Origin of the sequence: Acrocarpospora macrocephala (assembly GCF_009687865.1) — a bacterium.
GTDB classification, from domain to species: Bacteria; Actinomycetota; Actinomycetes; order Streptosporangiales; family Streptosporangiaceae; genus Acrocarpospora; species Acrocarpospora macrocephala.
Genome location: NZ_BLAE01000016.1, coordinates 1 through 115,343, shown reverse-complemented (window position 1 = coordinate 115,343; position 115,343 = coordinate 1). Strand labels below are relative to the sequence as shown.

At 68.3% G+C, this 115,343-nt stretch carries 83 protein-coding genes and 1 pseudogene; 53 read left to right on the top strand and 31 right to left on the bottom strand.

Annotated features, from left to right (window positions below; translation table 11 throughout):
- Positions 1 to 140: 140 nt before the first annotated feature.
- On the top strand, positions 141 to 3,074 hold the full coding sequence (locus Amac_RS15835) for an AfsR/SARP family transcriptional regulator (protein ID WP_155355141.1): 2,934 nt from the start codon (positions 141 to 143) through the stop codon (positions 3,072 to 3,074).
- Here the strand turns inward: Amac_RS15835 and Amac_RS15830 are convergent, their stop codons facing one another.
- Together Amac_RS15830 and Amac_RS15825 are read right to left on the bottom strand one after the other, a co-directional pair.
- Positions 3,075 to 4,223, bottom strand: coding sequence for a CaiB/BaiF CoA transferase family protein (locus Amac_RS15830; RefSeq protein WP_155355140.1), 1,149 nt, complete (start codon positions 4,221 to 4,223; stop codon positions 3,075 to 3,077). It lies immediately after the preceding gene.
- Positions 4,217 to 5,431, bottom strand: coding sequence for a CaiB/BaiF CoA transferase family protein (locus Amac_RS15825; protein ID WP_218041108.1), 1,215 nt, complete (start codon positions 5,429 to 5,431; stop codon positions 4,217 to 4,219). Before Amac_RS15825 ends, Amac_RS15830 begins: the two co-directional genes overlap by 7 nt.
- Before the next feature lie 126 nt (positions 5,432 to 5,557).
- Here Amac_RS15825 and Amac_RS15820 point away from each other — a divergent pair, with 126 nt between their 5' ends.
- Positions 5,558 to 6,661: an ABC transporter substrate-binding protein gene (locus Amac_RS15820; protein WP_170322506.1), complete on the top strand. Its 1,104-nt coding sequence runs from the start codon at positions 5,558 to 5,560 to the stop codon at positions 6,659 to 6,661.
- 3 nt (positions 6,662 to 6,664) lie between these two features.
- Here the strand turns inward: Amac_RS15820 and Amac_RS15815 are convergent, their stop codons facing one another.
- Complete coding sequence (locus Amac_RS15815; RefSeq protein ID WP_246268372.1) at positions 6,665 to 8,065, bottom strand: aldehyde dehydrogenase family protein; 1,401 nt, start codon at positions 8,063 to 8,065, stop codon at positions 6,665 to 6,667.
- 109 nt (positions 8,066 to 8,174) lie between these two features.
- Here Amac_RS15815 and Amac_RS15810 point away from each other — a divergent pair, with 109 nt between their 5' ends.
- Together Amac_RS15810 and Amac_RS15805 are read left to right on the top strand one after the other, a co-directional pair.
- On the top strand, positions 8,175 to 9,353 hold the full coding sequence (locus Amac_RS15810) for a cytochrome P450 (protein ID WP_155355138.1): 1,179 nt from the start codon (positions 8,175 to 8,177) through the stop codon (positions 9,351 to 9,353).
- Positions 9,350 to 10,372 (top strand): NAD(P)-dependent alcohol dehydrogenase, encoded by a 1,023-nt coding sequence (locus Amac_RS15805; RefSeq protein WP_155355137.1) that lies wholly within the window; start codon positions 9,350 to 9,352, stop codon positions 10,370 to 10,372. The genes Amac_RS15810 and Amac_RS15805 overlap by 4 nt, the downstream gene beginning before the upstream one ends.
- On the opposite strand, the gene Amac_RS15800 is transcribed toward Amac_RS15805, so the two are convergent.
- The 5 genes from Amac_RS15800 to Amac_RS15785 form a co-directional block, all read right to left on the bottom strand.
- A complete protein-coding gene (locus Amac_RS15800; RefSeq protein ID WP_155355136.1) occupies positions 10,353 to 10,925 on the bottom strand; it encodes a hypothetical protein in 573 nt (190 codons plus the stop codon). The two genes, Amac_RS15805 and Amac_RS15800, sit on opposite strands and share 20 nt — an antisense overlap.
- Positions 10,901 to 11,212: a YciI family protein gene (locus Amac_RS15795; protein ID WP_155355135.1), complete on the bottom strand. Its 312-nt coding sequence runs from the start codon at positions 11,210 to 11,212 to the stop codon at positions 10,901 to 10,903. Before Amac_RS15795 ends, Amac_RS15800 begins: the two co-directional genes overlap by 25 nt.
- Positions 11,209 to 11,637 (bottom strand): Zn-ribbon domain-containing OB-fold protein, encoded by a 429-nt coding sequence (locus tag Amac_RS15790; protein WP_170322505.1) that lies wholly within the window; start codon positions 11,635 to 11,637, stop codon positions 11,209 to 11,211. Before Amac_RS15790 ends, Amac_RS15795 begins: the two co-directional genes overlap by 4 nt.
- Positions 11,634 to 12,767 (bottom strand): thiolase C-terminal domain-containing protein, encoded by a 1,134-nt coding sequence (locus Amac_RS53655; RefSeq protein WP_170322504.1) that lies wholly within the window; start codon positions 12,765 to 12,767, stop codon positions 11,634 to 11,636. Before Amac_RS53655 ends, Amac_RS15790 begins: the two co-directional genes overlap by 4 nt.
- Before the next feature lie 333 nt (positions 12,768 to 13,100).
- Positions 13,101 to 15,176 (bottom strand): acetate--CoA ligase family protein, encoded by a 2,076-nt coding sequence (locus tag Amac_RS15785; protein ID WP_170322503.1) that lies wholly within the window; start codon positions 15,174 to 15,176, stop codon positions 13,101 to 13,103.
- 199 nt (positions 15,177 to 15,375) lie between these two features.
- On the opposite strand from Amac_RS15785, the gene Amac_RS15780 reads away from it, so the two are divergent.
- The 28 genes from Amac_RS15780 to Amac_RS15645 all read left to right on the top strand — a co-directional run bounded on the left by Amac_RS15780 (position 15,376) and on the right by Amac_RS15645 (position 45,776).
- Positions 15,376 to 16,422: an ABC transporter substrate-binding protein gene (locus Amac_RS15780; RefSeq protein ID WP_155355132.1), complete on the top strand. Its 1,047-nt coding sequence runs from the start codon at positions 15,376 to 15,378 to the stop codon at positions 16,420 to 16,422.
- A gap of 100 nt (positions 16,423 to 16,522) precedes the next feature.
- Complete coding sequence (locus Amac_RS15775; RefSeq protein WP_155355131.1) at positions 16,523 to 17,503, top strand: LLM class flavin-dependent oxidoreductase; 981 nt, start codon at positions 16,523 to 16,525, stop codon at positions 17,501 to 17,503.
- A 37-nt stretch (positions 17,504 to 17,540) separates the two neighbouring features.
- Positions 17,541 to 18,554, top strand: a complete 1,014-nt coding sequence (locus Amac_RS15770; protein ID WP_155355130.1) for a dihydrodipicolinate synthase family protein — start codon at positions 17,541 to 17,543, stop codon at positions 18,552 to 18,554.
- 31 nt (positions 18,555 to 18,585) lie between these two features.
- The gene (locus Amac_RS15765) at positions 18,586 to 19,533 is read left to right on the top strand and encodes an alpha/beta hydrolase (protein ID WP_155355129.1); all 948 of its coding nucleotides are present in this window, start codon (positions 18,586 to 18,588) and stop codon (positions 19,531 to 19,533) included.
- Between the two features lie 73 nt (positions 19,534 to 19,606).
- Entirely contained in the window at positions 19,607 to 20,926 is a 1,320-nt protein-coding gene (locus tag Amac_RS15760) for an aromatic ring-hydroxylating oxygenase subunit alpha (protein ID WP_155355128.1), read from the top strand.
- Positions 20,923 to 21,435, top strand: coding sequence for an aromatic-ring-hydroxylating dioxygenase subunit beta (locus Amac_RS15755; protein ID WP_218041107.1), 513 nt, complete (start codon positions 20,923 to 20,925; stop codon positions 21,433 to 21,435). The genes Amac_RS15760 and Amac_RS15755 overlap by 4 nt, the downstream gene beginning before the upstream one ends.
- 16 nt (positions 21,436 to 21,451) lie before the next feature.
- Complete coding sequence (locus Amac_RS15750; protein WP_155355127.1) at positions 21,452 to 22,948, top strand: NADH-ubiquinone oxidoreductase-F iron-sulfur binding region domain-containing protein; 1,497 nt, start codon at positions 21,452 to 21,454, stop codon at positions 22,946 to 22,948.
- Positions 22,949 to 23,026: 78 nt separating this feature from the next.
- Positions 23,027 to 24,475, top strand: a complete 1,449-nt coding sequence (locus Amac_RS15745) for an aldehyde dehydrogenase family protein (RefSeq protein ID WP_246268370.1) — start codon at positions 23,027 to 23,029, stop codon at positions 24,473 to 24,475.
- The gene (locus Amac_RS15740; protein ID WP_155355126.1) at positions 24,472 to 25,653 is read left to right on the top strand and encodes a cytochrome P450; all 1,182 of its coding nucleotides are present in this window, start codon (positions 24,472 to 24,474) and stop codon (positions 25,651 to 25,653) included. Before Amac_RS15745 ends, Amac_RS15740 begins: the two co-directional genes overlap by 4 nt.
- Before the next feature lie 13 nt (positions 25,654 to 25,666).
- The gene (locus tag Amac_RS15735) at positions 25,667 to 26,083 is read left to right on the top strand and encodes an MDR/zinc-dependent alcohol dehydrogenase-like family protein (RefSeq protein WP_155355125.1); all 417 of its coding nucleotides are present in this window, start codon (positions 25,667 to 25,669) and stop codon (positions 26,081 to 26,083) included.
- A gap of 132 nt (positions 26,084 to 26,215) precedes the next feature.
- Positions 26,216 to 27,325 (top strand): zinc-binding dehydrogenase, encoded by a 1,110-nt coding sequence (locus Amac_RS15730; protein WP_155355124.1) that lies wholly within the window; start codon positions 26,216 to 26,218, stop codon positions 27,323 to 27,325.
- A 17-nt stretch (positions 27,326 to 27,342) separates the two neighbouring features.
- On the top strand, positions 27,343 to 28,752 hold the full coding sequence (locus Amac_RS15725) for an aldehyde dehydrogenase family protein (RefSeq protein ID WP_155355123.1): 1,410 nt from the start codon (positions 27,343 to 27,345) through the stop codon (positions 28,750 to 28,752).
- 68 nt (positions 28,753 to 28,820) lie between these two features.
- On the top strand, positions 28,821 to 29,813 hold the full coding sequence (locus tag Amac_RS15720) for an ornithine cyclodeaminase family protein (RefSeq protein ID WP_155355122.1): 993 nt from the start codon (positions 28,821 to 28,823) through the stop codon (positions 29,811 to 29,813).
- 2 nt (positions 29,814 to 29,815) lie between these two features.
- Complete coding sequence (locus Amac_RS15715) at positions 29,816 to 31,252, top strand: NAD-dependent succinate-semialdehyde dehydrogenase (RefSeq protein WP_155355121.1); 1,437 nt, start codon at positions 29,816 to 29,818, stop codon at positions 31,250 to 31,252.
- On the top strand, positions 31,249 to 32,082 hold the full coding sequence (locus Amac_RS15710; protein ID WP_155355120.1) for an SDR family NAD(P)-dependent oxidoreductase: 834 nt from the start codon (positions 31,249 to 31,251) through the stop codon (positions 32,080 to 32,082). The genes Amac_RS15715 and Amac_RS15710 overlap by 4 nt, the downstream gene beginning before the upstream one ends.
- Positions 32,079 to 33,002: a VOC family protein gene (locus tag Amac_RS15705; RefSeq protein ID WP_155355119.1), complete on the top strand. Its 924-nt coding sequence runs from the start codon at positions 32,079 to 32,081 to the stop codon at positions 33,000 to 33,002. The genes Amac_RS15710 and Amac_RS15705 overlap by 4 nt, the downstream gene beginning before the upstream one ends.
- Before the next feature lie 2 nt (positions 33,003 to 33,004).
- A complete protein-coding gene (locus tag Amac_RS15700; RefSeq protein ID WP_155355118.1) occupies positions 33,005 to 33,838 on the top strand; it encodes a TIGR03619 family F420-dependent LLM class oxidoreductase in 834 nt (277 codons plus the stop codon).
- Complete coding sequence (locus Amac_RS15695) at positions 33,838 to 35,397, top strand: long-chain-fatty-acid--CoA ligase (RefSeq protein WP_155355117.1); 1,560 nt, start codon at positions 33,838 to 33,840, stop codon at positions 35,395 to 35,397. Before Amac_RS15700 ends, Amac_RS15695 begins: the two co-directional genes overlap by 1 nt.
- The gene (locus tag Amac_RS15690) at positions 35,394 to 36,746 is read left to right on the top strand and encodes an FAD-dependent oxidoreductase (protein ID WP_155355116.1); all 1,353 of its coding nucleotides are present in this window, start codon (positions 35,394 to 35,396) and stop codon (positions 36,744 to 36,746) included. The genes Amac_RS15695 and Amac_RS15690 overlap by 4 nt, the downstream gene beginning before the upstream one ends.
- Positions 36,747 to 36,805: 59 nt before the next feature.
- Positions 36,806 to 38,302, top strand: coding sequence for an FAD-dependent oxidoreductase (locus tag Amac_RS15685; protein ID WP_170322502.1), 1,497 nt, complete (start codon positions 36,806 to 36,808; stop codon positions 38,300 to 38,302).
- Complete coding sequence (locus Amac_RS15680; RefSeq protein ID WP_155355114.1) at positions 38,299 to 39,468, top strand: NAD(P)/FAD-dependent oxidoreductase; 1,170 nt, start codon at positions 38,299 to 38,301, stop codon at positions 39,466 to 39,468. The genes Amac_RS15685 and Amac_RS15680 overlap by 4 nt, the downstream gene beginning before the upstream one ends.
- The gene (locus Amac_RS15675) at positions 39,468 to 40,661 is read left to right on the top strand and encodes a cytochrome P450 (protein ID WP_155355113.1); all 1,194 of its coding nucleotides are present in this window, start codon (positions 39,468 to 39,470) and stop codon (positions 40,659 to 40,661) included. Before Amac_RS15680 ends, Amac_RS15675 begins: the two co-directional genes overlap by 1 nt.
- 30 nt (positions 40,662 to 40,691) lie before the next feature.
- The gene (locus Amac_RS15670) at positions 40,692 to 40,895 is read left to right on the top strand and encodes a ferredoxin (RefSeq protein ID WP_155355112.1); all 204 of its coding nucleotides are present in this window, start codon (positions 40,692 to 40,694) and stop codon (positions 40,893 to 40,895) included.
- A 6-nt stretch (positions 40,896 to 40,901) separates the two neighbouring features.
- Positions 40,902 to 42,044: a CaiB/BaiF CoA transferase family protein gene (locus Amac_RS15665; RefSeq protein WP_155355111.1), complete on the top strand. Its 1,143-nt coding sequence runs from the start codon at positions 40,902 to 40,904 to the stop codon at positions 42,042 to 42,044.
- A complete protein-coding gene (locus Amac_RS15660) occupies positions 42,041 to 42,793 on the top strand; it encodes an SDR family oxidoreductase (RefSeq protein ID WP_155355110.1) in 753 nt (250 codons plus the stop codon). Before Amac_RS15665 ends, Amac_RS15660 begins: the two co-directional genes overlap by 4 nt.
- A 332-nt stretch (positions 42,794 to 43,125) precedes the next feature.
- Positions 43,126 to 44,133 (top strand): glucosyl-3-phosphoglycerate synthase, encoded by a 1,008-nt coding sequence (locus Amac_RS15655; protein WP_246268366.1) that lies wholly within the window; start codon positions 43,126 to 43,128, stop codon positions 44,131 to 44,133.
- 92 nt (positions 44,134 to 44,225) lie between these two features.
- Positions 44,226 to 45,038: a dihydropteroate synthase gene (gene folP / locus Amac_RS15650; protein ID WP_155355209.1), complete on the top strand. Its 813-nt coding sequence runs from the start codon at positions 44,226 to 44,228 to the stop codon at positions 45,036 to 45,038.
- Positions 45,039 to 45,176: 138 nt separating this feature from the next.
- A complete protein-coding gene (locus tag Amac_RS15645; protein ID WP_155355109.1) occupies positions 45,177 to 45,776 on the top strand; it encodes a class III extradiol ring-cleavage dioxygenase family protein in 600 nt (199 codons plus the stop codon).
- 31 nt (positions 45,777 to 45,807) lie between these two features.
- Here Amac_RS15645 and Amac_RS15640 read toward each other — a convergent pair whose 3' ends face one another.
- Positions 45,808 to 46,545, bottom strand: coding sequence for an integrase core domain-containing protein (locus Amac_RS15640; protein ID WP_155355108.1), 738 nt, complete (start codon positions 46,543 to 46,545; stop codon positions 45,808 to 45,810).
- Positions 46,546 to 46,600: 55 nt separating this feature from the next.
- Positions 46,601 to 47,014, bottom strand: a complete 414-nt coding sequence (locus Amac_RS15635; protein WP_155355107.1) for a hypothetical protein — start codon at positions 47,012 to 47,014, stop codon at positions 46,601 to 46,603.
- A 317-nt stretch (positions 47,015 to 47,331) separates the two neighbouring features.
- Between Amac_RS15635 and Amac_RS57330 the strand changes: the two genes are divergently transcribed.
- On the top strand, positions 47,332 to 47,604 hold the full coding sequence (locus Amac_RS57330) for an Orn/Lys/Arg family decarboxylase (RefSeq protein WP_281356292.1): 273 nt from the start codon (positions 47,332 to 47,334) through the stop codon (positions 47,602 to 47,604).
- A gap of 270 nt (positions 47,605 to 47,874) precedes the next feature.
- On the opposite strand, the gene Amac_RS15620 is transcribed toward Amac_RS57330, so the two are convergent.
- Complete coding sequence (locus tag Amac_RS15620; protein ID WP_218041106.1) at positions 47,875 to 48,558, bottom strand: response regulator; 684 nt, start codon at positions 48,556 to 48,558, stop codon at positions 47,875 to 47,877.
- Positions 48,555 to 49,745: a sensor histidine kinase gene (locus Amac_RS15615; protein ID WP_246268364.1), complete on the bottom strand. Its 1,191-nt coding sequence runs from the start codon at positions 49,743 to 49,745 to the stop codon at positions 48,555 to 48,557. The genes Amac_RS15620 and Amac_RS15615 overlap by 4 nt, the downstream gene beginning before the upstream one ends.
- 223 nt (positions 49,746 to 49,968) lie before the next feature.
- Between Amac_RS15615 and Amac_RS15610 the strand changes: the two genes are divergently transcribed.
- Positions 49,969 to 51,198, top strand: coding sequence for an alpha/beta hydrolase family protein (locus Amac_RS15610; RefSeq protein ID WP_155355104.1), 1,230 nt, complete (start codon positions 49,969 to 49,971; stop codon positions 51,196 to 51,198).
- Between the two features lie 642 nt (positions 51,199 to 51,840).
- Here Amac_RS15610 and Amac_RS56155 read toward each other — a convergent pair.
- Positions 51,841 to 52,392 (bottom strand): annotated as a pseudogene (locus tag Amac_RS56155) (SDR family oxidoreductase).
- A 359-nt stretch (positions 52,393 to 52,751) separates the two neighbouring features.
- Positions 52,752 to 53,153: an integrase core domain-containing protein gene (locus Amac_RS15600; protein WP_218041105.1), complete on the bottom strand. Its 402-nt coding sequence runs from the start codon at positions 53,151 to 53,153 to the stop codon at positions 52,752 to 52,754.
- Between the two features lie 563 nt (positions 53,154 to 53,716).
- On the opposite strand from Amac_RS15600, the gene Amac_RS15595 reads away from it, so the two are divergent.
- Positions 53,717 to 54,178, top strand: coding sequence for an ATP-binding protein (locus tag Amac_RS15595; RefSeq protein WP_155355103.1), 462 nt, complete (start codon positions 53,717 to 53,719; stop codon positions 54,176 to 54,178).
- A 256-nt stretch (positions 54,179 to 54,434) separates the two neighbouring features.
- Here Amac_RS15595 and Amac_RS57910 read toward each other — a convergent pair whose 3' ends face one another.
- The 3 genes from Amac_RS57910 to Amac_RS15580 all read right to left on the bottom strand — a co-directional run bounded on the left by Amac_RS57910 (position 54,435) and on the right by Amac_RS15580 (position 56,886).
- Complete coding sequence (locus Amac_RS57910; protein ID WP_373869819.1) at positions 54,435 to 55,277, bottom strand: ImmA/IrrE family metallo-endopeptidase; 843 nt, start codon at positions 55,275 to 55,277, stop codon at positions 54,435 to 54,437.
- 111 nt (positions 55,278 to 55,388) lie between these two features.
- Positions 55,389 to 56,147 carry a hypothetical protein gene (locus Amac_RS15585; RefSeq protein WP_155355101.1) on the bottom strand — a complete coding sequence of 253 codons (759 nt, stop codon included), beginning with the start codon at positions 56,145 to 56,147 and terminating at the stop codon, positions 55,389 to 55,391.
- Positions 56,148 to 56,283: 136 nt separating this feature from the next.
- Positions 56,284 to 56,886 carry an RNA polymerase sigma factor gene (locus Amac_RS15580; protein ID WP_155355100.1) on the bottom strand — a complete coding sequence of 201 codons (603 nt, stop codon included), beginning with the start codon at positions 56,884 to 56,886 and terminating at the stop codon, positions 56,284 to 56,286.
- Between the two features lie 232 nt (positions 56,887 to 57,118).
- Here Amac_RS15580 and Amac_RS15575 point away from each other — a divergent pair, with 232 nt between their 5' ends.
- Positions 57,119 to 58,654, top strand: a complete 1,536-nt coding sequence (locus Amac_RS15575; RefSeq protein ID WP_155355099.1) for a hypothetical protein — start codon at positions 57,119 to 57,121, stop codon at positions 58,652 to 58,654.
- On the opposite strand, the gene Amac_RS15570 is transcribed toward Amac_RS15575, so the two are convergent.
- The 4 genes from Amac_RS15570 to Amac_RS15555 all read right to left on the bottom strand — a co-directional run bounded on the left by Amac_RS15570 (position 58,622) and on the right by Amac_RS15555 (position 69,554).
- Positions 58,622 to 59,914 (bottom strand): hypothetical protein, encoded by a 1,293-nt coding sequence (locus Amac_RS15570; protein WP_155355098.1) that lies wholly within the window; start codon positions 59,912 to 59,914, stop codon positions 58,622 to 58,624. The two genes, Amac_RS15575 and Amac_RS15570, sit on opposite strands and share 33 nt — an antisense overlap.
- A 607-nt stretch (positions 59,915 to 60,521) precedes the next feature.
- Complete coding sequence (locus Amac_RS15565; RefSeq protein WP_155355097.1) at positions 60,522 to 64,463, bottom strand: P-loop NTPase family protein; 3,942 nt, start codon at positions 64,461 to 64,463, stop codon at positions 60,522 to 60,524.
- A gap of 124 nt (positions 64,464 to 64,587) precedes the next feature.
- Positions 64,588 to 66,105, bottom strand: coding sequence for a DISARM anti-phage system protein DrmE domain-containing protein (locus Amac_RS15560; RefSeq protein ID WP_170322500.1), 1,518 nt, complete (start codon positions 66,103 to 66,105; stop codon positions 64,588 to 64,590).
- Positions 66,106 to 67,310: 1,205 nt separating this feature from the next.
- Positions 67,311 to 69,554: an MBL fold metallo-hydrolase gene (locus Amac_RS15555; RefSeq protein WP_170322499.1), complete on the bottom strand. Its 2,244-nt coding sequence runs from the start codon at positions 69,552 to 69,554 to the stop codon at positions 67,311 to 67,313.
- Between the two features lie 84 nt (positions 69,555 to 69,638).
- Between Amac_RS15555 and Amac_RS53650 the strand changes: the two genes are divergently transcribed.
- The 4 genes from Amac_RS53650 to ltrA all read left to right on the top strand — a co-directional run bounded on the left by Amac_RS53650 (position 69,639) and on the right by ltrA (position 75,428).
- Positions 69,639 to 69,785: a hypothetical protein gene (locus Amac_RS53650; protein WP_170322498.1), complete on the top strand. Its 147-nt coding sequence runs from the start codon at positions 69,639 to 69,641 to the stop codon at positions 69,783 to 69,785.
- A gap of 1,102 nt (positions 69,786 to 70,887) precedes the next feature.
- Complete coding sequence (locus tag Amac_RS15550) at positions 70,888 to 71,685, top strand: PDDEXK family nuclease (RefSeq protein WP_218041104.1); 798 nt, start codon at positions 70,888 to 70,890, stop codon at positions 71,683 to 71,685.
- 30 nt (positions 71,686 to 71,715) lie between these two features.
- Positions 71,716 to 73,527 carry a hypothetical protein gene (locus tag Amac_RS15545; protein WP_155355093.1) on the top strand — a complete coding sequence of 604 codons (1,812 nt, stop codon included), beginning with the start codon at positions 71,716 to 71,718 and terminating at the stop codon, positions 73,525 to 73,527.
- A gap of 641 nt (positions 73,528 to 74,168) precedes the next feature.
- Positions 74,169 to 75,428 (top strand): group II intron reverse transcriptase/maturase, encoded by a 1,260-nt coding sequence (gene ltrA, locus Amac_RS15540; RefSeq protein ID WP_218041103.1) that lies wholly within the window; start codon positions 74,169 to 74,171, stop codon positions 75,426 to 75,428.
- Between the two features lie 71 nt (positions 75,429 to 75,499).
- On the opposite strand, the gene Amac_RS15535 is transcribed toward ltrA, so the two are convergent.
- Together Amac_RS15535 and Amac_RS15530 are read right to left on the bottom strand one after the other, a co-directional pair.
- Positions 75,500 to 76,168 (bottom strand): integrase core domain-containing protein, encoded by a 669-nt coding sequence (locus tag Amac_RS15535; RefSeq protein WP_218041102.1) that lies wholly within the window; start codon positions 76,166 to 76,168, stop codon positions 75,500 to 75,502.
- A gap of 156 nt (positions 76,169 to 76,324) precedes the next feature.
- Entirely contained in the window at positions 76,325 to 78,910 is a 2,586-nt protein-coding gene (locus Amac_RS15530; protein ID WP_155355092.1) for an NACHT domain-containing protein, read from the bottom strand.
- Positions 78,911 to 79,699: 789 nt separating this feature from the next.
- On the opposite strand from Amac_RS15530, the gene Amac_RS15525 reads away from it, so the two are divergent.
- Both Amac_RS15525 and Amac_RS15520 read left to right on the top strand, forming a co-directional pair.
- Positions 79,700 to 80,131 carry a Het-E N-terminal domain-containing protein gene (locus Amac_RS15525; RefSeq protein WP_155355091.1) on the top strand — a complete coding sequence of 144 codons (432 nt, stop codon included), beginning with the start codon at positions 79,700 to 79,702 and terminating at the stop codon, positions 80,129 to 80,131.
- A 47-nt stretch (positions 80,132 to 80,178) separates the two neighbouring features.
- Positions 80,179 to 81,690, top strand: a complete 1,512-nt coding sequence (locus Amac_RS15520; RefSeq protein WP_155355090.1) for a hypothetical protein — start codon at positions 80,179 to 80,181, stop codon at positions 81,688 to 81,690.
- 1,279 nt (positions 81,691 to 82,969) lie between these two features.
- On the opposite strand, the gene Amac_RS15515 is transcribed toward Amac_RS15520, so the two are convergent.
- The 3 genes from Amac_RS15515 to Amac_RS15505 form a co-directional block, all read right to left on the bottom strand.
- Positions 82,970 to 83,455 (bottom strand): hypothetical protein, encoded by a 486-nt coding sequence (locus tag Amac_RS15515; protein ID WP_155355089.1) that lies wholly within the window; start codon positions 83,453 to 83,455, stop codon positions 82,970 to 82,972.
- 80 nt (positions 83,456 to 83,535) lie between these two features.
- Positions 83,536 to 84,120 (bottom strand): integrase core domain-containing protein, encoded by a 585-nt coding sequence (locus Amac_RS54890; protein WP_218041101.1) that lies wholly within the window; start codon positions 84,118 to 84,120, stop codon positions 83,536 to 83,538.
- 1,488 nt (positions 84,121 to 85,608) lie between these two features.
- The gene (locus Amac_RS15505) at positions 85,609 to 86,268 is read right to left on the bottom strand and encodes a restriction endonuclease (protein ID WP_155355088.1); all 660 of its coding nucleotides are present in this window, start codon (positions 86,266 to 86,268) and stop codon (positions 85,609 to 85,611) included.
- 547 nt (positions 86,269 to 86,815) lie between these two features.
- On the opposite strand from Amac_RS15505, the gene Amac_RS15500 reads away from it, so the two are divergent.
- Both Amac_RS15500 and Amac_RS15495 read left to right on the top strand, forming a co-directional pair.
- Positions 86,816 to 97,753, top strand: coding sequence for a Tc toxin subunit A-related protein (locus tag Amac_RS15500; RefSeq protein ID WP_155355087.1), 10,938 nt, complete (start codon positions 86,816 to 86,818; stop codon positions 97,751 to 97,753).
- 14 nt (positions 97,754 to 97,767) lie between these two features.
- Positions 97,768 to 99,912 (top strand): hypothetical protein, encoded by a 2,145-nt coding sequence (locus Amac_RS15495; protein ID WP_155355086.1) that lies wholly within the window; start codon positions 97,768 to 97,770, stop codon positions 99,910 to 99,912.
- On the opposite strand, the gene Amac_RS15490 is transcribed toward Amac_RS15495, so the two are convergent.
- Positions 99,909 to 100,172 carry a hypothetical protein gene (locus Amac_RS15490; RefSeq protein WP_155355085.1) on the bottom strand — a complete coding sequence of 88 codons (264 nt, stop codon included), beginning with the start codon at positions 100,170 to 100,172 and terminating at the stop codon, positions 99,909 to 99,911. The two genes, Amac_RS15495 and Amac_RS15490, sit on opposite strands and share 4 nt — an antisense overlap.
- A gap of 136 nt (positions 100,173 to 100,308) precedes the next feature.
- Between Amac_RS15490 and Amac_RS56140 the strand changes: the two genes are divergently transcribed.
- Positions 100,309 to 100,578: a hypothetical protein gene (locus tag Amac_RS56140; protein ID WP_246268362.1), complete on the top strand. Its 270-nt coding sequence runs from the start codon at positions 100,309 to 100,311 to the stop codon at positions 100,576 to 100,578.
- A gap of 51 nt (positions 100,579 to 100,629) precedes the next feature.
- Here Amac_RS56140 and Amac_RS15480 read toward each other — a convergent pair whose 3' ends face one another.
- Positions 100,630 to 101,067 carry a hypothetical protein gene (locus tag Amac_RS15480; protein WP_155355084.1) on the bottom strand — a complete coding sequence of 146 codons (438 nt, stop codon included), beginning with the start codon at positions 101,065 to 101,067 and terminating at the stop codon, positions 100,630 to 100,632.
- Between the two features lie 383 nt (positions 101,068 to 101,450).
- On the opposite strand from Amac_RS15480, the gene Amac_RS15475 reads away from it, so the two are divergent.
- Positions 101,451 to 101,717, top strand: coding sequence for a hypothetical protein (locus Amac_RS15475; RefSeq protein ID WP_155355083.1), 267 nt, complete (start codon positions 101,451 to 101,453; stop codon positions 101,715 to 101,717).
- Here the strand turns inward: Amac_RS15475 and Amac_RS15470 are convergent.
- Positions 101,702 to 105,766, bottom strand: coding sequence for an SGNH/GDSL hydrolase family protein (locus Amac_RS15470; protein ID WP_155355082.1), 4,065 nt, complete (start codon positions 105,764 to 105,766; stop codon positions 101,702 to 101,704). The two genes, Amac_RS15475 and Amac_RS15470, sit on opposite strands and share 16 nt — an antisense overlap.
- Positions 105,767 to 106,141: 375 nt before the next feature.
- On the bottom strand, positions 106,142 to 106,873 hold the full coding sequence (locus tag Amac_RS15465; RefSeq protein WP_170322497.1) for a S1 family peptidase: 732 nt from the start codon (positions 106,871 to 106,873) through the stop codon (positions 106,142 to 106,144).
- Between the two features lie 392 nt (positions 106,874 to 107,265).
- Here Amac_RS15465 and Amac_RS15460 point away from each other — a divergent pair, with 392 nt between their 5' ends.
- From Amac_RS15460 to Amac_RS15440, 5 genes are all read left to right on the top strand, one after another.
- Positions 107,266 to 107,619, top strand: coding sequence for a DUF7134 domain-containing protein (locus Amac_RS15460; protein WP_155355080.1), 354 nt, complete (start codon positions 107,266 to 107,268; stop codon positions 107,617 to 107,619).
- 51 nt (positions 107,620 to 107,670) lie between these two features.
- Positions 107,671 to 108,402: a sensor histidine kinase gene (locus tag Amac_RS15455; RefSeq protein WP_155355079.1), complete on the top strand. Its 732-nt coding sequence runs from the start codon at positions 107,671 to 107,673 to the stop codon at positions 108,400 to 108,402.
- Positions 108,399 to 109,055, top strand: coding sequence for a response regulator (locus Amac_RS15450; protein ID WP_155355078.1), 657 nt, complete (start codon positions 108,399 to 108,401; stop codon positions 109,053 to 109,055). Before Amac_RS15455 ends, Amac_RS15450 begins: the two co-directional genes overlap by 4 nt.
- An 87-nt stretch (positions 109,056 to 109,142) precedes the next feature.
- Positions 109,143 to 111,170 carry an alpha/beta hydrolase gene (locus tag Amac_RS15445; protein ID WP_155355077.1) on the top strand — a complete coding sequence of 676 codons (2,028 nt, stop codon included), beginning with the start codon at positions 109,143 to 109,145 and terminating at the stop codon, positions 111,168 to 111,170.
- Positions 111,171 to 111,211: 41 nt separating this feature from the next.
- On the top strand, positions 111,212 to 113,584 hold the full coding sequence (locus Amac_RS15440; protein ID WP_155355076.1) for an FtsX-like permease family protein: 2,373 nt from the start codon (positions 111,212 to 111,214) through the stop codon (positions 113,582 to 113,584).
- Positions 113,585 to 113,656: 72 nt separating this feature from the next.
- Here the strand turns inward: Amac_RS15440 and Amac_RS15435 are convergent, their stop codons facing one another.
- Positions 113,657 to 114,610 (bottom strand): ankyrin repeat domain-containing protein, encoded by a 954-nt coding sequence (locus Amac_RS15435; RefSeq protein WP_155355075.1) that lies wholly within the window; start codon positions 114,608 to 114,610, stop codon positions 113,657 to 113,659.
- Between Amac_RS15435 and Amac_RS15430 the strand changes: the two genes are divergently transcribed.
- Together Amac_RS15430 and Amac_RS15425 are read left to right on the top strand one after the other, a co-directional pair.
- The gene (locus tag Amac_RS15430) at positions 114,609 to 115,001 is read left to right on the top strand and encodes a hypothetical protein (RefSeq protein ID WP_155355074.1); all 393 of its coding nucleotides are present in this window, start codon (positions 114,609 to 114,611) and stop codon (positions 114,999 to 115,001) included. The two genes, Amac_RS15435 and Amac_RS15430, sit on opposite strands and share 2 nt — an antisense overlap.
- 129 nt (positions 115,002 to 115,130) lie before the next feature.
- The coding region (locus Amac_RS15425; protein WP_155355073.1) for a hypothetical protein at positions 115,131 to 115,343 on the top strand (213 nt) is incomplete at its 3' end.

Genomic DNA, 115,343 nt, shown 5'->3' with positions numbered 1-115,343 from the left:
CGGCCGAAAAGGACGTAGGGCTCCTGCCCAGGCCATGAGGAGCAAGCATGACGTCGGTTTCTTCTAATCCTGACCAGTTCATCCTCAATCACCGGCTCGCTCCTCCAGGGGTTCCTCCCGCCCCTGTGTCCCGAGCCCGGGTGAACGACGAATATCGCGGGCGTTTCGCCGATGTCCGGTGCCTCGCGGTGGTGGCGGCCGGTGGGGCCGGCAAGACCATTCAGGCCCAGCTCTACGCGCGGGCCGGTGACATTCCCCTCGCCTGGCTCTCGCTCGACCGAAGCGACGGCTCGGCTCCCCGGCTCCTGGTCGGGCTGGCCGCCTGCCTCGACGGGGCGGACGGCGCCAGGACCACAGCCGTCCGGGACGCGCTGCGCGCCGACCACACGGCCGACGAGGTCGCCGCCATCCTGGGCGACAGCCTGCCGCCCGACCGCCGCCTGCTGGTGCTCGACGAGTGCAGCCACGTCTACGCCTCCGAGGAGGCCGCCTCCGCCCTGGGTGTCTTCCTGGAGTACGCCCCCGCCGAGACGCAAGTGATGTTGCTGAGCCGCACCGACGTCGCCTGGCCGCTGCGCCGGGGGCTGATCGAGGGCTCGATGTCGGTCATCACCGAGTCGGTGCTGAACTTCACCCGCGACGAGGTACGCGACCTCGTGGGCCACTCCGACGAGGCGGACCTGCTGCACGACGCGACCGGAGGCTGGGCGGCCGGGGTCATCCTGGGCGCGCGGTCCGGGTTTCCCACGGTCGCGGGCATGCCCGAGGTGAAGGACTTCGTCGCCTACCTCGGGACCCAGCTGCTCGACCGGCTCCCGGAGCGGGAGCGGGCTTTCCTGCTGGACTCCTCGGTGGCGGCGGTGATGACACGCGAGGTCGCGACCGCCCTGGCCGGAGGTGAGGGGCACGCCCTGTGGGACTGGTTGTCGGCGCAGCACCTGCCGGCCACCACGTCGACGGGCGCGGCGATCACATACCACTCGTTGTTCCGTACCTTCCTGGCCGAGCAGCTTCTCGCCCGCGCGCCCGCGCGCCATCCGCTTGTCGTACGGCGGTACGCGACCTACCTCGCGTCGGTCGGCCGGTTCGAGGAGGCGACCGAGTTGCTGCTCGGCTCCGGGGATATGGACGCGGCCGGTCAGGTCGCCGCCCAGGCGGCCTTCTCGCTCTACGGCCGCGCCGACTGGCCCACGCTGCACCGGTGGGTCGAGGTGCTCGGGCCGGACATCGTGCTCGCCAACCCGCTGCTGCTCGCCGCCTCGATCAGGGCGCTGCACGGCACCCGGCGTTTCGAGCACGTCATCGACCTGATCCGGCGGCTGGACCAGCGCGGCGGGCTGCGTGAGGCCACGGACGCCGACCCGGGGCTCTTGGCGACGGTCGCGTGGGCTATGCAGGCCGAACCGCGGGTGGCGCAACGTCTGCTGCGCAAGTACCGGGGTGACTACCGCGCCGAGGCGGTTTCGTTCATGCTCGACGCCGCCACCGGCGTCACGCCCGCGGCCCCGGTCCTCGGGTCGGACTGGGCGGATGTCGAACGCCACATCACCTGGGGGCTGATCCTCCAGGGCCGGTTGTCGGAGCTGGACCGGCTCGTGCCGCAGGATGGCGACACGGCCGTGATCAACCCGAACGTGATCATCTCGCCGGTGTTGCGCGGCGAGCAGGCCAAGGCCAGGGCGCTGTGGCGGCGGGTGCCGCCGGAGCTGCGTACCCGGCCGCAGTCGCGGTTCATCGAGTCCTTCATGCTCATGTCGGAAGGACGGATGGGCGAGGCGCTGGCGACCGCCAGACGTGCGGTCGAGGACAGCCGCAAGACCCACTTCTCCCTGACCGCCGTGTACGAGGTCTACACCGCCTACATCCTGCTCAACCTCGACCGGGCCGACGACGCGGTGGCGATGCTCGACGGCGTCATCAACGGGCTGTCGAACCGGGGCGAGACCGCGATCCTCGAATGGGCGCAGGCGTTCCTCGGGCTCGCCTACCTCCGGGCCGGTCGTACCCGCGAGGCCCAGTTGATCCTGCGTGAGGCCGTCCGGTCGATGCAGACGGCGCAGCGGCGGTTGTTCCTTCCGGCGGCGGCGGCCTGTCTGAGCGAGGCCGCGCACCAGGCCGGGGACACGCACGAATCCGGGGAGATGGCCAAGCTGGCCTATCACACGGCGTCGCTGATCGGCAGTTTCAACGGGCTGCTCGAAGTGATCCGGATGTTCCCCACGATCCTCGAACGGGAGATCGCCAGGGACCCGGCCGACACCCGGTGGCGCCGGTTGTTCTTCTCGGCGTCGGCGGTGGGGCTCACCCGCCTGGTCAGTGAGCCGCGTGCGGACCAGCCGATCTATCTGAGCGTGCAGCCGTTCGGGCTGGAGCGCGACATCCTGTTCAACGGTGACCGGCTGAACGTCGGACGCATCAAGATCATCGAGTTGGCCGCGTATCTGGCGCTGCATCCGCGCGGGGTGGACCGTACGAAACTCCAGCAGGAGCTCTTTCCCGAGGCGAGCCAGCGCAACGGCGGCAACCACTTCCGGCAGATCATCCACAAGTTCACCCGGGCGACGGGAATAGCCCTGGTCCGCCAGGGCCGCAACCAGCTCGCCGTGCAGGACGGCGTGTGGATCGAGGCGGTGGACGTGCGGTTCGAGCAACTGCTGCACACCACGAGCGTGGTGCCGGGACCGGAACGGGTTCAGCGGCTCGGTGAGGCGCTCGCCCTGATCAACGGCAGGTACCTGGAGAGTTCCAGCCTCCAGTGGGCCGAGGAACGCCGCCAGCAGATCGAGATCATGGAGGAGGAGGCCCGGCTGGAGCTGGTCACGCTGCTGATCGAGCAGGGTGACCCGATCGCGGCCAGGGAGGAGTGCGAGGCGCTGCTCGCGCTCAACCGGTTCTGCGACCCGGCCTACCGGTTGCTGCTGACGGTGGAGCGGTCGGTGGGGAGTGAGAGCTCGTGCCTGGCGGTCTACCGGCGGGCGGCGGCCGCCCTCAAGGAGCTGGGGCTGGAGCCGGGGTACGCGCGGCAACTGCTCAGCATGTCGTCCCCGGCTCTGGCCGTACACGAGCAGGCGTGATCATTCCACCACGCCGGCCGAGCGCAGCGTCTCGATGTCCCGGTCGAGCAGCCCCGCCTCGCTGAGCAGGGCTGCGGTGTCGGTCTCCGACTTGTCCCGCAGTACCGTTCCCGGCCGGGGGCTCGATGGTCCTCCGGCCAGGTTGGGGGCGAGCTGCTCGACCCTCGCTCCGTTGGCGCGGGGGACCTGCCAGGTGAGACCCCTGCCGCGGAGCTGGGGGTCGGCGAAGACCTCCGCGACGGTGTGGACGGGACCGACACAACACTCGGCGCCGAGCAGGTCGACCCAGTGCCGCCGGGACCCGGTGCGGAAACGCTCGCGGAGCAGGGCGCGGATCTCTGGTTGCGCCTCCGGGTCGCGCTGGCGGGTCAGCAGGTGGTCAGGGAGGGCGAGCAGTTCGCACAACCGGCGCCAGAAGTGGGGTTCGAGGGCGGCCACGGTGATCTGGCCGTCGCCGGCCGCGTAGACGTCGTAGCAGGCCAGGCCGCCGGTGAGGCGATGACCGCCGGGAGAGATGTCGGCGCCGGTCGCGAGGTGTTCGTCGAGGAACAGGCCCGTCATGCGGATCGCCGCCTCGGTGACCGACACGTCGAGGTAGGCGCCCTCTCCGGTCGAGCGGCTGCGCACCACGGCCGCGAGTACGGCCAGGGCGGCGCACAGGCCACCCGCGCCGTCCGCCACGGTGGCGCCGGGGAGCGCGGACACCCCTTCCGCCGTTCTGCCGGTGACGTCGACGTATCCGGCGATGCCGAGGTAGTTGAGGTCGTGGCCGGGCCGGTCGGCGTAGGGGCCGGTCTGGCCGTAGCCGGAGACCGAGCAGTAGACCAGGCCGGGACGCACCTTCGACAGGTCCTCGTAGCCGATGCCCAGGCGGCTGGCCCGGCCGGGCCGGAAACTCTCCACGACCACGTCGGCCAGGCAGACCAGGTCGCGGGCCGCCGCCTGGCCCGCCGGGTCCTTCAGGTCGATCCGGATGCGCTCGACGTCCCGGTCGCCGCTGTAGGAGTAGGGCGGGGGTTCCAGCAGGCGGTTGCGGGCGTTCGTGGGGCGGACCTTGATCAGGCGGGCGCCGTAGTCGGCCAGCAACCGGGTGCTGCGCGGTCCGGGGCCCTGCGTGGAGAAGTCGACGATCGTGAGGTCGGTCAGCATGTCACGACCCCGGTCTCGGCGAGGCGCTCGATCTCCTCGGGGGCTAGGCCCAGTTCGTCGCGCAGGATCTGCCCGGTGTGCTCGCCCAGGACCGGGAGCGGGCCGGGGGCGGGTTCGGCCGTACCGAGGAACTTGACGGGATCACCGACGACCAGCACGTCGTCGGTCGCCAGGCCCTGGACGGGATGCAACATCGACCGCGTCGCGTAGTGGGGGTCGGCGGCGACGTCGGCGGCCTCGTTGCTGGGCGCGGCCGGAACCCCGGCCGCCGCCAGCAGGGACGCGGCCTCCTGCTTGGACTTGTCGGCCGCCCACGCCTCGACTCCCGGCCGGATGACGTCGTCCACCCGGGCCGACCAGTCCGCGCGGGTGCGCAGGCGTTCGTCGGTCAGCCACTCGGGGTGGCCGACCGTCTCGGCGAAACGTTTCCACAGGTGCTCCCGGATCACCGAGACCACGAAGTGGCCCTCCTTCGCGGCGAAGGCGGTGAGCACGCCGATGTTGCGGCCCTTGGCCACGTCGGGGGCGTTCATCGACCACAGGTTGGGGCCCATGTCGTTCATCGCCAGCGCGGCGTCGGCCATCGCGATGTCGACATAGCCGCCGATGCCCGTACGTTCCCGTTGCCGCAGGCCGGCCAGGATGCCGATGGTGGCGTACAACGCGGTGGCCAGGTCGCCGATCGCGCCGCCCGCGCCGACTCTCGGGAGTTCGCCCTCGGGGCGGCGCAACTCGTACAGACCCGCGATCGCCTCACCGACCGCCGCGAAGGCGGGCCAGGCGGCGTACGGGGAACCGGAGTTGCCGAAGCCGGAGACCGACAGGTAGAGGGTCGACGGGGAGATGCTGGCGACGGTCTCCTGGTCGACTCCCAGCCGCCGGGCGACGCCGGGCCGCAGGTTCTCGGCGAAGACGTCGAACCGGGGCAGCAGCGCGTGTACCAGGGCGACGCCCTCGGGCTGTTTGAGGTCGACGACGATGCTGCGTTTGCCCGCGTTGCCGCGGATGAACGTCGCGCCGACCTGGGCGCCACTCCGGTCGGCGACGGTGGGCCTGGAGGCCCGGCCGCCGTCGCCGCCCGGTGGTTCGATCTTCACCACGTCCGCACCAAGCCGGGCGAGGATCTGCGTCGCGACCGGCAGGGCGAGCATCTGTTCGAGGGCCAGGATCCGCACTCCGGCCAGCGGCCGGTCTTCAGGGGTCGTCACGCGCCCGAGTCTCGCCTCCGGGGCATTAGCCGGGCCGTTATCCCGGCAGGTGTAATGACGCGGTTAACGACGCGCGCGCGACCTTTCCGGCACGCCGAACCGGCATGTCGTAGGGAGAACGCGCGTATGAAACACACCACCAGACCCGGCCGCCTGGCCATCGGGGGAACGATCTGCCTCGCGGCACTACTGCTAGCGTCCTGCGGGGGCGCCACCGAGGATGGCGGCACCCGGGCCGCCCCACCGACGACCGCCGCCACCGAGTCGGGCCCGCTCGCGCCCAAGCCGCTCCCCGAGCGGGTCACGCTCAAGGTCGGGCTCGGCGCGAAGACCGCCTCGTTCGCGCCCGTGTACGTCGCCAAGGCGCTCGGCGAGTTCGAGAAGGAGAACCTCGACGTCCAGATCACCGAGATGGGGCCGCAGGAGATCATCCTGCTGGTCACCCAGGGCGAGCTGGACATCGCCCAGCAGTCGTACACCGCCGGGTCGTTCAATGTGCTGGCCGGGCAGCCCGACCAGAAGTGGATCTTCCCGGGTTCCGGCCAGCGGGAGGGCAGCAGCCACGGCTTCTGGATCAACAAGAAGCTGCTGGGCGACGACGGGCAACTCCAGGCCACCGACTTCAAGGGCGTGAAGATCTACACCTCGGGCGGCAAGCCCACCGTCGCGTCCTCGTACCTGTGGAAGTACATCCAGACACTCCCCGGCGCCGATCAGGTGACGCTGGACGAGCTCCAGTTCGAGAGCCTCGCGGTCAGTGAGATCGCGGTCGCGGTGAAGAACGGCGCGGCCCTGGTCGGCCAGGTGATCACCCCGTTCCAGCAGGCGTTGGTCGGCGACGCCTGCTGCCAGTTCCTCGACGGCGCCTACGAGCTGACCCCCGGCTTCGGCTACACGCTCGGCTCGACCATGAAGGAGAAGGGCGACGACGCCGCGCGGGCGTTCGTGCGGGCGATGGCCCGGACCACCCGGACCTACCTCCAGGGGGACTTCCTGAAGGACAACGCCGAGGTGAGGGCCGCGCTCAGCCAGTCGCTGGAGATGGCCGACGACCAGCTCGCCAAACTGCCCTCGCCGTACTTCGACGCGGAGTTCCCGCTCCAGGAGAGCGTGGTCGAGGTGCAGAAGTACTTCCGTCAGATCCCCGACACGCTCAAGTACGACACCGACTTCACCGTGGAGCAGATGTTCGACTCGACCTACATCCAGGACGTGCTCGCCGGGAAGTAGGACCTACCGGGTCACGTACCTGACCCGGACATCGGTGAACGACGCAAGGCCCCAGTGCCCCTTCTCGACCCCGAGCCCGCTGTGTTTGGTCCCGACGACCGGCTGCGGCGGGCCGAGGGTCGCGAAGTGGGTGTTGACCCACACCTGTCCCGCCTCCAGCCGGTCGGCGACGGCGACCGCCCGGTCCACGTCCGCCGACCAGGCCGAGGCGCCCAGGCCATAGGGGGTGGCGTTGGCCCGGCGGATCGCGTCCTCCAGGTCGTCGTACCGGATGACCGGCATGAGCGGGCCGAACTGCTCCTCGTCGACGACCCGCATGCCCTCCACGGCGCCGGAGACGATGGCGGGCGCGAAGAAGTATCCCGGCCGGTCGACCCGCCCGCCGCCCGCCGACAGGACGGCCCCCTTGGCGGCGGCGTCGGCCGCCAGGGCCTCCACGTGGGCGAGTTGGGCGGCGTTCTGGACCGGGCCGACCGTGACCCCCTCCTCGCCGGGTCCGCCGACCTTCGCTGCGCGGGCCAGCGCGGACAGCGCGTCCACCAGGTCGTCGTAGCGGGAGGCGGGGGCGAAGACGCGCTTGGGCGCCACGCACACCTGGCCGCAGTTGTGGAAGCCCGCCCGGAACAGCGACGCGGCCACCTCGGCGACGTCGATGTCGTCCAGCAGTACCGCCGCGTCGTTGCCGCCCAGTTCGAGGGTGACCCGCTTGAGGTCCGCCGCCGCGGCCATCGCGACCTTCTGCCCGGTGGCCACCGAGCCGGTGAAACTGATTTTCCTGGGTACGGGATGCGCGGTCAGCAGCCCGCCGAGACTGGCGCCCCCGCTGACCACGTTGAGCACGCCGGGCGGGAACACCTCGCGCAGGATCTCGCCGACCAGCAGGCTCGACAGGGGAGTGAACGGCGACGGCTTCAGCACGACCGGGTTGCCCGCCGCCAGCGCCGGAGCCACCTTCATCCCGGCCATGTAGAGCGGCCCGTTCCACGGGGGGATGGCCACGACCGGGCCGACCGGGCGACGCACGACCTCGACGAGAGCCTGCCCGTCGTCCTTGAGCACCTCGCGGGGCAACTCCAGGTCCGCGTAGTAGCGGAAGAACCCGGCCAGGCCCGTGACCTGGAAAGCGGCCTGCGCCCGCTGGGCGCCCAGTTCCTGTGCGACGACGTCGGCGACCTCTTCGGCGCGGGCCTCAAGGGCGTCGGCGGCGGCCAGCAGGGTGGGCCCCCGGTCGGCGCGTGCCCATCCGGGGAAGGCGTCCGTCATGGCGGTCATGACGTCCTCGACCTGGTCGGGGGTGCACTCCGGCGGGCGGGCGAGCACCTCCCCGGTCGCGGGGGCGTAGACGTCGAACGTCCCCTTCGCGGGCGCGGCGGCGCCGCCGATCGTCATCTCAGGAACTCGCATGCCGGCAAGGGTCGCGGGCGCGTCGTTACGGTCCGCGTTAACGGGGACGGTAATGCGGCCCGGCCACCGTGGGTGGCGGAAAGCCGGATTCCACGGAACGGAGCAGGCGATGACGCTGCCGCGGCTCGACGTGAACGACGAGAACATCCACGAGTGCCTCTACGAGACGTTCAAGGAGGTCAGGGACGCGAGCCCGGTCGCGCACAGCGAACGGTACGGCGGCTACTACACGCTGACCCGCTACGACGACGTCCGCCGGGCGGCGATGAACCACGAGTTGTTCAGCACCGCCCAGGGGGTGACGATCCCGGCGTTCGGGCGGCCCGTTCCCGCCATTCCGCTCGAAGTGGACCCGCCGGAGCACACGGCGTACCGGAGGATGTTGCTGCCGTACTTTCGCCCGGCCGCCGCCTCGAACTTCGAGCGGGTGATCCGCGACGTCATCACCGGCGCCATCGACGGCATCGTCGGCCTGGGGGAGGCCGACTTCTACAAGGAGATCGCCGAGCCGGTGCCGCCGGTCGTGGTGGCCCATCTGCTGGGCATGCGGGTGGAGGACTGGACGCTGCTGCGTACCTGGGTGGCCAGGCTCATCAAGAGCTCACGCGAGCAGGAGCACGGGGCGAACGAGGAAGCCTCCGCCGAGTTGTTCGGCTACCTGTCGGACCTGCTGCGGGACAAGCGCGCCGACCCGAAGGACGACCTGCTCAGCCACCTCGTCGCCGAGGAGATGGACGGCGCGCCGCTGCCGGACGAACGGATCCTCGGCATCGCCTCGCTGGTCGGGGTGGCCGGTCACGAGACGACGGTCAACGCCATCGCCAACCTGCTGCGCCACATCGGCCTCAACCCCGCCGTCCGGGCGGCCCTCATCGCGCACCCCGAGCTGATCCCGGCCGCCGTCGAGGAGGGATTGCGGTACGACGCCCCGCAGATCCAGCTCGCCCGCACGGTACGGACCGACTGCGAGTTCGCCGGGCACCGGTTCAGCCAGGGCGACAAGGTCGGCCTGCTCTGGGGTTCGGCGAACCGGGACGACCGCAAGTTCGACGACCCGGACGACTTCAAGCTGGACCGCCGGACCAACCACCATCTGGCGTTCGGCGCCGGGGCCCACAAGTGCCTCGGCGAGCACCTGGCCCGGCTGGAGATCCGGATCGTCGTCGAGGAGGTCCTGCGGCGCATCCCGGACTACCGGCTCGTCGACCCCGACGCGGTGGAGTGGACCCCCGGCATGAACCGCGAGATGCACGCGCTGCGCGTCACCTTTCCCGTGGGGGCCGCGTGAGAGCGTTCCGCCTGCTGGAGTGGGGCAAGCCGCCCGAACTGGTCGACGTGCCGGTACCGGAACCGGGACCCAGCGAGGTGCTGGTCCGGGTCGGCGGGGTCGGCGCGTGCCACTCGGATCTGTCCATCATGAACAGGTCCGCCGGGGGCCCGGTGCCCTTCACCCTGGGCCACGAGACCGCCGGATGGGTGGCGGCGGTCGGCCCCGGCGCCGGGCGGCTCGCGGTCGGTGACCCCGTGCTCGTCTACATCTCGTGGGCGTGCGGCCGGTGCGTACGCTGCCGCCAGGGACTCGACCACTGGTGCGTCGACCGAGGCCCGATGGCCGGAATGGGCGCGGACGGCGGTCTGGCGGAATACCAGCTCGTACCGTCGGAGCGGTATCTCGTGCCGCTGGACGGGCTCGATCCGCGCACCGCCGGGCCGCTGGCGGATGCCGGCCTGACCGCCTATCACGCCGTCCGGCGCTCGTCGCCGGTGCTCGTAGGGCCGGGGCACACCGTTCTGGTCATCGGCGTGGGCGGGCTGGGGCACATGGCGGTGCAAATCGCGCGGGCCATCACCACGGCCCGGATCATCGCCGTGGACACCGACGAGCGGAAACTCGCGCTGGCCCGTCGTCTCGGCGCGGACGCGTTCCTCGCGGGAGCCGACGCGATCGAGGGTGTCCGTGAGCTGACGAAGGGCGAAGGGGCCTCGCTGGTCATCGACTTCGTGGGCACCGATGCGACGCTGGCCTTCGCCGCCGCCTCGGCCCGGATCTTCGGTCACCTGACCCTGGTCGGCGCCGCGATGGGCACCCTGCCGCTGACCTTCGCCTCGATCCCCAAGGAGTGCTCGGTGGCGGTCACCGGCATGGGCTCGATTCCGGACCTGCATGAGGTGGTGGAACTCGCCAGAGCCGGTCTGATCGGGGCCGAGGTGGAGACGTTCCCGCTCGAACAGGCGCCGGAGGTCTACCGGCGCCTGGATCGGGGCGAGATCGTCGGGCGGGCCGTGCTCAATCCCGCGACGGGGTGAAGACGCGGGACCAGAGGGCGTCCGGTGGCTGCTCGGGCGGGGAGTTCAGGAAGGTCAGCAGGAGCAGGTGGTCGCCTGCGGGGACCAGCTCGGACACGGTGCTGCCGTGCGGCTCGAAGGCCAGGGCCAGGCCCTCGGCGGGGTGGTGCGGTTCTCCCGCCCAGAGGGTGACGAGAAGTGCCTCGTAGGGGGTGTCGAGCGCGGCGATGGCCCGGCGCGGCGCGGGCTCCCGCAGGCGGTAGCGGCCCCGGTGGACGTGGTCGCGCGCGGCGAACATCCGGCCCCGCCTGGCCAGGTCCGGGTGGGTCGTGGCGGACCAGCGCTCGTACTCCTCCAGATAACCCTCGGCGAGGAAGAACGTGCCGAGGAAGCTGCCCCGGCCCGGGGCGCTCCAGCGGCGTCCGGCCACGACCCCCGGTCCGGCCATCGCCCCGCCGTAGAAGTGGTCGTCCCGGTACCAGGCCAGGAACTCCTCGTGGTGCCCCGGGTGCGGCTCCACGAGGGTGAAGATCAATCCTTCCAGGGCGGTCACAGGATCGTCCGCATCAGCCACGGGCGGATCTCGGGCTCCTTGAAGCCGCCGATCACCTGCGGATCCTCCGCCACAACGGCGGCCACCTCCGCCGCCGTCGGCAGCCGGAACAGGAACAGGCCGTGGCCGGTGTTCTGACCGGTCTCCTCGTCGACGAACGGCCCGGTGGCCAGCAGCACGCCGTCGTGCTGGCGCCGGGCGACCCAGTCCAGGTGGGCGGGCAGGATGCGCTCGAACTCGGCGGACTTCTCGTATCGCGCGGGGGTCGGGCGCAGTTCGACGACGTAGACCCGTTCGGCGCGGATCATCGGTCCACCGCCCACGACGGCAACCACTGGCCGTCCTGGTCACGCCAGCGCAGGGTGACGCGGGTGCCGATGCTGAAGGTCACGTCAGTTCCGTCGGTACGCAACAGGTCACCCGCGTCGCCGACGAGCTGCCCGACCATCCTGACCCCCTCGTCGAGCTCGACCAGCAGCACCACGAACGGCACCAGTGACTCGAAGGCGGGCAGCACGGGCGGGCGGGGCGTCGTCCACGAGCAGACCGTCGCCCGGCCGCTCACCGCCTCCCAGGTCAGGTCCGGCGAGCCGCAGGCCGGGCACACGGGCTTGGGCTGCCAGGTCCACTCCCGGCAGGCCGGGCAGCGCTGCACGGTCAGCCGCCGTTCGGCGACCGCCGCCCAGAACGGCTCGCCGATCTGGTCCGGCGCGGGTACGGGGAACAGGCTCATCGGGGGCTCCCAGAAAGGATCATCGCTCCGTTGGGCGTGGTGTTTCCACTGGTCACCAGGACGTGTTCGGCGCCGTCCACCTGGTCGGTCGAGGTGCCGCGCACCTGCCGGACGGCCTCGCTGAACAGGTTGATGCCGTGGAGGTATGCCTCGGACATGCATCCCCCGGCCGTGTTGTAGGGCGCGTGCTCCCCGGCGGCGAGCATCTCCATCACCTCGCCTTCGCCGCAGAAGCCGTACTCCTCGAAGCTGATAGCGACCTCAGGGGTGAAGGCGTCGTACCACTGGATGGCGTCGATGTCGGCCGGGCGCAGCTCGGTCCGGCGCCAGAGTTCCCTGGCGGCGTACCAGCCCTGGGTACGGCCCAAGGGTTCGCCGTACCACTGGCTGATGTTGTAGGAGTCGGGGCCGGTGGCCATCGCGTAGGCGGTGACGTAGGCCGGGTCGGGGCGCAGGTCGCGGGCACGTTCGGCGGTAGTGAGCACCAGGGCGACCGCGCCGTCGGACTCCAGGCAGCAGTCGAACAGCCGCAGCGGGTCGGCGATCATGCGCGAGCCGAGGTACTGCTCCATGGTGAGCTCGCGCTGCATCATCGCCATCGGGTTGCGGCGGGCGTGCTCGCGGATCGTGATGGCGATGCGCCCCAGGTCCTCGGGTTTCCAGTTGTAACGCTCGGCCCAGAGCCGGGCCAGGATCGCGGTCGAGTCGACCGGGCGGGCGATGCCGAAGACCCGTTCGTAGTGCTGCTGGTCGCTGCTGCCGCCGGAGCCGCGCTGCATCCAGGGCCTGGGGCCTGACTTGCGCACCCGGGCCCGCCAGGTCAGCACGACCTCGGCCATACCCGACTCGACGGCCAGCGCGGCGTGGGACACCATCGGCACGATGCCGCCGCCGCCGTAGTCGACCGCGCCGAAGGCCCTAACGTCGGGAATGCCCAGGCCCCGGGCCATCGCCGACTCGGTGGTCGCCTCCATGGTCGACCGGAAGACCCCGTCCACGTCCCTGGGGGTCAGGCCCGCGTCGCGGAGCGCCTCCAGCGCGGCCAGGGAGCCCATGCGCCACTCCGAGGTGCCGCTGCTTTTGGAGAACGGGAACGCGCCGATTCCGACGATTGCCGCCTGCCGGTTCATGCCTTTTCCCCTGCGTGTCCAGTAGTGATTGGTGATTGATCGAATGAGTGGTTGACGGTCGGTTGCGTAAGCTCGTCGTCGCTTGCCGGTGGAAGTCCGGTCCGGGTAGTCGTCAGGGAGCCCGGTAGCAGGCTGGCGGCTTCGTCTGGAAACGGGCGGGGTCGAAGCCCAGCGTCGAGCGTCTCTTGAGGGGGCGTGCAACTGTGCGGTCCGTAACGTGAAGTGAAGCCTGCCGCGTCCGCATGCCGCCGGTGAACGGCGTCGGTGAGCTGGGTGCGGGAGAACCGCACGTCCAGGCGGAACAAAGGCCCTGGGCCCTACCGTCAGACATCATCACCTCGCCTGCTCCCGACCCGACTCGCGCAGGCGGACGAGCGCGTCCAGCCCGATCGCTCCGTCAGGTCTGGCCAGCAGCGGGTTGACGTCGAGTTCGACCACCTCGCCCTCGGCCGCGATCCGGCTCAGCAGGAGCAGGGTCTCCACGATGGCCTCGCGGTCCACGGGCGGTGCTCCCCGCCATCCGTCGAGCAGCGGCGCGATACGCAGCCGGGAGATCATTGTGTGCGCGCGCTGCGCCGTCAGCGGCAGCACCGAGCGCTGGACGTCACGCACCGCCTCGGCGGTCACCCCGCCGGACCCGACCACGATCACCGGCCCGAGCACGTCGTCCTGGGCGATGCCGACCAGCAACTCCACGCCGCCGCTCTCCTGCCTGGCGACCAGCAGCCCGGTGGCGCCGTCGCCCAGCAGCCGCCCGGCCGCCGCGCGCACCGCCGCGCCGTCGGTGAGACCGGTGACGACGAAGCCCCGTTCGGTCTTGTGGGCGGCGCCGCGTCCCTTGAGTACGACCGGGAAACCGATGTCCTCCGCACGCGCGACGGCCTCGTCCACGTTCGCGGCCAGTTCGTGGCGGGCGAACCGCAGGCCCCGTTTCTCCAGCCAGCCGGTGGCCTCGTTCTCCTCCAGCGTGGTGACCGCACCCGGGGAGGACGTCAGCGGCGGCAGCGAGCGGGCCAGCCGGACGACCTCGCGGGTTTCCTCGTTCCGCGCCGGATGTCCCAGGAGGGACTTCGCGGCGGCCAGGGCGTTGCGGAAGTTACGGAAGACCGGTAGGCCCGCCTCCCACAACAACCGGTAGGTCGGGTGGTCGGCCGACGGGCCGGACCAGATGGGGAGGATCGGCTTGTTGCTCAGCCGGGCGACTTCGACGATCGTCTCCCCGACCGCCTCGGTCAGCCCGGGGCTCGCGGCCGGGATCGGGGAGAGCAGCAACCCGATGTGCGGGTCGTTCAGGCACAACTCCCAGATCTTCGGCCCGGCGCCGGTCCGCATGATGCCGCCGCCGTTGTCGACCGGGTTCGACACGCTGAACTCGCGCGGGATGATCTCGTGCAGGGCGGCCCGCGTCCCGGGCGACAACTCGGGCAGGTGCAGCCCGGCCGCCGCCGCGAGGTCCGCCAAGTGCGCGGCGGTGCCACCGGACACGCTGGAGATGACCACGCCGTCGGCGGTCGGTACGGGGCAGCGGGCCAGCGCGGTCGCCACCTCGACCCATTCGTCGAGGTCGTCGACGCGGGTGATGCCGTACTGCTCGAAGAAGGCGTCGAAGACCTCGTCGGAACCCGCCAGGTGGCCGGTGTGCGACTGGGCCATCGCGCTGCCGGCCACGCTGCGGCCGATCTTCACCGCCACGATCGGTTTGCCGCGTTCGACCGCCGCGATGGCCGCCGAGCGCAGCTTCTGGCCGGACCGGAAACCCTCGATGTAGGCGCAGACGACGGCCGTGCCGGGGTCCTGGGTGAACCATTCGATGAAGTCGCTGGATTCGAGGTCGGTCTCGTTGCCGGTCGGCGCCCAGTAGCTCAGGGCCACCCCTAGTTCCTGCGCTTGGGTGAGCGGACGGCCCTGCACCCCGCTCTGCGAGACGAGCGCGATCTTCTTACCGGGCAGCGGGAGCAGCGGCTCCCAGGCGTTGCCGTTGGTGTTGGGGCCGATCAGCCGGGAGCCCGCCCGGCGTACCGCGCGCAGCAGGCGTTCCTCCTTCTCGCGGCCCTCCTCGGTGCCGACCTCGGAGAAGCCGTTGGCGAAGACGACGTAGAAGCCGACCTTCACCCCGGCGTCCGCCGCGTCCTCGATCACGCCGATCGGGTTGGCGGTGAGGATGACGGCCACGTCGATCGGGACGCCGACCGAGGCCAGGTCGGGCACGCAGTCGTACCCGTGGACCTGCGTCTTGGTGGGGTTCACCGGGTGGAAGGTGCCGCCGACGGAGCGTGCCTTGTCGATCGCCTGCTGGGTGATCCGGCCGAGTCCGCCGCGTTGTTCGTGCGCGCCCACGACCGCGATCGACCGGGGCCGGTAGATCAGTTCGAGCGGCGGCTCTGGCGGGTCCTCGTGGCGGATCGACATGGCGGCAGGGCCTCCTTGGCACGGGGTTCGTCCGTGCAGGATGTCCCGGCCGGGATTACCGCCGCCGTTACGGCCGCGAGGCTCGCTGGGGTTAATGCCAGGCGTAACGAGACATTTCACACACTCTTCATGGTTCCCGAACGAGGAGTTGGTTGGCATGCCCCATAGACCACGATCGACGCGTCTTCTCGGAACGCTCATGGCAGGGCTGCTCGCCGTGACGGCGTGCGGCACCGGTGGCGGTGGGGGAACCACCGCCGGTCAGGCCGCCCCGACCATCAGCGCCGCGACGGGCGATCCGCTCGCCCCGGCGCCGCTGCCTCAGAAGGAGAAGGTTGTCGTCGGCATCACTTCGAAGGCCGAGTCTTACGCGCAGATGCTGCTGGCCGAGGAATTGGGCGAGTTCGACAAGGAGAACCTGGACGTCGAGATCCAGTCCGTCCCGCCGAACGAGTCCCTGCTGCTGACGGCACAGGGCAAGATCGACGTTACCTCGTCCAGCTTCACCGCCGGGACCTTGAACCTGATCGGACAGGGTTCGCCGCTGCGGTGGGTTTTCCCGGGGTCCTACAGCCCGGAGGGAAGCCAGCAAGGATTCTGGGTCAACAGGAAAGTCGTGGACCCGAGCTCAGCGGAGAGTTTCAAGGGAAAGAAGATCCTCACCTCGTCCGGAGACGGCAGTCCGAGTTCTTACGAACTGTGGAGGTACATCACCGGCCTCCCGGGCGGCAAGGAGATCACCCCGACGGACCTGATCATTGAGCGATTCGACCTGGCCGCGATGCCGCAGGCTCTGCAGAGCGGAGCAGCCGGGGTCGCCCAGCTGCTGACCCCGTTCTACGTGGCTCTGGAGAACGACGACTGCTGCGAATACCTGAAGGGGGCCTACCCGACGCAAACGCAGTTCGGCTGGGTGTTCTCCCAGCAGATGCAGGGGCGGACCGACGTCGGCGTCGCCTTCGTCCGGGCCCTGGCCCGGACCACCACCACCTACCTCCAGGGTGACTACCACAAGGACGACAAGGTTCTGACCGCGCTGGCCAAGACGCTCGAACAGGACAAGGGCAAGCTGGCCGCGCTGGAGCCGCCGGCCTTCGACGCCACGTTCCAAACCGCCGCCGCCCGGAACCTCGAGGCTCAGATGTTCTTCCGGGCCCGAGGTCTGCTGCAGTACGAGCAGGACCTGACCCCGGACCAGGTCTACGACCTCCGGTATCTCAAAGCCCTCGGCTTCCACGTCTCATAGCAAGCCAATCGCGCTCGGCCACGGCGCGGCGACCGGGGCTGTGGACCTTCTGCGCGTCAGGCTGCCCGGTCAGCCCGCGACGATCAGGGAGGACTGTCATATGCGTTCAATCGGCCTGACGATTCCCCAGCGTGGGGCACTCTTCGGGGTGGGTACTCACCGGCAACTCATGGAGATGGCCGCTGTCGCGGAGGCGTCTGGGTTGGTCGACACCATATGGGTGGGTGACAGTCTCACCTCCAAGGCCCGTGCAGAAGCCATCGCCTGCCTGGGAGTGCTCGCCGGCATGACCGAACGGGTGCGGCTGGCCGTGGGCTGCATGGCGAGTTTTCCGGTACGCGACCCCGCGCTGTTCGCCCTCCAGTGGGCGTCCCTGGACCAGCTCAGCGAGGGACGCATGCTGCTGGCGGTCTGCAACGGACTCCAGAAGCGGGATGGCGCCTCCGCCCGGGAGGGCGGGAACTTCGGCGGTGTCCCGGACAAGGACCGAGTGAAACGGGTAGAGGAGTTCATTCCTCTGGTACGCCGCCTCTGGACCGGCAAACCGATCACCTTCAACGGACAGTTCGCCAGTTATCAGGACATCCAGCTCGAACCCGCGCCGGTTCAAGAGCACTGCCCGATCTGGCTCAGCGCCAATCCACCGCTCGGGCCGCGGGGCGAGCGGGTGCTCCGCCGAGCCGCGACATTGGCCGACGGCTTCATCACCATCGCCCTGACCCCGACGTACCTGCGGGACTGCCGGGACCAGCTGGCGCCGCTCCTCCAGGAGCAGGGCCGGGACGTGGACTCCTTCCCGCTGGCCGCCTACCACAGCATCAACGTGGGTACCGATCGCGCGGCCTGCCTGGAGGAGTCCCGCCGGTTCTACGACCACTACTACGGCGAGGGCTTCTTCGACGCCGACGCCACGGCGACGATCACCGCTGCGGGCACAGTCGACCAGTGCGTGGATGACCTGCGCCGGGTGTTCGGCCAAGGAGTCTCCCACGTCACGCTGCGGATCGCCTCGTGGCGTCAGCCCCAGCAACTCGACGTCGTCCTCGGCCAGGTCCTGCCGGCCCTGAACGCGAGCCGGTAACGCCCGGCGTAACCGGCAGCCAAGAAGGATTCCACCGATGACTGAGTACGACAAGGGCACCGCCCGCGCCTGGGCCCGTGAGGCACTGCGCGGAGTGGTCAACGTGATCATTCCGACCTTCACCGCCGACCTGTCCGACGTGAACGAAGCGGCGACGCGGCACGACGTGCGCCGGGACATCGAGCTCGGATTCCTCGGCGCCCTGCTCGTCGCCGAGACGGCCACGTCCAGGGACGAGTACATCCGGTTCACCCGCTGGGCCGCAGACGAGGCCCAGGGGCGGCTCCAGTTGTGGCACCACGCCTCGTTCAACACGCTCGACGAGAACATCGAGATGGTCCGTCGGGCCGGCAAGGCCGGGGCGGAGATGGTCCTGCTGTCCTACCCGGCGACGTTCTATCCGTGTGCCGAAGAAGAGATCTTCGAGTACACCAAACGGTTCTGCGACGCCACCGACCTCGCGGTCATGCTCTTCCAGGTGCCGCTCTGGGGATTCGAGCGCATTCACCCGGCGGGGATGTCGGTCCAGCTCCTCGAACGCATCGTCGACGCCTGCCCCAACGTCGTGGCGATCAAGGCGGAGGGCGGCTATCCCTCGATGATCGGTTTCACGGAGGTGTGGTACCGGCTCGGCGAGCGGGTCGTCGTCTCCCAGCCGATCGAGCAGCACGCGATCCCCTTCGCCAGCGTCCTTCCGCTCCAGCTCATCGCCACGTCGAACACCGAGTGCCTCGGGCCCGCCGTGCCCGAGATGCTCCGGCTGATCCACGCGGGCAAGGTCGACGACGCGATGGAGCTGTTCTGGCGCGTCCACCCCGCCCGCAAGGCCAACGACGTGGTGACCGCCATCGGCGGCGCCAACACGGTGCACCGCATGGCGTGGAAGTACCAGGCATGGCTGACGGGCTTCAACGGCGGGCCCCTGCGCATGCCCACACAGCGACTCGTCGGCAGCCAGATGGCCGCCTTCAGGAAGGCCGCCGTCGAGGCCGGAGTGTGCGTCACCGACGCTCCGGACCAGGAGTTCTTCCGCGGCCGTAACCCGGCCTGACCGATTCACGTAGAGCGAGATGGGTTTTCAGATGACCACGCAGGTAGTGACCTTCAACAGCCACGGCGACACGGTTCACGGCGACCTGTACCTGCCAGAGGGGCCGGGTCCGCACCCGGCCGTCGTGCTGGCCGGCGGCTGGTGCTACGTCAAGGAACTGCGGCAGCCGCAGTACGCGGAGGCGTTCGCCGCCAAGGGCGTCGCGGCCCTGGTGATCGACTATCGGCGGCTGGGCGCCAGCGAGGGCACGCCGCGCCAGCACATCGACCCCTGGGACCAGATCGAGGACTACCGCAACGCCATCACCTACCTGGAAGGCCGCGACGAGGTCGACTCCGACCGGATCGGGGCTTGGGGCATCTCCTACAGCGGCGGCCACGTCCTGATCCTCGGCGCCGTGGACCCCCGGGTGAAGGCGGTCGTCTCGAACGTCCCGGTCGTCCAGGGCTACGAGACGATGGTGCGCGCGCACGGCAGCGAGCGGTACCGCGCGCTGGAGAGCATGCTGCTGGAGGACCGGCGCAAGCGCTTCCAGACCGGTGAGTACGGCTACCTGCCGATGTCCCAGGACCCGTCGCGGGGCCTGTCCACCTGGCCCTTCGACGAGATCCGCGTGGTGTTCGAGGACCTCAAGAAGGAGCAGGCGCCGCGCCACGAGCACCGCAGCACGATCGCCTCGACGGAGATGTTGCTGGAGTACGACGTCTTCCCGTTCCTGCCGCGCCTGGTCGCCACCCCGACCATGATGATCATCGCGGAGGGTGACGACATCACCATGTGGGACCTGGAGACCGAGGCGTTCAACCGCATCCCCACGCGGGACAAGGAGCTGGTCGTCCTGCCGAAGACCTCGCACATGACCCTCTACAGCAACCTCACCGCGCTCGACCTGGCAGCGACCGCGGCGGCGACCTGGTTCGCCGACCACCTGCTCGATCCCCCTTCGATCGACAAGGCGATGCGCCGGTACCAGAAGTAAGCGGAACTGGAGGGGTGATGGACCCACAGGCCCTCTACGGGCAGGACCACAGCCGAGCCACAGTGGAGGCGCCATGAGCTACACGAGCGAGAAGCTGATCGACGACCGGCAGAACGGCGTTTTCCGTGTCCACCGCTCGCTGATGACCTCGCCCGAGGTGTACATGGACGAGCAGCGACGGATCTTCGACCACTGCTGGCTGTACGTCGGCCACGAGTCGGAGATCGAGAAGCCCGGCGACTACGTGCGGCGCACCGTGGCCGGGCGGCCGTTGATCTTCCTGCGTGACTCCGGTGGCGAGGTCCGGGTGTTCTACAACACCTGCACGCACCGCGGCGCGACGCTGTGCCGGGAGGACTCTGGCAACACGCGCGTGTTCCAGTGCTTCTACCATGCCTGGAGCTTCGACAACACGGGCCGGCTTTTGGTGACGCCGGGTGCCGAAGGCTACAGCAGCGGCTTCCGGAAGGCGGACTACAACCTGCGCGGCCCCGCGCGGGTCGACGGGTACCGCGGGCTGTACTTCGTCAACTTCGATCGCGACGCGCCCGACCTGGTCGACTATCTCGGCGCGGCGACCGAGTATCTCGACCTCGTCTTCGACCAGGCCTGCGACGGCATGCGCGTCGTCGACGGGTCGCACCTGTACAGCGTGGGCTCCAACTGGAAGCTCATGGTCGAGAACAGCATGGACGGCTACCACGCGCCGACGGTCCATGCGACCTACATCGACTTCGTCAAGGACAGCGGCGGCGGCCAGCGCGGCAACGCGCTCAACACCGGTGGTGGGCTCGATCTCGGCAACGGCCACGCGGTCATGGAGAGCCTTGCCGCATGGGCTCGGCCGATCGCGTACTGGGAGCCCTTCTTCGGCGACGATGCGCGGGCCGACATTGAGGCGATCCTGGACGACCTGATCGCCCGTCACGGCGAGGAGCGGGCCCGCCGCATGGCCGGGACGTTCCGCAACCTCCTGATCTTCCCAAATCTGATCATCAACGATGTCGCGGCGATCACGATCCGCCGCATCGAGCCGCTGGCCGCCGACCGGCACCGGCTCGAGGCGTGGGCGCTCGCCCCGAAGGAGGAGGTGTCCGGCAGCGCCCGCCTGCAGCGGCGCCTGGACAGCTTCCTCACGTTCCTGGGACCGGGCGGTTTCGCGAGCCCCGACGATGTCGAGGCCCTGGAGTCGTGCCAGGAGGGTTTCCGCGCGGACGAGCCGGAATGGAGCGACATCTCCCGCGGCATGTCCACCGCGCCGAACCCCCAGGACGAGATCCAGATCCGCACCTTCTGGCGGGCGTATGTCTCGATGCTCGACACTGGCAAGTTCGCGGAACGTGTCACCTCGCTTGAGGCACCCGCCACTGCGGCCATGGAGGCGGCCTCGTGACCACACAGCTTTCCCTCCGGTCAGCCGCTGAACTGCGGCTCTCGGTCGAGGACTTCCTCTACCACGAGGCCGCGTTGCTCGACGCGTGGCAGCTGGACGCCTGGGTCGAGCTCTTCATCGCCGACGCGCGCTACGAAGTGCCCAGCACGGACCGGCCGCACGGAGGCCCCGCCGACGCCCTCATGCTCATCTCCGACACCCGCAGCATGATCAGCGCCCGCGTCAAGCGGTTGAACAGCCGCAAGGCGCACCGCGAGTTCCCGTGGTCGCGCACCCGGCGCCTCATCACGAACGTGCGCGTCCGGTGCGTCTCGGAAGCCGGGGGGGAGGAACTCGAGGTGAAGGCCAACTTCGCGATCTACCGGAGCCGCCGCCAGCTCAACGTCTACGTCGGTGAGTACACCTACCGGCTCGTGGTCTCCGGCGACACGTTCAAGATTCGCTTCCGGCGAGCCGAGCTCGACCAGGAGACGTTGAACGACCACGGCACGCTAAGCATCGTCCTCTGAGCCTGGGGCAGTTTTCATGGACCGACGTCTGCAGGAAACCAACCAGGAGATCCGCTTCCGGATCGACGCCACCCGCTGCGACGGCCAGGGCGTGTGCGTGCTCATCGCGCCCGAGGTCTTTCAGCTCGATCGGTACGGCTTGGGATACGTGGTGCCGGGCGCCGACGTCACGGCCGCCAACCCGGACGTGCGCAACCGCGCGCTCGAGGCCGGCGCGCTATGCCCGCGCAACGCGATCTCCGAGCAGATCGTGCAAGCCTCTACGGCGCCCACCGAGGTCGAGGACGACTCGGTGCGGCCCGCCGCCGAGACGCCGAACCGGCTGCATATCGGCGAGCGCGTCGAGTCGCTCGACGAGCGGATCACGGGCGGAGGGTTCGCCGATCTCCCGGCTGACCGGATCCTCGACATGGTGCGCGCCGCGCACCTGCGCGGCCAGGGTGGCGCCGGCTTCGCCACAGCCACCAAGTGGCAGCTGGTCGGCCGGGAGAAGCCGGTCGTCGTCCTCAACGGTTCGGAGCGGGAGCCCGGCACCGTAAAGGATCGCTATCTGCTGGGCAACCGCCCCGCGCTCGTCCTCGACGGCCTGCGGCTGGCGGCACGAGCGGTGGGGGCCGAGGTCGCTGTCGCGGCGATCGACGCCGAGGCGACGGAGGCGGCGGCCGTCTTCCGCGCGACCGCCGAAGACGCGGCGTCGCGGGGCCTGCTCGACGAGCTGGAGATCCGCTTCGTGGAGGTCCCGCCGAGTTATGTCGCCGGCGAGGAGACCGCTCTCCTCGGGTTCATCGAGAACGGCAGGCCCGTACCGCGCGTTCGGCCGCCGTTCCCGAGCGAAGTCGGCCTGCACGGCCGGCCGACGCTGGTGAACAACGTGGAGACCCTCGCCGGGGTCGCCCTCGCGGCCGCGCTGGGTCCGGAGGAGTACCGCTGTGTCGGCACATCGACCGAGCCGGGTACCGGGCTGTACACCGTCGGACCCTTCGGCGGGCCGTTCGAGCTCGCCGAGCGGCCGATTGGCTACCCCCTGCGGGCGCTGCTCGCCGAGACCGGTTACGCCGCGGCGCGGGCAGCCCTGGTGGGCGGGTACGCCGGAGCGCTGGTGACGGCGGAGCAGTTCGACGTCCGGCTCGACAACGCCTCGCTCCGCGGTCTCGGGGCCGCGCTCGGTACGAAGTCGGTGCAGGTGCTGGGCGCCGGGCAGTGCCCAGTGCGGATCGCGGCCGAGATCCTCGAGTACTTCGCCGGAGAGACCGCGGACCAGTGCCCTCCCTGCTCCCGCGGACTGCCCGACATGGCCGCCACGCTGCGGGCTCTGGAGAACGGCACGAGCGGTGAGATCTCCCTGCCGGAGTTCGAACAGTTCATGAGCACGCTCTTCGACCGCGGCGTGTGCCGACTCCCCGACGGCGCAGCGCGGATGGCGTTGTCGCTGCTGCGGAACTTCGAGCACGAGGTGAAGGCGCACCTCGCCCACGGCTGCCCGCAGCTCCGCGCCGGCGTGGCCGGCCACTGACGAAGATAACGGGCGTCGTAACACGGCGCCGTCCAGGCTCCCGGACATGTCACGTTGCGGGAACTGCAAGGAGGCAGGGTGGCCATCAACTACACCATGACGCTCAACGGGCGACAGGCGGAGGGCGTCGGCACGTTCGGGGTCCGTAACCCCGCGACGGGCGAGGTCTTCGCCGAGGTGCCGGAGGCGTCTGCGACCCAGGTCGATCAGGCGATGTCGGCGGCCTTGCGGATCCCGGCGGAGTGGCGGACCGATCGGGAGCTGCGCGCCAAGGCGCTCCACGAGGTCGCGGCCGTCATGCGGGTTCACGCGGAAGACCTCGCGCGGGCGATCACCTGCGAGATGGGCAAGCCTCTCGCGCATGCCATGCGGGAGGTCGCAGGCGGGGCGGCGTACTTCGACTACTACGCCGACCTCGACCTGCCCGTGACGACCATCCGCGACGACGGCAAGGTGCGGCTGGAGCTACGGCGACGGCCGGTGGGCCCGGTCGCCGCGATCACGCCGTGGAACGGACCGATCATTCTCATGGCGGCGAAGGTCGCTCCCGCGCTGGCCGCCGGGAACCCGGTCATCCTTAAGCCGTCGCCGTACTCCCCGGTGTCCGCCCTGACCTTCGGCGACCTGGTGCGTGAGCTTCTCCCGCCGGGTGTGTTCGCGGTGCTTACCGGCTCGGGCGACCTCGGCCGGTGGGTCACCGAGCACCCGGCTGTGCGCAAGGTGACGTTCACCGGCTCCATCGCGGTCGGCAAGCAGGTGGCGGTCGCCGCCGCCCGCGACCTGAAGCGCGTCACGCTGGAACTCGGCGGCAACGACCCGGTGATCGCGCTCGATGACGTGGACGCCCAGCAGTTCGCCGAACGCGTCGCCACGCTCGCTCTCGTGAACGCCGGCCAGATCTGCATCGCCCCCAAACGCATCTACGTGCCCGCGTCCCGGCACGACGAGATCGTCGACGCGCTCGTCGCGTCAGTCCGCGGTGTCCGCGTCGGAGACGGTCTCGATCCGGGTACCGTCATGGGCCCGATCGCCAACAAGGCCCAACACGAGTTCGTCGCCGGGCTCGTCCGTGAGGTCCACGACGCCGGCGGCCAGGTCATCTCCGGGCAGGCGCCCGACGTCCGCGGCGGGCATTACTACCCGCCAACGGTCGTCACGGGCGTCGGAAAGGGGATGCGGGTCGTCGACGAGGAACAGTTCGGACCGGTGATTCCGGTGATCCGGTACACCGACGTCCACGACGCGATCGAGCAGGCGAACAGCACCATGTACGGCCTCGGATCCTCCGTCTGGTCGGCCGACCTCGCCCGGGCCGAGGCGATCGCGGATCGGCTGGAGGCGGGTACGAGCTGGATCAACACTCACTTCGCGAGCATCGGGCCGGAGCAGACCCTGAGCGGAGTCAAGTGGAGCGGCATCGGTGTCGAGGGCGGCCGGTGGGGCCTGGAAGAGTTCACCGACCCGCACCTGCGCTACGTCGACCTTGCGGCCGCCACCTCGCACACTTCCACTGAGGAGAGCCAGTGACTGCCCCTGAGCCGAAAGTCGTCTTCGATCACACCGACCCCGAGTTCATGGCGGATGTCTACACGACCGTCGGCGAGCTCCGCGAGAAGTGCTCAGTCGTGCACAGCCCACGTTTCGGCGGCTTCTACGCGGTCACGGGCCACGCCGACGTCGCCGACGCGGCCAACGACCACCACCGGTTCACGCCGACCGGCGGCATCACGCTCCCGAAGGTGCAGCTGCCGACGCGCTCTCTTCCGCTGGAGTCGGACCCACCCGAGCACGGCGCGTACCGGAGGATCATCCAGCCGTTCTTCACGCTGCGGCGAGTCGCCGGCATGGAGGATCAGGTCCGGCGGGTCGTGGTCGAGCACATCGAGCGCTTCCGCCACGACGGGTCCGTGGACCTGCTAAAGGCGCTGGCCCTCCCCGTGCCGGCAGCCACCATCGCCATGCTGCTCGGGATGCCGGCCGACGCATGGCCGGAACTCAAGGACGCGACGAGCCGGACGCAGATCGCCACCGAGCGAGGCGACGCCGAGGCCGCCAAGCAGGCCGTCGCCGACCTGGGCCGCATCCTGCGGCGCGAGGTGGACGACCGGCGCGCCCAGCCGAGGGACGACATCACCAGCGCGATCGTGCACGCGAAGATCGACGGGCAACCCATAGACCCGGCCATCGCCTTCTCGATGGTGCAGATCATCATCGTGGCCGGCTTCGACACCACGGTCTACGGCATCGGGTCGCTGTTGCGCCTGCTGGCCACCCGCCCCGACCTGCAGGCGCGCGTGCGCGCCGGTGACCGGGCGCTCCGCGACCACGTGATCGAGGAGTCGCTGCGCCTGGACTCGCCCGTGTTCGGGCTGGCCCGATCCGCGGTCGTCGACACCGAGCTGAGCGGGTGCCCCGTTCCGCAAGGATCACGGCTGCTGCTCTGCTACGGGGCGGCCAACCACGACCCCGCCGTGTTCCCCGAGCCGGAGCAGTTCGATCCGGACCGCGGCAACCTCAGGCAGCATCTGGCCTTCGGCTCCGGCCGGCACAGGTGCATCGGCGAGCATCTCGCCAAGATGGAGATCCGCGTCGCCCTGGAAGAACTGCTGGACCGCATCCCCACATTCACGCTGGCTCCTGAGGCCGAAGTGAAGTTGAAGGTCGGCAACACCCGTGGCCCGCTGAACTTGCCCGTGATCTGGTGAACAGGGAGCCACCATGGAAGGAACCCGGGCCATCGCCGCGGTCACGCCCGAACGTGGGGCACCGTTCGCCCTCACCGACATCACGCTTCCCCCGCTGAGGCCGGACGAGATCCTCGTCCGGGTCCGCGCCGCCGGCATCTGCCGCCTCATGGCGCTGACCTCGGAGGGCTCGCTCGCGCTGATCGGCACGGCACCGGCGGGGACCACGTTTGAGGCCGACCTGATGCAGTTGCTGATCGGCAGGAAGGTGCGGGGCCTGGTTGAGGGTGACGCGGTGCCGCAGACGTTCCTGCCGATGCTGATGCGCCAATGGCGGCGCGGCCGGTTCCCCGTCGAACAGCTTGTCAAAACCTATCCCTTCGACCAGATCCAGCAGGCGGCGGACGACATGAACGCGGGGCGGATCGTCAAGCCTGTACTCGTGATGTGAGCAGGTGGTTGTCGTGGAAAGCCTGGCCACGCGCAGCAGGGTCGCGTCGCCGCCGTGCCGCCCGACGAGCGGTGCCGATCGGGAGCGGGCCGAGGCCAGCCATCACTCTGTTCTTTCGACCTGGAGGATCCCATGCAGTCAACAGCGCTCATCCTGCGCGAACCTGGAAGAGCACCCGTCCTGGAAACGGTCACGGTCGCAGACCCTGGCCCCGGGGAAGTGTTGGTACGGCTCGCCGCCTCCGGGGTGTGTGGGTCAGAGGGACATGCCGTGCACGGCCGCAGCGCGGTCGCGAGGTACCCCAGTGTGCTCGGGCACGAGGGCGCGGGCGTGGTTGTGGAGGTCGGCGCCGGGGTGACGACGCTCGCCCCCGGGGACCATGTGGTCCTGGCGCTCTACGTGCCGTGCCGGGCGTGCCGCCAGTGCGTGCGCGGCGACTTCCACCACTGTGTCGGGGAGTCTCGCCGGCTCAACACGATGGGCGTCCGTTCCGACGGTATGACCCGGTTCCGATCCGGGGAGGACCAACTCTTCCCGCTCATGGGCCTGGGCACGCTGTCGGAGTACACCAATGTGCGCGCGGAACAGGCTGTCCGGGTGCCCGCCGACATCGCGTTGCACGCTTTGTGCCTCGTGGGCTGCGGGGTGACCACCGGATTCGGGGCGGTCGTGAACACCGCCGGAGTATCGGTCGGCGACACAGCTCTGGTCGTCGGGTGCGGTGGAGTCGGGCTCAACGCCGTCCAGGGGGCGAGGCTGGCCGGTGCCACCACGATCATCGCCGCCGACACCCAGGCGTCGAAGCTCACTCTCGCCCAGCAGATGGGTGCGACGCACGTCATCGACGTCACCTCGACCTCTCTGGAGGAAGGGGTCAGAGCCGTCATCCCGGACGGTGTCGACTACGCCTTCGAGGTCGTCGGCAACGGCGATCTGGTCGCACAGTGCCTCGGGCTGACCCGGGTCGGCGGCATGTGTGTCATGGTCGGCGCGCCCCCACCCGGGGCGATCATCCCGGCCCGCCGGGAGGCGTTGATGATGGAGCGCCGCCTAGTCGGCTGCCGGGGCGGCAGCAACATCCCGCAGCGCGACATCCCACGGCTGGCGGAGCTGTACTCCTCCGGCCGTCTCCTCCTCGATCCGCTGATCGGCAAGCGGCTGCCTCTGTCCGGGTTCGCCGAGGCGTTCGAGGCCCTCGACCACGCCGAGGTCGCCCGCAGTGTAATCACCTTCGACTCGTGAACAGCCAGGAGCACCGCATGTTCGACCACCCAATGACCGTCGACGGTGCCGATGTCCGGACCGACCGGCGTGACCCCGTACTCGACCCCGCGACCGAGCAGGTCATCGGGCACGCCCCGATCGCGGACGCTGAGCACCTGGACCAGGCCGTCGAGGCGGCGGCCCGCGCCTTCCCGGCCTGGGCCGCCGCCCCACCGGCTCGCCGCGAAGCGTTGACCAAGGCCGCCTCGGCCGTCGAGTCGGCCGCCGACACGATCGCGCGGGTGGTCGCGGTAGAGACCGGCAAACCGCAGGCGGAGAGCCTCTGGGAGGTCAGGTCAATGGCCGCCTTCCTCCGCTACAACGCGGCCCTGGAAGCGCCGCGCACCGTGCTGAAGGACGACGCGGAGGCGAGCGTCGAGGTCGTGCACCGCCCGATCGGCCCGATCGGGGCGATCATCCCGTGGAACGCTCCGGTGTATGTGCTGGGCCTCAAGCTCGGCCCCGCGCTGGCGGCCGGGTGCACCGTGGTGGTCAAGCCCTCCCCGTTCACGCCGCTGTCGGCGCTGCTCGTCGGCGTGCTCCTGCGCGAGGCGCTGCCGCCCGGCGTGGTCAACGTGATCAACGGGGGCAACGACCTGGGCGCCGCGATGACGGCCCACCCCGGGCTGCGCAAGATCACCCTCACCGGCTCGACCGCCACCGGCAAACGGGTTTTGGCCGGCGCCGCCGACCAGCTCAAACGCATCACCCTGGAACTCGGCGGCAACGACCCCGCCATCCTGCTGGACGACGTCGACCTGGACGCCCAGATAGAGAAGATCTTCTGGGCCGCCTTCCGGGGCACCGGCCAGGCCTGTGTCGCGATCAAGCGGCTGTACGCCCCCGAAGCCCTCTACGACGAGGTCGTGGCAAGACTGGCCGAGCTCGCGGACACGGTGGTCGTCGGGCCGGGCACCGACCCGGCCAGCCGCCTCGGCCCGCTCACCACCCCGGCCCAGCTCGACCTGGTCGCCCGCCTCGTCGAGGACGCGGTCTCCTCCGGCGCCCGGGTGGTCAGCGGCGGTGCCCGCCTGGACCGCCCCGGCTACTTCTACGCCCCCACGATCCTGGCCGACGCCCGCGACGGCATGCGGGTGGTCGACGAGGAGCAGTTCGGGCCGGTGCTGCCCGTCGTGCCGTACACCTCGCTGGAAGAGGTCATGCGGCATGTCAACGTCGGCGACTACGGCCTCGGCGCGTCGGTGTGGACCGGCGATCTGGCCACGGGCGCTGAGGTGGCCGCGCGGTTCGAGTCGGGTCTGAGCTGGGTGAACACCCACCGGGCGACGCTCGGTCCGCAGCAGCCGACGCACGGCTGGAAGCACAGCGGCCTGGGGGTGGAGAAGGGCATGTGGGGCTACCTGTCCTTCACCGAGATCCAGGTGCGCTACGTGGCCAGGAACTGAGGATCACGCCCCGCGTAACGGGCTCTGGGGACGATTGCCACGGGACTTCTTGACCTTGGAGGTTGTAGGTGACTCTGCTGCTCAGTGAGCACGACGTCCGTAGTGCCTGCGATATCGGGCTGCTCGTCGAGGCCATCGAGAAGGCCTCTGTCAGCGAGGACGCCGCCGGTGGCCCCATCATGCCACCACGGGTGAACCTGCACTCCTCGTCGAACTTCCTACGGGTGATGCCGGTGATCCTTCCCGCGAGCGGCATTCTCGGCCTCAAGTCGTTCCACGGCTCGATGGAGAACGGCGTGCGTTATCTGCTGAAGCTGGCGCGCATCGACGACGGGCAGATCCTCGCCCTGGTCGACTGCGCCTACCTGACGGCGGCGCGCACAGGTGCCACCACCGGGGTCGCGGCCCGGCACCTCAGCCGCCCGGACAGCGTGTCGGTCGGGCTGATCGGGTCTGGGCTGGAGGCGGAGACCAACCTGCTCGGGGTGGCGGCGGTCCGGCCGTTGCGTGAGGTCCGGGTGTTCAGCCGCTCCCGTGATCGGCGGACCGGGTTCGCCGAGCGTATGGCCGGGCGGTTGCCCGGGGTGTCCGTGCGCGCGGTGGACAGCGCCCCGGACGCCGTGCGGGGAGTGGACATCGTGGTGGTGGCGACCAACACCGGCAGCGGCGGGCCCGTCGCCTACCGGGGGGAGTGGGCCGAGCCCGGCCAGACGATCCTGTCGATCGGTTCGACGAGTCCGTTCCTTCGGGAGCTCGACACCGCAACCTTCCACCGCGCCGACGCCGTCGTGGTGGACACCGGGCTCGACCACATGGCCGAGGAGTCCGGCGACGTGATGGCGCTGCGCGCGGAGGATCCCGCCTGGTCGCGGGCCCACATGCTGGTCGACGTCGTGACCGGCAGGACCCGGCCGCGTACCGACGACCGGGAAATCCTGCTGTTCAAATCCGTCGGTACGGCCGCGCAGGACCTTGTCGGAGGCATGGCCGTCTACACCGAGGCCGTCCGGCGCGGCATCGGCACCACGGTGCCCGACGTCGCCGAACTGAAGAGGTTCTGACCATGTTCAAGACGCTCAATTTGATCGGCGGCTCGTGGCGGCACGCCACCGACGGCGCCAGCACCGTGGTGACCGACCCGGCGACCGACGCCGTGCTCGCCGAAGTCCCCAGATGCACCGCCTTCGACGTGCAGGACGCCATCGGCGCGGCAGCCGGGGCGCTCCCGGCCTGGCGGGCGCTCTCCGCGCTCGACCGGGCGAAGGTGCTGCGCCGCTTGGCCGCCCTCGTCGACGACCAGCGGGACCGGCTGGCCGCCCTGATCACCAGCGAGAACGGCAAACCCCTCGCCGAGGCCAGGGCCGAGGTCGAGTACGGTCACGGCTTCCTCGCCTGGGCCGCCGAGGAAGGGCTGCGGGTCTACGGCGAGTCCGTGCCGAGCTGGAACACCGACAAGCGCATCTCGGTGTTGCGCCAGCCGGTCGGGGTCACCGCCGCCATCACCCCGTGGAACTTCCCGCTCGCCATGCTTACCCGCAAACTGGGCCCCGCCCTGGCGACAGGCTGCACCATGATCGTGAAACCCGCCACCCAGACCCCGCTGACCGCGCTCGCGCTGGGCGAGCTGGCGGTGGAGGCGGGGGTGCCCGCCGGGGTCCTCAACGTCGTAACCGGTAGCGGCCCGGTCGTGGCCGGGCCGATCTTCGCCGACCCGAGGGTGCGAAAGGTCTCCTTCACCGGCTCCACCGAGGTCGGTCAGGAGCTCATCCGGCTCTCGGCCGGGAACGTGACCCGGCTGTCCCTCGAACTCGGCGGCCACGCTCCGCTGCTCGTGCTGGATGACGCCGACCTCGACGTCGCCGTGGCGGGCACCTTGCGCGCCAAGTTCCGCAACACCGGCCAGTCCTGTATCGCGGCCAACCGCATCTACGTCGTCGCCTCCCGCTACGAGGAGTTCTGCGCCGCCTACGTCGAGGCGGTGCGCACCCAGCGGGTCGGCCGGGGCGATCAGGACGTGGAGATCGGCCCGCTCATCGACGACGAGGCGGTCAAGAAGGTCCAGGAACACGTGGACGACGCCGTCGCCAAGGGGGCTACGCTCGCCTGCGGCGGCGGCACCGTCGACCTCGGCCCGGGGCACAGCGGCCGGTTCTTCGCGCCGACCGTGCTGACCGGGGTCCGCCCGGACATGCTGATCAGCTCAGAGGAGACGTTCGGCCCGGTCGCCGGGATCAGCCCGGTCGACGACGTGGACGCCGCCGTGGAGCTGGCCAACGACTCCCCGTACGGCCTGGCCGCCTACGTCTTCGGCCGCGACATCGGCCAGGTCACCCGGGTCGTGGAGCGGCTGGAATACGGCGTCGTCGGTGTCAACGACGGCACCCCCTCGACCGCGCAGGCCCCGTTCGGCGGCATGAAGACCTCCGGGTACGGCCGCGAGGGCGGCCGCTACGTCATGGGCGAGTACCTGGAGATCAAGTACGTGTCGGTGGCCCTGTGAACGACCTGGTCGGCCGGGTCGCGGTCGTCACGGGTACCAGCCCCAACATCGGCGCGGGCATCGCGCTGGAACTCGGCGCGGCCGGGGCCACCGTCGTGTGCGTCGACCGCGACCCGGTCATGGCCGGGCACGTCGCCGCCGACATCGTCGCCCGTGGCGGTCAGGCGCTGCCCCTGAGCTGCGACGCGACCGACGAGAGGGCGGTCGGGGACCTGCTCGACACCGTGAGGTCGCAGGTGGGGTTGCCGGCGATCCTGGTCAACGGTGTCGTCCAGTACAACGTCAAAGGCATCAGGGAGATGTCGCTGAGCCAGTGGCGCAGCCAGCTCGCGGTGATGCTCGACGGCACCTTCCTGTTCACCCGCCGGGTCGTCAACGACCTGGTGGCGGTGGGCCGGCCGGGCTCGGTCATCACGCTGCTCTCGACGGCGGCCCACCAGGGCGAGCCCAACAACATCGGCTACTGCACCGCCAAGGGTGGCTTGCTCAACTACACCCGCTCCCTGGCCGTCGAGCTGGCGCCCTTGGGCATCCGCTGCAACTCCCTCACTCCCACCGCCACCGACGTCGGCGAATGGGCCGCCCGCGCGCGGGAGTGGGGTGTCCCGGGCCCGGGTGAGGACCTGGTGGCCGAACTGCGCCTGGCCGCGGCTCAGGTGCCGACGGGGAGGTTGCCGTCCCCGTCCGACTACGGGCGGGCTGCGGTGTTCCTGGCCTCCGACGCGGCACTCGCGATCACCGGCATCGACCTGCGCGTGGACAGCGGATCCACCGCCCTGTACTGGCGCCGCAAACCCGGCGAGGACCGACGAGAAGGGCTAACGACATGATCGAGCGGGACCTGGACCTGGTGGACGGCTTCGGCTACCTGTCCCTCGCGGTACACGACCTCGACGCGGCCGTGTGGTTCTACCGGCAGGTGATCCGCCTGGAGGTCGTAGAGGAACGCCCCGGCGTGGTCTACCTGACCGGAGACCAGAACCACCACTGGCTCCGGCTGAAACAGAGCGACCAGAGCCGCCTGCTCCGGGTCGGCTACCGCGCCACCTCGGCCGCCGCGCTCGACATCGTGCGTGAGCGCCTGACGGCGGCGGGCGTCGCCTACCACGACCGGGTGGGAACCGACGACGACCAGGTCACCGGGGGTCTGCACTTCCGGGACCCGGCGGGACTGGAGATCGACCTTTATGAGGAGATGCAGCAACTCCCGGCGTCGGCGGCCGAACCTGACGTCGGATTCACGTGCAACCTGCACGCCGTGCTCAGCGTGCCCGACGTCGTGGCGAACGCGGCGTTCTATCGTGAGACGCTCGGCTTCCGTCGGTCCGACCAGCTGCTGGATCTGGTGATTTTCCTGCGCAGCGGGAACCGCTACCACCACTCCCTGGCCTTCTCCAAGGGCGAGCCCGGCCTCGACCACTTCTGCGTCCTGGTACGCAGCGTCGACGAGCTGATGCGCCTGCGCACCCATCTCCAGCGGACCGGTGCCCTCGGCGACGACCTGGTCAAACACGCCGCCTCCGGCTCCATCTCGGTGTATGCCCACGACCCGGTCAGCGACAGCGGCGTCGAGTTCTGCACCGGCCACGCGGTCATCGGCGACGACTCCTACAACGGGCGCATGCTCAAGCCGGGGCCGACCACGGTGAACCTGTGGGCCAAGCCGTTCCCCCAGCGGGGCGAGGCCCCCGCCCTGACCACCAAGGGCGGGCCCGGCAGCCGGGCCGCCGCCCTGGCCGTGCAGAGCTGATCATGCGTATCGGTGCCAAACTCCCCAACTTCGGGCCCCTCGTCCGGGACCGGGGCCTCGCCGCCATGGCCGCCGAGCTCGAAGCGGCGGGGTACGACTCCATCTGGCTCAGCGACCACATCGTGATCCCCGCCGACCCCCGGTCGCGCTACCCGTTCTCGGCGAGCGGCAAGGCGTCGTCGCGGACCGACACTCCCTGGTACGACGCGATCGTCTGCCTCGCCCAGCTCGCCGCCGTCACCCGGCGGGCCGAACTCGGGATCGGCGTGCTGGTCCTGCCGTTGCGTGAGCCGGTCACTCTGGCCAAGCAGCTCGCCAGCATCGACGTGTTGTCCGGCGGGCGGGTGACGCTCGGGGTGGGGGCGGGCTGGCTGGCCGAGGAGTTCGAGCCGGTCGGCGTGCCCTTCGAGACCCGGGGCCGGCGCATGGACGAGGCCATCGAGGTGATGCGCCGCATCTGGACCGGGGCGCCGGATGCCTTCGAGGGACGCCACTTCGGCCTCCCCGCCGGGCTGGGCAGCCTGCCACGGCCCGAGCACGACATCCCGATCGTGGTCGGCGGAATGAGTGCCGCCGCCCTTCGCCGTGCCGCGAAGGCGGGTGACGGCTGGTTCGCCTTCCAGAACGCTGACGCGATCGACCTGGACCAGCTGGCGAAGGGCGCGGCCACCCTCGGAGGCGGGCGGCTGGTGCTGCGGGTCGCCGGGCCGGCCGAGCGGGTGGCCTCCCTCGTCCCGGGGTTGCGGGACGCCGGCGTGCACGACCTGGTCGTGGACGTGGACTGGTCGGTTCCCGAAGGGCCGAAGGCCCTCCACGACACGTTGCGGGAGGGCTGATGGACGCCGACCAGTTGACCGTCACGCGGTTGCTCGACCGGGCCGCCGACCTGTTCCCTGACCGGGTCGTGGTCAGCGGTGCGGAGCGCATCACGTACACCGACTTCACCGCGCGGGTCCATCGGCTCGCGCACGTGCTGGACCGGCTGGGGGTGCGGCGCGGGCAACGTGTCGCCACGCTGGCCTGGAACGGTCACCGGCACCTTGAGCTGTACTTCGCGGTGCCCTCCAGCGGGGCCGTGCTGCACACCGTCAACCTGCGGCTGACCGGCGGGCAGATCGGCGAGATCCTCCGGCACGCGGGGGATGTGGTCGTCTTCGTCGATCCGGACCAGGCCGGGCTGCTCGCGCAGGCCCTTCGGGACGCGCCGGACGTGCGTTCTGTGGTGGTGCTCGGCGATGAGCTTCCACCGGAGGCGGGGGAGGGTTGGCTGCTCTACGACCGGCTGCTCGGCGACGCCCCGGACACGCCGTTCCCGATGCCCGAACTGGCGGAGACGGAACCGGCCGCGACCTGTTACTCGTCGGCGACGACCGGGCGGCCCAAGCCCGTCGTGTACTCGCACCGCGCGATCTACCTGCACTCGATGGCGCTGGCGATGGCCGACACCTGGGCGTTGTCGGAGGCCGACACCGTGCTGCCGGTGGTGCCGATGTTCCACGTCAACGCGTGGGGCATCCCGTTCGCGGCGGTCTGGCTCGGCGCCGGGATCGTGCTGCCAGGACCGGCACCGTCCCCGGAGGACCTGGCTCGGCTGATCGTCGAGGAGCGGGTCACATTCGGTGCGGCCGTGCCGACCGTGTGGTTCGGCGTTCTGGAGCACCTGCGCGGGATCCCCCTGCCGGACCTGCGCATGCTGGTGTCCGGTGGCGCGCCGCTGCCGCCCGCCCTGCTCGGCCTGGCCGACGAGCTGGATGTGCCGCTCGTGCACTCCTACGGCATGACCGAGTCGACGCCGCTCGTGCTCGTCGGGAGGACCAAGTCGCACCTGCGCGGCGGACCGGACCGGCGGCTGCGCCAGGGCACGCTCGTCCCCGGCCTGCGCATGTCGGTTCGCGACGAGTCCGGGGCGGAGGTGCCCCGCGATGGGGCGACGCCCGGTGAGCTCTGGTTGCGGGGGCCGTGGGTGGCCGAGGGCTACGGCGACGATCCACGGAGTGCGACCGCCTTCGTGGACGGCTGGTACCGCACCGGTGACGTCGTGAATGTGGATGCCGAAGGTTACGTCAAGATCGTGGACCGGATCGCTGACCTGGTGAAGAGTGGCGGCGAGTGGATCTCCACGGTCGATCTGGAGAACGCGCTCATGGACCACCCGGCCGTCGTGTCGGCGTGTGTCGTAGGGGTGCCGCATCCCCGGTGGACCGAACGCCCAGTCGCCGTGATCGTCCCGGCGGCCGAGGTGACCGACGACGAGCTACGCGCCCATCTTGTGGCACGTTTCCCCAAGTGGTGGCTGCCCGATGACTTCGTCCGGGTGGCCGCGGTACCGCTCACGTCGGTGGGCAAGTTCGACAAGCGGGCGGTCCGGGCGATGTACCCGGTGGCCGGGCGATGAGCGCCGTACTCGTCCTGGGCGGGGGAGGTGCCGGTCTGGCAGCAGCTTTGAGCGCCCGCGAACACGGCGCCTCGTCGGTGCTGGTCATTGAGGCGGCCGACCAGGTGGGCGGCACCACAGCGCAGTCGGCGGGCAGTTTCATGGCGGCCGGAACATCGGTTCAGGAAGCTGCGGGGTTTCCGGGTGACAGTCCGGAGCGTCTCTTCGACCACCTGACCACGGTCTCCCACTGGGACATCGACCACGCCGTCTCCCGGCAACTCTGCCACCAGGCCGCGCCCACCCTCGAATGGCTCATCGGTCACGGTGTCCAGTTCCCCGTCGCCGGCCTGTACCGGGCGGGCCGGGAACCCTTCCCTCGTTCCCATCGGGCGGAGGGCCAGGGAGCGGGCATCGTCGAGCCGCTGCTGAAGGCGTGCCGGGAACGGGACGTGGCCATTCGAACCGGTATCCGGGCGGAGAAGCTGCTCGTCGAGCACGGCCGTGTCGTCGGCGTCGAAGCGGGCGGCGAGCGTTTCACCGCGTCGGCGACCGTGCTCGCCACCGGTGGGTTCGCTCACGCGCGGGATCTCGTCCACCGTTACATCCCCGACGCGGCCTGGCAGGACGGCGACGCCTGGTCGCCCGCCGCGCTGACCTGCCGGGGAGACGGCCTGCGCATGGCCGAGGCCGTGGGGGCCTCGACCGCCGACCGTGGTGGCGGGGTGGTCCGGCTGAACCCCGCCTTCCCGGTCGGGGACCTTTACCTGCCGCCCACTCTCCTGCTGGTCGATGACCACGGACGCCGTTTCGTCGACGAGTCCGCGCCACCGGCCGGATTCCGTGAGGTCCTGCGAGGGCGTGGCGGACGCTGCTGGGCGATCTTCGACGAGGCCGGAGTCCGCGACTGGCCGAGCGCCGTCGGCGGCCTGACCCGTGGGGCCACCACCTGGGCGCGGACCCTGACCGACCAGATCGCCGCGGGCCGGGTGACCAAGGCCGACGACGTAGCCGGTCTCGGCCTGCCGGTCGAGGCGCTGCGGCACACCGTGGCGGCGTACAACGAGGCCTGCGCCCAGGGGAACGACGACGCCTACGGCAAAAGTGCCGACCACCTGAGGCCGGTGGCCGAGCCGCCCTTCTACGCGACGGAGCTGCGGCCGTCCGTGGTGCTCATCACCGGCCACGGCCTGGAGATCGATCACATCGGCCGGGTGCTGGCGCGGGACGTCGTCCCCATCCCCGGCCTGTACGCCGCCGGCGAGGTCACCGGCAACGCCTTGGGCGCCAAGTATGCGGGCCAGGGCATCGCGATCACGAGCTGCCTGGTCTACGGCCGGCTCGCGGGCCAGGCGGCGGCCGACCGGTAATGCCTGAGGTAACCGCCGCCGCCGACAGTGTGCACAAGGCCGCGAAAGGAGTGAACAGGGTGGAACGAGTCGAGCAGGATGTCGTCGTCCTCGGGTCCGGCGCGGCCGGGCTCGCCGCGGCGCTGTCAGCGTCGTCGAGCGGTGCCCGGGTGACGGTGCTGGAGCGCACCGCCTTCATCGGCGGCACGAGCGCGACCTCCACGGGCCTCGTCTACGCGCCCGGCAGCGCGAAGATGAAGGAGAAGGGCGTCACCGAGGACCTCGACGCGGCGCTGGACTACCTGCGCGCGGTAGCTCCGCAGGGCTTGGACGAGGCGCGGGCCAGGGAGTTCCTCCAGCGGGCCGCCGAGGTCATCGACTTCCTCGAAAGCCACGCGGTGCCCTTCCGGCCGACCGGCCTGAAGGACTACAACGCCGGGATCCCGGGCGCCTCGCAGAGCCGGGCCGTCGCGCCCGAGTCCTGCGACCCGGCCACCCTCGGCGACCGGGCCGGGGAGATCCGGCGCAGCCCGTACCGGGCCCTGGACAACGGCGCCGAATGGAGCGGCGGCACCGCGCTCATCGGTCACCTGCTCCGCGCCTGCCTCCGGGCCGGGGTCACGGTGCTGACCAAGGCCCGCGGCACCGAACTCGTCGTCGAGTCAGGCGAGGTCACCGGTGTCGTGGCGGACGGGGTCACACTCACGGCCCCTGGCGGCGTGATCCTGGCCACGGGCGGTTTCGAGTACAACCGCGACCTACTCGACCGGTACCTGCCCAAGGTCGAGGCCGCGTGGAGTTCACCCGAGAACACCGGCGACGGTCTCCGCCTCGCCGAGGCCGCCGGCGCCAAACTCGCCTGGACCGGCGCCGCCCAGTGGTACGCCCTCCTCCGCCTCCACGACGAGGACCGCGAGGGCACCCCGAAGTACGAGGACGCCTCCTCCGCCCGCTGCCTGCCCGGCTCGATCATCGTCGACCGGCACGGCAGGCGCTTCGCCAACGAGGGGGCGAACTTCCACGACTTCGGTCGGGCCTTGGCCCAGGCCGACCTACCGGCCTGGCTGGTGATCGACCAGCGTTTCCTCGACATCTACGGCCCCCGCTGCTTCGGCGACCGGCCCCCGGCCAAGGACCGTTGGTTCACCGCCGCCACCCCAGCGGAGCTGGGCGAACTCATCGGCGTCGACCTCGCCGACACCATCGCCCGGTTCAACGTCGACGCCGCCGAACTCCACGACTCGCAGTTCGGGCGCGGCTCGACCGAGTTCGACCAGAGCTGGGGAGACGGCGACAATCAGGGCCCCGCCGCCTGCCTGGCCCCCCTCACACGGCCACCCCTGCAGGCCACGCGCGTTTATGCGGGCCTGTCCGGCACCAACGGCGGCCCGCTGACCGACACGTCCGGCCGTGTCCTCGACGGTGCCGAACGTCCGATCCCCGGCCTGTTCGCGGTGGGGAACGCCGCGGCCACCTTCCTCGGCGACGGCGCACCCGGGAGTGGTTCGACGCTGGGTCCCGGTCTCGTGTACGGCTACCTGGCCGGACGCGCGGCGGCGACACGGACGCGGGCATGAGCGTCGTGATCGCCGGCGGGGGCGCCGGTGGCCTGCGGATGACCGAGGCCCTGCGGCAGCGGGGCTACACCGGCCCGGTGACGGTGGTGGGCGCGGAGGCGCATCTGCCGTACAACCGGCCGGGACTCTCCAAGGAGTTGCTGCGCGGCGACGAGGACGGCATCTGGCTGGGCGAACCGGACGCCGACGTCGTCCTGGCCGACCCCGCGACGGCCGTGGACACCGACCGCAACGAACTGCTTCTGAACAGCGGCCGGAGGATCGCGTACACGGACCTGGTGCTGGCGACCGGAGCCGAGGCCCGCCGCCTGCCCATGGTGGCGGCGGAGGCGCACCGGATCCGCGGCCTCGATGACGCGGTGGCCCTGCGCGAGGACCTGCGCAAAGGCGGCCATCTGCTGGTGATCGGGGGCGGATTCGTCGGCTGCGAGGTCGCCTCCACCGCCCGGACCATGGGCCTGGGGGTCACTGTGGTCGAGGTGCTGGACCACCTGGCGGAGGGAGCCCTCGGGCCGGCTGTGGGGGCGTACCTGAGCGATCTCCACAGAAGCCACGGAGTCCGGCTGCTCTGCGGCCGGACCGTGGTCTCGGCGAACCGGCTCACGGACGGCACCTGGCTGGTGGCTCTGGCCGACGGCACCGAACTGACCGCCGACCACGTGGTCGAGGGCTCCGGCTCGATCCCGGCCACCGGCTGGCTGGAAGGCGGTCCCTTCACCCTTGACAGCGGTGTGGTCTGCGACGACCGGGGCCGCACCAACATCCCTCATGTCTACGCCCTGGGAGACGTCGCCCGCTGGTGGCACCCGGCCCACGCCCGCCACCTCCGCATGGAGCACTGGACCAGCGTGACCGACCAGGCCGCCGTGGTTGCCGACACCATCCTCGGCACCGGCGACCGACCCCTCGAACCGGTCCCGTACTTCTGGAGCGACCAGTACGGCGTGCGCCTCCAGGCGATCGGGCTGCCCGGACGCGACGACGAGGTCACGGTGCTCCGGAACGGAACTCGGGGTTCGCTGCTGGGCTGCTACTCGCGCGACGGCCGGTTGACCGGCGTCGTGGGCGTACGCGAAGGCAAGGCCGTCGCGCGGCTTCGCCTGTTCATGCGGGACGCGCCGACCCTGGCCGACGCCCTGGCCCACCTCTCGACCAAGGAGAAATGATGTCCGCCCTGCCGAGACTTCCCCTTGACCGCGAGTGCCCGATGCACCCGCCCAAGACCTACGCCCGGCTCCAGGCCAATGAGCCGGTGGCGCGCGCGGAGGTCTACAACGGCGACAAGGTCTGGCTGATCACCAAATACGAGTACGTCAAGGCGCTGCTGGGGGATGAACGGTTCAGCGCCGTACCCAGCATGCCCGGCTACCCGCAACTCAGCGCCGGAGTCGGGGCGGCGGCTCTGGAGGAGCGCACCTTCCTGCGGATGGACAACCCGGACCACGACCACTATCGGAAGATGCTCACCCGGGAGTTCACCGTCAAGGCCGTGCAACGGCTGAGTCCCCGGGTTCAGCAGATGATCGACGGCCTCATCGACGACATGCTCACGAAGGGGCCGCCGCTGGACCTCGTCCCCGCGTTGGGCCTGGCCCTGCCGTCGATGGTCATCACCCTGCTGCTCGGCGCGCCCGAGGAGGACCACGCGTTCGTCCAGGACCGGGCCAGCGCCCGGATCAACTTCAACGCCACCCCCGAGCAGACCCGCGCCGCCACCCGAGACCTTCTCGGATACTTGGAGAAACTGGTCACCGAGAAGGAGAACGAGCCGGGCGACGACATCCTCAGCCGCCTCATCGTCACCTACGGCCGGACCGGCGCGCTCAGCCACGAGGAGATCGTGCACATGGGCCGCCTGCTCATCAGCGCCGGACACGAGACCACCTCGTCGATGATCTCCCTGGGCACCTTGGCGCTGCTGGAGAACCCCGGGCAGCAGGCCGCACTGGTCGGCGACCCGTCACTCGCCGACAGGGCGGTGGAAGAACTGCTGCGCTACCTCACGATCATTCCGTTCTCCACCCGCCGCGTCGCGACGGCCGAGGTCGAGATCGGCGGTCACACCATTCGGCCGGGGGAGGGCGTGTTCATGCTCACCCCCGCCGCCAACCGCGACCCCGAGCACTTCCCCGAGCCGGACCGGCTCGACATCACCCGCGACGCCCGCCACCACCTCGCCTTCGGTTACGGCGTGCACCAGTGCCTCGGCCAGCAACTCGCCCGGATGGAGCTACAGGCGGTCTTCGCGACCCTGTTCACCCGCATCCCCACCCTGCGACTGGCGGTGCCGATGGCGGAAGTGTCCTTCCGGGACGACTCCGTGACTTACGGAGTACGCGCCCTCCCGGTCACCTGGTGACCGATCCCTTCGAGACACGGAAGTGATCCCATGCGTGTGAGAGTGGACGCCGGAAAGTGTGTCGGCGCGGGAAGCTGCGCTCTCGTCGCCCCCGACGTCTTCGACCAGGACGACGACGACGGCACGGTCATCCTGCTGCACGAGGCCGTGCCTGCCGGGCACGAGGACCAGGTGCGCGAGGCCGCCGCAATCTGTCCCGCAGGCGTCATCGCCCTCAATCACACAGGCGGGTAGCGGCAGATGTCCAACGCAGACCCGGCCCCTCTCACGGGCATCCGGGTGGTCGAACTGGGCCGGTTCGCCGCAGCGCCGTCCTGCGCGACCGTACTGGCCGACTGGGGCGCCGACGTGGTCAAGGTGGAACCCCCCGACGGCGATCCGGCCCGGGGGCGCGGCGCTCACGACGGCGGGGCCAATCCTCGCTTCCAGGTGCACAACAGGTCGCGCCGCAGCGTCGCCCTCAACCTGGGCGAGAGCGCCGACCGGGAGGCCATGTTCCGCCTGCTGTCGGAGGCCGACGTGTTCGTCACGAACCTGCGGCCCGTCGCGCTGCGCGCCCTGGGCCTCGACGCCCCGGTGGTGCTGGCCGCGCACCCGCGTCTGGTCTATGGGCAGATCACCGGGTATGGCCCGGGCTCCGACGAACGCAGTTACGACCACGGGGCGTTCTGGGCCTATTCGGGGATGGCCCACATGTTCAGCCGGGACGATGGGGAACCACCTCAGGCCGCCGGTGGCATGGGGGACCGCGCGTCCGGGATGAGCCTGGCCGGGGCGATCACCGCCGCCCTATTCGCGCGGGAACGTTCCGGGAAGGGGGCGCACGTCTCGACCTCCCTGCTCGCGACGGGGGCGTGGCTGCTTGCGTCGGACCTGAGCGAGGTGCTCGCGGGGGGCACGCCGCGCACCATCGACCGGGCCGCTTCGGCGAATCCGACGTTGAACAACTACCGGTGTGCCGACGGGCGGTGGTTGTGGCTCCAGGTGATGAATCCCGAGCGGGACTGGCCCGCGCTGCTGCGTGCGCTCGATGCGATGTGGCTGGACTCCGACCCCCGCTTCGCGGGCGGTGACAGCACCCGGCTCAAGGAGCACGCGACCGCGCTCGTCGAGACACTCGACGAGATCTTCCGGCGGTCGTCGCTGGAGACGTGGGAACGGCGGCTCCGGGAGCACGACATCACCTTCGCACCCGTGCGGTCGCTGGCGGAGCTGGTGTGCGACGACGTCGCAGCGGCGGCGGGAGTGTTCGTGGACGTGATCGGCGCCGACGGGACGACCTCCAGATCCGTCGACTCCCCGTGCACCTTCCACGGCGCCGAACGCCGACCGGCGACGCCGGCGCCGCGCGTGGGGGAACTCGGGACGGGACAACCGTGGTGAGCGCCCGTTTCGCGGGCCGGGTCGCGCTGGTCACCGGCGCGAGCCGCGGCATCGGCCGGGCCATCGCGGCGCGGTTGGCGGCCGAGGGGGCCCGGGTCGTCGTCACCGCCCGCAAACCGGACAGCCTCGCCGCCACCGTGGACGAGCTCGGCGGTCCCGCGACCGCGCTGGGCATCACCGGCAGGGCCGACGACCCCGAGTACACGCACGCGGCGGTCACCACCGCGATCGAGTACTTCGGCCGGCTCGACGTCCTGGTCAGCAACGTCGGCATCAACCCGGCCTTCGGCCCGCTGGAGGGTGTCGACCTCGCCGCCGTCCGCAAGATCTTCGAGGTCAATGTGCTCGCGGCGCTGACCTGGGCCCGTACCGCTCACGAAGCCTGGCTGGGGGAACACGGCGGCACTATCGTGAACGTCGCCTCGGCCGCTGGCCTGCGTCCGTCGGCCGGGCTGGGCGCCTATGGCGCCAGTAAGGCCGCTCTGGCCTATCTCACTGGGCAACTCGCGCTCGAACTCGCCCCGGGCATTCGCGTCAACGCCGTGTTGCCCGCTGTCGTGCGCACCGCTTTCGCCGCGCCGCTCTACGCGGAGGAGGAAACGACAGCCGCCCGCTATCCGCTGGGGCGGTTCGGGACACCTGAGGACGTCGCCTCGGCCGTGGCGTTCCTCGCCTCAGACGAAGCGGCCTGGATCACCGGTCACCTGCTCGTCGTGGACGGCGGGCTGATGGTGACTGGGGGAGTCTGAACAATGACTGGAGAGATGAGTGCTGTGACCAAGCAGGTGCAGCAACTCGACCGCGTGATCATCCGGTTCGCGGTTCTCTGCAGCGGTCTAGTGCTGCGAGGGAGCCGGTTCGACCCCATCGATTCGCCCGCCGGTTTCAGCAGGAAAATGTCCTTGAGCTGGTCGCGTCGGTGGACGCGAAGGGTGCGGGCGTTTCGTGACCGCCCGGATGGCGATTGAGCTGTTGCCGTGACAGAGAACGACGCGGGCCGCGGATCCGCCACCGAGGGATGTGGAACGGCGGCTCTCATATTCTTGTTCCGGGCCTGAGGTGCCCGTGAGGTGGCGGGCTCATGGCAATGTCGTTGGACAACTGCGAGGACCGACAGGTGCATGATCGGGCATTGAATTGGTTTCATAGCCGAAGTTCGAGTTGGCAGGACTGGCCCCTACCCCGGCTGCTCGAATACAAGATCCGCCAGGATTCGCGCATCAGCCTGGTCATTCCCGCACGTGACGAAGCCGCCACGATCTTTGACATAGTCGCCGGGCTGCGCGCGGCGCTCATGAAAGACGCGCCATTGCTCGACGAGCTTGTCGTCATCGATTCGAACTCGAGTGACGCCACGGCGACTCATGCCGAGCGAGCTGGCGCGACCGTATATCGAGCGAGCGAGATCCTCCCCGAGCAAGGCGACTATCACGGCAAGGGTGAAGCGCTCTGGAAGTCACTCTTCGTGACCAGCGGTGACCTGCTGGTCTTTGTCGACGCCGACCTCACGGAGTGGGGGCCGCACTTTGTGACCGGGCTGCTCGGCCCGCTGCTGACCAGCCCTGCGACGATGTTGGTCCGCGCCGCCTATACCCGCATTCGTACCGGAAGCGACGGCTCCACCTCACCTGACGGCGGACGGGTGACGGAACTCCTTGCACGCCCGCTGCTGAGTCTCCACTGGCCGGAGCTGACCGGCGTGGTTCAGCCGCTCGCCGGTGAGTGGGCGGTCAGGCGCGGACTCATGGAGTCACTGAGCATCCCGGTCGGCTATGGGGTCGAGCTGTCCACGTTGGTGGACACCCATTGCCTGCACGGTCTCGACTCGATCGCGCAGGTGCACCTCGGGGCACGCGCTCACCGGCACCGCAGCGACCGCGACCTTGCGCTGACAGCGGCCGAGCTGCTGAACGTGGCGCAGTCCCGAAGGACTCCATCCGATGCGGCGTCGGGCGTGGCGGAGCTGCGGCAGTTCCTACCCGATGGGGACTGGGTGCGGCCACACACCCGACCGGTGCCGACCTACGAGCGGCCCCCGGCCGCCGGGATCTCGGGCGCCGCGCCTGCCAGCGACAGGAGATCTGAGTGAGCGCTTTTCCCCGCGCCATCGATGGTGAACCCCGTCGGCCGGGAGTCCTTCGACTCGGCCGCCGGTCCTTCGACGTCCACCAGCGCCTCGTCATGGCGATCGTGAACCGGACGCCGGACTCCTTCTTCGATCGAGGCGCGACGTGGGACGAGGACGCGGCGATGGAACGAGTGCACACGGTCATGAAGGAAGGCGCCGACATCATCGACATCGGCGGAGTTCCGGCCGCCCCCGGCGCCGAGGTCGACGTCGTCGAGGAGATCCGCAGGACGGTTCCGTTCGTAGCCGCTGTCCGGGACGCCTACCCGGACGTCGTTATCAGCGTGGACACCTGGCGACACGAGGTCGCCCGTGAGGTCTGCGCCGTGGGCGCGGACCTTCTGAACGACTCGTGGGGTGGCTGCGATGACCGGCTGGCTGAGGTAGCGGCAGAGTTCGACGCGGCATTGCTGTGCGCCCACGCCGGCGGACTGCCTCCTCGAACCCGGCCATTTCGAGTGGCCTATGAGGATGTGATGGCTGACGTGCTCGACCGAACGCTCACCCTGGCCCGCCGTGCCGTCGCGGCGGGTGTCGACCCATCTCGGATCATCATCGACCCGGCCCACGACTTCGGCAAGAACACGTGGCACTCGCTGGAGATCACGCGTCGACTCGACGAGATGGTGGCGACCAACTGGCCGGTGCTTGTCTCGCTATCGAACAAGGACTTCGTCGGCGAGACACTGGACGTTCCGATCGACGAGCGGCTCCCGGGCACCTTGGCGACGACAGCGGTCTGCGCCTGGCTTGGCGCGCGGGTGTTCCGGGCCCACCACGTCCGCCAGACGCGCCAAGCCCTAGACATGGTTTCGGCCATACGCCAGGAAAAGATGCCGGCCCGAACCGTCCGCGGCCTGGCATGAGCCCTGCCTCGCAACGGAGTCTCACTGATGATCGTTTCCACCGCGCTGTGCCCAAGCCCGCCACTGCTAGTCCGTGACCTGTCTGGCGCCGACCCTGCGGCAGTTGAGCTACGCCAAGCCTGTGCGACAGCTGTGGCGATGCTCATCGCAACCGCACCCGACATGATCGCTGTGGTCGGTTCCGCCGATCGCACCCAGACCTGGCCCGCGGACGCTGAACTGGATATATCCGCCTACGGCGGGCCACCGAGGCCGCGAGTCGGTCGCCCGGCTCCACTCGCGGTCGGCTTGGGTGCGCTGCTCCTCGATGAAGGCGGTTACACGGGACCGCGTCTGTTGCAATCGGTCGGCCATGACGAGCCTCTGTCGGCGTGCGTCGAGCTCGCGGCGGAGGTCAGTGCCTCTGCGGCACGTGTCGGTCTGCTCGTCATGGCCGACGGAACAGCGCGGCGCACTCTTAAGGCGCCCGGCTATCTCGACGAACGCGCTGTTCCGTTCGATGCTGAGATCCAACGCGCGGTATCCACCGGGGATCTGACCGCGCTGCATGGCCTGGATCAGACGCTTGCCCGCGAACTGATGGTGACGGGTTGGTCGGCGCTCCAGGTTCTCGCCGGAACATTCTGTGACCGTGAGCCGGACACGAAAGTCCTCTACGCCGATGCCTCCTTCGGAGTGGGCTACCTAGTCGCGGTGGTGATGGCCGCGAAGGAGGACCCTACGGAGCCGGGGCGCTGAGCGGCTTGTAGGTGCCGAGAATCGTGTCACCTTATGCGACCTGGGAATACTCGTGGATCAGCCCGCCGAGACGATCGCGGCGGAGCACTCCCGCAGTGTCCAGATCGGTAACCGGTGGGCAACTTACCCGCCCGTTGGGCGGTGTTTGATTCAGCGACCGGTGCGGTCGGTGGCCGTTGTGGTGATCAATGTATTCGGTCAGGACGGCGTGCAGATGTCGTGGCCCGGTGATCAGTATTCGGTCCAGGCATTCGTGCCGGACGCTCAAGATCCATCGTTCGGCGATGGCGTTGGCTCGCGGTGCCCGTACCGGGGTGCGGATCGTGCGCATGCCGATCGCGGTGAACACCGTATCGAAGGCCGCTGTGTATTTGGCATCGCGGTCGCGTATCAGGAATTTCCACGCCACTGCGCCGGGCTGTTCCTGGAGGTTCATGAGCAGGTTGCGGGCCTGCTGCGCGGCCCAGGCCCCGGTCGGGTGGGCGGTGATGCCGGCCAGGTGGACCCGGCGGGTGCCGTGCTCGATGACGAACAGCACGTACAGCCGGCGCAGGAACGCGGTGTCTACGTGGAAGAAATCGGCCGCCACGATGGTCTTGGCCTGGGCGGCCAGGAACTGCGCCCAGGTCGGCCCGGACCGTTGCGGGGCGGGGTCGATGCCCGCGGCTTTGAGGATCGCCCACACCGTCGAGGGCGCGACCCTGTAACCCAAGCCGGCTAATTCTCCGGTGATCCGCCGGTATCCCCACAGCGGGTTCTCACGGGCCATCCGCACCACCAGGGCGCGAATCGTAGCTAGTGCAGGTCATCAAGGGCGCTGCCGATCAATGCTCGGGCGGCCGTGCCCGTAACCGCCACGTTGCCTCGGGGGCGGCGTACTCGTCGCACCAGCGGGCCCACTCCAGGAAGGAGCGCGCGTCGGCGTTGACCTCCTCGCCTGAAGCGAGGATCTCAAGGCCCAGCAGCTCCTCGTCGGGCAGATTCCACACAATGCGGCGCTTTGTGTCGATCATGGCTTGGAGCGCGGTCTGGTCCGCGGGGTCGAGGGCCTCGGGGACCGCGATGATCGACGTGATGGCCAGCCGGGCGTCGGGCCACTGCAGCCGCCAGGTCGGGGGTGTGGGGAATCTCGCGCGCAGAATGTGGGTGAGGAGCCCGGTTTCGCCGTCGTACATCATGTGGATCTTGTTGCCGAAGTAGACGTGCACGGTCCTCCGGCCACCCGACCAGATCGCCAACTGACATCATCAGGAACCCACAGGTCAACCACCAAACCCTATTATTGAACCCACAGCATGGGTGAAGTGGACGGGCTCGGTCCGATCATCACCGACCTGGTTCGGAAGTCTCCGGAAGAGGGGAAGCTCAGCCGCTAGGTTCGTTGGAGGAGCACACGGAAAGGGCGGTCAGCGCCTTGACCGGTTAGGGCGGCTGACCCCGAACGCCAGCCTAAACGGCTGGAACGCCAACATTAATCTGTGTCGGGACGTTCTTCCCGCTCAGCAGGATTCTCCTCCTCCTTCACCTCTTCAAGAAATCTGATAGGGCAGCGCGCGTGCGGATCGCCGGGAATCTCCGGCTGGAGCAGATCATGCCGCCGCGCGAGGCGTTCTTCGCCGAGGCCGAGCAGGTGCCGGTCGACAAGGCCGCAGGACGGATCGCCGCGGAGATGCTCACGCCGTATCCGCCGGGCATCCCGGCCGCGCTGCCGGGCGAGCGGTTCACCGAGGACGTGCTGGTCTACCTGCGCACGGGCGTCTGCTCCGGGATGGTCGTCCCGGACGCGATGGACGCCTCATTGTCCAGCGTCCGCGTGGTCAGGGAGTGACCCACACCCCGACATCGTCTCACCGCCGACCGGGGCCAGGACCTCTCCGGTGTAGTACGACGACAATCTTTCGGAGGCGAAGAAGACACGAAGACGCTTGAGCAAGGCGACGTAGCCGCAGTCGTCCAGCAGCACGGTGCGCACGCTTGCCCCCTACCGTAGATGCGCACGTGCTCGTCGTCCAGGCGCAGGTCCAGGTCCTCTCGCACCCGGTCTGTGATCGCTATCTTGCCAGATAACGACGATTATCCCGCCATCCTCCCCCTGCCATCAGGCGTGGTCAACAGCCGAAGGGCTCGTCGAGCGTGGGGTGACCAGCCCGACTTCATAGGCGAGCACCACTGCCTGGACGCGGTCGCGGAGATCCAGCTTGCCCAGGATGCGCGCGACGTGGGTCTTCACTGTGGCCGGGCTGAGGACCAGCCGCTCGGCCAACTCGGCGTTGCTCAGCCCGGTGGCCATCAGGCGCAGCACCTCCAGCTCGCGGGGTGTCAGGTCGGACAGGTCGCGGTGGATCGCCTCGTCAGGGCGGGCGAAGCGCTCGACCAGGCGGCGGGTGATGGCGGGGGCGAGCAGGGCGTTGCCCGCGCGCACCACCCGGACCGCCGCCACGAGCTGCTCGGGGGTGACGTCCTTGAGCAGGAAGCCGCTGGCGCCTGCGGTAAGGGCGGCGTAGACGTACTGGTCGAGGTCGTAGGTGGTCAGGATGAGGACGCGCGTCCCGCAGGTGCCGGCCGCGACGATCCGCCGGGTAGCCTCGATGCCGTCCATCTCGGGCATGCGGATGTCCATCAGGACCACGTCGGGGGCGGTCCGCTGGACGGCGGCGACGGCTTGGGCGCCGTTGGCCGCCTCAGCCGCCACCTCGATGCCGTCGGCGGTGAGGATCATGCCGAACCCGCTGCGCACCAGCGCCTGGTCGTCGGCGATGACCACGCGCAGGGGCCCGCTCACGTCGTGGTCCACGGGAGACGTGCCGCGACCAGGTATCCATCGCCGGCAGGCCCGGCACGCAGGCTGCCGTCGTAGATGGCCAGTCTTTCCCGTAGTCCGGCCAGTCCCCGGCCCTGCCCGTCTCCTGCCCGCGGCGCGTGTGTTCCGCCGGTGTCGGCGATCTCGATCTCCATCCACTCCCCGGGGTAGCGGATCGCGAGGGACGCCGTCGCGCCGTTCGCGTGCTTCATGGTGTTGGTCAGCGCCTCCTGCACCACCCGGTAGGCGGCCATCTCCACCCCTGGCGGCAGCGGGCCGGGCGGCTGCGCCACGTCCGCCTGGATCCGCACCCCGGCCGCGCGCACCCGCTCCATCAGCGTGTCCAGCTGGTCGAGCCCCGGCTGCGGCTGCAGCCCGTCGTCCGAGATCTCCGCAGGACCGCTGCCCGGACCGGCCAGCAGGCCCATGACGTGACGCAGCTCCGCCATGGCAGCCCGGCCGCTGGCCTCGACCGCGAGCATGGCCTGCTTCGACCGTTCCGGCGCTGCGTCCATCACTTTGCGTGCGGCTCCGGCCTGGATCACCATCACGTTCACGTTGTGGGTGACGATGTCGTGGAGCTCGCGCGCGATCCGGGAGCGCTCCAGCTCCACGGCCCGGCGCGTGGCCTCCTCCTGGGCACGGCCGGCTTCGTCCAGCCGCCGGCGCCACAGGCGGACCGCGCCGGCCACGACCCCGGCGCTCAGCAGGACGGTGAACGGGCCCAGCCAGTTCGGCAGGCTGCCGACAGAGTCATGGAAGGCCACGCCCGCCAGCACGGCCGCCACCGCGAGCCCGCCCATTGCCAGGGCCAGGTGCCGGCTGTGCGCCATCGCGCTGTAGGCGGCGATGGCACATGCCAGCACGGTGATCCATGTCGCGTCATCGTGCGTGGCCAATGCGGCGAGCAGCACCACCCAGAAAGCGCCGAGCGGGCTCAGCCGCCGCGCCGCCAGCGGCAGGGCGGTCGCGATCACCAGCAGCACGAGCGGGCCCTGCGACGGTTCCCGTGTTGGCACGACAGGGCGCGCTTCGTCGGCAGGCGAGGCGATCACGGGTTGCAGCCGCAAGGACTCGGCCAGCGGGACCCGATGCGCACCCTCCGGGGCGGAGGCGGCCGCCGTTACCGCCAGGGCGGTCAAGACGAGCGCCACCAGCAGGTCGGCCATGAGCGCCCGCCTGGACGGACGAGGACGCCACTGGTCGGGGCGCACGAGAGCCAGCCATCTTGCTACCACCCAGGCATTGTCCTGTATGTCCCATAAGGGCCGCGTCGGCCTGCGTGACTACATCGCAATGATGATCCGGCGGCGAAGATCGGCACGACGGCCGACGCGGCACGGCATCGGCCGCGTCTAGCGTCGTCGCCGTACATCTTCGAAAGGCGAATTCATGCGTCATATGGCCATCGCGGCCGGATTGCTCCTCATGGCGATCACCTCATGCGCGCCGGCGTCGGCTCCCGCGGCCGGGAGCGCCGCCGTGGACCGACCGTCACGCAATCCCTCTCCGGACGCCCTCGCCGAACCGCCCAAGACGGCGCGTGACGGCGCGCTCTCGCTCCCGGATTTGACCGGTTCCCAGCCGGTCGGCACCACCTCGCTGCACCTCACCGACACCTCGCGCCCCGACCCCTGGGATGCCGGTTCGAAGTCCAGGGAGCTCATGGTGTCGCTGTGGTACCCGGCCGCGAAGGCGGGCGGGCAGGCGGCGCCGTACATGAGCGTCAAGGAGTCGGAGCTCACCCTGAAGAATGCCGGTGTCACCGGCGTCCCGGCCGACCTGCTCGCCCGGACGCGCACCCACGCCTTCAGCGACGCGCCGCCGGTGGGCAAGGCGCGCACGCTGCCCCTGGTCGTCCTTTCCCCCGGCTTTGAGAAGACGCGTAGCTCGCTCACCGGCCTCGCCGAAGACCTGGCCAGCAGAGGCTACGTCGTGGCCGCCATCAGCCACACGCACGAGAACATCGCCACCGTCTTCCCCGGCGGCCGCGTGGTCACCTGCACGGCCTGCCAAGTCCAGCCACACGACCAGGCCTTCTGGGACAAGGTGGGCGCCACCCGCGCCGACGACGTCTCCTTCGTCCTCGACCAGCTGACCGGCCCGCGCCCCAAGTGGAAGGGGTCCCGGCTCATCGACCCGGACAGGATGGCCATGGGCGGCCACTCCGCGGGCGGCGCCAGCTCGGTGGCGGCCCTGCTGAAAGACCCCCGCATCAAGGCAGGCATGAACATCGACGGCCTGGCCATCGTGCCCGTGCCGGCGAGCGGGTTGAGCAAGCCCTTCCTCCTCCTTGGCGCGCAAGCCACGCGCACCCCGGGCGGCCAGGAATCCGCCTCGTGGGAGGCCGCCTGGCGGCACCTCACCGGATGGAAGTGCTGGCTCGTGGTCGCCGGCGCCGAACACGCCTCCTTCACCGACATCTCCCTGCTGGGCGAGCAAGCGGGCCTGGACACCGGCGCGACGCTGCCCGCCGCCCGGTCGATGGAGATCACCCGCGCGTACGTGGCCGCTTTCCTCGACCTGCACTTGCGCGGCACACCGCAGCCCCTGCTCGATCGGGCGTCGGCGAGATATCCAGAGGTCAAGGTTTGCGCGGTTGAGCGGAAGAGCTGCGCCTGAAAGAGGAACGATTCTTGGACACCACGAAGCGCGACCAGGCGTCGGCTGCCAGATGCCGGGGCGGACGTTCGAGCCCGTCGGTCACCAGAGCGGGGTGTCTGGCTGGACGGCGCTCCCCAGCCCGGAGGTAGTGAACTCGCTGTCGCAAAATTCGACTGCGGTGAACCCTGATCACATTATCGTGAGCGTTTGCGCAGGACGACTCCCGCTGCGACCAGCGCGCCGCCCAGGCACGCCACCAGCGCGTGGTGCCAGCTGGCCCACAGCTGCGGACTCGTGTCGGAAGATCGGTCATCGAACACGCCGTGCGCGCCGTAGTCGTGGCCTTCCGAACCGTCGGCGGGCTCCCACAGATTGGCCGCCTGGCCAGGGTCCTTGGGCTTGTCGGTCTGCTGGGCGGCGAATCCGGTTCTGGCCAGGTAACGGTCGAGCAGGCCGGGCGCGACCGCGTTGGCGAGCAGGTCGCCACGGTGCTGGCGCCGACCCAGTATTCGCGGCGTCGCGGGTGGTCCGCGGCGTGCAGTATGGCTCGCGCGGCGACCTCAGGCTGGTAGATCGGGGGTACCGGCTGGGCCTGGCGGGGCAGCCGGGACAGCACCCAGGAGAACTGGGGCGTGCTGACCGCAGGCAGTTGCGGCAGGGTCACGTGGACGCCGCTGTGATCGTGAAGCAGTTCGCAGCGAAGCGCCTCGTTAAGCCCTGGATGGCGTGTTTGGCGCCGCAGTAGGCGCTCTGAAGTGGAATGCCCCGATAGGCCAACGCGGAGCCGACCTGGACGATGGTCCCCCGGTTCCGTGGCCGCATGCGTTTCAGCGCGGCCATGGTGCCGTGGACGTAGCCGAGGTAAGTGACCTCGGTGACCCGGCGATACTCCTCCGGCCGGATATCGGTGAATTGGGCGAACACCTAGGTGAACGCCACGTTCACCCAGACGTCGATGGGACCCAGTTCGGCCTCCACCTGCTCGGCGGCGGCGTCGACCTGGTCGAAGTCCGCCACATCGACCGGCATCTCCAGGGCCGTGCCGCCGCCTTGGCGTACCTGGTCGGCCGCGGCGGACAAACCTTTGACGCCCCGAGCGAGCAGGGCCACCTTCGCGTGGCGCTGGCCGTACGCCGTGGCCACCGCGCGGCCGACGCCGCCGCTGGCCCCGGTGACGACCACGACCTGAGGCGACTGATTCTTGGCTCCCATGACCTCTCCCGTCCCGTGGTTCAGCAATTCACCACTTACTTCCGCCGCAGTACCCGGGCAACAGCCGCCAACACTCCCGTGACAGCGCATCCGGCACCGGCGATCACTGCTGCGCGGGCACACGCGCCCGGCGGCGCAGGCCTGGGAGCGCACGCGCGTTCGGGAACGACACCAGGCTGCCGCGAATCCCGGCGGAGGCCGGCCGCGAGCAGTTCGGCGAGGTGCATGCCTTCCCGGCCGCCGCTGTCGAGCTGATGGATCTGGGTACGGCAGCTGAACCCGTCGGCGAGCACGGCGGTCTCCGGGGCCTGTCCCGCTCGAAATTAGGATTCTGGGCTTGAGCTGGGCGTTCTTCCGTGTCAAGCAGCGTTGCTGTACTGGTTGATCAAGCCGCCGATGACCGGGGTGCGCCGCACTCGCCGTACATCCAGGCGGACGCCAGCTAGCGGCGTGTCCGAGGGGGCATCTGGCGGGCATTGCCGCAGCGCTTGATGCGGCCGATGGGAGTTGTAGTGCCGGGCATACTCGTTCAGCACCGTACGCGGGTGCGCCTGGTTGTAGATGAGCATCCGGTCTAGCAGTTCCCGGCGGATTGTGCCCACCAGGCGCTCGCAGATCGCGTTCGCCCGTGGAGCGTCGGGAGGCGTCACGATGACCTCGACACCCTCGTCTTGGAACACCGTGTCGAAGGCGACAGTGAATTTGCTGTCGCGATCGCGGATCAAAAAGCGCACGATCATGTAGGCGAGAGACAACAACACCTCACAACCGTCTCAGATGGGCTCGCGCACCCGCTGCCAAAGCCCCAGCTCACACACCAAGTTCGAGTTTCCGAGCGGCACAACCATACGAGCACACCGGAGATCGAAAACGCCGCAGGCAGGCGAATAAGGCTAGGTGGTAAACAAAGGAAACCCCAGATCACAACATGTGAACGGGGGCTTCCTCTGGGTGCGCCGCCAGGGAATCGAACCCCGGACCCGCTGATTAAGAGTCAGCGGCCCTGAGTGATCAACCGTCCGCCAGCCTGCCTGGACGTCCCGTGTCGTACCGTTTCGTCCCTGACTCCGCTGATTTTCATGCCGGTCCGTCCGCGCCCGTGCCGGATAGGTTCCCGACATCCGAGCACACTACGAGCGCACCGACACCCACCCGATGCGGTCGTGATCTGTCACCGAACGTAAGGGGTGCAGTTCTCGTCCGGCCGCCGCCGCTCGATCTAGCGCAACAGACACTTCATCGGCATACCGTCAGGCCCCAGGGCTTTGGACTGGACAAATAGCTCCGAGTCGATCAACCGTACCCGGGACGGAGGGACGGTGACATGGGAGAGACAGGGTTTCAGGAGCTTCGGCCGGAGCCGGTCTGGGCGTCGGTACGGGGACGCACCTATCAGGGTGTGCTGCTGTGGCGGAAGGTCTTCCCCGGTACGGTCGACCAGGTTCCGCGGGCGCGTCATCTGGTCCGGGCGCTGCTGATGGACACCGCGTTCGCCGAGGACGCGGAGTACGTCACCTCAGAGCTGATGACCAACGCGCTGCGGCACGCGCCTCGGTCGGGCTCGCCCGCAGGCTCGGTCGTCCTGGAGTGCCTGCTGGCTCCCTGCCAGGTCCGCGTCGCCGTCTACGATCTCGGCGGGGGTGGCACGCCGAGGTTTGTGACGCCGATGCCGTTGAGCGGCCACGGGTACGGGTTACGCGCGGTCATGCTGATGGCGAGCCAGGCGGGGCGCGGCGGCAGCCCGGACGCCGGTCACGTGGTGTGGGCGATTCTCACGCACGAGTGACCTGGTGAGCGATCCGCCGCACTCGTCTCAGGTTCGGCCAGTGTCGTTGAGCTGGTGCTGGGCCTCGCTTAAGCGCTGCCGCGCCGAGGTCTGTTCGCTGGGTCCATCGGGTGTCGTGTCGATCTTGCCGAGGCGAGCTTGAGCAGGGCATAGGTGGAGTGGACGGGCAGGGCTGGCGAACGAAGTGCAGTTCGGCGGCTCATTATGCGGCACCTGGCGAGGCATCACGAGGACGACCGTGGTCGGCGCATCGTTTTTATATACATTGACATCGACCGCATTGTCTGCAGGGAGGAAATTCACACTCCTCGCATGGATAAATATTCGAACTTGATCCATGGCCACAGTGCGGACAAGCCAACATTTCTTCATACGGCATAGAACGAACGTTTGTGCGTCTAGTATAGGCGTCGCCTGCAACTCCTTTCCTAGAAAGTGTATCGAGGAGTATCGTCGTCGTTCGATTGGCTCCTGCCTCGGCCCATGCTTGAAGAAGGTTCGGGATCGGCGTATCCGGAAGCGGCTCTGAGATAGCGAGACGAAGATCTGACGTTGTCCAGCCACTCCAACGCTGTCGAATTCCCAAATCTCGCAATGGGTGGTGCTGCGGTACGACGAGTCCACGGTGAATGTGCAGTAAAGGCCAGCCATTGCTTGCGGCGAAAACAACGGCGGCTGTTCGTCGACGGATGAGGACCACTGCGCCGCGGACGGGAAGGCGGTTCGCGAGGGCTATTGCACATACCTCCTCACTGGCTCGGCTGGCGGCATATAACTGGTGAAGGTGTTCAGGGGTCGGTTTGTGTCCGTCTAGGACCCGTAGAATCGTGGCGTCGGGGAGGAGAATCTGAGCGGCGATCGCGTCACAGAGGCGTTCGACGTCAGCAGCGGGATTAGGTCTATCTGCAAGCCAGTCAAGAACGTCGTCATCCTCGTTCACGAGGAAATGGCCGAACTCATGTAGCAGGGTGAAGTTCTGGCGCCGTGAACGCGGCGACGGCGCGAAGCAGATAACACGATCAGTCGTAAGTGATACTCCGTCACACCACCCGCCTGCTCCACGACAGTCGCGAAGCTGATCTAGAGGAACGATATGCATGCCGAAATGACGAATCAGCGCATCTTCAGGCTCGAGCCCCAGTGCCTCGCGGATCTTGTTGGGTACCGAAGCGACCAATCTGCGCGCATGCAGCTTAGGGGTCATTCCAGATCATGTACCGGCGAATGGATCATTGGGCTGCCCACGACGAGCTCGTTCGTTCGCGAGCAATACGACCAGGACAGCTTTCCACTGACGAGTAGTAAGTGTCTGGGCTCCGCGATGTGCAGCTGCGTTAAACCGCTGGTGTAAGTCATCACGAGCAGCTCTCGGACTAATTCCTTGCAGACGTGCCCATTGATCAACGATCTCGTTCAGTTCGTCGCTGTACAAGACTTGTAGGAATGGATTCATGCTATCGTCCAGCCTGAGGGTTTCCATCGCCCCCGGCGAGTCCGTTCCTGAATGCATCAGCGCCTCGCTGGAGACGTTGAGTGTTGCCGCGAGGTCAGCCAAGAGGGCCAGAGCGACTTGCTCAGTGCGTTGTTCCCATCGAAATACGTCGGACGTAGTGGTCGACCAGCCGCATTGTTGGAGCGACTCGGCGATGCTGGAGGGCCTCCGGCTCCGCGCCTGTCGGGCTTTACGCAGAGCTCTCGGATCGAGAAGCACAGTCGGAACGGCACCGAGCGCGAGTGCGATCGGATCGTCACTCAGTGGTGGGAGCGGCTCGTCGACTATAAGGCGGTCGACATTGTTCCACGCTTCGAGCACTTTCTGTTGAAGCGTGGCGTCTAGACTATCGATTGCTGGCAGGACGTCTTTGCTTCCGTTTAAAACGTCTAGGTAGTCCAGCGCCAGTTGGGCTATTTGATCCTTCTCTGGATCGGCGTGATTCGGTGGCGGAGTTGAACTCGATGCGTCAAACACCTCCGGGCTCCTTTTTTCCCGAAATCGATCATCACTCGTCATGACGCCGAGCCTTTGCGGATGAGTATGGTGCCAAGAACAGCGCATGCAATGTCTGTGATAGGCTCAAACGTGGTACGGAGCCTCCAGTATCCTTTCATGATCCTTCTCCTGTCCGGCGGATTCGCGGCCATGCTCGATTAACGCCGAGCTCGTCGAGTAGGTCAGATATGGGCTTCTTGAGTAACTGTCCGACTCGTTGGCCCGTGACGCTGTGTCGAGCTCCGATTTCGATCCGCGTGTCGCCGGCCAGCAGTGATGACAGCATGGCCGCCTCTCGCTCGGCCAACCGGTCGAGGGTGCGTTGTACCGCGCAGCTGACCTCGTAGCTCCGTTGCCGCTCAATAATTTGATCGACGACGTCTGGGCAGATTTCTGCGATGTCCTCTAGCTCGTGGGGACTCCCGGCTCTTGACTGACTACTACTCTCAGGGGACTCGACCGTACGGGCCCTCTGCTGGCGGGAGGAGGCGCGTAGCCGGTCGAGTGCCGCGTTGCGTACTGACTGCATGAAGTACGCATCTGGAGTGTCCGGGACGTGGCCCGCAGCAAATCGAGCCGCGACCCTGACGACTGCGGTGGAGACCGCATCCTCCGCGTCGTGCTCGTTGCGCAGGATCGCACGTGCGGCGCGCATCGCAACTTCCCTGTTGCGCAGGTACAGGGCAGCAAGAGTCGGTGGATCGTCCTCGCCTGCCAAGTGTGGTGACCTCCGTTCTCCGCGCTTCTGCGGGTCGCGCCTCTACGCATGGTGACGTTAGCGATGGTCGCTCCGAAAGCTTTCCTGGTCAGAGGGCTGTCCCTGCCCGCACTGTGCTAGCCACTGGCCACGGCATCAACTGAAGCATCAGAACATTCTGAGCCGAGTGGCAGCCGAGCACACGGGGTGGGTCGCTAACATGGTGATCTTTACACTAGGCAGGAATCATCTGGTGAGTGACGAAGCCTGGCGCGAGTATCGGCGAGCGTTGCCGGTGAACGTGGTCGACGTTGCGCGAACGCGCCTCCTGCACGAGTATGAGCCGGTCACAAAGGAGCGGTTCGATCTTGGCCGCCATGCTGGCGTCGTACCTCGGGCCGAGGAGCCGGTTTATCGTTGGGCACGGTATAAGGAGGCGTACTCTCCTCGCCTAGTGCGAGAAATGCTCGATGAACTGCTGCCAGAGCAGCTCGGGCGACCGGGGGCGGAAGCACCGCTTGTGTACGACCCCATGGTGGGGTCAGGTACTTCACTGCTGGTAGCTGCCGAACGAGGGTTGCCAGCGCTCGGTGCCGATCTAATGCCCTTCGCAACCTTCCTCTCAGCAACATTGGTCCGGTGGGGCGAGGCGGACCCGCGGGCCGTCAGGCAGATCGCAGATGATGCGTTGGCCGGGTATACCTCCCTCGCAGGACGTGACTGGCTAGACGTACCTGCGGCGAAATGGGCCTTCTCACCATCGACGCTGACGACGCTGACCAAGTTAGTCGGTGCGGTAGATCGCGCGCCTACTGGGGTGGAGCGAGACTTGGTTCGTTTGGCCGTGCTGTCAGCGGTTGAGCAAGTCAGCTATGCGGTCAAGGACGGCACGTCGTTGCGACGACGACTGCCGGATGGTCCCGCACGACCTGGTCGTCCGGGACAACAACGCCGTGCGATGGGCGCCGCGGACGTGGTCGCGGGGGTCCGCCAGCGCATCGATTCCATCGTCTTGGATCTCGAGATCAGCAATTCCTCGTTTCTGCCGCAAAGTGCTGGAGGCCTAACCCCAGCCGACGAAGGCGAGCGCATGGAGGCGGCTTCGGCACAGGCGCCCAGATCTCCTGCCTCCCGGTTGATGGTCGTCCGCGCGGACACTCGCCAATGGCGACCCGCTCGCGAGACCTGCAGTGTTGTCGTTTTTAGCCCGCCGTACCCGAATAGGTACGACTATTCGGCCGTCTACCAACTGGAACTTGCTCTCGGGAATTTCGTCTCAGACGCGGCAGGGCTGCGACGCGTGCGCAAGCAATTGTTGCGCTCGCACCTTGAAGCGCCACCACGAGATGACTATCGCGTTGAGTTGCCGGCGCTGCGTGAGTTTCTGGCGGCTGTCAACGGCAGCCGCGTCAGCGGGGATCAGTCAGGTCGGATCCTGCGTATGGTGGCAGGCTTCTTCGAGGACATGGCCGATGTGCTCGACCGACTGGCTGAAGCGTTGCGCCCAGGTGGATCTGTTGGTTTAGTGGTGGGGACTCAGACGTACCTGGGTCATCATCTGCCAACTGATCTGCTGCTCGCCGAACTGGCCCGCAGCAGCGGGCTCGAAATACGTGAGCTGTGGGTTGTGCGCGCCAAGGGCGTGGCATCACAGCAGCGCGCCCGCGCCGGTTCGGCGAGCCGCGAAACGGTCCTGATATTGAGTAAGCCGTCCGCCCATCGACGTCGCAGCGGACGGACGGGTCGCACCGGACATTCATCGGTTCGCGAGGCGGGCGGCGGTGTATAAGAAGCCCTCCTGGATGGCGAGGCGGCCACCCCCGACGAGGTAACCTCGGTCGAGTCCGCGGTTGAACCTCTCGCAGCCGAACGCTACTGCGAGGCATTTGTGGCATCCTCCGCGTTCAGCCAAGCAGACTGGGTCATGGACGCAGCTGGCGGCTGCGTCGGCAGCGTCCGTGAGCCAGAGCTGAAGATGTTGTTCCGCGAGCGCGCCGAGAGCGCCGAGGTTAAACGAGTTGAACTTCGCAACGAATATCAGCGTGCTGGCCGCACGTTCGAGCAGATACTCCCCGACGGAGTTGGCTGAGAAGCTTGAATGATAGGCGAGCGCGTGCATCAGGAGATGTGACCAGACGTGAGTCACCCGCCGAATAGCGTCGGCAGCATCGGTCGATACGGCCGAGAAGCTGGTATCGAGTACCCAAGCTCGAGCCTGTTCAGGTGTCGGCTCCTCAGACGTTGACCATCGTGGAGTCCAGCCGTTGGCTCGGCAGAAATGCCACAAGACCACTGGATCAGCCTCAACCAGCAAACCTTCGGTGTCGGCATCGACGGCTATGAGAGGCAGTTGCTCGGTATCCCGTGTGGCATCCAGGGGAAGCAGTCGTGCACGCACGTCGGAGTGCACACGGCTGAAGCCGTACCCGACAAGGGCGATCGGGAATTCACGTACCAGTGATATTCGAGCCAGGCCCAGCTGGCGCGCGGTTTCGAGGCCGGTGCGAATCCGGTCAGCTAGCACGTTGCTTCCGGCCGATGAAAGAGCTGCAGCAACGTCTGCGAGATTGTCAACGGAGTGTCGAGCGTGGAGAAAGGCTCGCTCCAACGTTCGCCGATCGGCGGCTGCTGTAACCACGGTACTGGGTTGGAGGTTTGTCCGCGTTCGCTCCAGAGCTGGCTCGTCTCCCCGGGTTTCGTCGACCACTTTCTGCGCTCGGGCGATCGTCTCGACATCGTCGGGATAGCGCTCGCGAATCATGTTCAGCAGGTCCACCGCCTGCGAGCTGGGACTAGGTGCGCCAGCACCGCGGCCTGCGGCTAGCATCCCGGAGAGGTCGCCTATTGTGCCCATGTAGTGGCCAAGCGCATAGACCGCGGCGCGGTCGTTGTTACGTGCCTGGCGCATCTGGGCGTCCACGTTGACGAGCGTGAGACGATGCCCGTAGTAGGCGCGAGTGTCCCGCGCCGTCACTGGGGTGAGATTGCGGGTGCGGTTTGCCGGGTCGGCGGCGGCGAAGGTACAGCCGTTGCAGGTTGCGAACCGCATGCCGAGCCAGCGCCTACAGGTCTGCTGGCTACAGCGGAATCCCGCAGTAACGAAGGATCCAGTGTCCTCAAACGTACGCTGATCGTTCGGATGATCGGGACACTGTGGTAGCTGAAGCTGCTGTCTCTTACCGCATGCGTGAACCTGGTAGTAGGGAAGTTGCCGGTAAGTACCGGTCCGACACTGCCTACATCTGCGAGAGGCTGGAATCTCGGCCTCTGCCTGCCGGGAAGTCCGAAGCAGCAGAACATGTCCGCAGCTCCCACAGAACAGTCTGGTTGGCCAGACGTCCCACCTGACTAATTCAGGCCGCACGAGGCGGAACGTGTCTGCGTGCTCCATGACGTTAGAAGGAAAGCCGGAGGCGTCGCCACCGGCTGCCCGCCATTTGGTCAACTGCAGTTCGAGGGCTTCTAGAACCTGCTCGATGGGGATGTCCGGGCGACCGCCGCTGATGTCACGCACGACGCAGTAGACACCGTCCACCTCGTGCTCGAAGACCTGGCTAGGCATATGACCGTACTGGACGGTTACACGAGAACGTTGCACTGATGGGCTCCAATATGTTCGCCTGCTGTGCAGGAAAGCGTGTTCGTTCAGGCGGAGATCAGGTGTTGCCGCCTTCGTCGGCCATGTCCGGCAGGTCGTCGTTGGAGTCATCGCCGCCAAGCATCGTGAACATCCGTGAGGCGAATCCTCCCAACGCGCTGAAGTCCGCTGGAGCGTCGATGTCTCGAAAACTGGTTGGCGGCCGTGGACGCAGGCGCCGTTGCAACTGCGGATCGGTACCGGACAGTGATGCCAGCAACTCGTCGAGCACGTGATCAACGCGCAGCCGGAAGCTCTCGGCGACGACGGAGTCCAATACCTCGCTACGTAAGCCGAATGCCTGGTAGATGGAGTCACGCAACCGCATTTCGCCCGCCTCGCCGACGGCGGCCAGCCACGCTTCCGCTTGTACTGCTTTGCCGAAGTCGACCGGTGCAGGTCCGATGGCCTCCAGAGCGCCGGAGTCGCGGCCAATCTCGCTGAGTAACAGTGCCGCCACTAGGCCGCTGGCGGTTTTGCGCGGGGCGTGGAGGCTGAAACGGTTTAGTGCGACGGGTTCGACGAGAGTGTTCACATGCCGGTGGGTTGGGTCGAAGAAATGGAACACACTGCGGTCACGGAGGTGGTATCGGTTAAGAGCAGTGAAAACGAGTCCGACCTGCGATCGACCGGCTCGAGAGGTGGCCTGCACGTAGTAGGCCAATGTCGACGGCATCCCTAGGACGAATTGAACGTTGAGCCGAGCAAGGTCGACACCATGGCTGACGAGGCTGGTTCCCGCTATTACGGCGAGTCGGCGGCCAGCGGGCGTGGCGATGGTCTCCCGCTCGACGCGGCGAATGACTTCGCTGATTTCGGCGAGACGGTTCGCTCCGGTGAGACGTTGGGCCTGGAAAGGTGCGGGATCAGCAGTGACGCCGGCGCGGGATGCGTGGGTGAGGACATGGTCAGCGTCAGTCTTGCGGTTGACGTAGTAGAGCTGAAGTTCGTATGCGAAGAGCCATTCGTCTACGTGATCGGGAGTGACGGTCGTGAGACCAAGTTCCGTGATGACGTCAGCCGCATCCAAGGCGCGCAGACGTTCCAGTTCACGTCGGACAGCGTCGCCGCACGCGAGGGAGAAAGTGCTGGTGTCCATAAGTGAGGGTAGGGCGCCGACGAAGATACGTCGTGTTAGGTCGTCGTGCCGACGAGCGTAGAACGACTGTCCGTCGACCCAGCCTTCACTCGGGAACCGTCGGGGGCGAAGCGCGTAAAGTTGACGAACCTGGTTTGCGTAGTCGCTAATCGTCGCGGTGGCGGCCAGAACCTTGCTCGGTAGTCCTGACCCGGTGCGACACAGATGTTGCCACAGTGTCTCGTAGTGAGCCGCGAAGGTGCCGAGTTCCTCAGCGAGAAGGTGCAGCTCGTCTTGAATGGCTAGCGCTGGCGCCGGGTCGTGTGATCTGACAGCGCTCCATTCTCGGGGGTTGCGGCCGCAATGTTCGCGCGCGAGGCAGCGGGGTTCGGATCGACTGCCTTGCCGGAACGTGACGAACCCGTGGTCGGGGCACCGGTGGGCAGGCCCATGGGTCAGGTGAGAGAAGTGAGGATTGAAGGCTATGGTAGCCAGCTTGTCGACGGTGGCGACGAGGACGGTAGGTAGGTAGCGGTATACCTCATCGTCAGTGATGGACACGGGCAGGTCCCGGCTGCAGTCGGGGCAGGTGTGTCGGAGCCGGACGGTTTTAGTGTCGGGTCGAAGCGCGACCTGTTCATTGCCGCAGTAGGGGCAGGTGGGAAGAACTACGTTCTCACGCCGCCACGATGTGTTCTGCATCGCCATGGCATCAATGTCTCGCCATTTTGTGTCAGCTGCGTCGGTCAGCCGGTTTGGGGTGTTGTTTCGTCCGACGAAGTATCCCAGCTCGAACGGCTCCCCAAGATCCCAAATTTCGTCCTCGCTGGTACCGCGAGTGTGTTCGTGATATATCGAACGAACGAGTTCACAGCACACGATTAGTCGCAGGATGCGGTCCAGTTGCTGTACGGAGAGCATGCGTAGCGGGAATCTGATGATGCAGGTGGTGCCGAAACTCTTACCGCGCAGCCTGTCGTAGAACATGGCGGTGGCGGTGATGCCGTAAAGCGCTGCGCTCTTGCCGCCGCCGGTCGGGAACCACAGGACGTCGGCGTAGTTCAGTTCGTCCCGGAGTTGCTCGCCGGATGGTTCGCGGGCCGTGAGGGCGGCTAGGTGGAGCACGATGAACACGATTTGGAACAACCGCCACCGACGTACGGCAGGGGGTCCGGTCGGTGTGTAGACACCCCCCGGCGCGTCCATGCGGCGCATCGCCTGGTTCATCCAGCAGAACGCGAGTCCAATTCCGTCAGGGCTTGGGCTGCTCAAATCGGTTTCGATGAGGCCGATGCCGGCGGCAAAACGTCGACGTTCGTCCGCGAACGCATCCCGGTCCGCCCGGCATTGTTCTAACGCCTCGTCGCTGAGGGGTGGTTCGCTGGCAAGGTACTCGTCCCATCGGTCGAGGAAACCCTGCATGTGGTCGGCGATCTTGCTCAGTACTCGGACCGGATCTTGCGCGAGGTCTTTGAAGGTGGGTTCCAAGTCGGGCCGGGATTCGTACACGGCTTGCCGAAAGACCGGGAAGGCAGTGGTGACGAGACGGCCAGCGGTCGGATCGGACGCATCTTCGTCCAGGCAGCAGAACCGTCCATGCGCGTATACCAGCGGCGCGATTCGGTAGTCGGTGTCAACTGTGCGGTAGCCCATGTTCAGCAGGCTTCCGCCCGTGATCGTGGCCTCGAAGCTGGCATCGTAGACAGAAACCTCGGGCAGGAAGCCTCGGTCTCTTGGCGCGCGGGTGGCTGCATTGGAGAGGGTCAGCGCCAGGCGGATACGTCCAGTCGGATCACGATGGGCTGTCACAGTGAACTGTGGATCGGCAGTCGGTGCCGTCCAGCCGGGCTCGCCGTGGGCTGTGAGCCACGCATCGAATGTCTCGGGATCACTCATTGCCTTGCGCGGTATGCGTTGACCAGCGCTGTCGAGTAAACGGTACGGACCGCCAGCGGGTCCTATACCGGAAGTCCGAACATCGGATGTGCCCTGATCGCCAAGCGCATGCACAACGGCTGATCGCACGACACCCTGATCATCTATCGTGATGGGGACACTGTTTCTAGGTACGGGGATGCTTAGCTGAAGCGTCAGGTTGATGTTGTAGCGTCGGTAGACCAGCAAGATCGGATCGCTAGCCTCCTTGTTGGCTCGCCTGGACCTTGGACGGTCTGCGGACTCATCAAGTGCTTCTGGTCCAGAATGATTGGCCACCGCGTCGGTAACCGAAACGTGGGCGTCTTGGTTGAGGGCGGCCTGTTTTTCGGTGGTGCCGGCCCGCTGGTCCATAGGCCCGCTACCCTCAGAGGCATCCTCGTCGCCTGACGCACTCGACGAGGATGCCTCTGCCTCGTCGAGCTCACCTGCTTTACGGGCGACGAGAGCCGCGTGTTCGAACTGTTCTTCGTAGGTTGGAAAATGCTGTAGGTAGAGTGCAAAGTGCAGCTTGACGTCCACAGTCAAGCGTTTCTCACTAGGCATTACGAGGCAGGTCAGGCCGAACTCACTGGCGGGTAGCTGATCGACCGGAACACCCGGCTCGGCCGGTAGATCCTGGGCAACAACCATTTGGTCAACCACAGGCGGGTCCTGTGGTGCTAGGACGCCAAGGACGACCTGCTCCCTTGGCTGACGACCACGCAGTCGGCGTGCCTCTGGGCCGCGACCAGCGAGTCGTTCGTGCGATACCTCGATGAAGCGGCGCACGAGTCGCTCCTGATCGGCATGCAAAGCAACTCGTTGCGCATGCTTGCCCGCGTCCGATTCGGCCGTTTTCGCGGATGAGTCTACCGTTACAAGAACACCGGCCTCCCCAGGTTCGTCGCGTGCTAGTAGCTCACCGTCATCGAGCTTTGAGCCGATGGGCCGCGGTTTGATCGTCACAGGCAGACTCCAGACAATTCATTTCCATGTGCCGGCGTCGTTCGACGCCGCTATGGAATCTGACGCCAGTGGATGAAGTCGTGAAAGTCGACGAGACCGAGCGCGCTTGCCGGCGGCGCGCTCATCACAGTCTCCCGGTGTCGGCGTCGAGATCGGCTCGACCGAACGAGGTCACGGCCGCTTCATCGTCCAATAGGTCCACTGCGGTGCCCGGAGTTCCGGCCGGCTGGAACATTCGGGTCGCTTCGTCGATACTCCAGGGCCGCTGGAGTGCAGACGCGGGTGCGAATACGGCTTCTCCTACTGCGACTACTCGCCAGGCGGTCAGTTCCGCCGCGAGATCAGCGATCTCGTCGCCGAGCGTCACGCCAGCTCGGTCTAGGGCAGCAGTGTCACCGGTTGCGTGCCATCCGGCTAACTTGACAAGTGCCGAGCCGACTGTGGAGTGGTGGCTTCGGACCGCCCGCATCACGGCCGCAATGCGAGCGGCCTCTCCGGCCACTACCGCGCTGCCAGCGATTCGGCCGATGTGTGCCACATTCCGCGGATCAATCGGTCCGATCCGCCTAGTGTCACTCCATTGAGCTACCGCAGATGAAGTGATGTCGGCTCCCAGAGCGTTCAGGCGGCCAGTGAGTTCCATAACTGACCCTGTGGCGGCGAGGGCATCGTCAAGGGCGACTCGCCACAGTTGCAGTAATAAGCCAGCGACCTGCGGTCGCTGCTCAGCGATAAGCGGGCGGATGCGATCGAAGAGTGTTCGACGCTCTGGATCTGATACGCCGATGATCGTCATCCCCGGTGCGACCTCGGCGACGGCCTGGAGGCGAACACTGTCGTCTCGCAGGCGCTGGACGCGTGCAGACACCGCGAGGAGAAAGACAGTAGCGGGTTGGATTCGTTCTTCGCGGGCCGTTGACTGGACTACCACAGGCACTGCGAGTACGCGTCGCTTGTACGAAAGAGGGCTGCGGTCGGGAGCCTCGCACATGTCGTCGGCTTCGGCGTCAAGATCCGAGAGGTCAAGATCGATATCGTTTTGCGGTTCGGTGATCGCTGCGACAGCAATCGCATTCTGATCCGGCAGACGCACTGGGGTGATCCGACCGTTGACGATTGCCTGCATCGTGACGGCGACGTCCACCTCTCGGCCGTCAAGCTCGTCCTGGTCGGCAGCGACACCGGTGAGCGCGACCAATGTGGCACAGCGTTTGTCTCGGGCTTCCCCACGGCTTGGAGTGCCATAGGCGCTGCGGAGCGCTTGGTAAAGCCGCACATCGTCACCACGCCGTCCAAGGACGGTAAGGTCGCCAAAGTCTGTCGCCGCAATCCGACGCCGCCAGCGCACGGCGGGAGTACCGATGAGCAGCGTCGACTGATGCGTTCCAGCCGACTCGACCGTGTTGATGCTCCGAATGGTTACTAATGGCGTGTCCTCAATGGGCAGCGAGCCACTACTGACGAGCCGCCCGATCAGCGCGTCCCGAGCGGTCCGAGATCCGCACACAACGTCGAGCCGCTGACCGCGTCGGGAGGCGTCTTCCACCAAGTCAGCCACGACTTCCGTTACAGGGTTATGGTCGGTCAAAACGTCGTACGCAGCGCTCAAGCTTGCGCGAACAGCGCCCCAGTCGGCTGCCACGCGAGCGCGCCACGAAGCCGGGAAGTCGTTACGCCCGTCAGCGTCGAGCACATCGTCGAGAAGCCGCCGCAGCGTCCGGCCCCCGTATCGTGGCGCGACGCGATCGTAGTCAACCGTTCGGGTTGGCAACTCCGTCAGCAGACGTGCGAGACGAGCCGCCCGGCAAACTGGCCACGGCGCTGGTCCCCCACGTGCATAGCGAAGGCGCCCCAGTCGTTCCCGGATGTCGGCCAAAGCCGCGACGCCGGCGTCCTCGACCGTGAGTAGATGAGCTCGGCCGCGGACGACAGCCGTCGTTTGATTGTTCTCTCCGTTGGACAGTTCTGAGGGCTTACTGGCGACGCCAGCACCTGCCGCTTGTAGATACGGCCAGTCGACGATCCATGTATTCTCGCTGTCTACGGCTGGCGTAGGATCGGGTCCTATTGCCTGAGTGTCTCGCTCATCACTCACAAGGGTGATGTTTCCGATCGACTCTTCGTGTAGGTCGACAACGGTGATTATCAGGCTGCCTTGTGTAGCAGCCCAGCTTCTAGCGAGAGACAACCACTCGCAGTCGGGCTCGGACGCGGCGTCGATGACCACGACGCGCGGGAGAACGCCAACGACGGGCGGGAAGCCGGTTGCGGGCGAGACAAAAAGTAGTCGTGCAGCACCTGTCACAAGCCGTGGTCTGCCACCTCGCACAGGCGACGCCATGCCATCGCCACGGAGGCGGTGAGGGTGTAACGCAGGCGCAACAGGCAGCGAGGACGCATCAAGTTGATCAAGCTCGGCGCGTCGTACAAGCCGCGTGGTCACTAGAGCCACCGGTCCAGGCGGTGCTTGAGTGCCCGAAAGATCGCTCAGTTCCGCTTGCGATATATGGAGAGTGTCCGCGGCGATCATGACGGCCGCCAGCAGCGGAACTCGATGTATTCCGCCAGGCAGACGAATCAACAAGTTCATGCTACGGCGCACACTCAGCTGGATGACGGTGAGTAGGTCGCGTTCGGCAACGGTCAGAGCCGGTCGCCCGGGGGCGGCAGATTCCCATGCTTGGATCAAAGACATAAAGCGAGCAGAGCGCCGGGCGCGCCCAAGCGCCGTTTCTACCGGTGGTGTCCATCGCCGGGGTGTCCGTTCGGGGCTCTCGGGCTCCCTGTTGCTTGGTCTCGGCGGACCGCTCTCAGAGCCCGGAGAGATTGCGCCAACCGCCTGTTCGGTCACGCTTGACCGCTCCACGGTAAATCATTGCGCACGGTCTGCCGGCCGTGTGCTCGCGCCAGGGTTTCGCGGAATTTCTTCTGTTCACGGCCAAGTCCGTGCACAAGCATAGTGTGCGCGGGAGCAAGCTCGTCAATTATCTCGGTTAGGCCGTCTCGATCGGCATGGGCGCTGAGACTGTAGGTCTCGACACGGGCCGCGACCGGGACCGTCGTGGGCCCAGCTTTCGTATGAAGCAACAATGTCGCGGGTGCCGCGGGATCGTCTCGATCGGCAAGACGTTGGAGTGCGCGGCCAGCGGATTCCTCGTCTTGATAGCCACATACAAACAGCGCCGAGTGGGGATCAGGCAGGATCGCTTGTGCCCACGGTACTGCGAATCCTCCGCTCAGCATGCCCGACGTGGTGATCACAACACCGGTATGGAACGTGTGCATGAGCCTCGAACGTTGACGGTTATCAACGCGTTGAACGTTTCCACCGAAGATGTCCAAGTGAGCTTCTCGTTCGTAGATGTCGCTGATCGACCTTGCCAGGCCGTCGACAAGCACCGGAACATCGGGCAGGTGCTGTCGCATCATCAACGCCACTTCCTGAGCCCGGCCAAGGCCAAATGCTGGAACTAGAATCCGGCCGCCACCGTCAATAACCTCCTCGATCGCACGAACAAAGTCCTGAATCTGGCCAGAGCGATCACGGTGACGACTATGGCAGTACGTTGACTCGATCACGAGAAGGTCTGCTTCACGGGCTAACTTCGGCGGCAGCTGAGCCGCGCCGACCGAAAGTTGAGGAAGGTTGTATATGTCTCCCGTGATGACGGCCCGTTGATCTCCCGCTTTGACGACGACACCGGCTGCTCCAAGGATGTGCCCAGCGTCGAAAAGCTGGATCGTCAGACCTCCGATGTTGTGAGCGCGTCCGTAGTTCAGAGGGCGCAAGCTCTTCTCGGCATCCTCTATCTCCGGTTCGCCGTATAGCGGTGCCAGCCAGCCGTATTCGGCCATGTCGTTTGCTTGCTGCTCCATGACTCGTTTGGCGTCGGCCCACATCTCGGGCATCAGGGCAGCAGTTGCAGGCGTGCAGATCGTCACGGCCCGGGGTTGGTCCGCGATTACCTTCGGCACGAATCCGGCATGGTCATTATGCCCGTGCGTCACCACGATCGCGTCGAGGCGACCTTCGTGTACTCGAGCTATGTGCTGGGGTGCGGCGAGGCGAGGGCTATCTGCGTTCGGTCGTACGCCAGCATCAATGAGTATGCGGGTGCCACCGGCCTCGACAAGGACCGACGACCCGCCGATCTCATCGCCGCCGCCGAGTACCTCAACCCGCAGACCGCGATCTACACTAGCGTATGCCACAGGCCGATAAGCCGACCCGTCGGTGGGCTGAACGCCAGTAACACCGTCAGCTGTGCTTGGCGTGGCAGTCGTAGCATCAGACACGGCTTGGGAGTCGTCGTCTACATTAACAGCAGCGCCTGGTAGCACTTTGTCAATGTGCTGAGACAACTCACGCAACTGGGCGATCTCCCGTTCGAGGCGACTCCGAGCTTGATTGCGCGGAAGATCTTGCAAGTCGGTCTCAAGCCGAGAGATTCGGCCCCTGAGCAGGTTCTGCAGATAGTGTGCTCGTCCCGGCAGATCGCCGAGCCGACTCTCAAGGCGATGACGTGCGTCAGTTGCCCTGTCCCGCTCGGACTGTGCATCGGCTAGAGCAGCCTGCAGCTCCCGAACCTGAGCCGCATGGGCTCGCTCCAGTGCGGCGTGATCTTCACGCAGATCCTTCGACTGCTTACGTGCTTTCCGTAAATCGGCAGCAAGCTGCGTCGCATTTTCAAGCCGTTGACGTTGCTGACGAGATGGAAGACCTGCGCGCGCCTGATCTCGTTCTTGCTTGAGACGAACCGAGGTCGCCCTCAGCGCCTCTATCTCGGCTTGCGCCCTGGATAGTTCCGCCTGAGCACGAGCCAGTTCCGCGTTAGATGCCCCGATCAACCGTCGCAGTTCCCGAGAATCAGGGTCTTTACTCTGCCTAGGCGCCTCTCCGAGGTCGTCCGTGGCTGCGGCTCCGGGTTCGCACCATGCGCCCGTGACAGCACCAGCATCGGTGGCTTCAAGGCTAGGTTGGGGCAGCACGCTGACGGAACCGACGGGCAGTCGATCGAAAAGTTTGGCGGCCGTTGCTGCTGTGGCGTCATTTGGATCTAGCAACGCGCGAGCGATCAGCGGTCGTGACACACCGATTGCTGCACGCGCCGACTCACCGGACTCTGAACTGCCGATCTCCGAATGTCCCGATTCCGAGCTCGCAGCCATTCGGGCATGTTCATCGAGGACTGCCTCGTCATCCTGCGTAAGGCTGGCAAGGCCCACGCGCGCCCGAACGTGTTCGCGCAACACTCGATCGGCCACGAGTCTCGCGGCCAGCTGTTGACCATACTTCGCGAGGAGCAGCCCGGACGGCCATGATGGCACGAGCCAGGAAACTGTGCGACCGGGTCGGCGCGCCGGATGTATACTCCGCCATTCGTTAAGTGTTTCGGCCGCAGCCAGTAATACCCGATTCAGCGGATCTCTGCCTGACCGCCGGATGGATCTCCGATGCGCCGGTCCGCCCGAGCCACGCTGCTCTCTCATACCCACGCTCGACAAGACGGTGCATGGCCAGACCCTGAAAGTCGGCGGCTGCGCCTGAAGCCTTCGATGACTACTAGCGCGGCCTTACCTCGGCAAACGTGCCGCAGAAGCGATGCGGCGCAGTAGCGAACCGGTTGCAGTGTGCCCTCAACCGAACGGCGGAGGTCGACTGGCGAGCGTCGTAACCTAAACATGGCGGAGTCCTTACGCAGTGCGAAGCCAGTCTAGGGAGACGTTACCGCTTGAGTTCTATCGGTGGTTACGAATGCTCGAGGGAGGGGACATTCACATGTCTCGTTGGGCTCCCAACAAGATGCTGGCGGCGGTAAAGGAGCAGCACTTGGAGCTGTTGAGAGGGCAATAAGTGGTTCGACGGCGGGAGATACTGCTGGCCTGCCAATGAGCTTAAAGAATCTTCCGGTGGTGGCCTCGCCCAAAGATGGTGTGCGTGGATACGGCGACTCAGTTGTAAACGAAGGTCCCCTCGCCGGCGGCCCTCCAAGCCGACGACCTGGATCGCCAACCTGTGCGGGGCGCGTTCAAGCTGTCTACACCGCGTTGGTCCTGCCCCTGGGGAGCCGAACACGGTCAGCTCCTTTCTGGAGTAGGACACCGGACGAATGACGCGGTCGGTGAGGACCGCCGTCTTTGTTTCCGTGGAGGGGTATCCCTCCGAACCGTGCGACCAGTGGTTGCTTGCCGTCACATAATCGCAGGCAGTGGGCGCCACGGCATGCGGCTGTGGGTGCCCCGACGCTCCGATCTCAAGGTCATCCAGCCATGCTCGGACATGGCGCGTGGCCGTGCGTTCGAGGCGCGTCAGACGTCATATGCCTGATCATCCCGCATCTGAAATGAGCCCGATGCGAAGCCTTACGCTTGACCGTGTGTGACCGGCGCACAGGAAAGGGCTGCAGTGGTCAAGGACTCCGTGTTGAGGGGTTATTTGTTGGAGGAGTCGCTGGCCTGGCTGCTCCGCTTCAGTGGGTACCGGCTGCTTGTCCACCAAGACCAGGATCCCGTCGAGTTGGTCACCCAGGGGGACACCCTCCGGGTCCGCGGGCGGGGCGCCCTCCACCAGGTCGACGTGCTCAGTGAGTTCGCGCTCACTCCGGCGTTCTCCATGCCGGTGCGGCTGTTCCTGGAGGCCAAGTACTACCAGGATCGCTGCGGGCTGGAGATCGTACGGAACGCCCACGGTGTGGTGCATGACGTGAACGAGAACTTCATGACGGGCCTGGGGACGGGACCGCGTCAGCGATACAAGTACTCCTACGCTTTGTTCTCCACGAGCGGCTTCACCGCGGACGCGCAGAGGTACGCGCTCGCCCACCAGATCTCCCTGGTGGATCTGTCCGGCGCGTCGTTCGCCTGGCTGCTCGGGTACATCGGAGCCACGGCGTCGAGCCTGGACAGGGCGCAAAAGCACCTGCCCAGCTCGACTCCCTTTCCGGTGACCTGGATGCGCACCGAGTTGCGGCGGGCGCTGGAGACGTCGCCGCTGCGCTTGTTGTCGCCGGTATCGGTCGCGGAGGAGAGGTTCAAGCAGGCGGCCGGCTCCGCGGTTGCCGAGTTCGCCGCCGTATTGCGGCGGCGTAGCGACGCGGAGTTGCTGCTCGGCTTTCCCTCCGCGCCGTTCATTCTGCCGCTCGCGGCAGACGATCACCGGCGGTTTCTGGAATACGCCGAGCACGCCGAGGGTGGGGCCAGCGTCGGCGCAGGCAGGCCGTAGCTGTTCAGGCACGACGAGGAAGGTTTCCGGGTGGCACGCATCGAATGGGCGGCGCTGAGCGGCCAAGAGGTCGAGACCGTCGTGTCGATCCTCCTGTTCAACGAGCATCCTCGTGCCACCCGCATTCGACCGTCGCAGGGCGACTTTGGGATCGACGTCCTCGTTCCGCATCCGGCTGATGCGTCGCTCGCGGATGTGTACCAGATCAAGAAGTTCGCCGTGAACCTTGATGACTCCCAGAAGCGCCAGATCCAGGACTCGTTCCAGCGCGTCCTCGTGGGACTGATCCGGCGAGGCGTTCCGCTGGCGGACTGGTACTTGGTCATGCCCCTGGACCCGACGGTCGAGAACGCGCTCGACTGGTTCGCGGAGATGCCCGACGCTGTCATCGCCCGGATGTCTTCCGACGCGAAGCTGGCGCTAACCGCCGAGGAAAAAGCCACGATCAAGGCATGGCATGAAGTACCTGCGCGGATCATCGAGTGGAAGGGATTGACCTACTGCGAGGCTCTGGCGAGCAAGTTCTGGTTCGTGGCGGACTACTACCTGCACGGCGGAAGCGAGCGAATCAAGAGCGCGGTGACCGAGGTCGCGAAAATTCTCCAGCGCGACGTAACGCTCCCCGATGCTGGCGCCGTCGTAGCCGGTTCATCGATCGTGGAACCGGGGGAACTACGTGAGCACCTCGGCCGGTTGGGTCGCGTTCTGGACGGTGATCCTCATTTCCGATACGGGGTTAGTGTCTATCCGGTGCCCCCGCAGCTGCCCCCGGAGCCGGGCCTGATCGCAGCGGCCCAGGAAGTTGCTCCCGATGGGATGTGCATCACGTTCCGCATCTACGCGAGGTTCGCAGAAGCGGTGAACGAGCGACCAATCCCGATCAAGGTGAGATTTCAGTTCGAGCCCGCTAGCGCCGAGCAGCAGGCATTCGACGACTGGCGCAAATACGGCAAGCCGTTGACGGCCGTGGTTGGCATCGACTCGGATCTGCCGGGTGGTCTCGGCGGATCGTTCGACAGCGCGACCGCGAGGATCTCGCCCGCTGACGGCGGCAAGAAGGGCGCGACTCGATACCGGATCGTCGCTCCAGACGGAGCGGTGGCAGCCGAACTCCGGTTCTCGGTGACAACCACTACCGGCCTCGACGGCACGGGGCTGTATGTCCAAGGGCGCGATGCCTCTGGCCTCGTGTCGATCGAGGGACAGCTCGACATGGACGACCGATCCGGCAAGATCGGGTTCTCGTTCGGCGATCCGACCGGCCGCGAGGCGGCAGAGGTCGCGGCGGCTATCGAGTTTGCGGCGAGCCTCTCGCAACCCAACCGGCTTCAGATCGCCGGCAAGCACGGGCCGTTTCATGACCTCCAGAACATCCCCGAAGCTGAGGCGCCGCTCCCACCGTTCGTCGCCAGATATATCGCCGCCCTCGCCGCCCTCCAGCCCCACACACCAACGGCGATCGTGGTTCCCGATCTGACGACGGTGACCGGACAGCTCGCCCACGAGGTGCTCACGGCGGCGAAGCTTCTCGACGGACAGACAATCGTCGGCACCTGGAAGCCGTTCGAGTTCGAGACCGACGGCAATGCCGCGATTGATACCAACGGTCACTACCAACTTGCGACAATCGAACCCCTGACCGTGGTAGTCGGTGAGGAGGCGCTCACGCTCGGCGCTATCCAGAACACGCTCCTTTCGGCCAACCTGACGGACCTCGGTGGGGGGCAGCTTCGCGCGGAGCCGCATCTGAGCGACACGGGCCAGCAGGCGTTCGCGCCTGACGAACCGACTCCGCCAGCTGACCGAGGGCCGGTTCGCTCTCGTCCAGCTCCCACAGCCTGAACCTGGCTTGCCGGCGGGCCGCTCGGTGTGCCGGTGCCGATTATTCATCCGTCCAGGTCGTGTGCCACGAACGCTGAAGGAGGCGTTGACCTAGAAGCTTCTGGAAGCGGTGCTGTGCAGGAGATGGAGGTAGGTCCTCCGGGATCGCCCTGCAGGGGGAGGTCCCAAACCACCGCAGGCTGCGTCGGTTAAATGCCGTTCGTGGTGAGCGCTGCGGGAAAAGGCGCGGCGTGATCGCGTCAGGTGTGGGTCAGGAAGGCGAGCGAGAGCGAACCGCTGATGAAGTGTCGTAACGGATTTCAGTGGCGTCGAAACCGGGGCAGGACCTGGGCTCCGGGACAAGTCTGGGGGGAGCCTGCCGACTGCCCAGACGGCGTCCGGCATGTAGGCGGCGCGAGTCTGGCCTGGGCTCTTGCACGGAACGTGGGAACCTGTCGCCCCGATACTGTCGCCGGCCCGTCAGGGTGGCGGCGAGAGGGAGATCCTCAAGCGGTCCACGCCGTAAGAGGCGGAGTACCGTCGCGGGGCACGGGGGCGGACCGTCTCGTAGTAGCGATGAAGCCCGGTAACGCGGGTGGAGCCAAGGGGACGGGTCATCTGGGTCTGTTCGGTGGTCAACCGGCGCTGCCGGGAGGAGCCGGGTGAGCGGACCGAAGTCGTTTGAGATTTCCAAGCACATGGTTTACGAGGCGTATCGGAGGGTGAAGGCGAACAAAGGTGTGGCGGGTGTCGACGGGCAGTCGATCGAGCAGTTCGAGCAGGACCTGAAGGGAAACCTGTACAAGCTGTGGAATCGGATGTCGTCGGGCTGTTACTTCCCGCCGCCGGTGCGGATGGTGGAGATCGGCAAACCGGGCGGCAAAGGAGTCCGGGTTCTGGGTGTGCCGACCGTCGCGGACCGGATCGCGCAGACGGTGGCGGCCATGGCCTTGGAGCCGGAGGTGGAGACGATTTTCCATCCCGATTCCTATGGGTATCGGCCCCGTAAGAGCGCGCTGGATGCGGTGGGAGCGTGCCGGGAACGCTGCTGGCGGACCGACTGGGTTATCGATCTGGACATCAAAGGGTTCTTCGATAATCTCGATCACGACCTGGTTCTCAAAGCGGTAGCCCGCCACACCGGCCAGAAGTGGATCCTGCTGTATGTGGAGCGATGGTTGAAGGCCCCGCTCCAACGGCAGGATGGCACCCTGGTTAGCCGGGATCGCGGCAGCCCACAGGGTTCGGCGATCTCACCGTTGCTCGCCAACCTGTTCATGCACTACGCGTTCGATGCCTGGATGGCCCGGGAGCATCCGGCCATCGCTTTCGAACGGTACTGCGATGACGTGGTAGTCCACTGCCGGAGCGAAGCCGAAGCGCATCAGGTATGGCACGCGATCGCGCAGCGATTGGAGGCGTGCGGGGGGCTGCAGCTGCATCCCGACAAGACCCGCATCGTGTACTGCAAGGACGGCAGGAGGCGTGGCTCCTATGAACACACCTCCTTCACCTTCCTCGGGTACGGGTTTCGCGTGCGGATGGTCCGGACGAAGCACGGAGTGTACTTCTTCAGCTTCAACCCGGCCATCAGCGACGAGGCCGCCAAACGCGTCCGCGCGCACATCCGTTCCTGGCGGCTGCACCGGCGCAGTGGGGCAAGCCTGAAGGATCTGGCACACGAGATCAACGCCGTCGTACGAGGGTGGATCAACTATTACGGCCGGTTCTATCCGTCCGTTCTGGCTTCCAGCCTCAACCGGATCAATGATTACCTGGTCCGGTGGATCGTGCTGAAGTACAAGCGGTACCGCGGCCGATGGATGCGAGCGCGAGACGCACTGGGCAGGGCTGCAGCGCTCTACCCCGGGGGTTTCGTCCACTGGCAGCTCTGCCGACCGGGACCACAAACGACTGGATGATGGGAGCCGGGTAAGTCGAGAGGCTTAAGCCCGGTTCTGCGAGAGCCGGGGGCTGAGATGCCCCCGGCTACTCACCAAGCCGCATGTTGATACTCCCTGAGGATGTCGCCGAGTCGATCATGCCGACGAATGTTGAGGGGGGCGATCCCGGCTCGGATGGCGCTTGGCTGGGGGAGTGGGCGGAGCGGTGCTGCCTGGTGGAGCGTTCGGTGGGGTCGGTGGCCGTTGTAGAACGTCTCGAACTCGCGCAGCGCGCGGAGTAGGTGGCGCCTGTTCCAGATGAGGGTGCGGTCCAGTAGTTCGTGCCGGCAGGTTTGGATCCACCGTTCCATGATCGAGTTCATGCGCGGGATCCGAATTCCGGTCTTGATGATCTGCAGTCCGGCGTCGGCGAGCACGGCGTCGAAGGCGGCGGTGAATTTGGTGTCCCGGTCGTGGATGAGGAATCCGGCCATGCTTCCAGAATCCTCGAGATCCATGACGAGGTTGCGGGCGAGTTGGGTGACCCATGCTCCGGTGGGGTGGGCGGTGGCGCCGAGGATGCGGATGCGGCGGGTGGCGTGCTCGATGACTGCCACGACGTACAGTCGAGCGCCGGTCAGGGTGCGGGCCTCGAAGAAATCGCACGCTAGTAATGCGTCGGCCTGGTTGCGCAGGAAGTCGGCCCACGCAGTGTGCGCACGCTCGGGAGAGGCAGGGATTCCGTGCTCTTTGAGGTGTACCGCTTCAAAACCCGTCATTCGGGGGCTTGAGCTGGGGTTCTCTCCTGTGCAGCTATGCGGCTCTGTAGTACTCGTTGATCAGCCCGCCGGGTACTGTCCTGCGGTGGATCCGGCCTTCCATTGAGATGACCGTCGCTTCGCCATGATCTGGGGCGCGATCGAAACCGAGTGTGGTCAGAGGGCGGTGGCCCGATCCACGTCAGGGTCATGCCCTTCCAGCCGTGCCAGCAGAGCGGAGGCCTTCGCCGCGTCGGCCGTGCAGGTGGCGGTCGTAACGGTCCGGAGGGCATTTCTCGCCTTGAGGAGCCAGCTGTTGCCCGGCGCGAACCGCAGGGCGGCAGGTGCCTCCGACAGGTAGGTGGTCACGATCTCGCCGATCCGGAGCGCGGCGGCGGCGGACAGCGGGGCGTGATGGGAGGCCACCAGCAGGTCGTACGCGTTTATCACCGTAGAGACCTCAGACAGTCTGTAAGAGAGACCGGATGCCATCTGCCGGGCCGGGGGAAGCTTCGCCTCCATCTCGAACACGATCTTCATGGTCTGTGGGGCCCAGACGTCGGTGGACATCTCGGACCTGGTGTAGGCGAGCCGGGAGAAGGCGTAGTCCAATCTGCCTATCCACACGTTGTAGTCAAGTCTGTCTATCCACTCGTTGTAGTTCAGCCTGTTTTTCCGCACGTCGGCCAGCGTGTCAGCGAGCAGGTTCTCTGGTCGCAGGTCGATGCTCGGCAGACTTTTCCTGCGGTAGCTCTCCTTCAGGCCGGGCAGGTCAAGCCCGGCGAAGTACTCCAGTAGCAGCCGGTGCGTGAACATCCAGCCGTCGCCGACCTTGTTCAGCAGCATGCGGGCGACGGCGATCTCAAAGAAGGGCACATATCTGGTGGGCGCGACACCTGCGCGTGCCAGCACCACGCGTGTCAGCGAGTAGTTCAGGAGGGCGCGGCCCCCGCACAGGCAGCCCGTCGTCGCGGTCACGAGCGCGCCCGCCAGGAGGCCGGGGCCACCGAACACGACCGTGAGGACGGCGGTCGGCGGTCCGCCAAACAGGACGGCGACCGCGCACGCGAGCTGGACACAGCTTCGCAGGTCCGCGCCGACTCCGACCTCCTTGAGGCTAGGCCAATGTTCTCTGAGATTCATTTCCTCGATGGCCAGGGGCAGCGCGAGGAGCGCGCCGCCGGTGGCTCCCGTCGTCAGGCCAGCGAGCACCGGCCCACCGCTGATGAGGCTAACCACCGTTCCGGTCACGAGGCCGGCGACCGCGCCCAGGACACCGACCGTGATAATGTCCCAGATGTCTATGGCCAAGACCGCCCCTCGGACGCGTATCTGCAGACCTCCCCAGTAGGAGGGCGGCGATGGATGGTTGGTCGTGCCCAGCTTCGCCGACCAGATGACCCCACCCGCCACCCCGACGACCGCCCCGGCCCAAGCGCCGAAGATCAGTGCGACGATCATGCCGGCCATCGCGCCGATGAGCGCGCCTGAGAGGACTCCGGTCACCACCGTCACCAGTCGCCGAGACCTGGGCGGCAGCCACAGGACGCTGACGAACTCGGGGAAGAACATCGTCTCCAGTCGTCGGCCGAGGGCGCGCGCGACGAACGCGAGCCAGCGGACCGCGTCCGCGGGCGCGACTCGGGCCTGCCCGGGTTTGCGCGTCAGGGCTCGGTCCACGAACCCGGTCAGCAGCCGGGACCGCCGGTCGGCCAGGGATTCCCCGGTGCCGACGTCGGCCGCGGGTAGCCCTTCGTACGTCCGGACGGCCACGCTGAGTAGGAATGGCGTCTGGAGCAGCTCGGGCAGCGTGGGATCGCGGTCGAGCGCTGCCCGTAGTCCGGCCAGGGGCTCGCCGAACCAGTCGAGGTAGTCCTCGAGTTGCACCCGGGTCAGCGGCTGGACCGTGAGCGCTGCGCCTAGTGACAGGCGCAGGCCTAGGGCGTCGTAGTCGGTGAGGCGGCTGGTGACGATGAGCGGCCGCAGGCGGTTCTCGGCGTGGAAGGCGTCGATCGCTTTAGCGCATGCGAGGCGGCGGTCTAGCGCGACCTCGTCCAGTCCGTCCAGCAGCGGGAGGATCTGGTCGCGGCGCACCCAGTGGGCAGCGACCTCGCGGGGGACGCCGTAGAGGCCGGACAGTTCGTCGACGAGCCATTCGGTCAGAGGTTTGCCGCTGGCCGCCCAGCCGGCGAGCGGGAAGACCACTGGAATGGGCCGGCCCAGGTCGGCGTCGGCCCGGGCCAGCAGTTCCTCCAGCAGACCGAGCAGCATGGTCGTCTTGCCGGCTCCAGGGGCGCCGAGGATGAGCAGGCCCCGATGCCGCTCGGCGACATCGCGGACCGTGGTCGTCACCTCCAGGCGGCGCGGTGCCTCACTCGGCGTCTCCAGGAGCACGTCCCAGGGGCGGCGTAACATGTCAGGCCGCTTCTCCAGGCCGAGCTCGATGACGGTTCGCCGGTAGAGATTGTTGGCCAGAACGCCGTCGACCCAGATCTCCCGTACGTGCGCGATCATGTCCGCCCTGCTGGACGGGGGCGGCTCCGACGGGGCGGCCTCTCCGTGGCCATCGCTGGCCCAATACTCGACCACCACGAGCCGGATCCCAGCCAGCACTAGGACGATCAGCACCGGCCAGGCAAGCCAGAGGTAGGGCCGCCACGACTCGGGCAGGACGCTGGTGGCGACGTTCGTCGTCACCGCGACGAGCACCGTCAGCACGTTGGCCGCGATCACGATCCACCTGACGCGGTTAGCGCGCCGCACCTGCCTCACCCCAGCCTTCGGGACGTCTCAGCAAGGCAGCATAGCCATCGGAATCGACTCAGAGCGAATTAGTCGGCACTCTGAGTAGTCTTCACCGCGTCATGCGCCCTGCTGGCATTGTGAGTGCCGATAATTCATCCGTGCAGGTCGCAGGCATGATCGGGCGTTGCATGCTCCGGCCAGGGAAGCCGCTGGGGATGTGTCAAAACGGCATGATGGTCGTCTGCCATGTTGGGTGCGCTTGGCCTACCTCGCCGTGACGAACACCTTCTCCTTTATGCGGCTGCTACCCAGGAGTGACCGCGACACTAGAAATTGAAATCCTGGTGCTCCGGCATCAAGTGATGGTGCTGCGTAGGCAGGTGGGCAAGCCCGTCTTCATCCCGGCTGAGCGGGTCCGTCTCGCTGGCCTGCTCCATCATCTGTCGGCAGCCAGGCTCCGGCAGCTCACTCTGCTGGTCCGCCCGGACACGATCATGCGCTGGCACCGTCACCTGAACGACGCCGTCACGCGGCGGCCTGCGCACCCAGACGGCCGGGACGTGACGCAGCGTCCGTGCCAGCCACGACGACTACGAGAAGTCCGTCCTGCCCAGCGGCTACCCGGAGCAGGAAGCCCTCGACTGCGCCTGCGGCCTCTACCTGGGCGACACTACGGCCTGGCTCGACCCGCCACCCCCGACGAATTAACGGGCGCGACCACTAGCTAGATCATCGGCCGGAGCTGGCTGATCGGCGAAATCGACAACGGCTACGCTGAGGGCCAACACCGGGTGAGAGGACGTGAAGATGGATCCGATCACGGCCGTGCTGGTGGCGGGCGCCGAGGCAGGTGTCACCAGCGTTGCCACACTTGCCATTGCAGACCTCTACGGCAAGCTCAAGGCCGCCGTCAGAGCCAGGCACCCCGAGGCCGAGGCCGACATTGAGGCCCTGGAGGCGGAGCCGCGATCCGCCACGCGGCAGGCTGCTCTGTCTGAGCTACTCGTCGGCGCGGGGGCCGATACGGAACTGGTGCGGCTCGCCGAAGCACTGCTCGAAGAGATCGAGCACGAGGCTCCGAAGGCGGCGTCCACCGCCGGTGTCGACCTCGCCCGGGTGAAGGCCGAGTTCCTGGAGATCCGCCGGATCGATGGTGGCGTCCGTGCCCGCGACGTCGAGACCGTGGGTGGGATCACCATCACCGACGTTCAGGCGGGCGGGCTGGACCCAAAACACTGAGGTCGCTGGTCGATTTCGACAACGTCATCGCCGGAGGCGACATTCATGTGTACGTCGCGGCGGCCGCCGTCGCGCCAACTTCCATTCGTGGGTCGTCCATGGGAGCGCCCTCGCAACTGCCACCGCCACGGGCGACCGTCGGCCGCGATTCCGTGCTGTCTGCGGTCGTCGACGAGCTCCTCGTGGAAGGCTCCACCGTGGTCCTGGGGCCGCCCGGCATCGGAAAGACCAACCTCACGCTGGCCGCACTGCATGACCCACAAGTGGAGGCGCATTACGGGAGACGACGCTATTTCGTACGTTGCGAAGGCGCGGCGAACGCCTCGGAGGTGGTCGCGGAGTTGGCGCGTGCCATGGGTCTCTCCGTTGCCGGCGACGACCTGTTGGGAGCCTGCCTCGAAAGTTTGAGAACGACGCCGTCCGCTGTGTGCCTGGACAATGCCGAAACGCCATGGTCGATCGATCAGCTCAATTGTGAGGAGCTGTTCGGCCACCTGACCCGGCACAGCACAGTGCTGATATCGATGCGCGGGCTTGAACTGCCCGGCGGCGTTCAACCGGCTCACCGTGTGAGCCTGGACGAGCTCAGCCTGGAAAGCGCCAAGGAACTGTTCCTCATGGCCGCCGGGGAACGATTCGACCAGCCGGCCCTCGATCCTTTGCTCGATGAAATGGGCGGTTTGCCACTCGCCGTGGAGTTGCTGGCCCACGCTCTCCACGGCGAGGAGAGCCTGGACTCCCTGGCCCGGCGCTGGCGGTCAGAGCAGACACGTGTACTCAAACGCGGAGCCGGTGACCACCGTCTGCTGAGCGTTGAGGTTTCGTTGGAGGCATCCTGGAACGATCACCTGATGACCTCGTCGGCCCGCCACCTGCTGTCCATGCTCAGCCGGCTTCCGCACGGGGTCGCCACCGTGTACGTTTCGTCGTTGCTCCCAGACGGTGCTGACGCGGCAAGCGTGCTCCGCCGTCGCGGGCTGGCCTTCGACGAGGCCGGGAGACTGCGGACCCACCCCCTGATCCGCCACTACGTCGCGACGGCCCATCCCCCCGGGCCCGCCGAGTGGGAGCGGGCCATCGCCAAGTTCCGCCATCTGCCAGCTAAACACGTCCTCCAGTCCGCCGCCGCGCTCACCGAGCCGCCAATCGCGATCGAAGCCCTATGGGACGGCGACACGACAGGCTGGGGAGTCTGGCTCAGCGCGATCGTCCTCGCCGACGGCAAACCGGCCGAACGGAGCTTGGGCTTCCTCCGCGGGCTCGGCGGCGACATTCGGCTGTTCAACGCTCAGGTACCCCCATGGCCTGATGCGGAGGTCGCAGCCTGGGCTGGTCGGATGATCGCGGACCAGTTCAACGTCCCGTTCTGGTTCCCCTCACCCATCTACCCGGAAGAAGACTGCCCGCGATACCTGGAGAGGCACCTCGGCACCCCATGCGCCCAATGCGGCATCCCCCTCCTCCAGCGCGGCCCATGTCCTTGGAAAGGAGTCTGCTACCAATGCCACCTGGAAAGCTCCCGCCAGACCCGCCGCAAAACCAAGCCCCTCGCCGAGTAGTACTACATCACGCCCGCGCCGTCGCCGAGGCCAACGACCGGCGCGTCGGCCGCCTCATCGCCCACCCAGCCGACAAGATCGAATACGCGCGCCTGCTCAAGGCCCAAGGAAGCTCCCTTGGCGAGATCAGCACCAAGACCGGGATCCCCAAGACCTCCCTGCACCACTACCTCGCCGACGAGACATCCACGCCCCGTAGCGCATCGTGAGCGACTTATGGAACACGCCGGATGATCTGTGGGTCCTCAAGCGCCGACGCCGGTGGAACCGGCCTGCTGTTCAAGGTCGACGGGGAAACCATTGAGCAAAGGCTAATTCGGCAGACGGTTCTCCGCCGCGATCCGAAGGTAGATCATCGACCAGATGACCACCTACCACCGCCACTCCTACACCCCTCGTGTTTCGCAGTTTTCAAGATCGCTGCGGGGGTGAGGGGGGACGTGGTTCCCGGTGTGCCGGTGCCGATTATTCATCCGTCCAGTTCAAGCCGCATGTTGATACTCCTTGAGGATTGCGCCTGCCGAAACCTCGTCCATGCAGCTCAGGCGGCATGCAGGTACTCGTGGAGGATTCCACCGAGCCGGTCTCGTCGACGTACGTTAAGGAGAAACGGGCCATGCCGTGTGGGCGGTCCTCATCAAGGAGCAGGACGAACCGCTGGCCCAGCGCGCTGATGCCTTCATGTCTGCGGCGTGTTGCGCGCTGTGGTTGGGGACCACGAACAGGCTTTCCTGGGACGCCCTGGTATGAAGAACCGGTATCCGTGATCGTCCGGACGCGTTCTGTGGGCCAGCAGGCGCGGTGCCTTCTACTGGGACGCGGCTCTCGATGGAACCTTGCCGTCGGATGGGGATGGTGCGGGGCGGTCCCTGTATGTGTGTGCGCTGTGAGGGGCGTGGCTACCCATAGGGCTACCAGTGGGAGTTCCGGCCAGATAGGAAGCGTCGGTCTCGGCCATCTGGGCAGCACCTGGCCGCTGAAGGGGGTACCGATGGCTCTCCCGACTCCTAGGAGAGAGTCGATGTCATGGGCGGGGGCGCGGGGATGGTCTGGAAGGCATGGCGGTCCTGATGCGCTCAGTGTCTGGCGTCTCTTGGCTGGTGGCGGACCTTGAGAGTTGGCTTGGGCGAGGTCCGGTTTGAGGGCTGAGAGTCCGGCGATAGGCCGCGCGCGAGGCCCCGGGGGGTTCCCCGGCCTTTGTTGGTCAAGCCGAGGTTCGCCGTTGGGGATGGCGGCGCGGTACCCCCTCGCCCGGCCGCCGGTCCCCCGGGGTGGGCGGTCACGTCAGGGCGGCGTGGGTGCATCCGGGGCGATGGGCGGGGTCGCCGAAGTGATCGCCGGGCACGTGGTCGAACGCGGTGTCGAACGTGGTGTCGACCTCGGGATCGGGGGCGAGGTATTCGCCTAGATCGGCAAGGGCGGTGATGGCCGCCATCGGGACGGCCTCGCCGCATCCGGGGCATTGGTCCAGCAGTAGCCAGCCCGTGCCGGGGGCCAAGGTCAAATCGGGGATGAACCGCCAGGCACGCTCGGTGACCGGTTCGGTGACCGTGAGCGTCATGCCCGGGTAGCGGCCGTCGGCGTAGCGGCGGTCGGGGTCGTCGGTGACCGTGACGTCCTCGGCCTCGACACCCAGCGTGATCGCGAGAGCGCGGGCGGCGGCGGCCCGGCGGGCCCATTCGGGCCAATCCCGGTGACGTGCCGCGAACGCGGCGGCGTCATGATCGCGGTGGCGGCGTACGGCGATGGCGGCCCGTTCGGCCAATCCGGCAATGGCGGTATTGGCGGTATCCTGTGGGGTTCAACAATAGGATTTGGTGTTCGACCTGCGGGTTCCTGGTGATGTCAGCCGGCGATCTGGTATTCGCTGATGAGGCCGCCGAGGATGAGTCTGCGGTCGACTCGGTGATTGGCGAGGTCGATTGGGGACGGCGGTCCGGCTTCGGCTTGGGCTGGGCATAACTGGGCAATGCTGCGGTGGGGCCGGGCCGTGTTGTAGTGCTCCAGGTATCGGCTGAGGATTCGGCGCAGATGTTGCTCGTTGAGGATGAGCATGTGGTCGAGGAGTTCGCGGCGTAGGGTACCGATGATCCTTTCGCAGTGGGCGTTGGCTTTCGGGGCTTGGGGTGGGCTGCTGAGGACGCATATGCCGGCATCGGCGAAGACCGCGTCGAAGGCGTCGGTGAACTGGCCGCCCCGGTCGCGGATCAGGAACTTGAGATTCGTCGTGTCGGCGGCCATGAGGAAGTTGCGGGCGGCCTGGGTGCACCACAGGCCGGTGGGGTTGGCGGTGACGCCGAGCAGGTGGCCGCGGCGGCTGCCATGTTCGAGCATGACCAGGGCGTAGAGGCGTTTGAGGTCGATAGTGTCCACATGCAGGAAATCGACGGCCACGATGTGCTCGGCCTGGGCGGTCAGGACTGCTTCCACGTCGGCCCGATGCGGCGCGGGGCAGGATCGATTCCTGCTTGGTTCAGGATGTTCCACACGGTAGAAGAGGCGATCGTGTGGCCGAGGCGGGTTAGTTCGCCGTGGATACGCCTGTGGCCCCACATGGGGATTTTGGGCGGCCATGCGCAGGACGAGGGCCTTGACCGCAGCTGCGGTGGGTGGCCGGCCCGGGCGGCGACGTTGGCTGTAGTCCCATCTCTTCGCCACGAGTCTGCGGTGCCAGGCCAGCAGGGTGGCCGGGGTCACCGAGAAGACCTTCGCCCACCGAAAGCGGGGTATCAGGGAGGAGAGTGCCGCCAACCACAGACGGTCGGCTGGTTCGTAGCGCACCCGTGGAACCTGACGGCGCAGGACTGCATTCTCGTGCCGCAGCACCAGCAGTTCCGCCTCCTTGGAGACGTCACAGCGTAACAGCAACGCGGGCAATGACAGCAGCCGTCGAGTGACGGCATAGACCATGGACAAGAGCACGAAAGATGATCCCAGGCAACCCGGACCAACCGCTCAACGTTCTGGAGATCTCCTCTAGGGCGAAGGTTCCAGCACCGGAAGCGATTCGTGTTCTTGAGCCCCAATGGGTTGTCGGCAGCCACCAGGTGGCCGTCGTGGTGGAAGGCCGGCTGTTCGGGCGGAGCCAGCCGGGGTGGTCGGCGGAAAGGCGTCACCGTATGGTTGAGCCGGATCAGGGCTGTTGCCTGGTGGGCTGGATGTGCAGTGGAGGGTTTGCTGTCGGGCGACCGCTGTTCTGGCCGTTGCCTGGATCCTCGGCTGGTACGTCGAACGAAGCTGCTTGATTCCGGTTGCCGGCTGAACGTCTGTCGTCATAGGGGTTGTCTGTGGCGCGCTGGACGGCGCCCAGGGTCAGTGGGCAGTTGCGGGCGGTCGTGTCCGCTCCAATATCCGGCGTAAGCCATATCGGGGTAGGGCGTAATGCAAGGCGAGCAAGCTTTGGTCGAGAGTTTTGCGAGCTCGCAGTCGTACGCCCGCGCTGCGTATTTGATCGTTCGCAAAGCCCTGGAGCGGCTGCGACGTCGTTGCGATATCGCAAGCTCATCGCAACATGCGGGTTGAGCTGGATGAATGAATTGTCGGCACTCGCAGTGTCCGGCCGGACGAGCAACCGGATCCGGCGCAGGACCTGTTGGGGGAGCGGCGTCAACAGTGCGGTGAGGAAGGCCCGATACTGGGGCGCGAATCTCACCTTGTCTCCGCCGAGTTATCGTTCGAGAACGGTGATCTGGTGTCGCGAGGCGAGGATCTCGACGTCCTTGTCCCGGTCATCCATCGGCATTAGCCGCGACGCGGCAAAGGCGTGGGTGACGGCCAGATACGTCAGACGAATGAGCTCGAACTATCATCCTGCCGCCCTGGGCCTGCTTGGACAGGTGGATTGGGGAGCATGTCCGGAAGGACCGACAAGCCGGATGAGCTGCGCGGACGACATTATCGGCAGGCACACAGTCAAGCTTAGAAAAGAGAGCTTTGGTCAGCCTCATCGTAACGTCTCTCCGCTTGGAAGTAAGGGAGAAGTGTTGGAGGCATCTTCGGTCTCTTGCCCTTAAGCTCTTCAACGGTGATGATTTGCACCCTCGGGTATGTCTGGCCATTCATAGGCCACGTATAGATACCGGCACGCTCGGCAGCGCTTTTCATACCAGGGGTGGGCTCGTTCATGGTGATGAAGACGCCCATTGCCGCCCGCTCTGTTCCTACCGTCCCCACTAGATCCCGAATATGACCGGGATTGGTATTTCCACCCTTAACCGAGACGAGGACACGATCGGAAGCGCCTCGACCACCTACAGGGATTCTGATAACCCCGTCGATTCCCTTGTCTCCGGTTTGTTTCGGGTTTGGCTGCCCGTCCACCTCCATTACACACCAACGCTCGAACTCGAATGGCGAGCGCGCAAACAGCGCTCGGGCCCCTGAAAGGTCCTCGGGAATACCACGTATCTCATAGCTCGCGGTAATCCACTCTCCGTATGTGTGACGTAAGCGAGCTCGCATAATCACACAGACCGCTGCGGGCACGAGCCCGTCCGGCACCTCCCAGATCGCCCTCGCCAGCCTGGCCTGCTCGGACCGCAAGAAGTCCCGGACGGCCGCCGCCGCAGTCGCCTGCATCGGCCGGCCGGTCCTTGCCCGTCGCTGCGGGAGGTTGTGAACCAGTCGGCCATCTGATCTGCGAGAACCGCGACCTGGCGGGGAGCAACCTGCACATCGGGAAAGTCCGGCAGCACAACCTCCATCAAGCCACCCCTCAGCCGCCCCGCCAGAGGAACGCGCGGAGAACGCCGTCGGTGCCCTAGCACTCCCATCAGGCACGCCTACCACGCCGTCCGCGCAGGGCGGCACCGGCTTCACGTCGCGGCTCGCCAAGGACAAGCGCCGCGCCTCGACCGGGACGGGCAAGCGAGGCCGCCCCAAGAGGGGGAAATGAGCCGGGTGCGATTGCGAGCCTGAATCACATAAATTTTGGGCCTTGACGCCCTATTTACCCCCATGCATCCTTTGCAGGGGATCACGCGTGCCCGAAAGGCCGCGGATCCCAGCCGGTGGGGGAAAGAAGCCGGTCAGCGCAGCGGACAGCCACGACGCGTGTTTCGCATGCGTACATTCCATGAGCGCCATTCCGCGGCGCGAGCCTGCGCGGAAATGAAAAGGGGACGGCATGCGCGGGGACGATTCCTTGCCGAATTACGAATCGCTTTTCGGGGAACTCGATTTCAGGACGGGAGACGAGGGCCGGTCGGTCACCTCGCCAGCGGCCTATCTGGCCGACCTGCTGCGACTGCTCGACGACCAGGTGGGTGACGGCGCGCTGGCCGAGCGGCGCCCCGACATCCGGCGTGTCCCCCTCGACTCCGAGCACACGTACACCGAGACCCCCTACCTCGACATCGTGGTGGAGATCCTCGAACAGCTCGTCGGGGAGGACCCCTACGAGAACCTGCGGACCCGTAAGCACCCGTTCGACAAGCCGTTCAACCTGGCCTTCGACGAGCTCCGCGCGCACCTGCGCCGGCGCGGGGTCGCCAAGGACGAGATCGTCCGGCCCTTCACCGACGACCTCACGGTGATCTCCCGGGAGTTCCTCGGGCTGGCTCCGGAGGCGGCCGACGTGATCTTCGTCGCCCGGCCGGAGGAGTTGCGCGTCCACCTGGGCCTGGCGGACGGCGAGACGCTCGACGACGAGCGGTTCGCGCGGGCGGCCGGGCTCTCGGACCTGGAGGCCGAGCAGCTGGCGGCGTCCCGGTTCGTGCGGCGCGGCGAGGACGGCTGGATGGAACGTGCCAACCGTTTCGTGCGGCTGGCCCGGCGGCTGGCGATCCCCCTTCCCGACCTCGACCTGGTTCTGGTCACCTGCTGCGGCAACGTCCTCGACACCGACGCGCTCCCGGTGCTCGCGGCCGTCGTCCACCTGGCCCGGACCTTCACCCTGCCGGTCGCGGTCTCCCTGGTCGCCCCCGCTGACGACCCCGCTGCCTTGGAGGACGTCGCGCCTGCTGAGCTGGAGCGGATCCAGGAGCGGTTCCGGGCGTTCGACCCCCAGGGCGGCGACCCGGCGGCGGTGCGGCGCGCGGCGCGTTACCTGACCGCGCTCGGGCTGTCCGCCGACGAGCTGTTCGACCTGCTCACCGTGGTCGAGGCGTCGTTCCCGGTGCCGTTCGCGCTGACCCGCCGGGTCGGCGACGGGTGGCGGGTGCTGGCCGCCCCGGGCGTGCTCGAAGGGCTCTGGCTGGCGCAGGCACTGCCGCCGCTGGCGCTCTGGATCCGGGCCACCGGGCTGGGCGCCGCCGACCTGGCGGCCTTCGCGGGCGGCCCGTCGGCCGCGCCGGTGCCGCCGCTCGACACCGAGGTGGAGGTGCCCGCCGAGGTGTTCGCCTCGGCCCGGTTCTCCGAGAGGGCGTCGCGGGCGCTGAAGGACCATCTCGACGCGGGGGTCTCGCCGTACGAGGCGCTCGTCCGGATGGGCGAGGTGACGGCGGCCGACCTCCCCGGGATCGGGGCCGCGCTGGCCGGGAAGATCTTCACGAACCTCGTGCTCCGGGGGCATCTGACCGCCGAGGGTGACCTGGTGCGGGTGCCGAGGGACCTGGCCACCGACTTCACCGGCTACCAGGACAAGGTCACCGAGCTGCTCCAGCGGGCGGCCGTCTACGTCTCCGACCTCGACGCGCTCCCCGGGCTGACCGCCGCCCAGCGCGCCGAGCTCTACGACAACCTCGTCCACACCGGGGCGATCGCCGCCGACGGGGTCGTGAACGACCCCGCAGGCCGGGTCACGGCCGACCTCGCCGCGGTCGAGCGGCCGGTGATCGAGTTGCTGACCGCGCGTCTCAGGGAGTTCGAGACCGGCCGGATCCCGGCCGACTTCCCCGGCGACGTGCTGGAGTCGCTGCGGAGCAACGGGTACGTCGACGCCGACGGCTACCACACCCGCAAGAAGGCGACCCTTGACGACTTCGCCCTGGCGGCCGAATTCGAGCACGGCCGCCGCGAGATCCTCGACACCCTGCAGGCGCAGATCGCCGCCTTCCGTGAGGAGACCTGCCGGTTCACGCCGGAGGACTTCGACGTCATCGCCGACCCCGTGGCGCTGGCCGCCATGGGCGAGTTCGAACTCCCCGAGGTGGAGGCGGAGCAGCGGCCGTACCGGCTGGATCCCGACGCCGTCGCCGCGCTCGGCTTCACCGAGGAGGAGACCGAGGGGCTGCTCGGCCTGCTCGCCCGGCGTGGTGACCTCGACGACCGGCTCGCCGTGCCGGCCGGCCGGCTGGCCTTCTTCGTCCGGCCGTACAACGTGCTCGCGTTCGGGCTGCCCGGCATGGACGACTACGCCGCCGAGGTGTTCGCGCTGCTCAGCTCGGTCGCCGTGGAGATCTCCGCCGGGGTCGAGGAGATCGGGGAGACCCTCGCCGCCGTCGAGTCGGCCCGCCGCGACGCGCTCGCCCAGGCGGCCGAGGACACGTTCGGGCCGCTCACGCAGGCGATCTGCGACGGGATGGGCGTCGACGTCGCGGCGCTCGCCGACCCCGCCGAGGGCTTGCTGCGCCGCCGGGTGAAGGCGTTCGCGTCCTTCGCGGAGAAGCTCGGCATGGGGCCGGAACTGGTCGTGACGGTGTTCCGCGACCTGGCGTTGACCGGCCGTCACCCGGAGCCGCTCGCGCTGCCCGCCGAGGTGACCCGGATCGACGCCCTGCTGGAGAGCTCCGACGGGCACGTCTACCTGTTCTCCGGCGACCGCTACTGGCGGTACGCGTCGGCCACCCGCGCTCTCGTCGACACGCATCCGCTGCCGGGTGGCCTGACCCGGGTCGACGCCGCCTTCGTCCGCCCCGACGGGAGCGAATGGCTGGTCGACGGCGCCAAGGTGCTGGTCCGGGCCAAGGGCGGGCAGCGCTGGGTGCCCGGCACCCGCTCCTGGGGAGCCGTCCGCAACGCCTTCACCACCGGCCCCGTCGAGGCCGCCCACGTCGACGCGGACGGCAGGACCTACCTGTTCTCCGGCGACCAGTACGTCCGCTACTCCTCCACCGACTTCTCCCGCGTCGACGAGGGCTTCCCGCGCCCGGCCGAGGAGTTCGGCGAGCTCCCCGAGACCTCCTTCGACGGCTCGCCGGACCTGCCGGAAGGCCCGCCCGACACCGTCTACGCCGATGCCAGCGGGGTGTACGCCCTGATCGGCCGCATGGTCGTCAAGCACGGCCAGAGCCTCGAACACGCCGACGGCTACGCCGACGACGGCTATCCCGTGCCGATCGCCACGCACTTCCCGGGGGTGCCCGCCGAGTTCGAGATCGGCGTCCAGGCCGCCTTCCGCGACGACGACGGCGTGATGCACCTGTTCAAGGACGGCCGCACGGTCGCGCTCCGCGCCGGTGCCCATGACGGCGCCCAGGTCGTGGCCACCACCGACCGGTGGGGCGTGCACCGGCCGCTGACCCGCGTCGACGCCGCGTTCGTCGGTCTCGACGGGTTCACCTACCTGTTCAGCGGCGACAGCTACACCCGCTACAGCGGCCCGGACTATTCCCGCGCCGACCTCGGCTTCCCGCGGCTCATCGCCCCCGACTGGGGCGGGCTGACCCGCGTCGACGCCGCCTTCACGCTCGACGGGAAGACCCACCTGTTCGGTGACCGGTACGTGCGCTTCTCCACCGCCGACCACCGCGTCCCGGACACCGACCCGCCGCCCTTCACCTGGTGGAACCTGCCCGACGGGTTCGGCGTCGACGCGGTGTTCACCGACCCGGCCGGCCGCACCCACCTGTTCAGCGCCGACCGGCGCGTCACCTTCGACGCCCGCGATCGCTGGTGGTCGGCGCCGGAGCCGCTGTGGGACAGCCTGCCGTTCGGGTCGGTCGATGCCGCCTTCACCGGCCGCGACGGCCGCGTCTACGTCTTCTCCGGCGACATGTACGTGCGCTACTCCGGCGACTTCTCCCGCGTCGACGACGGCTATCCGGCCAAGGTGCCGAACTTCTGGGGCCGCGGCCCCGACCTGCTGACCCGCACCGGGCGGGTCGACGCCGCGCTCAACCACGACGGCCACGTCTACCTGTTCTCCGGCGACCAGTTCCGCCGCTACACCGGCGGCGCTGCCGACCCCGGCTATCCGCGCCCCCTCGCCGAGTTCGCCCCCGAGGTGCCGCTGACCCGGGTCGACGCCGTGTACTCGACCGGCGGCGACCTCTTCCTGGTCGACGGGGCCATCACCCACGTGATCTCCCGCGAGCCCTACCGGATCACCGACGCGCCCGGCGTGACCTGCGCGTTCGTCGAAGACGGCCGCCTGGTCACCGAAGGGCCGGCGGGTTGGTCGTCGCGGCCGAGGGTGCTGGCGGGGGTGCCCGCGACGTTCCGCACCGGCCTGGACGCCGTCCTCGGCGGCACCTACCTGTTCAAGGGGTCCGCCTGCTACGACACCCGCGTCGACCAGGAGTTCCCGATCGCCGAGTCCTGGGGACTGGTCCCCGAACTCGGGGTCGTGGACGCCGGATTCGTCAAGGACGGCCGGACCGTGCTGTTCAGCGGGCCGATGTTCAGCGACGGCGGGGCGCCGCAGCCGATCGCCGCGCGGTTCGGGCTCGACTCCGTCATGATCGCGTACGTCGACGGCAAGCTCACCCACCTCTTCGAGCACCCGGCCGGCGACGGCACGATGCGGCACGCCGTCGTCGAGACCGGCGAGATCGACGTCGTCGACGTCTCCCACTGGAACACCGACCGGCTGCCCCGCGCGGTCGTCGCGAGGGAGGACACCCTCGTCCTGCTGCACGGCGACACGTACACGCTCCCCGGTGACGGCACCCGGCGGCCGATCGGCCTGCTCTGGCGCGGCTTCGACGGCGAGCTGACCGGTGAACTGACCACAGCCGTCGGCGACCGGTTCTACTTCGGCGAGCGCTACCGCGAATACCGGGACGGCGCCTTCGGCCCGCTCACCGAACCGCGCTCCACCGGCATCGCGACGGTCGACGCCGCCTTCGAGTGGGACGGCGCCGCCTACCTCTTCAGCGGCGACCGCTACGTGCGCTACTCCACCGACGACCACACCGCCGCCGACCCCGGCTACCCCCGGCCGATCGCCGGTGAGCTGCGCAGGGAGGAACCCTTCCGGAACCTGCCCGAGTCCTTCGACGACGCGCTGACCACGATCGACGCCGTCTACGCCGACCTGCGCACGGTGACCGTCGTGATGGGCGGGCGCGCGCACCGGGTCGCCACCGAGACCGTGGCCGCCTACGAGGACCTCGCGGGGGTGGTGCGCCCGCTTGGTGAGGTCGTCGACGCCGAACTCGTGGTGGGCGACCGCACCTACCTGCTGGCGGGGCCGCGCTACTCCCGCCGAACGGGCACCGGCGAGCACGCCGACCCCGGCTACCCGCGCGACATAGGCGACCTGGCCGACGACCTGGGCGTGGCCGCCTTCCCAGACGCCTTCCTCGACGGCGTCGACGCCGGGTTCGCCGGCGCGGGCGGCATCCACCTGTTCAAGGGCCGCACCCACCTGCGCGCCGACGCCCCCACCACGCCCTCCCCGGCGTGGGGGCACGTCGACAGCCGGTTCGACGGCGGCCTCGACGCCGCCTTCACCGGCTCCGAGGGCGAGCTCTACGTCTTCCGCGCCGGCCAGTACGCCCGCTACTCAGGCGCCGACCTCCAGTGGGCCGACCCCGGCTACCCGCGCACCATCGAGGACGACTGGGGCGACCTGCACCCCGACTACGAGGAAGGCGTCGACGGCGCGTTCACGCTGCGCGGCAGGACCTACCTCACCAGGGGAGAGGAGTACGTCCGCCTCGGCGACCGCGGCTTCCCGCGCGTCATCGCCGACGCCTGGGCCGACACCGCCGACTACCGGCTCGGCGACCTGCACACCATCGCCCGCTTCACCCTGCTCGACCACACCACCGGCGGCGCCCTGACCACGGCGCTCACCGAGTCCGACGACGACCCCTACCGTACGATGAGCGCCCTGTTCGGCTGGGACCCGGCGGAACTCATGTGGGCCGAGCGCACCCTGCGCGCGTCCTCGGGCATCGAGTTCGTGCTGAAGGCCGGCGAGCTGTTCGGCGTCGCCCGCCGCGCCGGCGTGGCCCCGTCGGCGCTAGCCGCGCTCCGGGGCGACCGCGACAACGCCGTGCGGCGCGACGCCCTCGTCGGTGCCGTGGGCGAGCCGGGCGACCTGTTCGAACGGCTGCTCATCGACGTCGAGATGGGCGGCCAGGGCACCACCTCCCGGGTGCGCGAGGCCATCTCGGCCGTCCAGCTGTATGTCCACCGGCTGCTGCTCGACCTCGAACCGGCCTCCGAGGAGACCAAGGACCGGCTGCGCCGCTGGTGGACGTGGATGCGCAACCACCGCGTCTGGGAGGCCAACCGGAAGGTGTTCCTCTACCCGGAGAACTACCTGCGGCCCGAACTGCGCGACACCAAGACACCCGCGTTCCGCGAACTGGAGAACGACCTGCTCCAGAGCGGCATCACCTCGGTGACCGCGCAGCGGGCGTACAAGAGGTATCTGGACGAGTACACCGAGGTCTCCCGCCTGGAGATCACCGGCGGCTACGTCGACGAGAGCGCCGACGGCGCCCGCAGCCTCGTGCTGTTCGGCCGCACCCGGACCGAGCCGCGCCGGCACTACTACCGGCACGCCACCTTCCGTGACGGCGAGAAGACCTCGGCCACCTGGGGTCCGTGGCTCAAGGCCGATGTGCGCATGGACGCGGCACGGGTCCACCCGGTCCGCGCCTTCGACCGGGTCTTCGCGTTCTGGGCGACGGTCGAGACTGTCCAGCCCGAGCGGCCCGACACCGCGACGATCGTCACCGCCCAGCAGAGCGAGACCACCCAGACCGTGTCGGCCCCGGCCGCCGCCGCCCGCTGCGTGAAGATCTACTACTCCTTCTGCAACCTCAACCAGGAGTGGATGCCCGCCCAGCTGCTGGCCACCGGGGCGCCGCGCACCGACACCATCGGCGACGTCACCCTGACCGTGCGGACCGGCACGCTGCCCGGCTCCGACCACGAGGCGATCCGGGTGTCGTACACGGCATCCACCGGCGCCGGGGTGGTCGGCGCCGCGTTCGCGCTGGCACCCGAGCTGTACACGGTCGAGCTCGACGAGGTGACCGCGCCGCCCCCCATCGCCGGGGACGTCGCGGCGATCTTCAACGAGTCCGGCATCGACCCGGCCTCGGTCGTCTGGTTCAACCGGCCCGCCGGCTTCACCGACGGCGCCTGGTTCAGCCTCGACCACAAGGGCGGCAGCGTGCTCTGCCGCCCGATCATGCCCGCCCCCGACGACACCGCCGCGCTGCCGCTCCGCGGCAACCCGGAGAGCCTGCCGTCCTGGGACCGCGTCCACACCGGCTTCGAGCTGTACGGCCTGCGCTACCTGTTCGACAACACCGACGACGGCGACGGGAACGGCGGCCGGTTCGTCACGATCAGGAACGGCAACTCCCGGGGCGGCGCCTCGCAGCTCATCGCCGGCCGTTGGGGCAAGGTGCGCCCGCCCGCGGCGCCGGTCCCGTCCGGCGGCCCCGTGGAGGTGGTCCAGATCGGGACCCCCGTCGTGCTCCAGACGGCGATTCCACTCCAGGGCCCATTACAGGGCCCACTCACCGGCCCGCTCCTGCCGCAGCCCCTCGTCCCGCGCAACCCGCTGGCCCAGGACGACGACGGCCAGAGCGGCGGCAATGAGCTCCCGCCCGTGGTCTCGCCGCCGGCGACCGGCTGGAAATCCGTCGACTCGGCCTGGATCTCCGGCAACGTGCTCTACCTGACCAGCGGCACCCAGCTGGCGGCCTACACCTTCACCCCGTCGGGCGAGCTCGGCGAGTACATGGACGAGAGCTACCCCCGGCAGCTCCCGCGGCCCCTCAAAGGCGTGTGGTGGGGTTACGCCTTCACGGCCGACCACTACGCCCGGGTCTTCGAGTGGAACTTCTCACCGGTCGAGGGCGCCTGGGAGGGCCTGCCCGCGAACCTGACGGGCGCCATGGAGACCAACGGCGGCCTCTACCTGTTCCTGGAAGGCGACCCCGGCGCCGACGGGTTCCGGCCCGGCCAGTACCTCTTCACTCCCCGCGGGGCCACCGTCCAGCGGCCCTACCGGCTGGGCACGCTGCAGCACGAGATCGTGCGGCTGACCACCTCGACGGCGTACAAGCTGAACCAGCGGCTGCTCGCCGGGGGAGTGGCGGCGCTGCTCGACACCGCCACCCAGGAAACCGACGAACTACCCGCCTTCGACGTGCGGACGTCCGACTCCACCACCATCCGGGTCCTCGCGGAGCGGGTCGTCGAGGAATGGCTGCCGGGCCGCAGCCACCTCGACTTCCACAGCGCCAACGGCGTCTACTACTGGGAGATCTTCTTCCACGCGCCGCTGCTCATCGCGCAGGCGCTCAACGCCGCCCAGCGCTTCGACGAGGCCAAGTCCTGGTACGAGCACGTCTTCGACCCCACCCGCTCCGACCAGTACTGGCGGTTCCTGCCGTTCCTCGCGGCCGACCCGGGAGCGCTCGCCGAGGCCCTGCGCGCCCAGGGGAACCCCGAACTGGACGACGCCGTCGCCCTGCTGGAGTCGCTGGTCCCGGTGTTCCAGGGACTCCAGCCGCTCACTACCGCCCACCGCGCGGCCATCGAGGCGCTGAAGGACCTCCCGCCGAGCGAGGACCTGGCCGTCGCGATGGAACTGGGCCGCCAGTACGACCTCGCCGGCGACCGCGTGAGCCTGCTCGCGGCCTACCGGGAGGACCCGTTCGACCCGCACACGATCGCCGCGCTGCGTCCGGTGGCCTACCGGCGGGCCGTCGTCATGGGGTACGTCGACAACCTGCTCGACTGGGGCGACCAGCTGTTCCGCCGCAACACCATGGAAAGCGTCGACGAGGCCCGGATGCTCTACATCCTGGCCTGGGACCTCCTCGGCCGCCGCCCCGCGCAACCCGGCACGATCCCGGCGGGCGAGGCGGCCACGTTCGAGACCCTGCCCGCGCTGCCGGCGGGACACGAGCTGATGACCGGCCCGCACGCCGGCGTCGCCGACCCGTACTTCCACGTGCCCGCCAACACCACGTTGCACGGCTACTGGGACCTGGTCGCCGACCGGCTCACCAAGATCAGGGCCTCGCTCGACATCATGGGTGTCAGCAGCCCGCTGCCCCTGTTCGAGCCGCCGATCGAACCGTCGGCGCTGGTCCGGGGCGCCGCGCTCGCGGGTGGGGCCGCCCTGACGACCGCGCCCCCGGCCGAGGTGCCGCACCAGCGGTTCGGCGTGGCGCTGAGGCGCGCGCAGGAGTTCGCCGAACGGGTCCGCGACCTGGGCGGACGGCTCCTCGACGTGCTGGAGAAACGCGACGGAGAGGCGCTGGCGCTGCTGCGCGACCGCCAGGAGGGCGCGCTGCTTGAGCTCACCAAGGCGGTCAGGGAGGCCCAGGTCACCGTGGCCACCGAGAACCTCAAGGCGCTCCGGTCGAGCCTCGACGCGGCCGAGGACCGGGTCACCCAATGGGGCGACGTCATCGCCGAGGGCCTGTCGGCCCTCCAGGAGGCCCAGCTCTCGATGATGGCCTCGGCGTCCGCCTCGCACGCGGCGGCGGCCGGGATGAAGATCGGCGCCTCGTTCGCCTTCGGCATGCCGGAGGTCCTCATCGGGCCCTTCATCTTCGGTACCTCCTTCGGCGGCGACAACATGGGCGAGGCCCTGGAGAGCGCGGCCGGGATCGCCGAGTCGGCCGCCGAGAGCCTCAGCGTGCTGGGCGAGCTGCTCGGCGTCCGGGCCGAGCAGGAGCGCGCCGAGGCCGACTGGCGGGCCCAGCTCAGCGCCGCCGAGGCCGACGTGCTCGAACTCGGCCACCAGGTCAGCTCGGGGGAGGCGCAGCTGCTCGTCGCGCAGCGCGAACTCGACCTGCACCTGGCCGAGGCGGCCGGGCAGGCGGCCGTGTCGGCCTTCATGGGCGAGAGGTTCGCCGGCCACCAGCTCTACCAGTGGATGTCGGGCCGGATGACCGAGCTCTACTTCCAGTCGTACGGGCTGGCGTACGAGATGGCCCGCGCCGCCGAGAAGGCCTACCAGTTCGAGCGCGGCACCGACCTGACGGTGATCCGGCCGACCTACTGGGACGGCCTGCGCGGCGGACTGCTCGCCGGGGAGACCCTCCTGGCCGACCTCGACGCCCTGTCGGCCGCCCACGCGCGCACCGACCGCCGCCGACTGGAGATCACCCGGCGGGTCTCCCTGCTGGAGCACGACCCGATCGCATTGCTGACCCTGCGCGCGGGCGGTTCGTGCGAGTTCACCCTGCCGGAGGACCTGTTCGACCGCGACTTCCCCGGCCACTTCCTGCGCCAGATCCGCTCGGTCGCGGTCGCCTTCCACGACGCGGAAGGAGCCCCGATCGAGGTCAACGCCACCCTGACCCAGCTCGCCCACAAGACCGTCACCGCCGCGGAACCGAAGGCCGCGCAGTACCTCCTCGACCCGAAGGGCGCGGTTCCGGCGAACGTCCGCGTCGACTGGCGTCCCAGCCAGCGCATCGCCCTGTCCCATGTGCCGGAGGGCGCGGAGAACAATGGCCTGCACGAACTGCGCTACGACGACGAGCGTTACCTGCCCTTCGAGGGCACCGGCGCGGTCAGCTCATGGCGGCTGGAGCTCCCGGGCCTGCGCGACCGCGACCTGCCCGAGGACCTGTCCGACGTGGAGATCACCCTCCGCTACACCGCCGAGCACGGCGGCGACGCCTTCGCCTCGACGGTCCGCGGCCTGCTCCAGCCCTCACCCGCCGCGATGTACTTCGACGTGCCCGGCGAGTTTCCCGAGGAGTGGGAGGCGTTCGACACCGACCTCGTCCTGCCCCTGACCGCCGACGACCTGCCGGACCTGTCCGGCCCGATGATCACCGGCCTCTACGCCGTGTACGACGGCGACGCCCGCCTGTCCCTCGGCGACCAGCCCCTGCCCGACGGCCGGCTGGTCCCGACCCCGGGGCTGGTCCTGACGGACGGCGGCCTCCGCCTGACCCTGAACGGCGACCGGGCCTCTCTGGAGGGCCTGGGCCTCGTCGTCACCTACCGCGCCGGCACCCGCTGAGAGGAGTGAGATCCATGGCCAGAACCAAGCCGGTCCAACCGGTCAAGCCGAAGAAGCCGGTGAAGCAGCAGAAGCGGAAGTCGACCAACCGTGAGATGAGCAATTTCATCGCCGACGACAACGACGAATCCGCTCTGCAGCAGGTGGCGTCCATCGACGAGCTCGTCGAGCCGGAGACCATCATCCGGCAGCAGAAGGATCGCAACCAGAAGTCCGGCGGGACCACGCCGATCATCACCCGGAAGAACCAGAAGAAGAACGAGAAGCCCTCCGGCACCGGGAACACGTCGTCCACCAGCCGGAAGAGGGCCGCCGAGACCGACGGGATCGCCTTCACGTCGATCATCGGCGACGGCGGGCGCCGGACCAGGTCACGGATGGACGTGCCCCCGCCGATCCAGCCGCAGCCCGACGTCATCGTGTCCCCGCCCGCTCCCGCGGTCGATCCCGAGGTCCTGGGGGCTCGCACCACCGCCAAGGGCATGGGGCACATGAAGTTCACGGCGGCGGTGCTGGAGGGCAAGGACTGGGCGCTGCAGGTCGTCAGGGACCTGGGCGTCAACGACTTCCAGAGCTCCGAGGGACTGCGCGCCTGGTTCGAGAAGGTCGAGGGCCTGACCGCGGCGTCGACGGCCCCGGAACTGCTCCGTGCGATGGAGGACGTCGACCCGCAGCTGACCGACGTGGCCTGGAAGTGTATGGCGGAGATCCTCGGCTTCGAGGAGTCACGGGCGGAGGACGTCCTCGCCAGAACCGCCGTCGAGCACGCGGCCGACGGGGACACGGAGTTGCAGCGGCAGATCGCGGAGTACTGCGCGAAGGCGGGTCTCGACCATGAGCGCTATCTGCGAAGCTACGGCGATTTCGGCGGCCTGATGCTGTTCGGCGACGCGACGAAGCAGGAGGTCAGTCTCGCTCCCGGGCGGGAGGCGTCGATCATCCTCGAGAGAAGCCTCCAAGCCCACATGAAGGCGTTGCACGCCGAGTTCAAGCAAAGGACCGTCGTCAACGAGCACAACCACCACTACGACCGGATCGCCTGGATTCTCGCCAGTCTCAAGTCCGCCCGTGAATGCGTCGCGTTGATCACGGACATGGGGCAGGAGATCCGGTTCTTCGCCAACAAGCCCGACATGGATCTCGGAGTCGACTTCATCCGGCTCCTGAACGCCGCCATCAACGGTTCGGACACCTGCACCGACGGGGTGGAAAAGCTGTTCCGCGAGATGGCCGACCAGAACCTCGGGCGACGCCTGAAAGAGGGTGAACGGCTGTCGAAGGCCGACCTGAAGAGCGCCGAGCGCCGCCTTCGCAAGACCCTCGACTTGCTCCACCACAACCACGAGGAATGGTCCGCCCTACGGGTCCTCGTCCACAACGCCGGGAACCGGCAGCACGTCCACGCCGAGACGCAGGCCGCGGACGCGGTGCTGGATCGGCGGGACCGGTTCCTGGGTGAGGAGGCGAGCGACGACGAGAACGGCGATCTGGTCCTCCTGGAGGGCACGCTCCGGGAGAAGCAGGCGCTGGTGAAACGGGCCGAGTTCAAGCGCCTCGTCGAGAACGCGCACCTGGCGCTCGGGATCTCCAAACTGTGCTGCTTCAAGTGCTGGCTGATGCTCCTCGCGACCGGGCAGAAGGGCGTCGGGCTGCCCGCGTCGGGAACCCACGGGAAGACGTACGGCTGGCCGGCGCCCGCCAGCATGGCCAAAGCCTCCGTCATCCGGGCGTTCCTGCGGATCGATCCCGCCACGACCGACAAGAACCAGCTGGTCGTGCTGAATGCTCTCAGGACGAAAAAGGGGCGCGCGATGGTCGTCAATTTCATCTCCACCTGGGGCGGAAAGGGGGAGCTGGGGACCGACTATGCCTCCAGCGAGGAGGACGAAGGCCTCGAACTCACCATCTGGGAGAGGTACTACCAGGAGAAATACGGTTCCGACAGCGAGGAACCGGAGGAGACGGAGTCGGAACACGAGGAGATGTCGACCGAGGACCTCCCGAACGAGGACCTCCCGAACGAGGACGACCTTCCGAACGAGGAGCTCTCGAACGACGAGCATTCCGAGTCGGGCGATCCGGTCAGCGAGGAAGACGAGCCGATCACCGACACGAACACGGTCACGAAGGCGAAGGTCCTCTCGTCGTCCGACGACTAACGGATCAGGCGGAGCGTGTCGTCGACCGACTGGTAAACGGCCTGGATGGGCTGCCGGCCCATGATCCAGCCGCGTAACCCCTGGTCGGCGACCGCCCGCAGGGTCGACAGGACCGCCGCGTCCGTCCCCTCCGCGGCCGTCCGCATGACGTCGGCGAACAGGGTGTCGTGGGGCGTGTAGATCTCGGCCGCGTGGGGGTCCGTGGTGGTCTGGAGGACGATCGGCTGCATCTGGAACGCGCGGATCGTGGTGTGCAGCACGCCTGTAGGGCTCGAATACTCGGTTTGGCTATGCGACCTGGGGATATTCGTTGATCAGCCCGCCGAGGACCTTGCGCCGGGTAACCCGCCTGCTCGAAGCTGATCACTTCGGAACGAGGTCGGCCGCATCCAGCGGATGCCGCTCGTACGCCGAGAAGATCCGGCCGCTCGCCGGCGACCGGACCCGGTGGCGGCCGCCGAGCCCCGGCTGATCGAGATCACCGATCCGATCGCCACGTACGGCAAGACGCGCGCCTTACCTCCTGGCAGCGATGAGAAACAGCAGTTCACGTGGGGTGGGGAGGAGGCAGAGGGGATGGAACCGCGCAACCCCGCCCACGACGTCATCGACGGCGACGGCGCCGTGGTGCTGGGCATCGTGGTGTCGGTCCTGCGCAACGTCTGATCCGCCTCCCCTTCCGGCCGGACGCCGAGCCGGAAGGGGAGAAACGGTCGTCTAGCTGACCCAGCCGCCGCAGAGCCAGGAAGTGGGGAGGGTGTCACCGGTGCCGTAGCAGGCGTGGAACCGCTGCTGGCCGTCCCCGGGGCTGTAGGGAACGCCTGCGGTGTCTACATCGAGGCTGTTGTTCCAGTAGATCTTCCCGCTGGTCTTCGTGTTCGCGGTCAGCCAGCCGTAGCTGCCCCATAGTTGCCGCTCGATCCTCACCCAGAGCGGGTTGCAGCAGCTGTCGTCCTGCCACAGGGTTAGGTGTGCCCAGCGTGTACTGCAGCCGGCGCCGCGTACCTGCACGCTGCGGGTGCCCCAGGCCTTGAAGCTGCCGGAGACCTGGCCCCCGCACGCCTTCGCGCTCGCGGACTGGGTGGTGACCAGCGGAACGGCCGTGACGAGGAGGAGGGCGACCGCCGCCGACTTCAGTGCTCGTGTGAATCTCATAGCGGTCACTCTCGATCAGTGACCTGTCCCGTCCAAGACCTTTGCGCGGTAATGCAAAGGTCATACGCGGGTGCCGTCCAGGAGCCTGCGGCTCAGTGGGATGGGGGCGGCCGTCACGATGTCTCCGTCTCTGCCGGGCCGGGCGGTGGCGCGGGTATCGGGGGAGAGGATCACCAGCGCGGCTTGACACGGCCTTGCCGCCGTCCTATCTGGGTGTATATCGCATATATACCGACACATCCGATGGTCACCGCGGGTCACCCGTGAATGTGGGCGTCGACCCCCGACGGCTCTCGAAAGACTGCTGCGCCGGGGGGACGCGTACCTGGCTGAGGCCCGGTGGACGTGTACCGGTTCCTGCCCGACAACGCGGAGGCCGCCGCGTGCTCAGCCGCGCCGCCGACCTGTTCGAGCAGGTCGGGGAGCGCTACTACGAGGCGCACACCCTCTCCCGGCTCGGCGACGTCCAGCGGGCTGGGGCGACGAGGCCGCCGCCCGCGTGTCGTGGCGGCGGCCGGCATCTTCGGCGAGTTGGGGCACCCGGACCTGGACCTGGTCCAGTAGAGACTGCTCGCGTCCGCGAACTGACCGCGGGGCGCCCCGGTGGCGACACGGTGGCGCCCCGCCGCCTGGTCTACCAGCCCGTGTAGTTCACCTCCGGACTGCGGAGGTGGGTGTTGAGCACGGTGGCGTAGGCGGTCGCCCCTGTCTTGGTGGGGTGCATGGAACTGCGGCTCGCGCAGCGCCCGTCGTCACCGAGACAGCCGTCGAAGACGTGGTTGATGTCGCCGAAGTCGCCGGGGCCCGTCCTGGTAAACATGACGGGGTTCACCCACTTGACGGTGTCGCACACGCCATGGCCGCGGAAGGCCGGGATGGAGTCGGCGAAGGACACCTCGTGTCCCGCGTCCCTCAGGATCCGCACCGTGTCCGCCGCCTCGGCGGCGAAGTACGCGCTGGCCCAGACGAGGGTGGCCTGCGCCTGCGGGTCGAACGTCGAGCACGACGAGTTCATCCCGGACACGTCCGGATAGCCCATCAGCACGATCTTCGCCTTATTCGTGCGGTTCTGCGGGATCGTCTTGGTCTCGATCTGCTGGAGGAGGTTGGCGACGTTCGGCGTCCCGGTGTTGAGCGTCTCGAGCATCCGGTCGCTCAGCTCGCTCTCGTAGGTGCCGCCGCCACAGGTGTTGACGTAGCAGGTCAAGATGACGTCGTCCCAGTCGGTGTCGTTGGCGCCGATGGTCAGGGCCACCAGGGTCGTGTTCTGGTTCAGGAAGCCGCTCTCCAACTGCGCCGCCTCCCGGAACCTGCCCTCGGCATCGCCGCGGTAGTCCGACCAGTCTCCGATCGGCCGCGGCAGCCATGACGGCTGGGGCAGGGTCATGTCCATCATCGTGGCGCCGGAGCAGGCGACGAACGCGAAGTCCAGCTTCGGGTCGAAGGAGTCGGCGAGCTGGCCGATGGTCTGGGTCTCATTCGGCAGGACCGACTGCCTGATCCAGGCGTCCTTGCTGCGCCGGCAGGCGTTCCACCGCGGGGTCTGGTACTCGAAGTCGGTCTCCCGGTAGTAGTTCCCGACGCCCTCACCCGAGGTGATGGAGTCGCCCATGGCCACGACGAAGTGCTTGGGCTTCTTCTTGAGCACCTGGAAGGCGATCGCGTCCCAGGAGATGGCAGCCGAGCCGTCACCCTCCAGGTTCAGGTTGGTGAGCGACACCTTGGGCGTTCCGGCGAACTGGAAGACGCCCAGGTTGTACCACTCGTTCTGCTCCCGGCTCTGGTTCAGCCAGCGCCTCTCCACCTGGTTGTTTCCCAGGTCGACGGTGTACGGAGCCTGCTGGGTCTCCGCCCGCCGCTTCGGGATGTGCACCAGGACCCGGGCCCAGTCGTTGATGGCCCGGTCGAGCGTCCAGGTGCCGGTCACCTGCATCACGTTGCCGTTGTTGGCCCAGGCCCGGGTGTACCCGAACCACTCGTGACCGCCGAACCCGTTGCCGAGCTGCTGGAAGTCGGCCCTGGCCGGCACCCTGCCCGCGGAGTCCTGGTTGAACTCGAACGACAACGTCCCGTGGTTGGTCCACTGGGAGTTGTCGCACCCGCCGCGGATCGCGGGAACGGTCACGTCGTCGACGATCAGAACCTCCTTCGTATCCCCGCCGACGGACGGCAGCCCGGGTGTATTGCAGGGCGTCCACTGGTCGGTGGGTTCGACGCGCTCAGTGCTCGCCCAGGTCGAGTCGTAACGCAGGGACGCCTCGTTGCCGCACTCGGACGGGCAGGACTTCCACGACTTGGGCAGGTGCCACCAGCACTTGGAGTCCGCCCGCTGGCACGTGCCGCGGAAGTTGCCCGCCTCCGGCTGGCACTCGTTGTTGTCAGGTCCCGCCGAGGTCGGCACGCAGAAGGCGTTGACGTCGACGAACGACGGGGTGGAGGGGGCGATCGGCACGATCGAGGTGCGCCTGTCGTCGGTGGTCCACCACGCGTAGTTGTACCCGCCCTCGGTGACAGGGTTCCCGGCGGAGTTCAGGTAGGTCTTGGCGATCGGCCACGCCGCCCAGCCCAGAACCTTCTCCTGGTACGGCCAGTCCTGCGGGTGCCCCGCGTCCGCGTAGCTGTTGAAGTTCAGGAAGGGGTGGCGGTCCGGCCGGTAGGAGGGGTTGGCGGGATTGTTCAGCCAGCCCACACCCCACGCGCCGTTGTTCGGCGTGTTGTTGGCGTCCCGTCCCCATGCGTCGGCCTTGACGTGCCAGCCGGAGTTGTAGGCCCAGACGGCGAGATACCAGTTCTCGATCTTCGACGGGTCACCGTTGTTGATCTTCGCCAGGCCGTTGGTGTCGGTCCAGATCTGGTTCCACTTGCTCGCCAGGGTGGACATCCCCGCGGCGATGTTGGTGACGTAGTCGATCGCCACCCGCTTCTGCTTGTCGGCGCTCCACGACGAGCCGGTCTTGCGCATGTTGTCGGTCTGCTGCGAGATGCCGTACCCGCAGTCGGCCTTGGAGAAGTCCACGTCCCAGTCGTTGGACGGGTTGTTGTCGTAGATGTTCACGCCGTAGTAGTTGCCGACGAGCGGGTTGCCGGTCTCGCCCTCCTGCACGCTGCGCTGGGCCTGCCAGAGGTTGGACTCCTGCGCCAGGATGCCGAACATGATCGACACCGGGATGCGGCCGCCGCCCTGCAGGTCCGGGGCGGGGAACTCGGTCTGCGGGTTCCACCCGGGCAGCCCCGAGCCCTTCCAGCCGTTCGTCCGCCACACGTTCAGCCGGTTCTTGAAGACGAGCTGATCTACCGCCCACTCCACCTGCCGCCAGTGCGGCTGGTACACCTGGACCTGCGGGTCGTTGCGCGGGACGGCGCAGGTGTAGCCCTGGTCGATGGTCCCGGTGACGGCCGTGGTCACGGCGGGGCCCGCCGGTCTGAGGGTCAGCGCCAGCCGGGGGTTGGCCACCAGTCCTGAGCCGGCGTCGGGGGCGAGCAGTTCACCGGGCCGCACTTCGAAGGCGACGTCCGCCTTGGTCCCCACGACTCGTGCGGTGATGTCGACAGGCTCGGCGTTCGGCACCTCGATGCTGCCCCCGCGCTTGTCGTCGCCCTGCGTGCCGGTGCCCGGCTCGCCGATGGGCGGCGCACCGGGTCCGCCGCGCAGCCCGCGCCGCGCCGCGGCCGTGATCGCCAGCCCGCCCTCGGAGGAGACCCCGGCCGCCGCCGGCGCGTCCAGCAGTGACACCGCTTGGGGCAGCGCGCTGCGCCGGTCGGCCTTGCCCACGAGGAAGACGCGTCCGTTGCTTCCGGGCCGCACCGTCAACTGCCCGAGTTGCCCCGACGCCAGCTCCCGGGTCCGCCCGCCCAGGTACTGCTGGATCTTGACGGACGCGCCGTCGCGGGCGGCGAAGGCCACGCCGCCGTCGGCGGTCGCGTGCAGGTCGTAGGGCAGTGAGCCGGTGGCCGCGAGCTGCTTGAGCTCTCCGCCGTTCCGCACCTCCACCAGTCGGGCCCCATCGGCCGCGACCAGCGTGTCCCCGACCGGAATGGCCGAGGTGAGCTGGCCGGTGGCCACGACGGTCCGGGTCACGCGCTTGGTGGCGGTGTCCACCATGAGCAGGCGTGTGGTGTCGCGTTGCTCGCTGACGCCCTGCGTGAGCGCGACCGTGTCACCGGCGCCGCAGCCCGGGTTGAAGTAGGCGAGCGTCACCTGGTCTCTGAGCTTGGTGACCGCGCCGGTCTTGGCGTCGATGATCGCGGCGAAGGCGCCTCGGCTGAACAGCCAGTCGCGGTTGGTGAAGTAGCGCGGCGCGTAGACGGCCACGATCTTGGTGCCGGATCCGGTGAGGCAGGCGTTGCCGATCCACTGGTCGGTGTCCATGCCGGGCTCGGTGAGGGTGGCGACGGTCCGCCACTGGTAGCCCGTGGCGGCCGTCGCCGTGAGCACGTGGAACCCGGTCGCGTCGCCGGATGTGGTGACGGCGATATCGGTTGATTTCTGCCAGTTCATTCCCAGCACGCGGTCGCGCTGGGCCGGCTGGACGGACGATCGGTCGAGGTCCTGACCTGGGGCCGTGGCCGGCTCGGGAGAGGCCTGGACGGTGGGGGCCGTCGTGGGGGCGGCCAGCGCGCTGTTCGCCGGGGTGATCAGTGCGGTCAGACAGGCGGCGATCGTGGCGCCTGTCAGCAGCCGCCGCCGGTGGTGTCTCATGACGCTCCAGGGGTTGGGATGACGGAGAGAGAAAGCGAAGACCGGACCGTCACGCCGGAGGGCCGACGCCGCGTTTCCCGACAGCATCACCAGCCCGCCTTGACACGGTCTTGCCACGAATATTCGGTGCTACCGCGGCCGGGCGCTGATCCACACTCGCGTTCATGGACGACACGCTGCGGGACGAGGTGTTCGGGCCGTTCCCCTTTCAGACACCCTCTACCGCACTGCTGGCAGTGCGCTTGTGGTGAGGCCCTGAACGCCTACTGGGAGCGGCTCGCCGAGAGCAACGTGCCCCCGCAGCCCTCCCCTCACCGTCGCCCTTTGCCGCGCGCGTCGCCGTCCCCTTCGCCGTCCGGCTCGTGAGGTCATGCCTCAGTCGCTGCATCCCTGCGTGGACGCGGTCGCGGCGGCGGTCGTGCCGTCCATCGCCGGGCGGGCGATCTCCTCGGCTGTGAGCGCGTAGCCGCTGGGCTTGTCGAGATCGCTGGCGAAGATCATCCCGGCGACCTTTCCGTCGGACCTGAACAGAGGCGCGCCCGGGACCCCTGGCTCGACGGCCGCATGAACGATGAGGACTTCGCGCAGGACTTGGCGCTCGTTGTAGATGTCCTGGCCGTAGGCGGGGGCCCTGCGGCCGATGCTGCCCGATATCACGGTGAGGTCCCCGCCCTTCGGATATCCCACGAGCGTGGCGCTGTCGCCGGGATCGATCGGGCCGAAGGCCAGCGATCCGGCGCGCAGGCCCGGCACCCGCAGCACGGCGACGTCACGGCCTGGGTCGAAGAGGACGACTCTGCCCTCGGAGCGCTTCCCGTCGGTTCCGATCACCGTGATTGGGCCGGTGGTGCCCGCCACCAGGTGCGCAGTGGTCATGACTCGTTCGGGCGCGTAGGCGAAGCCCGTCCCTTCCGGCTTCGCGTCGCAGCCGGGGGCCTCAGCGATCAGCTTGACCACGTTCGACCCACTCGCTGTGCTTGCTTTCGAAGGTGATCCGTCCGCGTCCCGGGACCCTTGCGCGCAGCCCACCGCGGTGATGAGGACGATCAAGACCACTCCGAGCGTGGTCGGCCTCGCCCAGGAGGCCTTGCCCTGCTTCTCGATCACCCTTGGATGGTAGTGCGACATGGCAGACACCCGAGGGGGACGGTCCCGCCGCCGGCACGGAAGCAGCGGGGTGGTCATGACGGCCGTCTGCGCCGTCCGCAGGTCAGCTCGCCGAGGGCGGTGATGACGGGGAGGAAGGCGCGCAGCAGGTCGGCCAGGGCGTGGGGGAGGCGGGCGACGGTGCACGACCATCAGGTGGCGGATGCCCGGCGGATCACCGCCTTCTCCGCATGACATGGTCAGCGGCGAGGCCTTCCGCTGGGACGCGCCTTCCCCTATCTATGCGGGGCACGCTTGGATCTGGGTGGGCGACTCCGGTGGGGCGGTGGGCTGCTGGGGTTTGACTGGTAGCGTGCGTCCATCATGGGCTTTCCTGGTTGGGAGCGCGGCCGGTGAGCGGGCGTACTTCGGCGCTCGCCGTCGATGGTGTGCTGGGGGCCGGCGTTCTGGTGGCGCTGCTGGTTGAGCGGTTCATGCTCGACGCGGCGCCAGCGTCGGGGTGGGATGCCGCGGCCAGGGTGGTGGCGGGCGTGGGGCTTGCGGTGGCGGTGGCGTTGCGGCGGCGGGTTCCGTTTGGTGCCTTTGTGTTGAGCGCGGCGGCGCTTTGTTTTGAGGTGCTTGTCGCGTCGCCTAGCTGGCTGGCGCCGTACGCGAATCTGCTTGGGGTCTTCTCGGTGGCGCTGTATGCCGGTCGCCGGCAGGCGTGGTGGGGGCTGGGGATTCTGCTCGGGTGCATGGGTGTCTAATTTGCCGCCCGCGACGTCACGGCGCCTACCCAGCCGGCGGGGGTTTTGCTGGTGTGGCTGGCTATGTGGTCGGTGGGCTATGCGATGGCGCGGCGGCGCGAGGAGCAGCAGACCGCCCGGCGGCTCATCCAGGAACGGGCGGTGGCCGGTGAGCGGGCCCGCATCGCCCGTGAGCTGCACGATCTCGTCGGCCACACGGTCAATCTCATGCTCATGCAAGCGGGGGCGGGACGGCGGGTGCTGGACAAGGATCCGGCGAAGGCGCGGGGGCTGCTGAGCGATCTGGAGCGGGCCGGGCGGGACGCCCTCACCGAGCTCGATCGGGTGCTCGGGGTTCTGCGCAGCGACGACCCGGACGGGGATCGGCCGGCGGACGCGTCCGGTGTCGCCACGCTGCCCGACCTCGCGCAGCGGATGAGCCAGGCGGGGCTGCGGGTGACCGTCCAGGTCGGGGCCGGTCTCGACCTGCCGCGCAGCCTCGACCTCACGGCGTACCGGATCGTCCAGGAGAGCCTGACCAACGCGCTGAAGCATGCCGATGCCAGCGGCGCCGACGTCACGCTGCGGCGGGACGGGCAGTGGCTGGAGGTGGTGATCCGGGATGACGGGCGCGGGCCGGTGGTCGGCTATCGGCCCGGCCGGGGGCTGCTCGGCATCCGGGAGCGGGTTGCCCTCTTCGAGGGCACGGTGACCTACGGTCCGGCCGGTCGTGGGGGCTTTCAGGTGCATGCCCGGCTGCCGCTGACCTCGGTCACGACTGCTGCCGAGGAGCCGGCTCGATGACGGTACGCGTGTTGCTCGCCGATGACGACGCGTTGCTGCGGGCGGGGGTGGCCGTCGTGCTCGGCACTGCCGAGGGCATCGAAGTCGTGGGTGAGGCGGCCGACGGGTTGCAGGCGGTCGCGCTGTGCCGGTCCCTCGGGCCGGACGTGGTCGTGATGGATGTGCGGATGCCGGGGATCGACGGCATCGAGGCGACCCGGCGGATTGTCGCGGCCGGGTTCCCGACCCGGGTGCTGGTGCTGACGACCTTCCACCACGACGAGTACGTGTGGGGGGCGCTGCAGGCCGGGGCCAGCGGGTTTCTGCTCAAGCGCGCGTCGCCGGAGCGGCTGATCGACGCGATCCACACCCTCGCCTCCGGGGACGCGCTGATCGACCCGGCGGTCACCCGCGAACTGGTCGGGCAGTTCGTCACGCGATCGTCCGCCGGCCGTACGGAATCGCCTGAGTCGCGACGCTTGGCCCAGCTCACCGGGCGTGAGCGGGAGGTGCTGAAGCTGGTCGCCGAGGGCTACTCCAACGCGGAGATCGCCGACCTGCTCACCATCGCGGAGTCGACCATCAAGACGCACGTGAAGCGGATCCTCGCCAAGATCGATGCGCGGGACCGAGCCCAGGCGGTCGTGGTCGCCTACCGCGGCGGCCTGATGTAGGACTCGGGGGGCGTACCCCAGCTGGGGTACGCGCACTGTCCTCCCCGGAGGGACGTCCGGACGGCCGCGAATTTCTAGGTTTCGGGCATGACAAAGCGAACTGTTGTCCGCGCCATCGCCCTCACGGTCATCGGCATCCTCGTTCTCGCCCTCGCCTACCTGAACCTGCGGCCGGAGGACACCCTGGCGGTTCCCGCCGGCGCGCGGCCCGGTTCGCTCACCATGGAGCCTTGCGACTACGACACGGAGGCCGGGACCGTGCCGGCCGACTGCGGCACGCTGGTCGTGCCGGAGAATCGGCGCGACCCGGCGACCGACCTGATCGCCCTGCCGGTGATCCGGATCCGGGCGACCGGGCCCAGTCCGGGGGAACCGATCTTCCGGCTCAACGGAGGGCCGGGCGCCACCAACCTGAAGTTCCCGCAGGCGAGCCGGCTGACCGGCAACCACGATGTGGTCCTGGTCGGATACCGCGGGGTCGACGGGTCGCGGCGGCTCGACTGTCCCGAGGTGACCGAGACCCTGCAGTCGTCGTCCGACCTCGCCGGTGCCGAGTCGCTGCGCGCCGCCACCCGGGCCTTCGAGGCGTGCGCCAGCCGGCTGACCGGCGACGGCATCGACCTCACTGGCTACTCGATCCCGCAGCGGGTCGACGACCTGGAGGCCGCGCGCACCGCGCTGGGCTATTCGCGGATCAACCTGATCAGCTCGAGCGCAGGCACGCGGACCGCGATGATCTACTCCTGGCGTTACCCGCGGTCGCTGTTCCGCTCGGCGATGATCTCGGTGAATCCGCCCGGCCACTTCGTCTGGGACCCGCGGATCACCGACCAGCAGTTCGCCCGGTACGCGGAACTGTGCCGCGCGGACGCCCAGTGCTCCGCCCGTACGGATGATCTCGCGGCCTCGATGCGCAGTGCCGCCGCCGACGTCCCGGGCCGCTGGGGGCCGCTGCCGATCAAGGAGGGCAACGTCCGGATCGCGGGCATGTACGGCATGTTCCAGAACGGCAAGGGCTCCGCGCCGCTCAACGCGCCCGCCCTGACCGACGCCTACCTGCGCGGCGACGCCGGCTCCTTCTGGGCGCTGTCGACGATCGCCGACCTGGTCGTGCCCGGCTCGTTCGTATGGGGCGAGTTCGCCTCGTTCGGCATGATCGACGCGCCGGCCGCCCAGCGCTACTACGACGCCGGCGGCGACCCCGGCTCGATCCTCGGCAACGCGGCCACCGACCTGCTCTGGGGCGGCCCGTCGGGCTTCTACCAGGTGTGGCCGGACAGCCCCGACAACGCCGAATACCGTACGGTCCGCAAGAGCGACGTCGAGACCCTGCTGATCGGCGGCACCGTCGACTTCTCCACCCCCGCCGAGCTGGCCACCAAGGAGCTGTTGCCGGCGCTGTCCCGGGGCAAGCAGGTGACCCTTCCCGAGCTGGGCCACACCGGCGACTTCTGGGAGCACCAGCTGGAGGCCGGTCAGCAGCTGCTGACCACGTTCTTCGACCAGGGCACGGTGGACTCCTCGCGGTTCGGCCCGCGTCCCGTCGACTTCGAGCCCGCGACGAGCATGTCGGCCATCGGCAAGATCCTGGCCGGCGGCGCCACCGGCGGTGCGCTGCTCGCCGTGCTCCTGCTCGTGGCGATGGCCCGGCACGCCCGCCGGAACGGCGGCTTCCGCCGGCGGACCGGCGTCTGGCTGCGGGTCCTCACGCCGCTGCCGCTCGGCCTCGGCGGATGGTTGCTGGCCGTGCTGCTGGTCTGGGCGATCCGGCCGCAGGTCTTCGTGGGCAGCGCGGCGCTCGCCGTGCCCTCGGTCGGCCTGGCCGTGGGGCTCGGCGCCTACGCGGCCTGGACCCGGCGGGGCGGGCCGGCCTGGACCCGGCGTGCGGGCCTGGCCGCAGCGGCCGGCGGGGCCCTGCTCGGCGCGGCCCTCGGCTTTGGCGCGGCGTCGGATCTCGCGTCGCTGCTCACCACGATCGTGGGCGCAGCCGCAGTGGGGAACCTCGCGCTGCTGGCGCTCGACGCGTACATCCACCGGCAGCCGAGCGACACCCGGCATGACGAGCCGGTGACGGCGCCGGCCCCGTCGTGCACGTCGGCTGAGTCGGGGGGCTAACCCGGTAGGACGGGCGGAATCCGGCGACGAGACTGAGGCTTGTGACGTTCCTCCTGCTCTGGCTCCGGCACGAGTTCCGGGTGCGGTGGCGCGGCCTGGCCGTGCTGGCCCTGCTGGTGGCGTTCGCGACGGCGACCGTCCTGGCGGCCCTGGCCGCGGCCCGGCGCGGCGAGAGCGCGCTCGACCGGCTGCGCGCCGTCACCCTGCCCGCCGACGTGCAGGTGCTGACCCAGGATCCGTCGTTCGACTGGGACCTGGTCCGTAGCCTGCCCGGCGTGGCCGCGGTCGCGCCGTTCCTCACCACCCCCTTCTATGTGGAGGGCGTGGAGCTGGGGTGGAACTCGACGCCGCCCGCGGGGCCGGGTATCTGGCAGGGCATCGAGCGGCCGGTCCTCCTTGACGGCCGCCTCCCCGATCCGGCACGTGCCGACGAGGTGGTGGTGCTGCCCCGATTCCTGGAACGGTACGGCAAGCGGGCCGGCGATTCGCTCACCATCATCCTGCACCGCCCCGAAGACGTGGACCTGCTCGCCGACGCCGACACCACCCAGATCCGGGCTCGTGGGCCGCGGGTGACCGCGCGGATCGTCGGGGTCATCCGCTCACCGCAGTTCACCGACCCGAGCGACGGCGAGGCCGTCGTCATTCCGTCGCCGGGCCTGTTCACCCGCTACCCGGCCAACTTCCTGGGCACCCGTGGCGTCACCTTCACCAACGCGCTCGTCCGCCTGCGGGGCGGCGCGAGCGGCGTCGCCGACCTCCGCCGCCGGCTGACCGAGCTGACCGGCCCGTCCCGGCTCAAGGTCAGGGACCTGTCGCTGGTCTACCGCGACCGCGACCGCCTGGTGGCCTATGAGGCCGCGGTCCTGCGGGCCTTCGCGCTCGCCGCGCTGGCCGCCGCCGCCTTCATGATCGCCCAGTACGCGGCCCGGCTGACCGACGTGTCCCGGGCCGAGCTGAGAGCCCTGCGCGCCGCCGGGCTGGGACCCCGCCGCGCCGCAGCCGCCGCCGCGGCCGGATCGGCGGTGGCGGCCGTCCCCGGCACGCTGCTGGGCGTGGCGGGCGCGGGCGTCGCCTCGATTTGGATGCCGATCGGCGCCGCCGCGGCCTTCGAGCCCGCCCCAGGGCTGGACGCCGACTGGCTGATCCTTTTGCCCGCCCTCTTGATCGTCCCCGTGGTGATCGGCACCGGCGCCTGCCTGTACGCGCTGACCGCGAACGCCCGCACCGCTGTCCGGAGATCGGTCCTGGTGGACGGCGCGGCCCGGCTGGGCTGGCCGGTGGCGATGGTGGCCGGCCTGCGGTTCGCGCTGGAACGCGGGCGCGGTCAGGCGACGCCGGTGCGGTCGGCGATGGTCGGCTCCGTGGCCGGGGTGCTCGGCGTCATGGCCGCCCTCACCTTCTCCGCCGGGATCGCCGACGCGGCGAGTAACCCCGTCAGATACGGCCAGACGCACCAGCTCGTCGCCTTCATCGGCCTCAACGGCACCGGCCCAGCGCCACGGGAGATCCTCACCGTGCTCACCGCCGACCCGGCGGTCACCGGCGCGGACGCCAGGAAGTCCGCCACGGTGACGGCTGGCGACATCACCTTCCCGGTGTACAGCGTGGGCGGTCCCGTGCCCGTCACCCTGGTGCGCGGCCGCCCGCCCGCCGCCGCGGACGAGATCGCGCTGGCGGTCGGCACGGCCGGTCGGCTGGCCGCCGCCGAAGGCGACCGGATCTGGGTGAGCGGCTCGGACGGCAGCCGGGAGTTCCTGGTGTCGGGCATTGGTTTCGTCCCCATAGGTCCAGATAACGACTACAACGATGGGGCGCTGATCACACCGGACGGGTACGATGCGCTCTTCTCCTCTTTCGACGCGGGCCTGGCGGTCATCACGCTGCGTCCGGGCACGGAACTGGGGGAGACCATCACTCGTCTGAAAACCGCCGTGCGCGCGGTGCCGGGCGGCGACCGGGTCAGCATGCTGCCCGCCCTGGTCCCGCTCCAGCTGGCGCAGATCCAGGGGGTGCGCGGGCTGCCGGTCGCGCTGGGCGTCTTCCTGGGCGTGCTCGCCCTGGCCGCCGCCGCGCACGCGGTCACCGCCACCGTGCGCCGCCGCCGCCACGAGATCGCGGTCATGCGCGCCCTCGGCCTCACCCCCGCGCAGTCTCGGGCGGCCGTGCTCACCCAGGCCCTCACCCTCGCCGCCGTCGCCGTCGGAATCGGCGCGCCACTGGGCGTCGCGCTGGGCCGCGCCCTCTGGCGCGTGGTCGCGGAAAGCACCCCGCTCAGCTACGTCCCCCCGAGCCCGCTGGCGGCGATCCTGCTGATCGCCCCGGCCGCCCTGGCCGCCGCCGTCGTCCTCGCCGCCCTCCCCGCCCATTCAGCCGGACGGTTCCGCCTGGCCGGAGTACTCCGCGCGGAGTGAGCGCAGCACCACCAGGGCCACGTCGTCCTCGTGGCCGGGCTGGACCTGGATCTGTGATCCACAGTCTGACGATCAGTGCCAGTAGTCCCGCTCTGGGAGCCTGACCCACAAGTCGGGCGGGCCGACGATGGGGCGGCGGTCGGTGAGTCGCAGGCCCGCGCGGGCGCAGGAGTAGGCCACGGCCTGGCGCTTGTAGAGGTAGCGGTCGAGGAACTCGTCGGGTGCGTACTCGGGGCTCGGGTCACCGCGGTCGTCCCAATAGATCTGGACGCCGTCGCGGTGGAAACTGCCCTGGTTGCCGCTCGCCGCGTTGGCGTACATGGCGTAACAGACGGTGCCTTTCGACAGGAGTTCGCCGACTTTGGGGGTAGACGGCATGAATCCCCACGGCTGGGTGACGACGCATCCGCCGGGCACGTCGCTCACACCGACGATGGCCATGGACTCCTTGCCGTCGGCGTACCGCGCCACTATCTCGTTGGGGTCTTCGTCGTCGCCGAGCGGGGTGGCCTCCAGGCGCCGCACCGCCTCGGCCGTGCCGATGCCGGACACGCAGGCTACGCCCAGGCCCTCGTGGGGGGAGAAGCGGCCCACGGCCGCGTTCAGCCGCCGGGCCTCCGCGACGGCGGCGGTCTCGGCGGCGGACAGGAGCACGCCGGCGGGGCGGTCGGGGAACAGGTCGGGGGTGGGGGTGGCCAGGCTGAGGCGGCCGGGGGACCATCCGGCCATCATCGGGCGCCAGGGGTCGGCGCCCGCCTCGGCCAGGGCGCGGGCGTTGTCGGGGCGGCCTGCGTAGACGGCGTCCCAGAGCGGGGTGCATCCGGCGTACTCCGCGTCGACGTCGCGGACGCGGGCCGCCAGTTCGGCGATCACTTCCGGGGAACCGGCCTGGGCCGCGAAGGTCAGCGGTGGCTCGTGGAAGTCGGCGGGCAGGTCAGGGTCGGCGCCGGCGTCGAGCCTGGCCCGGATCAGCTCGAGGTCTTTCCAGTCGTTCCACCTGAGACCGGACCATCCGGGTTTCTGCATGGCAGGACTCCTCCGCGAGACGTCGAACACGTTCGCGACAGAGCATGGCAGCGCCGACCGACATTCTCGCGCCGGTCAGCGCGGCCTTCGCCAGCCCCCGCCCGGCCGGAGGTTCGGCCTTCTCACCCACCCCGGCGGCGGTATCACGGCACATATCCCGGGCACGACGCTGCTCGTACGGGCCGGGGCGACTCACATATCGCCCGGAAACGTGATCGACCCGGAGACGGGCGAGCGCGCCCCACAAGTCGACCGACCGGATGCTCATGACCGGCCCGCACCCGTAACCGCAGGACGGCCGGTGGATCGCGTCGTCCCCGCCGCCGCGGCCGACGACCCGGTCGACCAGAGGTTCGACACGTCGCCGCTGCTGCCAGAAAGTAACCGTTGATTTGGAATAATGACGGTATTTGTCGCCCTTTCCAATTCGGTATTCGAAAAGTCAATATTTTGCTTAACGGGAGAATTTGTTGGCTTTCCTGGCGATGCCATTGATCCTCTCCGCATCCCAAGGAGTCTGATGAGGGCGTTCTCCCTGCTGGTCACACTCATGACGGCGGCCGCACTGGCCGCCGTCCCCTCCCCTGCGGCCGCCGATCCGCCGATCCTCGAGATCGTGAAAATCCTCTACCCCAGCGACGACCTCTCCGTGTCCACGGGCGACGACGAGAACACCCCCGCGTCGGCGGATGACTTCTTCCTTCGGGCGGGCAGCCATTCCAGCGGAGACACA

Excerpts from the sequence above, each read along its gene's own strand:
- Amac_RS15775 (WP_155355131.1), top strand. The coding sequence starts at position 16,523 with ATGCGTTCAATCGGCCTGACGATTCCCCAGCGTGGGGCACTCTTCGGG.
- folP (WP_155355209.1), top strand. The coding sequence starts at position 44,226 with ATGGCGATCGTGAACCGGACGCCGGACTCCTTCTTCGATCGAGGCGCG.
- Amac_RS15765 (WP_155355129.1), top strand. The coding sequence starts at position 18,586 with ATGACCACGCAGGTAGTGACCTTCAACAGCCACGGCGACACGGTTCAC.
- Amac_RS15470 (WP_155355082.1), bottom strand. The coding sequence starts at position 105,766 with ATGAGACACCACCGGCGGCGGCTGCTGACAGGCGCCACGATCGCCGCC.
- Amac_RS15595 (WP_155355103.1), top strand. The coding sequence starts at position 53,717 with ATGGGAGAGACAGGGTTTCAGGAGCTTCGGCCGGAGCCGGTCTGGGCG.
- Amac_RS15780 (WP_155355132.1), top strand. The coding sequence starts at position 15,376 with ATGGCAGGGCTGCTCGCCGTGACGGCGTGCGGCACCGGTGGCGGTGGG.
- Amac_RS15725 (WP_155355123.1), top strand. The coding sequence starts at position 27,343 with ATGTTCGACCACCCAATGACCGTCGACGGTGCCGATGTCCGGACCGAC.
- Amac_RS15665 (WP_155355111.1), top strand. The coding sequence starts at position 40,902 with ATGTCCAACGCAGACCCGGCCCCTCTCACGGGCATCCGGGTGGTCGAA.
- Amac_RS15790 (WP_170322505.1), bottom strand. The coding sequence starts at position 11,637 with ATGAGCCTGTTCCCCGTACCCGCGCCGGACCAGATCGGCGAGCCGTTC.
- Amac_RS15815 (WP_246268372.1), bottom strand. The coding sequence starts at position 8,065 with ATGCGAGTTCCTGAGATGACGATCGGCGGCGCCGCCGCGCCCGCGAAG.
- Amac_RS57910 (WP_373869819.1), bottom strand. The coding sequence starts at position 55,277 with ATGCATATCGTTCCTCTAGATCAGCTTCGCGACTGTCGTGGAGCAGGC.
- Amac_RS15445 (WP_155355077.1), top strand. The coding sequence starts at position 109,143 with ATGACAAAGCGAACTGTTGTCCGCGCCATCGCCCTCACGGTCATCGGC.
- Amac_RS15730 (WP_155355124.1), top strand. The coding sequence starts at position 26,216 with ATGCAGTCAACAGCGCTCATCCTGCGCGAACCTGGAAGAGCACCCGTC.
- Amac_RS15820 (WP_170322506.1), top strand. The coding sequence starts at position 5,558 with ATGAAACACACCACCAGACCCGGCCGCCTGGCCATCGGGGGAACGATC.
- Amac_RS15640 (WP_155355108.1), bottom strand. The coding sequence starts at position 46,545 with ATGGCCCGTGAGAACCCGCTGTGGGGATACCGGCGGATCACCGGAGAA.
- Amac_RS15700 (WP_155355118.1), top strand. The coding sequence starts at position 33,005 with ATGCGTATCGGTGCCAAACTCCCCAACTTCGGGCCCCTCGTCCGGGAC.
- Amac_RS15675 (WP_155355113.1), top strand. The coding sequence starts at position 39,468 with ATGTCCGCCCTGCCGAGACTTCCCCTTGACCGCGAGTGCCCGATGCAC.
- Amac_RS15715 (WP_155355121.1), top strand. The coding sequence starts at position 29,816 with ATGTTCAAGACGCTCAATTTGATCGGCGGCTCGTGGCGGCACGCCACC.
- Amac_RS15645 (WP_155355109.1), top strand. The coding sequence starts at position 45,177 with ATGCTCATCGCAACCGCACCCGACATGATCGCTGTGGTCGGTTCCGCC.
- Amac_RS15770 (WP_155355130.1), top strand. The coding sequence starts at position 17,541 with ATGACTGAGTACGACAAGGGCACCGCCCGCGCCTGGGCCCGTGAGGCA.
- Amac_RS56140 (WP_246268362.1), top strand. The coding sequence starts at position 100,309 with ATGCCGCTCGTACGCCGAGAAGATCCGGCCGCTCGCCGGCGACCGGAC.
- Amac_RS15480 (WP_155355084.1), bottom strand. The coding sequence starts at position 101,067 with ATGAGATTCACACGAGCACTGAAGTCGGCGGCGGTCGCCCTCCTCCTC.
- Amac_RS15695 (WP_155355117.1), top strand. The coding sequence starts at position 33,838 with ATGGACGCCGACCAGTTGACCGTCACGCGGTTGCTCGACCGGGCCGCC.
- Amac_RS15795 (WP_155355135.1), bottom strand. The coding sequence starts at position 11,212 with ATGATCCGCGCCGAACGGGTCTACGTCGTCGAACTGCGCCCGACCCCC.
- Amac_RS15670 (WP_155355112.1), top strand. The coding sequence starts at position 40,692 with ATGCGTGTGAGAGTGGACGCCGGAAAGTGTGTCGGCGCGGGAAGCTGC.
- Amac_RS15690 (WP_155355116.1), top strand. The coding sequence starts at position 35,394 with ATGAGCGCCGTACTCGTCCTGGGCGGGGGAGGTGCCGGTCTGGCAGCA.
- Amac_RS53650 (WP_170322498.1), top strand. The coding sequence starts at position 69,639 with ATGTTCATCGAGGACTGCCTCGTCATCCTGCGTAAGGCTGGCAAGGCC.
- Amac_RS53655 (WP_170322504.1), bottom strand. The coding sequence starts at position 12,767 with ATGAACCGGCAGGCGGCAATCGTCGGAATCGGCGCGTTCCCGTTCTCC.
- Amac_RS15750 (WP_155355127.1), top strand. The coding sequence starts at position 21,452 with ATGGACCGACGTCTGCAGGAAACCAACCAGGAGATCCGCTTCCGGATC.
- Amac_RS15435 (WP_155355075.1), bottom strand. The coding sequence starts at position 114,610 with ATGCAGAAACCCGGATGGTCCGGTCTCAGGTGGAACGACTGGAAAGAC.
- Amac_RS15760 (WP_155355128.1), top strand. The coding sequence starts at position 19,607 with ATGAGCTACACGAGCGAGAAGCTGATCGACGACCGGCAGAACGGCGTT.
- Amac_RS15495 (WP_155355086.1), top strand. The coding sequence starts at position 97,768 with ATGGCCAGAACCAAGCCGGTCCAACCGGTCAAGCCGAAGAAGCCGGTG.
- Amac_RS15655 (WP_246268366.1), top strand. The coding sequence starts at position 43,126 with ATGGCAATGTCGTTGGACAACTGCGAGGACCGACAGGTGCATGATCGG.
- Amac_RS15705 (WP_155355119.1), top strand. The coding sequence starts at position 32,079 with ATGATCGAGCGGGACCTGGACCTGGTGGACGGCTTCGGCTACCTGTCC.
- Amac_RS15500 (WP_155355087.1), top strand. The coding sequence starts at position 86,816 with ATGCGCGGGGACGATTCCTTGCCGAATTACGAATCGCTTTTCGGGGAA.
- Amac_RS15810 (WP_155355138.1), top strand. The coding sequence starts at position 8,175 with ATGACGCTGCCGCGGCTCGACGTGAACGACGAGAACATCCACGAGTGC.
- Amac_RS15735 (WP_155355125.1), top strand. The coding sequence starts at position 25,667 with ATGGAAGGAACCCGGGCCATCGCCGCGGTCACGCCCGAACGTGGGGCA.
- Amac_RS15505 (WP_155355088.1), bottom strand. The coding sequence starts at position 86,268 with ATGCAGGCGACTGCGGCGGCGGCCGTCCGGGACTTCTTGCGGTCCGAG.
- Amac_RS15615 (WP_246268364.1), bottom strand. The coding sequence starts at position 49,745 with ATGGCCGACCTGCTGGTGGCGCTCGTCTTGACCGCCCTGGCGGTAACG.
- Amac_RS15430 (WP_155355074.1), top strand. The coding sequence starts at position 114,609 with ATGGCAGGACTCCTCCGCGAGACGTCGAACACGTTCGCGACAGAGCAT.
- Amac_RS15785 (WP_170322503.1), bottom strand. The coding sequence starts at position 15,176 with ATGTCGATCCGCCACGAGGACCCGCCAGAGCCGCCGCTCGAACTGATC.
- Amac_RS15610 (WP_155355104.1), top strand. The coding sequence starts at position 49,969 with ATGCGTCATATGGCCATCGCGGCCGGATTGCTCCTCATGGCGATCACC.
- Amac_RS15570 (WP_155355098.1), bottom strand. The coding sequence starts at position 59,914 with ATGCGGTTCGCAACCTGCAACGGCTGTACCTTCGCCGCCGCCGACCCG.
- Amac_RS15680 (WP_155355114.1), top strand. The coding sequence starts at position 38,299 with ATGAGCGTCGTGATCGCCGGCGGGGGCGCCGGTGGCCTGCGGATGACC.
- Amac_RS15525 (WP_155355091.1), top strand. The coding sequence starts at position 79,700 with ATGGATCCGATCACGGCCGTGCTGGTGGCGGGCGCCGAGGCAGGTGTC.
- Amac_RS15450 (WP_155355078.1), top strand. The coding sequence starts at position 108,399 with ATGACGGTACGCGTGTTGCTCGCCGATGACGACGCGTTGCTGCGGGCG.
- Amac_RS15535 (WP_218041102.1), bottom strand. The coding sequence starts at position 76,168 with ATGACGGGTTTTGAAGCGGTACACCTCAAAGAGCACGGAATCCCTGCC.
- Amac_RS15830 (WP_155355140.1), bottom strand. The coding sequence starts at position 4,223 with ATGCTGACCGACCTCACGATCGTCGACTTCTCCACGCAGGGCCCCGGA.